Raw genomic sequence first — 115,343 nt, 5'->3', positions numbered from 1 at the left:
CAACGGTTTCGTTCATCAGCTGGATCAGTTTACCGCTGGTGTCTTTACGCAGCAGCTCATCCCAACGACCGCCCCACATGACTTTGATAACGTTCCAGCCAGCGCCCGCGAAGATGCCTTCCAGTTCGTTAACAATCTTGCCGTTACCGGTTACCGGGCCGTCAAGACGCTGCAGGTTACAGTTGATAACAAAGACCAGGTTGTCCAGTTTTTCACGGGTCGCGATGGTGATCGCACCTTTTGATTCTGGCTCATCCATCTCGCCGTCGCCCAGGAAGGCGTAAACGGTTTGTTTAGAGGTATCTTTCAGACCACGGTGTTCCAGATATTTCAGGAATTTAGCCTGGTAGATAGCACCGATTGAGCCCAGACCCATAGATACGGTCGGGAACTGCCAGAATTCAGGCATCAGTTTCGGGTGCGGGTAGGAAGAGAGGCCTTTGCCATGTACTTCCTGACGGAAGTTGTTCATCTGCTCTTCAGTCAGACGACCTTCCAGGAATGCGCGTGCGTAGATGCCCGGAGAGATGTGGCCCTGGAAGTACACCAGATCGCCGCCATCTTGCTCGTTGCGTGCACGGAAGAAGTGGTTGAAGCAAACATCATATACCGTTGCGGAGGACTGGAAGGATGCCATGTGGCCACCCAGCTCGAGGTCCTTTTTAGACGCGCGCAGTACGGTCATGATGGCGTTCCAACGGATAACAGAACGAATACGACGTTCCAGCTCCAGATTGCCCGGGTATTCCGGTTCATCTTCAACGGCAATAGTGTTTACATAATTGCTGGCCCCTGCACCTGCCGCTACTTTCACGCCGCCTTTGCGGGCTTCTGAAAGCAGTTGGTCGATCAGATACTGAGCACGCTCAACACCTTCTTCACGGATGACCGATTCGATCGCCTGTAGCCAGTCGCGAGTTTCGATCGGATCCACGTCATTTGGGAAACGTTCTGACATGGGGGTATTCCTTATCTATCTAAATACGTTGAGTTATCTGGAACCTGTCCCATTGCGTTCTTTGTTCTTCATACTTCAGGTTGTCTCTTTGTTGGCTGCGCTTCCTCGCACCAGTCACATAGTTCACTATGCTCCTGGCGACTCGCGCGCTTGCCGCCGCGATACAACCCGAATTATTTTGAACAACCAAAAGCGCAATAAGACAGGTTCTGCGTTTATTGCCTGACCCATCAGGCGTAATTGTTGCAGCCAGTTTGGGCACGGACAGCGCGGAACAACCGGAGCGTACACGTAGTACGTGAGGATTGTGAGCACTGCCCAGGGCCAAAATGGCAAATAAAATAGCCTTATGGGCCTGGCATTTAGTTGCCGCGCACTTTAATTCGCGCTTGATTTACAACATCTTCTGGTTAACGTTCTGCCAGAAAAATCACTAATTCTTTCGTTGCTCCAGACGGCGTAAGGCGCGTTCACGACGGCTTTCCTCACGGCTTCTGTCCAGCAGGATCTCTTCGATAAAGGCCAGGTGACGGTGCGACGCTTCACGCGCCTCCTCCGGCTTCCCGGCGATAATTGCTTCAAAGATACGGGTACGGTGACTGCTTACCAGCGGCAGCATCTCGCGACGCGCATACAGCAATTCGAAGTTTTGCCGAACGTTCTGAGCCAGCATCGGCTCCATACACCTTAGCAAATGGAGCAGCACCACATTATGTGCCGCTTCGGTGACAGCAATTTGATACTGCAGTACCGCATCAGATTCACCGTCAAGATCGCCGGACTGTTGCGCAAGCTCGATCGCATGGTGGAGTTCACGGATACGCGTTTTGTCTTCATCCGTGCTGCGCAGTGCAGCGTAATAGGCTGCAATACCTTCCAGCGCATGGCGCGTCTCAAGCAGGTCAAACTGGGATTCAGGATGGTCGGAGAGCAGCTCTACCAGTGGGTCGCTAAAGCTCTGCCACAGGCTGCTCTGAACAAAAGTGCCACCGCCCTGACGACGAAGCAGTAACCCCTTCGCTTCAAGGCGTTGGATCGCCTCGCGTAAGGAGGGGCGGGAGACGTCGAACTGTTTTGCCAGCTCGCGTTCCGGTGGGAGTTTTTCTCCGGGGCGAAGTGTCCCCTCAAGAATTAAAAACTCCAGCTGCTGCTCAATCACATCGGAGAGTTTTGGTTGGCGGATTTTGCTGTAGGCCATGATTTCCTGTCTTAAGCCATTTGCCCGGAGTCAATTGGTCTTACCAATTTCATGTTCTTGACGCTAAAGTAACAAAGTATTCACCTTCTGTCCATACAGGTTTTGATTGAAATCAGTAAAGGAGGCATATTTTAACAACATTACAGAAATAACGTTTCAAACATGTAACTATGCACAAATGTTAAATTTACCCATCCCGAGGTAGTTTTAACCGAATTGAAACGAAAAAATATATTATCTGAACCGATTCACCTGCTTATTTATCGATTTATCAATCACTATTTTCGAATAAAAATTCAAATTGGAAATTTTGTGGTAGATAAACTCGCGCTTACAAATGGTTTCTTTTTATTCAACTCGTCTCTCACGCCGCATAAAGCAGGTGCATTCGCGCTCGCATAACATTATTCTGATCAAGACAAAAGTCTTTAGGCAACATTTCATAATTCATTGCTGTAAATAAATTAATACAACAAACGGAATTGCAAACTTACACACGCGTCACTGCGTGGTTCAAAATATAAGTACTCGAAAGATGAAGAGTAAAACCACACACGAGGTTTCATGATGGAAAGTCAACAGCATGGCGATCAGCTAAAGCGCGGCCTTAAAAACCGCCATATACAGCTTATCGCGCTGGGTGGCGCGATTGGTACCGGGTTATTCCTCGGGAGCGCATCCGTTATTCAGTCTGCAGGGCCGGGTATTATTCTGGGTTACGCTATCGCCGGATTTATCGCCTTTTTAATTATGCGTCAGCTAGGTGAAATGGTGGTTGAAGAGCCGGTAGCAGGCTCCTTTAGCCACTTTGCTTATAAATACTGGGGCAGTTTCGCAGGTTTCGCCTCTGGCTGGAACTACTGGGTGCTGTACGTTTTGGTTGCCATGGCTGAACTGACGGCCGTGGGTAAATACATTCAGTTCTGGTACCCGGAGATCCCAACCTGGGCCTCTGCGGCCGCCTTCTTCGTGATTATTAACGCCATTAACCTCACCAATGTGAAAGTGTTCGGTGAGATGGAGTTCTGGTTTGCCATTATTAAAGTCATTGCCGTAGTCGCGATGATCATCTTCGGCGGCTGGCTGCTATTCAGCGGCAACGGCGGGCCGCAGGCCAGCGTCAGTAACCTGTGGGACCAGGGTGGCTTCCTGCCGCACGGCTTCACTGGTTTGGTAATGATGATGGCGATTATTATGTTCTCTTTCGGTGGGCTGGAGCTGGTCGGGATCACCGCAGCAGAAGCCGATAACCCGGAGCAAAGCATTCCTAAAGCCACCAACCAGGTCATTTACCGTATCCTGATTTTCTATGTGGGTTCGCTGGCTGTACTGCTTTCCCTGATGCCATGGACGCGTGTTACGGCTGATACCAGCCCGTTTGTCCTTATTTTCCACGAACTGGGCGACACCTTTGTTGCCAATGCGCTGAACATAGTGGTGCTGACCGCTGCCCTTTCTGTCTATAACAGCTGTGTCTACTGTAACAGCCGTATGCTGTTCGGCCTGGCTCAACAGGGCAACGCGCCAAAAGCGCTGATGAACGTCGACAAACGCGGCGTACCGGTGAACACCATTCTGGTTTCCGCGCTGGTTACGGCTCTATGTGTGCTGATCAACTATCTGGCGCCAGAATCCGCCTTTGGCCTGCTGATGGCGCTGGTGGTTTCCGCCCTGGTGATCAACTGGGCAATGATCAGCCTGGCGCACATGAAGTTCCGCAAAGCAAAACAGCAGCAGGGGGTTACCACCCGCTTCCCGGCACTGCTCTATCCGCTGGGTAACTGGGTGTGCCTGATTTTCATGGCTGCAGTACTGGTGATTATGCTGATGACGCCGGGCATGGCGATCTCTGTGTACCTGATCCCGGTATGGATTGCCATTCTTGGCATTGGCTATCTGTGCAAACAGAAAACGGCCGGTGCCGTGAAAGCGCATTAATCCTTCCCCCCACCTGCACCAGGTGGGGGTTGTTACCTGCCTCACACTTTCCCACAGATGACTGTTTAGTCCATATCAGCGGCGCTATCCTGCAACGCAAAAACACCAACACCAGACAATAATTCTCTCCATATCACATTAATGGAGTGCGCTTGATGGAAACCAGAAAGCTGTCGGTGAAAGAAAAGATCGGCTATGGAATGGGCGATGCCGGATGCAACATCATATTCGGCGCTATCATGCTGTTTGTTAACTATTTTTACACAGATATTTTTGGTCTTGCGCCTGCACTTGTCGGCGTATTGCTGCTTTCTGTACGCGTTATTGATGCCGTTACTGACCCTATCATGGGTGCAATGGCCGATCGTACCCGCAGTAAATATGGTCGGTTTCGTCCATGGCTTCTGTGGATGGCTTTCCCCTACGCATTATTCAGCGTATTGATGTTTACCACTCCGGAGTGGACGTATAACAGCAAAGTTATCTATGCGTTTGTCACCTACTTCCTGCTCTCTATTACCTATACAGCAATTAACATTCCCTACTGTTCACTCGGTAGCGTCATCACCAACGATCCGAAAGAACGCGTCGCCTGCCAGTCGTATCGCTTCGTGCTGGTCGGGATTGCAACTCTGCTACTCTCACTCACGCTACTGCCAATGGCAGACTGGTTTGGCGGGGAAGATAAAGCCAAAGGCTATCAGATGGCGATGGCCGTGCTGGCTTTCATTGGTATGTGCATGTTCCTGTTTTGTTTCGCGACCGTGCGCGAACGTGTACGCCCTGCGGTACCCACGAACGACGATTTGAAAGCCGATCTGAAAGACGTGTGGAAGAACGATCAGTGGGTGAAAATCCTGCTATTAACCTTGTGCAACGTCTGTCCGGGCTTTATTCGTATGGCCGCCACCATGTACTACGTCACCTGGGTTATGCAGCAAAGCACACAGTTCGCAACGTTGTTTATCAGCCTTGGCGTTGTCGGCATGATGATCGGCAGTATGCTCGCGAAGGTATTAACCGATCGCTGGTGCAAACTGAAAGTCTTCTTCTGGACCAACATCATCCTGGCGATTTTCTCCGCCGCATTTTACTTCTTCGATCCGAAAGCCACCATGATGATTATGGTGCTCTACTTCCTGCTCAACATCCTGCATCAGATCCCATCCCCGCTGCACTGGTCGCTGATGGCGGATGTCGATGACTACGGCGAGTGGAAAACCGGTAAACGCATCACCGGGATCAGCTTCTCCGGCAACCTGTTCTTCCTGAAACTGGGGCTGGCGATTGCCGGCGCGATGGTGGGCTTCCTGCTTTCCTGGTACGGCTACGATGCAGGCGCTAAAGCGCAAAGCGACTCCGCGATTAACGGCATTATGCTGTTGTTCACTATTATTCCGGGCGTAGGCTACCTGATTACTGCAGGCGTGGTTCGCCTGCTGAAAGTTGACCGCGAGTTCATGCAGCAAATCCAGACAGATTTAGAAAAGCGCCGCGCCAATTACCGTGAACTGAATGAATACCACGAGATAAAAACAACTGAAACCGTAAGGAAAGCCTGATGAATCAGTGGCCTAACCCCTTTATTGAACAACGTGCCGACCCGTTTATTTTACGTGACGGTAGCCACTACTATTTCATTGCTTCAGTGCCCGAATACGATCGCCTGGAGATCCGCCGGGCTGACTCTCTGGGGGAATTACGCACCGCGGAACCCGTTGTTGTCTGGCACAAACCGGACAGCGGCCCTATGAGCCAACTCATCTGGGCGCCTGAAATCCATCATCTGGCAGGTAAGTGGTACATCTACTTTGCGGCCACGTACACTCAGGCGCTCGATACGTTGGGTATGTTCCAGCATCGCATGTTTGCGTTGGAGTGCGCAGATGCCGATCCGCTAAGTGGTAAGTGGGTTGAAAAGGGGCAAATTAAAACCCAGTTTGATACCTTCGCGCTTGATGCCACAACCTTTAACCATCAGGGAAAACAGTGGTATCTGTGGGCGCAGAAATCGCCCGATATCGCCGGGAACTCCAATATCTACCTCGCTGAGCTGGAAAATCCATGGACGATTAAAGGCGAGCCAGTGATGCTCAGCCATCCAGAATATGACTGGGAATGCCGGGGTTTTTGGGTCAACGAAGGTCCGGCCGTCATGGTTCACGGCGACAAGCTGTTCATCAGCTATTCCGCCAGCGCCACCGATGAGAATTACTGTATGGGATTATTGTGGATTGACCTCAACGCCGATCCACTCAACCCGCAGAACTGGCACAAATCACCGCGCCCGGTCTTTACCACCAGCTACGAAAACCGCCAGTTCGGCCCAGGACACAACAGCTTTACGCAAACGCCGGAAGGTGAAGATGTGCTGGTGTACCACGCGAGAAATTACACCGAAATCGAAGGCGATCCGCTGTACGACCCAAACCGCCACACTCGTCTGAAACTCGTGCGTTGGGGCGAAAACGGCATGCCAGATTTTGGCGTGCCGCCTGCTGATACGAACTAAGCCGTTGCACTGCCCGGTAGCGCTAACGCTTACCGGGCCTACACGTTTTTTCATTGTAGGTCGGATAAGCGTTAGCGCCATCCGGCACAACGCTATACTAATGCCCCATAAATGGTCAGCAGCGCAATGACCACCACCACCACAAACGAAGTTTTCTTCGCCATCGAAACGGCAGCTTTTGGCGTTTCGACTTTATCGGTATGGGGTTCGCGCGCCAGCGAGAACTGCGCCAGGCGCGTCAACACCTGATACTGCGAAGTATGCATATCCGCAAGCGAGGCAAACCAGGCCGGAAGCGCTTTCTCGCCGTGTCCTAACAGCGCATAGACCACGCCCGCCAGGCGCACCGGGATCCAGTCCAGCACATGCAGAATTGCATCGATACCCGATTGCAGACGCTGATGCGGCGTCTGATAGCGCGCCAGCCAGGACTGCCAGGCACGTAAAAAAGCATAACCCACCAGCGTCACCGGTCCCCACGAACCACCGACGATCAGCCAGAATAACGGCGCCAGATAAAAGCGAAAGTTGTTCCATAACAGCGCGTTCTGCAGTTCACGCAAAAACTCACGCTCATCGCAGTCCGGCGGCACGCCATGAATCAGCGTCAATTCTCTGGCCATCGCCTCACGGGCGTGAGCGTCATCGCGAGCCGCCGCGTTCAGATAGGCATGATAATGAAGACGTGTCTTGCCAGCGCCGATGCACAGCAGGCCAATTAAGATCCACGCCACCAGCAAGGGCACGTTAAACAGCAGCCCATGGAGTGCGCGCAGCAGCAGGAACGTTACCCCCATCGCAATCAGGGCCATGCCTACCGTACGCATCATCGAGAAATGCTTAACCCGACGGAAAAGAGCTTCAACCCGGTGATCAAGCTGCCAGTGCTCACCCAGCTTAAACAGGCGTTCAACAATCAACACCAGTAATGTTGTAAACAGCGTCATGTCATCTCCTTGTGTGACGAGGGGGTGACCAGGGCGCGAAACCTTGCCCAGTCAAATGAGGGGCCGGGATCGGTCTTACGCTCGGGCGCAATATTGCAATGCCCAGTCATGTTACTGGCAATCGCCGGATAACGCTGAATCAGCGTCTGCGTCACGGCAGCCAGTTGCTGGTACTGCGCATCGGTATAAGCCAGCGTATCCGTCCCTTCCAGCTCAATACCAATTGAGAAATCATTACAGCGTTCGCGGCCCTGATAGCTCGAGACGCCGGCATGCCAGGCGCGTTTATCAAAGGGGACATACTGCACGATCTCACCATCACGGCGGATCAGACAATGGGCAGAAACGCGCAAATGGGCGATTCCGGCAAAATAAGGATGGGCATTGGGATCAATCGTGCCCGTAAACAGCGCGTCGATCCATGGGCCGCCAAATTCACCGGATGGCAGGCTGATATTATGCACCACCAGCAAAGAAGGGGTTTCGTCATCCGGGCGGCAATCGTAATGCGGAGAGGGAACGCGTCGCGCCTCTGCCAGCCAGCCCTCGTCTAACAACATGCAGAATCTCCTTATTGGTGGTGCTCATATCAGGTTCAGGGTAGCATGTTTCCACCTTATGATTCGTTAGCAATTTGGAGTTTTATCATGCCGCCTCGCCGCTATAACCCTGACTACCGACGTGACGCGCTGTTGGAACGCATAAATCTGGATATCCCTGCCGCTGTCGCTCAGGCGCTGCGTGAAGATTTAGGCGGAGAAGTTGATGCCAATAACGATATCACCGCACAGCTTTTACCCGAAGATATGCGCTCCCACGCTACCGTAATTACCCGTGAAGATGGCGTTTTTTGTGGGAAGCGTTGGGTGGAAGAGGTCTTTATTCAACTGGCTGGCGATGATGTCAGCGTCACCTGGCATGTCGAAGATGGCGACAGCATTAAGGCTAATCAGCCGCTGTTTGAACTGGACGGCCCTTCCCGCGTACTGCTGACCGGTGAACGTACCGCACTCAACTTTGTGCAAACGCTGTCTGGCGTAGCGAGTGAAGTCCGTAAATACGTCGACCTGCTGGCGGGGACAAAAACCCAGCTGCTGGATACGCGTAAAACCCTGCCTGGGCTGCGTACGGCGCTGAAATACGCGGTATTGTGCGGCGGCGGCGCAAATCATCGTCTGGGGCTTTCTGACGCTTTCCTGATCAAGGAAAACCACATTATTGCGTCTGGTTCGGTGAAACAGGCCGTGGAAAAAGCCTTCTGGCTGCACCCGGACGTGCCGGTTGAGGTAGAAGTGGAAAGCCTGGATGAACTGGACGACGCGCTGAAAGCCGGGGCGGACATCATCATGCTCGACAATTTCGAAACCGACCAAATGCGCGAAGCGGTCAAACGTACCAACGGCCAGGCGCGTCTGGAAGTATCTGGTAACGTCACCTATGAAACGCTACGCGAATTCGCGGAAACCGGCGTGGATTTCATCTCTGTGGGCGCGCTGACCAAACATGTCCGCGCACTCGACCTCTCGATGCGTTTTCGCTAATCACTGACTGTTCTGCCCGATGGCGATTCGCGTATCGGGCCTACAGCCCCGCCGCCGATCGGCAGTTTATTCGAGCATCTTCGCAAATACGTTGTCTGATTCTGTAATTTCGTAACATTCATCTGAACCGGCCTTCTCGTTCTATTTTTTGCCTCTCGCCTAAAATCCCTTCGATTTGCCAAAGTAGCGCCAGCTAACTCAAGGAGCAAATCAACAATGGACAAACAACGAGGCTTCACGCTTATCGAACTGATGGTGGTCATTGGCATCATTGCCATCCTCAGCGCTATCGGTATCCCCGCTTATCAAAACTATCTGCGCAAAGCCGCGTTGACAGACATGCTGCAAACCTTTGTCCCCTACCGTACTGCCGTCGAACTCTGCGCGCTGGAGCACGGCGGAACAGAAACCTGTGATGCCGGGACAAATGGCATCCCCTCTGTGACCACCACCCGCTATGTCTCAGGTATGAGCGTGGAAAAAGGCGTGGTCAGCCTCAGCGGGCAGGAAAGCCTGAACGGGCTAAGCATCACCATGACGCCGGGTTGGGACAACGCCAACGGCATAACGGGCTGGAATCGCAACTGCTCTATCCAGAATGACAGCGCGCTGCAACAGGCTTGCGAAGACGTTTTTCGTTTTGATGCCAACTAAGGAAAAGAGATGAATACCACCCAACTAACGGCGCTGTGCCAGCGCTATCAGGCCATATTACTGGATGCAGACAATGACGCGGTGCATATCGCTGTTGTGGATGCCCCTTCCCACGAACTGCTGGATGCACTGCATTTTGCCACGACCCGACGCATCGATATTGTGTGCTGGACGCGTCAGCAAATGGAGGGCCACACACACGCGCCGCGTAAAATGCTCCCGGCCATCATCACAGAAAGCAGCGCAACTGCCGCAGGGTTGCTGAACCATGCTTTTCAATCCGCGTTGGCACAACGGGCTTCTGATATTCATATTGAACCTGCGGAGAATCACTACCGGATCAGGATACGTGTGGATGGCGTACTACACACATTACCGGAAGTCACAACCGAGATGGGCATTGCTCTCACTGCAAGATTAAAGGTATTAGGCAGTCTGGATATTGCCGAGCACCGACTCCCGCAAGATGGACAATTTACCGTGGAGATTTCAGGTGACCCCATTTCGTTTCGCATCGCCACGCTGCCTTGCCGATGGGGTGAAAAAGTAGTGCTACGCCTGCTTCATCAGGTTAATCAAACGCTGGAGGTCAACGCACTGGGCATGCATGAGGCACAGTTGGCTGCGTTTTCACAAGCATTACAGCAACCACAGGGTTTGATTCTGGTCACCGGGCCGACCGGGAGCGGCAAAACGGTTACCCTGTACAGTGCGCTACAAACCCGAAACACCCCCGATGTGAATCTCTGTAGTGTAGAAGATCCGGTCGAGATCCCCATTGAAGGACTCAATCAGACACAAATCCATCCTCGCGCCGGACTTAATTTTCAGGGTGTATTACGTGCACTACTGCGCCAGGATCCCGACATTATTATGGTAGGCGAAATCCGCGACGGCGAAACAGCTGAGATTGCCCTGAAAGCCGCACAAACCGGTCATTTGGTTCTTTCGACACTGCATACCAATTCCACCAGTGAAACACTGATACGCCTGCAGCAAATGGGGGTGGCACGCTGGATGATTGCCTCCGCGCTGACATTAATAGTTGCGCAGCGATTAGTCAGAAAATTATGCCCACATTGTCGGCGACGACTTGATACTCCCATAACACTCCCGGCAACACTTTGGCCCACGCCACTACCGCGTTGGCAGGCACCCGGTTGCCAACACTGCTATCACGGGTTTTATGGTCGAACCGCTCTGTTTGAAGTACTGCCCATTACGCCTGCGTTGCGGCAACGTATTGCCGATGGCTCATCCGCAGACGTTGTGGAATCGGATGCTCAGAGTACTCTTTTCGAGGATGGCTGTCAGGCGGTGGAACAAGGGTTAACGACATTTGAAGAACTGATCCGCGTACTGGGCACGCCCCATGCCAACTAAACACCTCTGGCGCTGGCAAGGAATAACCCACGAAGGTCAACCTGTAGCAGGGATGCTATGGGCTGATACCCGACCATCGCTCCTGTTTGTGCTCGAACAGCAGCAGATTACGCCAATTCACATTAACCGGATGCGCGTTAAAACCTCGCACTGGAGCAGAGCAAACAGTGCCGAAGCCATACGCCAGTTGGCAACACTGCTTAAAGCGGGATTGACGCTTTCCGCTGGGTTAACTCTGCTCGCTGAACAGCATCCCAGCAACCAGTGGCAGGCATTACTGCGCACGCTGGCTTACGATATGGAACAAGGCATTGCGCTGTCAGCCTCGCTTTCGCGGTGGCAACACGTATTTCCCCCGCTGTACCAGGCAATGATCCGCACCGGAGAACTAACGGGCAAACTGGACGACTGCTGCTTTGAACTTGCCCGTCAGCAAAAAAACCAACAGCAACTCGCTGATAAAGTCAAAAAAGCACTACGCTACCCCATTATCATTCTTGCCATGGCGATAATGGTCGTGCTGGCGATGCTGCAGTTTGTACTCCCTGAGTTTGCCGCCATCTATCGTACGTTCAACACCCCGCTACCGACGCTCACTCAGTGGATTATGGCCGCGGCACACTACAGCAGTCGATGGGGATGGCTGGCAGGGTTGCTATGCCTGGTGCTGGGAACAACATACGGATTGATAAAGCAGAAACCCTACTGGCTTATTCTGCGTCAGAAAACACTGCTGCACTTCCCCATCATCGGGTCGATGGTCAGGGGGCAAAAACTTACACAGATCTTCACCGTACTGGCATTAACACAAAACGCGGGCATTCCCTTTCTGCAAGGTCTGGAGAGTGTCACTGAAACCCTTAACTGCCCTTATTGGTCCCAACGTTTGGCACAGGTGCATCACGATATCAGTGCCGGGAAGCCGGTATGGCTGGCGCTTAAAAATAGCGGTGAATTTAGTCCGCTTTGCTTGCAACTGGTGAGAACCGGTGAAGCTTCCGGCTCTCTGGATGCGATGTTGCAAAACCTCGCCCGACATCACAGCGAGTACACGCTATCTCAGGCCGAAAATTTGGCGTCATTACTTGAGCCAGCCTTGCTTGTCATTACGGGGTTGATTATCGGTACGCTGGTTGTGGCAATGTATCTACCGATTTTTCATCTGGGAGATGCAATGAGTGGTGTGGGATAAATTTAAATGTCGGATAACGGCATAAACGCCTTATCAGGCCTACACAGAGCATGAGCGTAGGCCTGATAAGCTGTGCGCCATCAGGCGTTTAACCGTACGACCTGTTCTTACAGGCTATTGAAAACGCGGTTTTCTTGTTCCTGTACACGAATAAACGTTGTACGTTTGGTCAGCTCTTTCAGACGGGATGCACCGACATAAGTACAAGCAGAACGCAGTCCGCCAAGGATATCGCGAGCGGTATTATCAACCGGGCCGCGCAGAGGCAGCTTAACGGTTTTACCTTCAGCGGCACGATACTGAGCAACACCACCAACATGGCGCGTCATAGCAGACTCAGAGCTCATACCGTAGAACAGCATGAATTTCTCACCGTTCTCTTCAACGATTTTACCGCCGCTTTCTTCATGGCCGGCCAGCATGCCGCCGAGCATCACGAAGTCTGCGCCGCCGCCAAACGCTTTTGCCACATCACCCGGCATTGTGCAGCCACCGTCGCTGACAATCATGCCACCCAGGCCGTGCGCTGCATCAGCACATTCAATGACGGCAGAAAGCTGCGGATAGCCAACGCCGGTTTTTACGCGGGTGGTACATACAGAACCTGGGCCAATGCCCACTTTGACGATATCAGCACCGGAAAGCACCAGTTCTTCACACATCTCGCCGGTGACCACGTTGCCAGCACAGATCGTTTTTGTCGGCCAGGCCGCACGTGCTTTCGACACAAACTGAACAAAATGCTCTGAATAGCCATTTGCCACATCAATGCAGATAAAGTTCAGCGCTGGATTCAATGCCAGAATCTGTTTGGTTTTTTCGAAATCAGTGTCCGACGTCCCGGTTGAAACCATCACGTGTTTCAGTACATCGGCTGAGGAATCTGCAATGAAAGCGGCCCAGTCTTCAACAGAATAGTGTTTGTGCACAGCGGTCAGGATGTCGAAGGAGGCAAGCGCCGTTGCCATGGCAAACGTCCCAACGGTGTCCATGTTCGCGGCGATAATCGGCACGCCGGACCAGGTCTGACCTGAATGTTTAAAGGTGAATTGACGTTCCAGTTCAACATCGGAACGACTTTTGAGAGTAGAACGCTTAGGGCGGATAAGAACGTCTTTGAAACCTAACTTCAGATCTTCTTCGATACGCATGTGCGGATTCCTGGGGTTAATGGCGAAAAATCGAAACTCACAACTCCAGTGACGCTATCATACGCACTAATCAATGCCGCGCAAGACTGCGAAATTCTCTTTTTTTACGCTACAATCCCATAAATTTACCTGGCGAATAGTAGGTTAATCCTGCAGCAGCCTCGCCTTCGCACGCTTAACTTTTAACTGTTTGATAATCAAACTTAAACTCCAGGATCTGCATCTATGAGGTATACGGTAGCCTTAACCGGCGGCATTGGCAGTGGTAAAAGTACCGTTGCAAATGCGTTCGCTGACCTCGGAATAAACATCATTGATGCAGATATTATTGCGCGCCAGGTGGTTGAACCCGGCACACCCGCCCTTAAGGCGATCGAAGAACATTTTGGTTCCGAGGTTATCGCCGCAGACGGATCGTTGCAGCGGCGCATTTTACGCGAACGCATTTTTTCCGATCCTGATGAGAAAAAATGGTTGAATGCCCTGCTCCATCCGCTTATCCAGCAGGAAACACAGCGTCAGTTTCAGCAAGCGACCTCTCCTTATCTGTTATGGGTCGTCCCCTTGTTGGTAGAAAACGCGCTGTATAAAAAAGCCGATCGCGTACTCGTCGTTGATGTCACCCCTGAGACTCAACTCAGGCGAACCATGCAGCGCGATGACGTCACACGTGAGCATGTTGAACAAATTCTTGCTGCCCAGGCAACGCGTGAAGCGCGGCTGGCCGTGGCAGACGATGTTATTGATAATAATGGCGCACCGGAAGCCATCGCCTCGGATGTCGCCCGCCTGCACGCGCTCTATTTGCAATGCGCGTCGCAGTTTGTCTCACAGGAAAAACCGTAATGCACACCCAGGTCCTTTTTGAACACCCTCTCAATGAGAAGATGCGTACATGGCTGCGCATTGAGTTTTTAATCCAACAGCTCTCCGTTAATTTGCCCATTGCTGACCATGCCGGCGCTCTGCATTTTTTCCGCAATATCGGAGATTTACTGGATGTATTTGAACGCGGCGAAGTCCGTACCGAACTCCTCAAAGAACTGGAGCGACAGCAGCGAAAACTCCAGGCCTGGGTCGAAGTTCCCGGCGTCGATCAAAGCAGAATCGACTCGTTGCGCCAGCAGTTAAAAAGTGCAGGCAGTATTCTGATTTCTGCCCCGCGCATCGGACAAACCCTGCGTGAAGACCGTCTGATTGGCCTTGTTCGTCAGCGTTTAAGTATTCCCGGCGGATGCTGCAGTTTTGATTTGCCGACTTTACATATCTGGCTGCATCTGTCACAGACTCAGCGTGACATACAGGTTGAGACCTGGCTTGCCAGCCTGAACCCGCTCAACCAGGCATTGTCTCTGGTCCTGGATTTAATCCGCAACTCAGCACCGTTTCGTAAGCAAACCAGCCTGAATGGTTTTTACCAGGACAACGGCGATGATGCAGACCTACTGCGTTTACAGTTGCCGCTCGCTTCGCAGCTTTATCCGCAAATATCGGGTCATAAGAGCCGCTTTGCCATTCGCTTTATGCCACTGGATAGCGAGAATGGTCAGGTGCCTGAGCGCCTCGATTTCGATCTGGCGTGCTGTTAAGGAGTTAAGATGTCTGAACAAACTATCGTAAACTGCCCAACCTGCGGTAAAGCAGTCGTGTGGGCAGAAGTCAGTCCGTTTCGTCCATTCTGCAGCAAACGTTGTCAGTTAATCGACCTGGGTGAATGGGCCGCGGAAGAGAAGCGTATCCCAAGCTCCGGCGATCTGTCAGAAAGCGATGACTGGAGCGAAGAGCAGAAGTAATTCAGCGACAACGGCAGGCCGGATAAGCGTTGCGTCCCCGCAATAATTTGCCGGATGCGGCGTTGCCTTATCCGGCCTACAACACCATTAGCCAGCAATCAACTTTTCAATGACCGGCGCATTCGCAGGCGGGAAATCTTCCGCATTCAGAGCATGTTGCGCAATCCACTGCGCCGGTTGCCCCTCTTTTCCCCATGGCTCACCTTCCCAGCTTTCAACCAGCCAGAACCACAGCGTGATATGTCTGTCCGGAAACTGATACTCCAGCTTTTCGAACAATGAGCTTTGAGTCGGCGTAATCCCGACTTCTTCCTGTAGTTCGCGAACCAGTGCCTGCTCCGGCGTTTCGCCCGCTTCTATTTTTCCGCCGGGAAACTCCAGCTTATTTGCCATGTGGGCATCAGCTGCACGCTGAGTGATAAAAATCTCGTTGTGCTTATTACGAATAATTCCAACAGCGATTTGCAGTACTTTCATATTTATCGTCCATAAAAAAGGCGCAGAATTCTGCGCCTTTTCAGTGAGTTATTTTCTTAGCTCAGACGGCCATGGCACTGTTTGTATTTTTTACCGGAACCGCAAGGACACGGATCGTTACGACCCACTTTACGATCGCCAGTTTGTGCCGCCAGCTCTTCTGCCGCAGCAGAATCATCACCTTTATGGCTCAGTTGCTGCATCTGCGCTAAACGCTCAGCATCTTCGCGACGCTGCTGCTCCATTGCTTCGACTTCTTCAGGCATACGCACCTGAACTTTGCTCAGGGTGCTGATCACTTCGTACTTCAGTGATTCCAGCATTGATGCAAACATAGAGAAGGATTCGCGTTTATATTCCTGCTTCGGATCTTTTTGCGCATAACCACGCAGGTGGATACCCTGACGCAGATAGTCCATCGCCGCAAGGTGCTCTTTCCACAAGGAGTCGAGAGTTTGCAGCATCACGCCTTTTTCGAAGTGACGCATCATCTCTGCGCCCACAACGTCTTCTTTACGCTGATAAACTTCTACGGCGTTTGCCAGAATACGTTCGCGCAGCGTTTCTTCGTGCAGCTCAGGCTCTTTATCCAGCCACTCTGAAATCGGCATTTCCAGATCGAAGTCGTTTTTCAGACGTTCCTGCAGACCCGGGATATCCCACATTTCTTCCAGAGACTGCGGCGGAATATAGGCATCAATCGTTGCTTTGAAGACATCTTCACGGATGCTGTTGATGGTCTCGCTAACGTCAGATACGTCCAGCAGTTCGTTACGCTGGGTGTAGATTGCGCGACGCTGGTCGTTGGCGACATCATCATATTCCAGCAATTGCTTACGAATGTCGAAGTTGCGGCTTTCTACTTTACGCTGCGCGTTAGCAATCGCTTTGGTTACCCATGGATGTTCAATCGCTTCACCTGGCTTCATACCCAATTTACGCATCATGCCAGACACGCGGTCGGAGGCAAAAATACGCATCAGCGCATCTTCCATCGACAGGTAGAAACGAGAAGAACCCGCATCCCCCTGACGACCGGAACGGCCACGCAGCTGGTTATCGATACGGCGAGATTCATGACGTTCGGTACCAATGATGTGCAAACCACCGGAGGCCAACACCGCGTCGTGACGCACCTGCCAGTCAGCTTTAATCTGTGCGATTTGTTCTTCTGTCGGATTTTCCAGCTCGGCGACTTCTGCCTGCCAGCTACCGCCCAGCACGATATCCGTACCACGACCCGCCATGTTAGTGGCAATGGTCACGGCTGAAGGATAGCCCGCCTGTGCGACGATTGCTGCTTCGTTAGCGTGGAACTTGGCGTTCAGCACGTTATGCTTGATACCTGCTTTGGTCAGTTCGTTAGAGACCACTTCAGATTTCTCAATGGAGATAGTCCCCACCAGCACCGGCTGACCATTCGCGGTACGCTCTTTAATATCTTCGATAATGGCCTGAATTTTTTCCGCTTCGGTCATGTACACCAGATCCGGCAAATCCTTACGGATCATCGGACGGTTGGTCGGCACCACTACGGTATCCAGTTTGTAGATAGAGCTGAATTCGAACGCTTCGGTATCTGCTGTACCGGTCATACCGGCCAGTTTTTCGTACAAGCGGAAGTAGTTCTGGAAGGTGATAGAAGCCAGCGTCTGGTTTTCGTTCTGGATTTCTACGCCTTCTTTGGCTTCAACAGCCTGGTGCAGGCCGTCGGACCAGCGACGCCCCTGCATGGTACGTCCGGTGTGTTCGTCGACGATGATAACTTCGCCGTCTTTCACAATGTAGTCTACATCACGGGTGAACAGCACATGTGCACGCAGTGCAGCAGTCACGTGATGCATCAGCATAATGTTGCCCGGAGAGTACAACGACTCGCCTTCATCCATAATGCCTTCTTTCACCAGCAGTTCTTCAATCAGAACCAGACCACGTTCGGTAAGGTTAACCTGGCGCGATTTCTCATCGACAGAGAAATGGCCTTCGCCCTGGAATGTGTCAGAATCTTCCTTCTCCTGACGGATCAGGTTTGGAATGATTTTGTTCACTTTCTTGTACATTTCCGAGCTATCTTCAGCCGGGCCGGAAATGATCAGCGGAGTACGTGCTTCATCGATCAGGATGGAGTCGACTTCATCGACCAGCGCATAATGCAGTTTACGCTGAACGCGCTCTTCCGGGCTAAACGCCATGTTGTCGCGCAGGTAGTCAAAGCCGTATTCGTTGTTGGTACCGTAAGTGATGTCAGCATTGTAAGCTTCACGCTTGGCCGGAGCCGGCAGACCTGACATGTTGATACCTACGGTCATACCGAGGAACTCAAACAGTGGGCGGTTATTTTCGGCGTCACGCTGAGCCAGATAGTCGTTCACGGTAACGACGTGTACACCTTTCCCGCTTAATGCGTTCAGGTAGGCTGGCAACGTTGCGGTCAGTGTTTTACCTTCACCGGTACGCATTTCTGCGATACAGCGATCGTTGAGGACCATACCACCCAGCAGCTGAACGTCGAAGTGACGCATACCGAACACACGCTTACTCGCTTCACGGACTACCGCAAATGCTTCCGGGATCAGGCTTTCCACGCTGGCACCTTTTTCCAGACGGGCGCGGAATTCAGCGGTCTTCGCTTTCAGCTCATAATCGGAGAGTTTTTCCATCTCCGGTTCCATCGCGTTGATGACGTTGACCACTTTGCGCATACGACGCAGCGTACGTTCGTTACGGCTACCGAATACTTTCGTTAATAATTTGATTAGCATAATAAAATCTCAAACGCCCCGCGGTGCGGAGTCAAAAATTATAAGTTGGAAGGTTCTTTTTTAGCTGAGGCGTTGAGGACCAGCGCGGATACCCTGCTGCTGGCTTATCCAGACAGGAATACTAAACGCGGCCTGAGAAGTGAAATGGGCATATGTCACGCGACTTACTGTCGCCGGCGGTCTGCCTTCCTGCGTCAGCATCGCGCTAAGCGTATTCAGTAACGCAAGATGGTGCGCCTGGATTGGCAACGGCTCTTCGGCAACGGGCAGCGCCTGAGGGGCCATAGCAAAAGAAAGATGGCGTATAACCGTACGAATGGCATGTTGATGCCAATAATCAACAGTAAAATTCGGGCGACGGTTAGTGGCTTCCAGCAAAGCAAGCTGGTTAAAGTTAACTTTAGCGCCTTGATCGTGATTGCTGGCGGTCGCCTTCGCGGGGGTATTAGGTTCAGCAGCATTACCGATCGCGGGCAGGCCAAAACTTGCCGCGACCATCCCTAATAAGAGATGCGGCCAGAAGTACCGTCTGCCTAACTGTCGCCAGCGCGTCAGTATTCCACTCACGTTATTGCCACCTGATCTACCCTGCGTTTGGGGTTATAAATGCAAAACCATTTTTTGCGCACAAATATTACCATTAATGCGTTCGCACCACAGCAGTAATGACGCAAGTCGCGGGTAAATATGCTTAAGAAAGCAGCGATCGCTCAGTATTTTAATCTGACAGCGGGAAAAAAGCCGCATCGAAAAAGACGGTGAGCTATTGGAGGATAAAAAAAACGACTGGCTCACCTGGCCGGAGAGAGTGCCAGATTGACCAGTCGAATTTATACGACAGATATACACTTCATCCTTCAAGCTGCCTCTTTGTTGGCTGCCTTCTCTCACCCCAGTCACGTACTGGTCGTACGTTCCTGAGGATTCGCTCAGTTGCCGCCTTGATGCAACTTGAATGATTTTGTGTATAGTTATTATGCCAGTACAGTCGAAGGCGCTTTGAACGCCAGCGGCAGTTCTGCGTCGTCCTGGAAGGTCACATATTCCCAGGCTTCCTGTTTTGCCAGGACCGCCTGCAACAGTTTGTTATTCAATGCATGACCGGATTTATACGCGGTAAATGCACCAATAATGTTGTGACCACACATGAACAAGTCACCGATCGCGTCGAGCATTTTGTGACGAACGAATTCATCTTCAAAACGCAGGCCGTCTTCGTTCAGTACGCGATAATCGTCAACAACGATGGCACAATCGAAGCTGCCGCCCAGGCACAGGCCGCGGGACTGCAGATATTCGATATCACGCATGAAGCCGAAAGTACGCGCACGGCTGATCTGACGCATGAACGCATCAGCAGAGAAGTTCATCGCATAGCGCTGGGTGCTGGAGTCGATCGCCGGATGGTTAAAGTCGATGGTGAAATCCAACGTAAAACCATTATACGGCTTAAACTCAGCCCACTTGTCGCCATCTTCGACGCGAACGGTCTCTTTGATGCGGACAAATTTCTTCGCACTGTTCAGTTCTTCAATACCTGCATCAAGCAGCAAGTAAACGAACGGAGCAGCACTACCATCCATGATCGGGATTTCCGGGGCATTAACCTCAATAACGATGTTATCGATACCTAAGCCCGCCAGAGCAGCATTAAGATGCTCAACGGTTGAAATCCGCACATCATGCTCGTTGACCAGACACGTACAGAGCATGGTATCACGCACAGATTTGGCATCGGCCGGGAAATCTACCGGAGGATTCAAGTCGGTGCGACGATAGATGACCCCGGTGTTGGCCGGCGCAGGGCGTAATGTCAGGGTGACTTTTTTGCCGGTATGTAAACCGACGCCAGTCGCCTGAACGATACGTTTAAGAGTCCTTTGTTTGATCATCGTATAATCTCGCCAAATTACCTATCCAACCGAAGTGTACTATACATTCGGTGGGCCAGTTTAGCACAAAGAGCCACAATCCCCAAATTCCAGCTAATTCTTAATCAGCTTGCTTACGCAGGAATGCAGGGATATCCAGATAATCCGGCTCTTTAGTGGTCTGCGGCGTATTGTCGTTAACCACCTTCGCTACCGGTTTTTGCTCTTGCGTCAACGGCGCCATACCGTGCTGCTGGTAACGATCCATTACCGGCTGCTGAACCTGCTTGTTGGTCACCAGAGTGATTTCAGGACGCTTGTCCATACCAATTCCAGTGGCAACAACGGTAACGCGCAGTTCGTCGTTCATATCCGGGTCCAGAGAAGTACCGATAACCACAGTCGCGTTATCCGATGCAAATGCACGAATCGTGTTACCTACGGTTTCGAACTCATCCAGACGCAGGTCGAAGCCCGCAGTAATGTTGACCAGCACGCCACGCGCGCCGGACAGATCGATATCTTCCAGCAGAGGTGAAGAGATAGCCATTTCAGCCGCTTCTTCAGCGCGATCTTCACCGCTCGCCACGCCAGAACCCATCATCGCATAGCCCATTTCGGACATCACGGTGCGCACGTCGGCAAAGTCGACGTTCATCAGGCCCGGACGGGTAATCAGTTCAGCGATACCCTGGACTGCGCCTTTCAGCACATCATTCGCTGCGCCAAACGCATCCAGCAGGGAGATACCGCGACCCAGCACTTTCAGCAGTTTGTCGTTCGGAATAGTAATTAGAGAGTCCACATGTTTGGACAGCTCGGTGATACCCTGCTCCGCGAATGCCATACGCTTCTTGCCTTCAAAGTTGAAAGGCTTAGTCACGACAGCAACGGTCAGAATACCTAAATCTTTTGCTACTTCAGCAACCACTGGCGCTGCACCGGTCCCGGTCCCGCCGCCCATGCCTGCTGCGATGAACACCATGTCTGCGCCGTCAAGCGCTGCACGCAGAGCTTCACGGTCTTCGTCTGCCGCATTGCGACCGACTTCCGGGTTTGCACCCGCGCCCAGACCCTTGGTGATGCCGCTACCAATCTGAATGGTCTGTCCAACCGCCGTTTTACGCAACGCCTGAGCGTCGGTATTCACCGCGAAGAATTCAACACCTTCGATGCGCTCGCGCACCATGTGTTCAACGGCATTACCGCCGCCGCCGCCGACGCCGATGACTTTAATCACCGCGTCATTGGTCAGTTCCATAGGTTCAAACATAGTTTCTCTCTCCGTTTTACACTTTATCCTTCAAGCCGCCTCTTTGTTGGCTGCCTTCACTCACTCCCGTCACATAGTAAACTATGTTCCAGGAGATTCGCTCGGTTGCCGTCGCGATGCAACTTGAATGACGTTGTGTATGTGCCTGTCGCCTGAGGCCGTAATTATTGCCGGCCTCATAAAAATTAAAACTCTTTTCGCAGCCAACTATTGAGTCGTTTAATCCACGAGCCAACTGATGCCGTTACACGTTTTTCAACTTCAGCTTCACCACTTAAATGGGATTCTTTCCCGTAATGAAGCAACCCCACTGCCGTTGAATAATACGGCTCCTGGGCATAATCTGTCAGACCGGTAATATTGAGCGGCGCACCAATACGCACCTGCGTATGAAACACGCGCTGAGCGCAAGCCGCAAGACCTTCAATTTGCGCAGCACCACCGGTTAACACAATCCCCGCCGCCAGATGATGTTTCACACCCTGCTGGCGAAGTTGTTCCTGTAATTGCAAAATTTCTTCGTTGACCAGGTTAAGCAGCTCGGTATAACGCGGCTCAATGACCTCAGCCAGAGTCTGACGTTGCAGACTGCGTGGCGGACGACCACCGACGCTTGGCACTTCAACGCTCTCATCTTTACCAACGATAGAACCCAGCGCACAACCATGACGCACTTTGATGGCTTCAGCATCGCTCGGCGGCGTACCAAAGGCATACGCGATATCGCTGGTGACCACATTCCCTGCATAAGGGATTACTTTGGTATGGCGCAACGCCCCGCCAGTATAAACGGCGATGTCCATTGTACCACCACCAATATCGACCACGCAGACACCCAGCTCACGTTCGTCTTCCGTTAACACGGAATAACTGGCTGCCAACCCGGCAAATATCAGTTGGTCAACTTTCAGGCCACAGCGTTCAACGGCTTTGACGATGTTCTTCGCCATGTCGTTGTGGCAGGTAATCAGATGTACTTTTGCCTGCATACGCACGCCGGAAAGACCGACCGGATTTTTAATGCCTTCCTGGTAGTCAATGGCGTATTCCTGTGGAATAACGTGCAGTACACGATGTTCATCGCGCACACGTACGGATTTTGCCGTATGCACAACATTTTCCACATCTTCCTGGGTCACTTCCTCTTCGGAAATGGGCACCATACCAATTTCATTCTGACAGCTAATATGTTTACCTGAAAGCGCCAGATACACTGAGGAAATCTGGCAATCTGCCATCAGTTCAGCCTGGTCAATGGCGCGCTGTACGCATTTCACCACTGACTCAAGGTCATTCACCCCACCTTTATCCATACCTCGCGATGGGCAACTGCCCACGCCAATGATATTGACCATACCGTCGGGCAGAACTTCCCCTACTAAAGCGGCTACCTTCGCGGTGCCAATCTCCAGTCCAACTACCAGTTTTCTGTCCGTCGCCTTGATCATTGTTGTTCTGCCTGTGCCTGATTCTGTTGCTGATTAGATTCCTCAGGAGGCAAGGGAACCCAGCCTACTGCCGCTCCTGAGTCATAACGCAAATCAACGTAGCTAATCCGTTTGCCATCGGTTTGCGCCTGCTGCTGTAAAACCGGGTAGAGTTCCACAAAGCGAGCCAAACGTTTTATCGTATCGCCCCTGCCCAGATTGAGCTTAATATCGTTATTAAGCGTTAACTGCCAGGAACGACGAGCGGTCATCGCCGCTTCCTTCAGGGTGAATCTATCCTTAGCCAGCACCTGCCCCATATCGCGGAACCCTTGCAACACTTCACTCGCGCTGCCTTCCGGGCCATACAACATGGGTAATACCTGCTTATTGGCCCGACCGGTTGGGACGCTGAACGTATTGCCATCGGCATCCACCATATGTTGGTCATTCCAACGCGCTATTGGCACATATTCAACCAGATGAATCTTCAATTCATCAGGCCACTGCTTTCTGACGCTCGCCTGCTTAATCCAGGGAAGGCGTTCAATCTGACTCTGAATGATGTTTACATCCTGAGTCATAAAGGTACCCGGAGCGCCCAGCGCCAGAATGGACTGACGAATATCGTCATTGCGCGTGTAATGTCGCTCACCGGTCAATACCAGCTTCGACAATGGCAAACGCTGCGCATCTTCCATCCATCCCAACACGACCCAGCCGCTGACAAACACGGTGCACAGCACTGTCAGCAGAAACAGAATTCCTGCAAGACGCGTTCCATTATTGCGGCGTGAGGAGGCTACCTCTTCTTCATCACCGTTTCGCGTGTTCAGCGCAGCCTGCGACATATCAGTCCGCCAACGCCAGAATTCGAACCACCAACTGCGAGAAGCTCAGGCCCGCCTGACGCGCCGCCATCGGCACCAGGCTGTGGCTGGTCATACCCGGAGAGGTATTCGCTTCCAGCAGATAAAACTGGCCATCGCTGTCCAGCATGACGTCAATACGGCCCCAGCCTTTACAGCCCAATGCGTTCCACGCATTCAGGACTAACGCCTGTAATTCGGCCTCCTGGCCAACTTCCAGACCTGCAGGGCAGAAATATTGTGTCTCATCAGACAGATACTTCGCCTCATAATCATAGAAGGTTCCCGCGGGTTGGATACGTATTGACGGTAAAATTTCTTCGCCGAGTATCGCAACTGTGAATTCTGGCCCACTGAGCCATTTTTCAATCAGTACTTCTTCATCATGCTGAAAAGCCAATGCTAATGCAGTTTGCAAAGCATTTTCTTCTTCAACTTTTGACATCCCGACGCTGGAACCTTCACGGCTTGGCTTCACAATCAACGGCAAGCCTAACGCAGAAACTCTCGTAACCACTTCATCGCTAAGTCCTTTTTCAAACTCAGCACGGGTCAATGCCACCCATGGCGCAACGGGCAATCCAGCCCCCTGCCACAGCAGCTTGCTGCGCAGCTTGTCCATTGAGATAGCCGATGCAATAACGCCGCTACCGGTATACGGCAGGCCGATCTGCTCCAGCATGCCCTGCAACGTACCATCTTCACCGCCGCGACCGTGCAGAGCAATAAACACCTTCTGAAAACCCATTGATTTCAGAAGAGTGACATCAACCTCTTTCGGGTCAACCGGATGGGCATCTACACCACCTTCACGCAACCCGGCGAGTACAGCCGCGCCAGAATTCAGCGACACTTCTCGTTCTGCGGAGGTGCCCCCTAACAGGACCGCGATTTTATCAGCCATGTTGTTCCTCCTCCGGGTTTTGCGGCTTCAGTTTGATTTCAGCTAAGGAACGTGCGATTTTGCCGATATTTCCAGCACCTTGCACCAAAATCAGATCGTTGCCGGTTAATACCGGTGCCAGCATTTCCGCTACCTGGGCCGGATCGGACACCAGAATAGGATCGATCTTACCGCGACCACGAATGGTACGGCACAGCGAGCGGCTATCTGCACCCGGAATCGCGGCTTCGCCCGCGGCATACACGTCCAGCATCAGCAGCGCATCAACCTGTGTCAGCACATTGGCAAAGTCGTCGTACAAATCGCGCGTACGCGTGAAGCGGTGCGGCTGGAACAGCATCACCAAATTTTTGTCCGGCCAACCTGCGCGTGCGGCTTTGATCGTGGCGTCCACTTCCGTTGGGTGATGGCCATAGTCATCGACCAGCATCGCAGTTCCGGCTTTCCCGTTCACCGGCTCAAGCGGGAACTCGCCGAGGAAGTCAAAACGACGCCCGGTCCCCTGGAAACTTTCCAGCGCGCGTAAAATAGCCTCGTCTTCAATGCCTTCTTCTGTTGCAACTGCCACCGCCGCCGCCGCGTTCAGCGCATTGTGGCGGCCCGGCGCGTTTAACGTAACGCGTAAATCAGCCATCCCCTGGCGCAGCAGCGTAAAGTGCCCTTGTGGGCCGATCTGTTGATAATCTTCCACGCGAACGTCAGCATCATCGCTGAAACCATAGGTCGTGGTCTGACGGCCAACTCGCGGTAACAGCTCGCGAATAACCGGATCGTCAACGCACATCACCGCACGACCATAAAACGGCAAGTTATGCAGGAAATTAATAAACGTCTGCTTTAAATTTTCGAAGTCGCCATGGTAGGTATCCATATGGTCAGCTTCGATATTGGTGACAATCGCCACCATCGGCTGCAAATGCAGGAACGACGCGTCGCTCTCATCCGCTTCGGCAATCAAATAACGGCTATGACCCAGACGCGCATGGACGCCTGCTGCTTTCACCAAACCGCCGTTGACGAAAGTCGGATCCAGACCCGCTTCCGCATAGATGCTGGAGACCATCGCCGTGGTCGTGGTTTTACCGTGGGTCCCGGCAATGGCGATACCGTGACGAAAACGCATCAACTCTGCCAGCATCTCCGCACGGCGGATCACCGGGATACGCGCTTCATGGGCCGCAACAATTTCCGGGTTATCCGCAGAAATAGCGCTGGACACCACCACCACGCTCGCATCACGCACGTTTTCCGGGCGATGATTAAAGAAAATCGTGGCGCCCAGATTCGTCAACTGCTGCGTCACCGGATTCGGCGCTAAGTCAGAACCGCTGATCTGATAACCTTCATTGGCCAAAACTTCGGCAATACCGCCCATACCGGCACCACCGATGCCGACAAAGTGGATGTGCCGAACGCGACGCATTTCGGGCACGATGGAACGCAGTTTTGCCAGTTGTTGTGTATTCATTCTTTAGCCATTAACTTCTCAGTTCATGCGATGCAAAAGGCATCACAACAATTACACCCGGGCAGCCCGGCTCACTTCAGTTGCAACACGCTCTGTGGCATCCGGTATGGATGCGGCGCGCGCACGTTCTGCCATGGTTAATAAGGTTTCTCGCGACCACCCGGCAAGGGTGCTGGCGACGGCATCCACAGTAAACTGCGGCTGCTCAAGAATTTTGGCAGCGCCCGCTTTCTCCAGCGGCAGCGCATTCCAGTACTGCTGTCTGTCTTTGTGCTGGAACGGCACAAACAACGCCGGCAAACCTGCGGCAGCAATTTCGCTTACCGTCAGCGCGCCTGAGCGACAAACTACGACATCCGCCCACGCGTAGGCGGCTGCCATATCATCAATAAACTCAGTGACCTTGTGCTGCGGTTGTCCCGCATCGGCATAAGCCTGCTCAACGGTTTGCTGCGCGCCTTTACCGCTCTGATGCCAGATAGTCACTGCGTCGCCAAGTTTTGCGGCGACCTGCGGCATCGTCTGGTTCAGCACGCGCGCGCCCTGCGAACCTCCGACAACAAGCACGCGCACCGGACCTTCACGCCCAGCCAAACGTTCTTCGGGTAACGGCAGTGCAAGGACATCAGTACGCACTGGATTCCCCACCACGTCCGCATTCGGGAAAGCACCAGGGAAGGCCTGCATCACCTTCGTCGCGATCTTCGCCAACCATTTGTTGGTTAATCCCGCAATACCGTTCTGCTCATGCAGAACTACCGGAATGCCTAATGACCAGGCCGCCAGACCGCCAGGGCCGGACACGTAGCCGCCCATACCCAGCACCACATCAGGCTTAAACTGCTTCATGATGGCGCGCGCCTGACGCCAGGCATTAAAAATACGCACGGGGGCGGCAAGCAGCGCGTTAACACCTTTGCCACGCAAACCGGAGATGCGAATAAAGTCAATTTCAATGCCATGCTTCGGCACTAAGTCCGCTTCCATACGATCGGCGGTGCCCAGCCAACGAACCTGCCAGCCCTGGGCCATTAAATAGTGCGCAACCGCCAGCCCCGGGAACACATGTCCACCGGTACCGCCCGCCATCACCATTAACCGCTTCGGTTGACCACTCATCGTGCACCTCGTGTAAACGCCTGGGCTTTTTCCAGACGCGTTTCATAATCAATACGTAACAAAAACATGATGGCTGTCGACATGATCAACAAACTTGAACCACCATAACTGATCAACGGCAACGTCAGACCTTTCGTTGGCAGCATACCCGCCGCCGCGCCGACGTTTACCAGCGCCTGGAAGCTAAACCAAATCCCGATGGAGCAGGCTAAGAAACCTGAAAAACGGTGGTCAATTTCCAGCGCCTTACGACCAATCGACATCGCGCGAAAAGCGACGAAGAATACCATTAAAAGAGCGAGTACCACACCGATATAACCCAGCTCCTCCCCAATAATGGCGAAGATAAAGTCGGTGTGCGCTTCCGGCAAATACTCCAGTTTTTGGACTGAATTACCCAATCCCTGGCCCCACACTTCACCGCGACCAAAAGCCATCAGAGACTGTGTCAGCTGATAGCCGCTGCCAAACGGATCTTCCCACGGGTTCCAGAAGGAAGTTACGCGGCGAATACGATACGGCTCGGCAAGGATCAGCAGTACGACCGCCGAAATCCCCATGCCGATGATGGCGATGAATTGCCACAATTTGGCGCCAGCCAAAAATAGCATCGCCAACGTGGTAACAAACAGCACCACCACCGTACCGAGGTCAGGCTGCGCCAGCAGTAAAATAGCCAGCACCAGGATCACGCCCATCGGTTTTAAGAAGCCGCGCAGGTTGTTACGCACCTCATCCACTTTACGCACCAGATAATTGGCGAGATAACAGAACAGCGACAGCTTGGTAAATTCCGCAGGCTGAATACGCAGCGGGCCCAACGCAATCCAGCGCGACGCCCCGTTAACGGAACTCCCCACCACCAGAACGATCAGCAGCATGATGATTGAGGCTATCAGCATCGTCGTACTGTACTTTTGCCAGAACTCCATCGGCAGACGCAGCGTCACCATCGCCAGACAAAACGCGAGAAAGATGTACAACGCGTCACGCTTAGCAAACAGGAAAGGATCGCCCGCCAGGCGTTGCCCTACAGGCATCGATGCTGATGTCACCATCACAAAACCAATCGCTGCCAGACCAAAGGTCAGCCACAGCAGCATGCGGTCATACATGATCAGGCTGTCGGCGTCTTTATCACGCGAAGCCATCACCCAGCCTTTAAGTGCCGCGAAGATCCACGCCAGGACACCCAGTCCCGGTACGCGCGGCATTTTCAGACGAGGGAGAGATAAGCGCATCAACCCAACTCCTTCGCCAAACGGGTGAAGACGTCACCACGTTGCTCAAAGTTCTTGAACTGGTCAAGGCTGGCGCAGGCTGGCGACAGCAGCACCATATCGCCCGGCTTCACGCGCGGCGCAAGCAGACGCATCGCCTGTTCCATGGTTTCAGTTTGTTCCGCAATCTCAGGTCGCAGAGCGGCGAGTTGCGCGCCATCGCGACCAAAGCAGTACAGACGAATATTGTTGCCGCTCAGGTAACGTTGCAGCGGCATAAAATCAGCGGATTTTCCGTCGCCGCCCAGCAGCAGGTGCAGCGTGCCGTCAACGTGCAGGCCATTCAGCGCGGCTTCGGTACTGCCCACGTTGGTGGCTTTCGAATCGTTAATCCAGCGTACGCCGTTATGGTTCAGCACCAACTGAAAACGGTGCGCCAGACCGGTAAAGGTAGTCAGCGCTTTCAGGCTGGACGCCCGCGGCAGACCCGCAGCATCCGCCAGCGCCAGCGCCGCCAGGGCGTTGGTATAGTTATGCTGGCCGGTAAGCGTCATCTCTTTCACGTTCAGGACTTTTTCACCCTTCACCCGCAGCCAGGTTTCACCTTGCTGACGATTGAGATGATAGTCACCCATGTTGATGCCAAAGCTCACGCAGCGCTCATCCGCCCCGCGAATCGGCATGGTCAGCGCATCATCAGCATTAACCACACACACTTTCGCATTCTCATAGACACGCAGTTTGGCCGCACGGTACTGCTGCAAGCCAAACGGATATCTGTCCATATGATCTTCGGTGACGTTCAAAATGGTGGCGGCTACGGCCTGTAAGCTGGAGGTTGTCTCAAGCTGGAAGCTCGACAGCTCCAGTACATACAATTCACGTTCCGCATCAAGCAGCATCAGCGCAGGCAGGCCAATATTACCGCCAACGCCGACGTTTACTCCGGCCGCTTTCGCCATTTCGCCAACCAGCGTCGTGACGGTGCTTTTACCGTTGGACCCGGTGATCGCGACGATCGGCGCCTGTGCTTCGCGACAAAACAGCTCAATGTCGCCAACAATTTCAATCCCTGCATCAGCAGCGGCGCTCAACGAAGGATGCGCCAGGGCAATACCAGGGCTGGCGACGATGAGATCGGCAGCCAGCAGCCAGTCATCATTCAGGCTGCCGACATGACGCTCAACCGCTTCCGGTAATTTATCCAGGCCAGGCGGCGTCGCACGGGTATCCATCACGCGCGGCGTCACGCCACGCGCCAGAAAGAAATCCACGCAGGACAGCCCGGTCAATCCCAGACCGATAATGACGACATTTTTACCCTGGTAATCAGCCATGATTAACGTACCTTCAGCGTTGCCAGGCCAATCAGCACCAGCATCAGCGAAATAATCCAGAAGCGCACAATAACGCGAGGTTCCGGCCAGCCCTTCAGTTCATAGTGATGGTGAATCGGCGCCATACGGAAGATGCGCTGTCCGCGCAGCTTAAAGGAGCCCACCTGCAGAATGACCGACAGCGTTTCTACAACAAATACGCCGCCCATGATCACTAACAGGAACTCCTGACGCAGCAGTACGGCAATAATGCCCAGCGCGCCACCCAGTGCCAGTGAACCGACGTCGCCCATAAAGACCTGCGCCGGATAGGTGTTAAACCACAGGAAGCCTAAACCTGCGCCGACAATCGCCGTACAGACAATCACCAATTCGCCAGCGTGGCGTAAATAAGGAATGTGCAGATAGTTAGCAAAGTTCATGTTACCGGTCGCCCATGCCACCAGCGCAAAACCGGCGGCCACAAACACGGTCGGCATAATCGCCAGTCCATCCAGGCCGTCGGTAAGGTTTACCGCATTCCCGGTACCGACAATCACGAAGTACGCCAGCAGCACGTAGAACAGCCCCAGTTGCGGCATCACGTCTTTAAAGAACGGCACCACCAGCTCGGTCGCCGGAGTGTCTTTACCGGCCAGATACAGCGCAAACGCGACCCCTAATGCAATGACCGACATCCAGAAGTACTTCCAGCGGGCAATCAGGCCCTTGGTATCTTTGCGCACCACTTTGCGGTAGTCATCGACAAAACCGATAATGCCGTAGCCAATCAATACCACCAGCACGCACCATACGTACGGGTTCGACGGATATGCCCACAGCAGTACGGAGATAACTATCGCGGTGAGGATCATGATCCCACCCATGGTTGGCGTACCGCGTTTACTGAAGTGCGATTCCGGACCGTCGTTACGTACGACCTGTCCAAAGGACATTTTTTGTAAGCGGGCGATCATGCGCGGGCCCATCCACAAAGAGATGAACAGCGCGGTCAGCAGGCTGACGATGGCGCGAAACGTCGGATAGGAAAAGACGTTAAAGCCGGAATAATATTTGACCAAATGTTCGGCCAGCCAAACTAACATGTCCCATTCTCCTGTAATGCGCGTACTACCTCTTCCATGGCGGCACTACGTGAACCCTTCACTAAAATCGTCATGATCTGATGTTCTGCAATCAGCGCTTTAAGATGCGCGGTCAGCGCGGTTTTATCCGCAAAATGTTCGCCAACGCCACTGGCGTCGCTAATTGCCTGACTCAGTTTTCCTGTACTCAGTACACGGTCGATGCCTGCGGCTTTCGCAGCAACACCCACCTGTACATGGCATGCTTCGCTTTCTGCGCCAAGCTCTGCCATATCGCCAACGACCAGTACGCGATAGCCCGGCATTTCAGACAGCACCTGCACCGCAGCGGTCATCGAACCGACGTTCGCGTTATAGGAGTCGTCCAGCAGCAGCTGATTTTCCGCGAGTTGAATCGGGAACAGACGCCCCGGTACCGCTTGCAGATCCTTCAAACCCGCTTTGATCGCCTCGTGCGTCGCGCCTACCGCCATAGAAAGCGCCGCCGCCGCAAGGGCGTTAGCGATATTATGGCGACCCGGTAACGGCAGCAGAACATCAATGCTTCCGGTTGGGGTTTGCAGCGTAAACTCCGTGCCGTGTGAGGTCACATGTACGTTGGCCGCCGAAAAGTCGCTGTTAGCCGCATTCGGCGAAAAACGCCAGACTTTGCGATCGCCAATAATGCTCTGCCAGTTCAGCCAGTCGTTGTTGTCGGCATTCATAATGGCGATACCGTTCGCTGACAGGCCGGTAAAAATCTCACCTTTTGCCTTCGCCACGCCCGCCAGAGAGCCGAAGCCTTCCAGGTGCGCGGCGGCCAGGTTGTTCACCAGCGCCGCTTCCGGACGCGTCAGGCCGACGGTCCAGGCGATTTCGCCCTGATGGTTGGCACCGAGCTCAATCACGGCATAGTCGTAATCGTTGTTTAAGCGCAGCAGCGTCATCGGTACACCGATGTCGTTATTCAGGTTGCCCGCGGTATATAGAGTGTTACCACACTGGCTCAGAATGGCAGCCGTCATCTCTTTAACGGACGTTTTACCGGATGAGCCGGTCAGCGCGACAACGCGCGCCGGAACCTGGGCGCGAACCCACGCAGCCAGTTCACCAAACGCCAGACGCGTATCTTTCACAATCAGCTGCGGCAGGTTGGTGTCCAACGGGCGGCTGACCAACAGCGCACCGGCCCCGCTCTCTTGCGCTTTGTCTGCAAAATCATGGGCATCAAAGCGTTCGCCTTTCAGTGCCACAAACAGGCAGCCCGGCGTCACTTTACGCGTATCGGTTGTCACCGCATCAAGGGCCAGATCGGCCCCTTTCAGTTCGCCACGGAGGATCTCCGCCAGTTGGCTGAGCGTTACGCTAATCATGCGATAACCCCCAGCAGACGTGCTGCCGTCACGCGATCGGAGTAGTCGAGACGGTGTGCACCAACAATCTGGTAATCTTCATGGCCTTTGCCAGCGACCAGCACCACGTCATTTTCTTTTGCCTGCATGATGGCGCTAGTGACCGCTTCAGCACGGCCTTCCATTACTTTGGCCTGCCCGGCATCCAGCATCCCCGCCAGAATGTCATTGATAATGGCGCGAGGCTCTTCGGTGCGCGGGTTGTCATCCGTAACCACAACGACATCGGCAAACTGCTCGGCAATGGCGCCCATCAACGGACGTTTACCTTTGTCGCGATCGCCGCCGCAGCCAAAGACGCACCACAGCTTGCCGGTGCAATGCAGACGGGCCGCCTGCAGCGCTTTTTCCAGTGCATCCGGCGTATGGGCGTAATCAACTACCACGGTGGTTTTGCCCGGCGCGCTGAACACTTCCATGCGCCCGCAAACCGGCTGCAGTCGTGCCGCCGTTTTCAGTAAATCAGCTAACGGATACCCCAACGCCAACAGTGTGGCCAGCGCCAGCAGCAAATTGCTGACGTTAAACGCCCCCATCAGGCGGCTTTCAATTTCGCCGTCGCCCCATGAGGAAGCAAATCGAATCGTCGCGCCGCTATCGTGATAATCCACGTCAATCGCTTTTAACCAACGACCGTGACAGTTCGGGTTAATGTGGTCTTCCATTGATACGGCAACCGCATCGGGAAGTTTAGCCAGCCAGCGGCGACCGACTTCATCATCCGCATTAACAATGGCCTGCCCGCAATGGTGCGTGGAATACAGCAGCCATTTCGCGGCTTCGTAGTGCTCCATATCGCCGTGATAATCGAGATGGTCACGGCTTAAGTTGGTAAATACTGAGGCCGCAAATTTCAGCGCCGCCACGCGGTGCTGAACCAGACCATGCGATGAAACTTCCATCGCGCCAAAGGTCGCGCCCTGTTCAACCAGACCCGCCAGCACATGCTGAACGTCAACGGCTGAACCAGTGGTATTTTCCGTCGGGATCACTTTACCCAGCAGGCCATTACCTACCGTTCCCATTACCGCACTGGTTTCACCAAGCAGTTGGCTCCACTGTGCCAGCAGTTGGGTGGTGGTGGTTTTACCGTTCGTTCCGGTCACACCGACCAGACGCATTTTTTCAGAAGGCTCATGGTAAAAACGGCCCGCCAGTGCAGATAAGCGTTCGTTAAGCTGGCTCAGATAGATAACCGGTACACCGTGCATTTCGCGGATTTCACCGTCAGCAGCTTCATCTTTTGCTTCTGCAATAATGGCAGCCACACCTTGCGCTATCGCCTGCGGGATATATCGACGCCCGTCCGCCTGATGACCCAATACTGCGACAAAGAGATCGCCCGATGCAGCCACACGGCTGTCGAGTGTCATCTCTCGCAGTGCTCGCTCCGGTGCACCCGGCACCCATGGAGCAAGAAGGTCGCGCAAATTACGATCTGCCACCTGTTGCCTCGCCTTGATTATTCACAAATTCATTTTTATCGCCCGTTGTCAGCGCATCCGGCTCGATGTTCATGGTGCGCAAAACGCCGCCCATGATGGCACCAAAGACCGGCGCGGAAACGGCGCCACCGTAATATTTACCCGCCTGCGGATCGTTGATAACAACAACCAGCGCGAAGCGCGGCTGACTCGCAGGCGCAACACCTGCGGTATAAGCAATGTATTTATTGATGTAGCGGCCATCTGGCCCGACTTTTTTCGCCGTACCGGTTTTAATGGCGATGCGATAGCCTTTAATCGCCGCCTTCACGCCGCCGCCACCAGGCAGCGCCACGCTTTCCATCATGTGCACCACGGTGCGTACGGTGGCTTCCGGGAAGATACGCTCGCCCGGAACAGGAGGGTCAACTTTGGTAATCGACAGCGGGCGATAAACGCCATAGCTGCCGATCGTTGCGTAGACTCGCGCTAACTGTAACGGCGTTACCATTAGCCCATAGCCGAAAGAGAAGGTGGCCCTCTCTATGTCAGACCACCGTTGTTTTTGAGGATATAAGCCACTGCGTTCTCCGACCAACCCCAAATTGGTCGCTTTTCCCAGCCCAAAACGTGAGTAAGTATCTACTAACGCTGAGGACGGCATCGCTAACGCCAGCTTGGAAACACCGACGTTACTCGACTTCTGCAAAACCCCGGTAAGGGTCAATTCGCTATAACGCGCCACGTCTTTAATTTCGTGGCCATTAATTCGGTAAGGAATGGTGTTAAGTACGGTATTTTCACGTACCACGCCACGCTGCAGCGCGGTCATCACCACCATCGGTTTAACGGTAGAACCCGGCTCAAACACGTCGGTAATGGTACGGTTACGCATCGCGTCTTTCGGCGTACCGGTGAGATTGTTCGGGTTGTAAGACGGACTGTTGGCCATTGCCAGCACTTCACCGGTGTTCACATCCACCAGCACCGCACTGCCTGACTCAGCCTTGTTAAACGCCACGGCGTTATTCAGTTCACGGTAGACCAGCGCCTGTAAACGCTCATCGATACTCAGCGCCAGGTTGTGCGCCGCCTGGCTGTCGGTAGAGGAGATATCTTCAATGACGCGGCCATAGCGGTCTTTACGTACAATACGTTCACCCGGTTGTCCGGTGAGCCATTTATCGAAGCTCTTCTCAACGCCTTCAATCCCCTGGCTGTCGACGTTGGTAAAACCGATGAGGTGAGCGGTCACTTCTCCGGAAGGATAGTAACGGCGGGACTCTTCACGCAGGTGAATCCCTGGCAGCTTCAGTTTTTTGATGTAGTCAGCCATGTCAGGGTTTACCTGACGCGCCAGATAGATAAAGCGCCCTTTCGGGTTGGCGTTAATGCGGGAAGCCAGTTGATCGAGCGGGAGGTTCAGCGCCGTCGACAGCGCTCTCCAGCGCTCGCCAACGCTCACGCCGCCTGCGTCATGCACCTCTTTCGGGTCGGCCCAAATCGCCTTCACCGGAACGCTCACCGCCAGTGGACGACCAGAGCGGTCGGTAATCATCCCGCGCGAGGTGGACACTTCCTGGACGCGCAGAGAGCGCATGTCGCCCTGACGTACCAGCATGTCCGGCGCGATGATTTGCAGCCAGGCAACGCGCCCCAGCAGAAAACCCAGTGCCAGCAAAATACAGCCGCACAGTAACGCAAAACGCCAACTGATAAAGTTGGCTTGTTCTTCCTGGCGTTTTGGTTTGTGCGTTTTTGCCGCTGCTTTCATGCGTCGCGTTTATCCTTATTTTTGTACTACGATGTTTTCTTGTGAGGGATCAACATGCTGCATTTGCAGCTTTTCCGTTGCGATCCGTTCAACACGGCTATGGTCGCCGAGCGCGTTCTCCTCAAGGATCAGGTTGCGCCATTCGATATCCAGCGCATCTCGCTCCAGAACCAGCTGCTCACGCTGCGCGGTCAGTAACCGCGTATGGTGTGCTGTTGTCACGACGGTAACCGCCGTCAAAATAATGCAAATGAACAGGCAGAGTGGCAGCTTCCCAAACCGCAAAAGATCGTCACCGATCACACCAGGCAAGGCATGGCGCTCGTTGCTTCCTATCGATCCCTTAACTTTGCTGAGGGCTTCTGTCACTCTGCTGATCATGCGTTCGTCCTCTCTGCAATACGCAGAACTGAACTACGGGCACGAGGATTTTCAGCTACCTCTTCTTCGCCCGGCATCATCTTGCCTAGTGCTCTTAACTCACGGCCGCCCAGCTTTTTGATCTGCGCTTCGGTCATCGGTATTCCAGCCGGAACCTGAGGACCACGGCTTTGTTCGCGCATAAAGCGTTTCACAATGCGATCTTCAAGCGAATGGAAACTGATTATCGAAAGGCGACCACCTGGTGCCAGCACGCTGAGCGAGCTTTTTAGCGCCTGCTCTATCTCCTCCAGTTCACTGTTCACCCAAATGCGCACCGCCTGGAAGGTACGGGTCGCGGGATGTTTGAATTTGTCTTTCACCGGCATTGCCGCCGCAATCACTTCCGCCAGCTCTTTGGTGCGGGTCATCGGTTCGATGCGATTGCGCTCGACAATGGCGCGAGCAATGCGTTTGCCGAAGCGTTCTTCGCCAAAGGTTTTAATCACCCAGGCAATGTCTGCTTCATCGGCGGTTTGCAGCCATTCAGCCGCTGACTGACCGCGTGTTGGGTCCATACGCATATCTAACGGACCGTCACGCATAAACGAAAAACCGCGCTCCGCGTCATCAAGCTGCGGAGATGAAACCCCAAGATCGAGAAGAATCCCGTCGATCTTACCGGTCAGTCCGCGTTCGGCGACATAGTCAGCCAACGCAGAAAAAGGTCCATGTACGATGGAAAAACGGGGATCGGTAATCGTCTTTGCAACGGCAATAGCCTGCGGATCGCGATCGATTGCCAGTAAACGTCCCTCTTCACCAAGCTGTGAGAGGATCAGACGTGAATGACCACCGCGACCAAATGTCCCATCAATGTAGATGCCGTCTGGACGAATATTCAGGCCGTTTACGGCTTCATCCAGCAACACCGTGGTGTGTTTATAATTTTCCAGCATCTTATAGAGACAAGTCCTGCAATCGTTCCGACAGCGCGCCGGTCACAGACTGCTCAGCGTCGATATCTTCCTTGACCTGTTGATACCAGGTCGTTTCATCCCACAGCTCAAACTTATTGAACTGCCCAACCAGCATCACTTCTTTCGTTAGCCCTGCGTGTTGTCGCAGAATGGGCGCGATCAATAAGCGACCGGCGTTATCCATCTGACATTCGCTGGCATGACCCAGCAATAAGCGCTGTACGCGACGCTCAACTGGATTCATGCTCGACAGACGCGATAACTTCTGCTCGATAATTTCCCATTCAGGCAGGGGGTACAGCAGCAGGCACGGGTGATGGATGTCAATGGTACAAACCATTTGACCGGTAGCGCTCTCGAGCAGTTGATCCCGATAACGGGTAGGCACCGATAAGCGCCCTTTACTGTCGAGATTAACTAACGTTGCTCCCCGGAACATGCCAGTCTCACCCCCGATTACCACTTTATCCCACAAATTCCCACTTAAAGGAGTTTACGGAGCGGAGGAAAACCTTGTCAAGCAAGTCACGGCGCTTAGCGGAGCAAAAAACCCATTGTTTACGGCTAATATCTGCGTTGAACAAATTCCGTACAGCAAACGAAGCAAATTAACGTCATGAATATTTGTAAGAAAAAAATCCAACAACTCATCATTGTTTAAAACAACTCAATATCAACCGAGGAAAATATAAAGTGTCAGTTTGCGACGCGAGCGGCATTTTAGGACAATATGCAGCGAGATAACAGTACCAGTTCATCGGTCTGTACGGCCCGTACGGCCAAGGAAGGTGAGAGATTGCCGCAATTCGGCGGCAAAGTGTTTGTTAATTCGGCAAATCCACACAAGCATGTAACAAAATAATACAAACGTAACGCGCCGTTACGTATCAATAACCCAAAAAAGGATAGTTGCATTTTTAAATTAGGATAATTAAAGAATAAATTTCAGATAATTCTAAAGAATATTCTTAAATAGAATAAGGTTATTTCTGAGAATAAAATATTTGATGGCATCGAAGCATTCTCTCCAATGCCATCAATAGCAACCACTTAGTTACGGCTAAGGATGCCGCGGCGGTACAGATTACGCCGAATGCGCGTTAATCCTGGTTTTGGTTTACGCGGTTCATCAAGGCTTGCAAGGACGATCTCCAGCACACGTTCAGCCACATCTCGGTGGCGCTGTGCCACTGCCAGCACCGGACATTGCAGGAAGTCGAGCAGTTCGTGATCGCCAAACGTGGCAATGGCTAAATCGGATGGCAGTTGCCCATCGCGACGCAATGTCACATCCATCACCCCCTGCAATAGCGCGAATGAGGTGGTGAACAGTGCCTGAGGCATCGGATGTGTTTCCAGCCATTTATCAAACAACTGCGCTGCTGCCTCCCGCTCATAGCTATTGGCATACAGGAAGTGCACGTCACGCGGATCGTCTTTCCACGCGGTACGGAAACCCTGTTCGCGCAGGAAACTGACCGATAATTCAGGGAGCGCCCCCAGATAGAGCACGGTTTCAGCAGGGAATTTACGCAATTCCTCCGCCAGCATTTCCGCATCATCCTGGTCTGCGCCGACAACACTGGTGAAGTGTTCACGATCCAGCGCACGATCCAGCGCCACAATCGGGAATGAACTGTTCGCCCAGCGCTGATAGAACGGATGTTCCGGCGGTAATGAGGTAGACACAATAATGGCGTCAACCTGACGCTGCAAAAGGTGCTCAATACAGCGCATTTCGTTATCCGGCTGATCTTCAGAGCAGGCAATCAGCAGTTGATACCCACGCTGACGCGCCTGACGTTCCAGGTAGTTTGCAATGCGGGTATAACTCGTATTCTCCAGGTCCGGGATCACCAACCCGATAGAACGTGTGCGTCCAGCACGGAGCCCGGCTGCCACAGCATTAGGGTGGTAATTATGTTCGCGCACCACCGCCATGACTTTTTCGACCGTTTTGTCGCTTACGCGGTATTGCTTTGCTTTGCCATTAATAACGTAGCTTGCAGTCGTTCGCGAAACGCCGGCCAACCGAGCGATTTCATCCAGTTTCACAATTGCCCCTTGCGTAAAATGTACAAACCATAACCTTTAAGATGGCATGGGTTAAATTTATTAACATCTAAGCGCAGAATAATGACTGCGGCAACCGCTTTTGTCTCTGGTTACTGCTGATTTCGCAAAAAAAAGCGCAACAGGTAGCATCAGCGAAAACGGGTACGTTACCTGTAGGCCGGATAAGGCATTTACGCCGCCATCCGGCATGACCTCCACGATGATGCCTGATGGCACTGTGCTTATCAGGACTACAGTCGGCTATTAACGCATGATTTTATCGCCTCGGGAGAGTCCCACCACGCCGGAACGGGCAACTTCCACAATTTTAGCGACTTCACGCAGCGTTGCCAGAAACGCATCCAGCTTATCGCTGGTGCCCGCCAGTTGTACGGTGTAGATCGACGGCGTAACGTCGATAATTTGCCCACGAAAAATCTCCGTGTTGCGTTTCACCTCTTCCCGGCCATACCCGCTGGCCTGAATTTTCACCAGCATAATTTCTCGTTCAACATGGGCGCCCTGCCCCAGTTCGCTGACGCGCAGAACGTCCACCAGCTTGTGCAGTTGCTTTTCAATTTGCTCGAGGACCTTTTCATCGCCCACGGTCTGGATCGTCATCCGTGATAAGGTCGGATCGTCAGTCGGCGCGACGGTCAGGCTTTCAATGTTGTAACCACGCTGAGCGAAGAGGCCTATTACGCGCGATAATGCCCCAGACTCGTTTTCCAGTAATACTGATAATATCCGGCGCATAATCAGGTCCTCTCCGTTTTGCTTAACCACATCTCATCCATACCGCCCCCTCGAATTTGCATCGGGTAGACATGCTCACTGCCATCGACGGTGACATCAACAAACACCAGCCGGTGGTTGCGCACATGTTCCAGTGCTTCCCCCAGTTTGCTTTCCAGCTCATCCGGATGATTTATCTGGATACCAATATGCCCATATGCTTCAGCAAGACGAACAAAATCAGGTAGCGACTGCATATAAGACTGCGAATGACGCCCGGAATAGATCATGTCCTGCCACTGTTTCACCATGCCGAGATAGCGGTTGTTAAGGTTGAGTACCAGCACCGGCAGCTCATATTGCAGCGCCGTCGACAGCTCCTGGATATTCATCTGAATACTGCCATCACCGGTAACGCAGACTACCGTTTCATTCGGCAGTGCCATCTTCACCCCTAACGCTGCGGGTAAACCGAATCCCATGGTGCCAAGACCGCCTGAGTTGATCCAGCGGCGCGGTTTATCAAACGGATAGTACAGCGCAGCAAACATCTGATGCTGACCAACGTCAGAGGTCACATACGCATCCCCTTTCGTCAGGCGCCAGATGGTTTCGATCACCGCCTGCGGTTTAATACTTTCGCTTTGAGTGTCGTATTTCAGGCACTGACGGGCGCGCCAGTGCTCAATCTGTTGCCACCAGTCACGGTTATCGTCCAGCGGCTGCTGCGATTTCTCCTGCTCCAGCAGCTCAAGCATCTGATCCAGCACCAGGAGAGCATCGCCCACGATTGGAATATCCGCCGTGACGGTTTTTGAAATAGAGGTGGGGTCGATATCGATATGTAACACGGTCGCATTCGGGCAATATTTTGCCAAATTATTGGTTGTACGATCGTCAAAGCGCACGCCGACCGCAAATATCACATCCGAATGATGCATAGTCATATTCGCTTCATAGGTACCATGCATACCCAACATGCCCAGCGCCTGACGATGCGTTGCCGGAAACGCACCTAAGCCCATCAGTGAGGAGACAACCGGCAGATTTAGTGCTTCAGCAATCTGCCTCAGCTGTTCGTGGCAGGCAGCATTCACCGCCCCGCCCCCCACGTACACAACCGGTTTTTTCGCGGCTACCAGCGTCTGCAGAGCACGTTTTATCTGTCCTTTGTGCCCGGTCGTCGTCGGATTATACGAACGCATGCTCACCGACTCCGGCCAGCTGTAAGGCAGTTTCTTCGCCGGATTCAGAATATCTTTCGGCAAATCCACTACCACCGGTCCCGGACGACCGCTTGCCGCCAGCCAGAAGGCTTTTTTCAGCACCTGCGGGATGTCTTCCGTTTGTTTAACCAGAAAGCTGTGTTTTACCACCGGGCGAGAAATCCCCACCATGTCGCACTCCTGGAAGGCATCGTAGCCAATCAGAGAGGTAGCCACTTGTCCGGAGAGGATCACCAGCGGAATGGAGTCCATGTACGCCGTTGCGATACCGGTGATCGCATTGGTTGCTCCCGGCCCTGAGGTGACCAACACAACGCCCACTTCCCCCGTCGCACGTGCCAGACCATCGGCCATATGGACCGCTGCCTGCTCATGGCGGACCAGCACATGATCAATACCACCGACCGTATGCAAAGCATCATAAATATCGAGGACTGCGCCCCCGGGATACCCGAATACCTGCTTCACACCCTGATCGATGAGCGATCGGACGACCATCTCGGCTCCAGACAACATCTCCATGGCTTGCCTCCACTCTTATAATGAATAACGGTTTAACAACACATTAACCGCTGACGATAAGGCATGGCAATTGACACTGAAGTGGTGGCGTAACGGCGGATAAGAATAAAACGGAGGAAAGAATCGAATAAACGGAGAATTAAACCAGTATAAGCAAATGAAATGACAAATAATCGCTTAAAAATGAGCACTTACAGCGATTACTCTATTTTTTCGCCCTCCCGGGCAAAAAACAAAAGCAGATTTCAGCATAAAATTTCAAATAAAAATAAAAAAGCAGAATAAACCAGATGCATCATCGGATTTACTCTGCCATAGGTCACTGCTTACAGATGGAGACTAACAGCTCTTCCATCCATTGATGTCCTTTATCCCGACCAGCGGCTTCATGCCAGGAAAGATAACAAGTCCGGCTATTCAGTTTTAACGGTAGCGGTAATATTTGCAGTTCTAAAGCCTCAGAGAACTCTTCAGCTAACCAGCGTGGCGCAATAGAAACCAAATGAGTTTGGGATACAATATTCAGTACGCTGATTAATGCCATTCCCTGATAAGCTACGCAGGCTTGTTTATCCTGAGTGTCATACCAGGGTTGACTGAATGACGCAAAGCGTTCGAGAGAAACTACCGCATGCTGTTCATTATAAACATCACTCTCCAGTAATGGACCGCTAATGCGTGGGTGTTTTTTACTTGCGACTAACACCATTTCATCATTGAATAACGGGATGCTGGTGAACTCAGGACGGCGGAATTCTTCATAACTAATAACAAATTCTGTTTCCTGATACCGTAATTGATGTTCTGTATTTTGGTTGAGCGAGGATTTAAATACAACATGAATATTAGGCGCAACTTGCTCAACGCGATTGTAAATCAAGGACGTGAGGATATTATCCAATGGGCTACAGACGCAAAGATTAAATACACGTGAGCTGCTGGTGGGTTCAAAACCGGACCCTGGCAGTTCATTCTGCACCAATTGCAGCGCCTGACGAATAGAGCCAAATAGCTGAAAAGCCCGTGCAGTTGGCTGGATGCCTCGGCCATAGCGCACAAAGAGCTCATCATTAAACATAACCTTCAGACGCGCGACTGCGTTGCTGACTGCAGGCTGAGACATACCCAGAGAATGCGCTGCGCGAGTAATATTCTGTTCTTGCATCACCGCATCAAAAACGGTTAATAAATTAAGGTCAACCATGCGCAGCTGCGGTTTCCCCATCTCTAAAAGATTAGGTTTATCTATTATTTTTACTTCTGGCATATTTAACTCCACTGTCACTCAAAACTCCCTTTTCCCAGACGGAGCTCAGAAATAACCTCCGCTAATATGATTTACCATGCATATAAAATAAGAAAAAGGGAAAGCATTAAAATTAGGAAAACATAAAGACCCTGGCCTGAATGAACAAAAACCAATGCGAGCGCAGTGGGGCAGAGGTCGCTGCACGATGATTCATACGTTTAAATGTCGAAAACAATATAAACATAACCATGACAAATACACAATCATGCACGAAGTGAATGTATATTTAAGATTTAATTAAATGTTTATATCATTAACACCGCGATGCTTAACATTTATTTATCAATCATTTTTCCCACGGCACCTCAAATCTATTCAGAATTAGTATAAAAACCAATAAATCATAAAGATAGAAAATCCATCCACAAGTTATCTCTTCAATATGCCGTTACAATAGCTGAAAACAAATATGCTCAAATATGTCAAATCGTGAAAAGTATGTAATCCACACGCTGATTTATTTTATACAACCATAAAAATTCAGCACAATTCGCTCAAAGTTCAGGAGATTTTTTCCGCCGAGTGGGGGCATTTGTGGGGGATGGGGTTGACATCAATCTTCATATCCAGTACCACTAAAAGCATATCGCATTCGCCTGGAGCTTGATTGATGACTTACATTGCTCGTTTTAACGGTCTACTACTACTAAACGCATTCTCATTGCGCGGTAGACTGGTGGACGACATTCAGCATTAAGTCAGCTCCAGTTAAGACAAAAACCCGCGCCATTGCGCGGGTTTTTTTATGCTCGAAGCAAGGCGCCCTAAACACCAAGGACTTAAACCATGAGCCAGCAAGTCATTATTTTCGATACCACCTTACGCGATGGTGAACAGGCGTTACAGGCAAGCCTGAGTGTGAAAGAAAAACTGCAGATAGCTCTGGCCCTCGAGCGTATGGGCGTTGACGTGATGGAAGTGGGTTTCCCGGTCTCTTCTCCAGGTGACTTTGAGTCCGTACAAACCATCGCTCGTCAGGTTAAGAACAGCCGCGTGTGTGCCTTAGCCCGCTGCGTAGAAAAAGATATCGACGTTGCCGCGGAATCGCTGAAGGTCGCTGAGGCTTTCCGCATTCATACCTTTATCGCCACCTCGCCGATGCATATCGCGACGAAATTACGCAGCACGCTGGATGAAGTGATCGAACGAGCAATCTATATGGTTAAGCGTGCGCGTAATTATACAGATGACGTGGAGTTCTCATGTGAAGATGCGGGACGTACTCCTATCGCCGATCTGGCCCGCGTGGTCGAAGCCGCCATTAACGCCGGTGCCAAAACCATCAATATCCCTGATACCGTCGGTTACACCATGCCATTTGAGTTTGGTGGAATCATTTCTGGCCTGTATGAACGCGTACCGAATATCGATAAAGCCATCATCTCCGTGCACACCCATGATGATTTAGGTCTGGGCGTTGGCAACGCGCTGGCGGCCGTTCACGCCGGTGCTCGCCAGGTGGAAGGCGCAATGAACGGTATCGGCGAACGCGCCGGTAACTGCTCACTGGAAGAAGTGATCATGGCGATCAAAGTACGCAAAGATATTCTGAACGTACAGACCCGCATTAATCACCAGGAAATTTGGCGTACCAGTCAGTTAGTCAGCCAAATCTGCAACATGCCTATCCCGGCCAACAAAGCGATTGTCGGTAGCGGCGCGTTTGCCCACTCTTCCGGTATCCATCAGGACGGTGTGCTGAAAAATCGTGAAAACTACGAAATCATGACGCCTGAATCCATCGGCCTGAACCAGGTACAGTTAAACCTGACCTCCCGTTCCGGACGCGCTGCGGTAAAACACCGTATGGACGAGATGGGATATAAAGAAAATGAATACAACCTGGACAACCTGTACGACGCCTTCCTGAAACTGGCGGATAAAAAAGGCCAGGTATTTGATTACGACCTGGAAGCACTGGCCTTTATTAACAAACAGCAAGAAGAGCCAGAGCATTTCCGTCTGGATTACTTCAGCGTGCAGTCCGGCTCAAACGACATCGCCACCGCCTCCGTCAAGCTGGCCTGCGGTGAAGAAGTGAAAGCCGAAGCGGCGAACGGTAACGGTCCGGTCGATGCCATTTATCAGGCAATCAACCGTGTAACTGAGTACAACGTCGAACTGGTGAAATACAGCCTGACCGCCAAAGGGCACGGTAAAGATGCGCTGGGTCAGGTGGATATCGTTGCCAACTATAACGGTCGTCGTTTCCACGGCGTCGGTCTGGCAACGGATATCGTCGAATCTTCCGCGAAAGCGATGGTCAATGTGCTGAACAACATCTGGCGCGCTGAAGAAGTCGAAAAAGAATTGCAACGCAAAGCTCAGAACAACGAGAACAACAAGGAAACCGTGTGATGTCGAAGAATTATCATATTGCTGTTTTGCCGGGTGACGGTATTGGCCCAGAAGTGATGGCACAAGCCTTGAAGGTACTGGACGCAATCCGCAACCGTTTTAACATGCGCATTACCATCAGCCACTACGATGTGGGTGGTGCGGCCATTGATAACCACGGCCAGCCGCTGCCGCCTGCGACGGTTGAAGGCTGTGAGCAAGCTGATGCCATTTTGTTTGGCTCCGTTGGCGGCCCGAAATGGGAACATCTGCCGCCTAACCAGCAACCCGAGCGTGGTGCACTGCTGCCGTTGCGTAAGCACTTCAAATTATTCAGTAACCTGCGTCCGGCGAAGTTGTACCAGGGGCTGGAAGCCTTTTGCCCGCTGCGCGCCGACATTGCAGCTAACGGTTTCGACATCCTGTGCGTACGTGAACTGACCGGCGGGATCTACTTCGGTCAGCCAAAAGGCCGCGAAGGCAGCGGACAACATGAAAAAGCTTTTGATACCGAGGTTTATCACCGTTTCGAGATCGAACGCATTGCGCGTATCGCGTTTGAATCCGCTCGCCAGCGTCGCCGTAAAGTCACATCGATTGATAAAGCGAACGTACTGCAAACATCGATTCTGTGGCGCGAAATCGTCAATGAAATTGCGAATGAATATCCGGACGTTGAACTGGCGCATATGTACATCGACAATGCGACGATGCAGTTGATCAAAGATCCCTCCCAGTTCGACGTGCTGCTGTGTTCCAACCTGTTTGGCGACATTCTGTCTGACGAATGCGCCATGATCACGGGCTCAATGGGGATGTTGCCGTCTGCCAGCCTGAATGAGCAGGGTTTTGGCCTGTACGAGCCCGCTGGCGGTTCTGCACCCGATATCGCAGGGAAGAATATTGCCAATCCTATCGCCCAAATTCTGTCACTGGCGCTGCTGTTGCGTTACAGCCTGGATGCCAATGATGCGGCAACCGCCATTGAGAGCGCCATCAACCGCGCATTAGAAGAAGGCATTCGCACCGGTGACTTAGCCCGTGGCGCTGCCGCAGTCGGTACCGATGAAATGGGTGACATTATTGCCCGTTATGTCGCAGAAGGGGTGTAATCATGGCCAAAACGTTATACGAAAAATTGTTTGATGCGCACGTCGTCTTTGAGGCGCAAAACGAAACCCCGCTGTTGTATATCGACAGACATCTGGTGCATGAAGTGACCTCTCCGCAGGCGTTTGATGGGCTGCGCGCGCATGGACGTCAAGTGCGCCAGCCAGGCAAAACCTTTGCCACCATGGACCACAACGTCTCCACGCAGACCAAAGACATTAACGCCTCCGGCGAGATGGCGCGTATTCAGATGCAGGAATTGATCAAAAACTGTAATGAATTTGGCGTCGAACTGTACGACCTGAATCATCCGTATCAGGGGATCGTCCACGTAATGGGGCCTGAACAAGGCGTGACGTTGCCGGGTATGACCATCGTCTGCGGCGACTCCCACACCGCCACCCACGGCGCGTTCGGCGCGTTGGCCTTTGGTATTGGCACCTCTGAAGTTGAACACGTGCTGGCGACGCAGACCCTGAAACAAGGGCGCGCCAAAACCATGAAGATTGAAGTCAACGGCAAAGCAGCCCCTGGCATTACCGCCAAAGATATCGTGCTGGCGATTATCGGTAAAACCGGTAGCGCGGGCGGCACCGGGCACGTGGTTGAGTTTTGCGGCGAAGCCATTCGCGAACTGAGCATGGAAGGCCGTATGACCCTGTGCAACATGGCCATTGAAATGGGTGCCAAAGCGGGTCTGGTCGCACCGGATGAAACCACTTTTAACTATGTGCAAGGGCGTTTACACGCACCGAAAGGCGAAGATTTTACCCACGCGGTTGAGTACTGGAAAACGCTGAAAACCGACGATGGAGCCACCTTTGATACCGTCGTCACCCTGCAGGCAGAAGAGATCGCGCCGCAGGTCACCTGGGGAACGAACCCGGGTCAGGTCATCTCGGTAAACGAAAATATTCCCGACCCGGCATCATTTACCGATCCGGTGGAACGCGCATCGGCTGAGAAAGCGTTGGCTTACATGGGATTAAAACCGGGCATTCCGTTAACAGAAGTTGCTATCGATAAAGTGTTCATCGGTTCCTGCACCAACTCGCGTATTGAAGATTTACGCGCCGCAGCGGAAATCGCCAAAGGCTGTAAAGTCGCACCGGGCGTACAGGCGCTGGTGGTGCCGGGTTCTGGTCCGGTGAAAGCGCAAGCGGAAGCAGAAGGTCTGGATAAGATTTTTATCGAAGCTGGGTTCGAATGGCGTTTACCGGGCTGTTCGATGTGTCTGGCGATGAACAATGACCGCCTGAATCCGGGTGAGCGCTGTGCCTCCACCAGCAATCGTAACTTTGAAGGCCGTCAGGGCCGCGGTGGTCGCACGCATTTAGTCAGCCCGGCCATGGCCGCCGCTGCCGCCGTTACCGGTCATTTTGCCGACATTCGCAGCATCAAATAAGGAAACTACCATGGCAGAGAAATTTACCCAGCATACCGGCCTGGTTGTCCCACTGGATGCGGCCAACGTTGATACCGACGCCATTATTCCCAAACAGTTTTTGCAGAAGGTGACGCGTACCGGTTTTGGCGCTCATCTGTTCAACGACTGGCGTTTTCTGGACGAAAAAGGTCAACAGCCTAATCCTGAGTTCGTGCTTAACTTCCCGGAATATAAAGGTGCGTCCATTCTGCTCGCGCGGGAAAACTTTGGCTGTGGCTCTTCTCGCGAACATGCGCCGTGGGCACTGACCGATTACGGCTTTAAAGTGGTGATCGCCCCAAGCTTCGCCGACATCTTCTACGGTAACAGCTTCAATAACCAACTGCTGCCGGTCACCCTGAGTGATGCGCAGGTGGATGAACTGTTTGCGCAGGTGTTAGCCAATCCAGGCATTAAATTTGAAGTGGATCTGGAAGCGCAGGTGGTGAAAGCGGGCGATAAATCTTACAGCTTTAAAATCGACGACTTCCGCCGTCACTGCATGCTGAATGGTCTCGACAGCATCGGGCTGACGCTGCAGCATGAAGCGGCCATCACCGAGTACGAAAACGAGCAGCCAGTGTTTATGCGCTAGTCCTTGTTATGCCGGATGCGCTGCGCTTATCCGGCCTACATATGCGCTCCAATTGTAGGCCGGATAAGGCGTTTACGCCGCCATCCGGCACTTTATAAATCAAACATCCTTCACCCGCCCGGTCATCACCAACGTAACCACTGAAATCGCCGCGATTACCCAGTAAACGGCAAAATGTCCGTAACTTTGCGCAGTAGCACCCTGAATCACCCCCGCCAGAATGACGCCGGTCGAAATACTGTTGGTAAATAATGTGGTCGCTGAACCCGCGCGTCCGGGCATCAGATCCTGAAACCACAGCATGCCTATCCCAGCGACAATACCGATGAATACGGCGTTAAACAGTTGCAATATAAGCAGAGCCGTATGGCTATGAAAGAAGATCAGCCCCAGATAAAACAGCACGCCGGCCGCCACGGCGACGATCATCATTCGCCGTTTACCAAAGTGTTTCACGTAGTAGCCCGCCAGAATCATCGCCGGAATTTCCAGCCCGGCAGCCGTCCCCATTAAAATACCCGCCAGCTTATCGGGCAGCCCTAAATCCTGGCTAATCCACAGTGGCATATCAATGATGTACATGGTATTGCAGGTCCACATCAGCGTGGAGGCAATAAACAGCATACGCACATTTTTGTCCTGCCAACCGCCGGTTTGTTCCAGCGGCACGTCAACGGACTGCTCCACCCGAGCGACAGACGGCAGTATCAGCGCAATCAGCACCAGGCTAATGGCAAAAATCCCTGCGGCAATGGAAAACATCGCCGTAAAGCCGTAATTCAGCGCCAGCATGAAGGCCAGCGGCGGTCCGATCACCCAGGCCAGCGAAAGCTGCGCACGCATCACCGAACTAAACATCACCACTTCACGCGCGGAGTTATCCGCATATTCCCGCGCCAGCGCAAACAGCTGCGGCATGGCGGTATTCGCCAGCGAGGCCAGCAGCACACCGCAGGTGATCAACGTGAGATAATGGCGATTAAACGCAAACAGCAGCGCGTTGCCAATCGCCATCAGGCAGCAAAACATGATCAGCTTGCGCCGATCGCCCTGGCTGTCGGATCGTTTTGCAAGCCCGAGGCTAACCACGATCCCGGCAATCGCATTGACGGTGTAAAACAGCCCGACCCAAAATGGTTGCGCCCCGACTTCGCGGCTCAGGAACAGGCTCAGCGTGGGGGCCTGCAACGCCCCTGCCACGCCCATCATAAAAGCGACCAGCATAAATGCCGCGTAAACGCCGTTGAGGCGCCGTCCCATGGTCATAATCCAGAGCATTGTTATCCCTATTGGCTGGGCTGATACGAAAAAAGCCAGCAGAAAAAATCTGCTGGCGGGTGAACGAGGCTGTATCCTGCCATTATATCTGGCATCGACGCTGGGTAAAAAACGCATAATCCAGGCGGAGGGCGCTGGGTATAGAAATCTATTCCCAAGCCTGACAACGCAGAGTATGCGTTTTTTACACGCGTCCCGGAGGGCTGGGGCCATTTTTTCACATAGCTGTGTTGCTCACACCTTATTTGGTTCACCAAATTTCACTGTTCGCGCCTTGCCATGTGAAAAAATAGCCACCAGCGATGCTCAGATATAATGGCAGGATACAGCCTGCACCAATACTCAGTCACACATGATGTCTGCAATGCGTAATTCAGAGATCAGGCTGTCACCTCCCACTGCATCAGTTCTTCGAGCATCTTTAAGCGCTGCGGTGCGCTCAGGCAAGCCAACCAGGACGTTTTTTCCGTCGCGGTAAAGTACTTCATATAGAACTGACGCATAGATGACCCCTTCGTTGTCTCATCGCTTCATCGGAATCTATTATTGGCTTAATATAGGGATAATAAAATTGCTGAGTTTTTCGCAGGAGTTCCCCTTTTATGTCTTCTGGTCGTTTGCAACAACAGTTCATCCGTCTGTGGCAATGCTGTGACGGCAAAACGCAAGACACCACGCTAAACGAGCTGGCAGAACTGCTTAGCTGCTCGCGCCGCCATATGCGTACCCTGCTTAATACCATGCAGGAGCGCGGCTGGTTAACGTGGGAAGCCGAGGTTGGACGCGGTAAACGCTCACGCCTGACATTCCTCTACACCGGGCTGGCGCTCCAGCAGCAACGCGCAGAAGACCTGCTGGAACAGGATCGCATCGATCAACTGGTGCAACTGGTCGGTGACAAAACGGCCGTACGGCAAATGCTGGTTTCCCACCTCGGCCGCAGCTTTCGTCAGGGTCGGCATATCATGCGCGTTCTCTATTATCGTCCCATGCGCAACCTGCTACCTGGTACGGCGCTACGCCGCTCCGAAACCCATATCGCCCGACAAATCTTCAGCGCCTTACTTCGCGTAAATGAGGAAAATGGGGAACTGGAAGCGGACATTGCCCATCACTGGCAGCAGATTTCACCTTTACACTGGCGATTCTTCCTGCGCCCGGGGATCCATTTTCATCACGGTCGTGAGCTGGAGATGGACGATGTGATCACCTCATTGACCCGCATTAACACGTTGCCTCTGTACTCGCACATTACACAAATCGTCTCTCCCACGGCCTGGACGCTGGATATCCATCTGTCCCAGCCCGACCGTTGGCTTCCCTGGTTATTGGGGCAAGTCCCCGCCATGATCCTGCCGCGAGAATGGGAAACGCTGAATAACTTCTCCAGCCACCCGATTGGTACTGGCCCATATGCGGTGATGAGAAACACCAATAACCAGCTGAAAATTCACGCATTTGATGATTACTTTGGTTACCGGGCGCTGATCGACGAAGTGAACGTTTGGGTGTTACCTGACATCGGCGAAGAGCCAGGCGGCGGTTTGACGCTAAAAGGTCCCACAGAGGATGAAAAGGCGATTGAAAGTCGCCTCGAAGAAGGTTGCTACTACCTGCTGTTTGATGCACGATCCCACCGCGGCGCAAATCAGGAGGTCCGCGAGTGGGCTAGCCGCGTACTCTCGCCAACCCATTTAATTTGCCACGCCGACGAACAGTATCAGCGACTGTGGTTCCCCGCCTACGGCTTACTGCCTCGCTGGCATCACGCCAGACCCGGCCATGGTGAAAAACCAGCCGGGCTGGAAACGCTGACGCTCACTTACTATCGCGATCACATCGAACACCGGATTATCGCGCAGATCATGAAAACGCTGCTGGCTGCGCATCAGGTGCAGTTGACTATTCAGGAGATCGACTACGATCAATGGCATGCGGGAGAAATCGTCAGCGATATCTGGCTAAACAGCGCCAACTTTACCCTACCGCTGGACTTCTCGCTGTTCGCCCATTTGTGCGAAGTCCCGCTGCTGCAAAACTGTATCTCACGGGACTGGGAAAACGATGCGGCTCGCTGGCGAACGGGCGAAATGAGCCTGGCAGCATGGTGCCAACAGCTGCTCGCCACCAAGGCCATTGTGCCATTAATCCACCACTGGCTGATCATTCAGGGACAGCGCAGTATGCGCGGGTTACGCATGAATACCCTCGGCTGGTTTGATTTTAAATCGGCGTGGTTTGCTCCGCCGGATCCTTAATTGCTGCTAAGCAACAAAATCATTACACTAACGCCGTTCTCAACGGGGTGCTAAATAAAAACATACACAGAATCATTCGATCTGCGTATGGGCTGAGAGATACCCGTCGAACCTGATCCGGATAATGCCGGCGAAGGGATTTGAGGCTTATCTCAAGTCCTTTGCCACCCAACTCTTGAGGTGCAAAGTGTTTAAAAAATATCTTCCGCTTTTACTGCTGTGCGCAGCGCCTGTCTTCGCCAAACCTGTACTGACCGTCTATACCTACGACTCGTTCGCGGCTGACTGGGGCCCGGGCCCAACAATCAAAAAAGCTTTTGAAGCTGACTGCAATTGCGAGCTGAAACTGGTCGCGCTGGAAGATGGCGTCTCGCTGCTAAACCGCCTGCGCATGGAAGGAAAAAACAGCAAAGCCGACGTTGTACTCGGTCTGGATAACAACCTTCTGGAAGCCGCCACACAAACCAAACTGTTTGCCAAAAGTGGTGTAGCAAACGACACCGTTAACGTACCCGGCGGCTGGAAAAACGATACCTTCGTTCCGTTTGACTACGGCTATTTCGCCTTCGTTTATGATAAGAACAAGCTGAAGAATCCGCCCAAAAGCCTGAAGGAACTGGTTGAAAGCGACCAAAAATGGCGCGTCATTTATCAGGATCCGCGCACCAGCACGCCGGGTCTGGGTCTGCTGCTATGGATGCAGAAAGTCTATGGCGATAAAGCGCCAGAGGCGTGGCAGAAACTGGCAGCCAAAACCGTCACCGTCACCAAGGGCTGGAGCGAAGCCTACGGCCTGTTCCTGAAAGGTGAAAGCGATCTGGTGCTCAGCTACACCACCTCTCCGGCCTATCACATCATCGCCGAGAAAAAAGACAACTACGCCGCCGCTAATTTTAGCGAAGGCCACTATTTGCAGGTGGAAGTCGCCGCGCGTACCGCGGCCAGCAAGCAGCCGGAACTGGCCGAGAAGTTCCTGAAGTTTATGGTGTCTCCGGCATTCCAGAATGCGATTCCGACCGGCAACTGGATGTATCCGGTGACGCAAGTCGCCCTGCCGTCAGGATTCGAGCAACTGACTAAGCCAGCCACCGCGCTGGAATTTACGCCGCAGCAGGTTGCAGCTCAACGCCAGGCATGGATTAGCGAATGGCAACGCGCCGTCAGCCGTTAATCCCCGGCTGGCTGGTTCCAGGGCTTTCAGCTGCCACATTGATGGTGGCTGTCGCGTTGGCCGCGTTTCTGGCGCTGTGGTTTAACGCCCCGCAGGGAGAGTGGCTCTCGCTGTGGCAAGATGACTACCTGTGGCACGTGGTGCGCTTTTCTTTCTGGCAGGCTTTTCTATCCGCTGTGCTGTCGGTTGTCCCGGCGATTTTCCTTGCCAGAGCGCTCTATCGTCGCCGTTTTCCAGGACGTCTGGCGCTGCTGCGTCTGTGCGCAATGACGTTAATCCTGCCGGTGCTGGTCGCGGTATTCGGCATTCTTAGCGTCTACGGTCGCCAGGGTTGGCTGGCCTCGCTCTGGCATACATTCGGGCTAGAGTGGACGTTTTCGCCATACGGCTTGCAGGGCATTCTGCTGGCGCATGTCTTTTTCAATCTGCCGATGGCCAGCCGCCTGCTGTTACAGTCGCTGGAGAATATTCCCGGCGAACAGCGGCAGTTAGCCGCTCAGTTAGGTATGCGTGGCTGGCATTTCTTCCGTTTTGTTGAATGGCCGTGGCTGCGTCGTCAGATCCTGCCCGTCGCAGCACTCATCTTTATGCTGTGCTTCGCCAGCTTCGCCAGCTTCGCCACCGTTTTATCGCTGGGCGGTGGGCCGCAGGCCACCACCATCGAGCTGGCTATCTATCAGGCGCTGAATTTTGATTACGATCCCGCCCGCGCCGCCATGCTGGCGCTGATCCAGATGATTTGTTGTCTGGCACTGGTGCTGCTCAGCCAACGTTTGAGCCGCGCCATCGCCCCCGGCACCACGCTGGTTCAGGGCTGGCGGGATCCCGACGATCGTCTGCACAGCCGTCTGGCTGACTTAATTCTGATTGTTCTCGCTCTGTTGCTGTTGCTTCCGCCGTTGCTGGCGGTGATTGTCGATGGCTTAAACCGCCATGTACTGGATGTTCTTAGACAACCCGTACTGTGGCAGGCGCTGGGAACCTCGCTGCGCATTGCGCTGGCGGCAGGTGCGTTGTGCGTCATACTCACCATGATGCTGTTATGGAGCAGTCGTGAACTTCGTGCCCGACAGCAGGTGCTGGCATGTCAGATGCTGGAGTTGAGCGGCATGATGATCCTCGCCATGCCGGGTATCGTGCTGGCAACCGGCTTCTTTCTGCTGCTCAATAACACTATTGGGCTTCCCGAATCTGCCGACGGCATTGTCATTTTTACCAATGCGCTGATGGCGATCCCTTATGCATTGAAGGTGCTGGAAAACCCAATGCGTGACGTCACTGCGCGCTATAGTATGTTGTGCCAGTCGTTGGGCATTGAGGGATGGTCGCGCCTGAAAGTGGTTGAACTGCGCGCCCTGAAGCGCCCGCTGGCACAGGCGATGGCGTTTGCCTGCGTGCTGTCGATTGGCGATTTTGGCGTAGTGGCGTTATTTGGTAATGAGGATTTCCGCACCCTGCCGTTTTATTTATATCAGCAGATTGGCTCTTATCGCAGTCAGGATGGCGCGGTTACGGCGTTATTACTGCTGATCCTGTGCTTTACGCTGTTTACCGTTATTGAGAAATTGCCGGGTCGAAATGTTAAAACTGATTGATATCACATGGCTTTATCACCATTTGCCCATGCGCTTTACGTTGTCGGTCGCGCGCGGTGAGCAGGTAGCGATACTCGGGCCAAGCGGCGCCGGGAAAAGTACGCTTCTGAATCTGATTGCCGGCTTTCTGACACCTGCCAGCGGCACGATGATGATTGCAGGTGAAGATCACACCACCACACCGCCCTCTCGTCGCCCGGTTTCGATGCTGTTTCAGGAAAACAACCTGTTCAGTCATCTGAACGTGCAGCAAAATATCGGCCTGGGCCTGAATCCAGGATTGAAGCTGAACGCATCGCAGCGGGAGAAAATGCTCCATATCGCCCGGCAAATGGGTCTTGATAACCTGCTGGACAGGCTTCCGGGCGAGCTTTCCGGCGGGCAGCGACAACGTGTGGCGCTGGCGCGTTGCCTGGTGCGCGAACAACCTATTTTGCTACTTGATGAACCGTTCTCTGCGCTTGACCCTGCGCTGCGCCAGGAGATGTTAACGCTGGTGGCTGAGGTCTGTCGCGATAAGCAACTTACGTTGCTGATGGTTTCGCACAGCGTAGAAGATGCGGCGCGCATTGCGACGCGTTCGATTGTGGTCGCCGACGGACGCATCGCCTGGCAGGGCGATACGGACGATCTGTTAAGCGGCAACGCCAGCGCCTCGGCGCTATTGGGCATTAAAGCATAATACGTTGCCGGATAAGGCGAAGCCGCCATCCGGCAAAAGATTCGTCAGTAACCCACGACTTTACGCAGAATATCGATATAAACCGGCATCAGCGGATGGCGCAGTAACGCCACCAGCGCGACCACGCCGATCCCGAGCGTCAACGGCGCCAGATACAGCAAACGGCTGCGGGGGAAATACGCCGTTAAGCGATCGACAGCCGCTTTGCCACTGCGCCATAGCCGCCAGCAAAACCATCCGCCCACCCATAGCAACACCGCCGTCGCCAGCAGCAACCATTTGAAATCCCCGCTCTGCATATCAGAAGGAATATCAATTGCCGCTCCCGCCAGGATCCCCGGCAGGAAGTAGAACGGTGGCCACAGCACGCAGCCGATAATATTCGGGACGATAAATTTAGCGACAGGCAGATCCAGCATGCCTGCTACCATCGGCACCAGCGGACGCGTCGGTCCGACAAAACGCCCCACCAGAATTGTAAACATGCTGTGCTGATGCAGCGCGTGCTCGGTTTTATCCAGCAATGCCTTGTTCTTTTTCATGAACGACCAACGGTGCAGCGGCTTTTTAAAGCGCCAGCCCAGCCAGAAGGAGATCCAGTCTCCCAATAAGCAACCAATGATGCCCGCAAGCCAGGCATGCCAGAAGTTCAGTTCGCCACTGCCAATCAGCGCCCCCAGCCCGGCCATCATCACGGTACCGGGCAGGATCAGGCCAACCAGCGCCAGCGACTCCAGAAAGGCCACCAAAAGTACGGCGATCAGAGAGTACAGGGCGGACTGGAGAATAAAGTGTTCCAGCAATGCTTGCATAATGTGTCCGTCAGATTTACGAAGCAGGGATTCTGCTAACCCTTCTCAACTTCGTCAAGCCATCAATTGTCTGAATAGATTGCGAGTTATGACAACTTTCAGGACACATCATTCACTTTTTATTCACATCCGGCGCGAAACTCGCTCGGACTGGCACCGGTACATTTTTTGAAAACGCGCGAGAAATAGAGCTGGTCGTCGAAGCCAACATTGCGACCCACCGTAGCAATAGGCATACGGGTGGTACTTAGCAATAGCTTGGCCTGGCTGATACGCTGATCCTCGCGCCAGCTTAATACGCTGATGCCCAACTGTTGGCGGAACAGATGCGACAACCGGGACGGTGACAGGCAGACATGCTGCGCAACGCTGGCAATATCAAAATTACTGTCCGCCAGATGATCGCTGATGTACTGGCAGGCATCGCGCACGCGATTGTCCATGGGTGGGTGCAGCGATTCATTAATGGCGTCCATACGTCTGAGCAATAATTGCTCCAGCAGGTTTATCGCCAACAGTTCGGAATAGCGCCCTTCCCCCTGTCCGGCATGAATGATCTGTCCAAACAGTTCGTTAAAATGCGGCTGGTGCGCTTCATCCGGGCGGAAAAAACCGGTCTGGGCAAAGATTGCCGGCCAGGCCAGCCACTCCTGCCAGTAGGCGCGCGGGCGAAAATAAACCCACTGGTGATACCACTCGCTGGCGTCAGGGTGGCGTCCGTAGTGGTGAATTTCTCCGGGTGGAAACAACAGAATATCGCCAGGCCGGCAGACAAACTGTTTGCCCTGATTATTGATAACCCCTTCGCCACGGATGGTGAGATTGAGGATATAACCCTTCATACCCAGCGGTCTGTCGATAAAAAAATCCAGGTATCCGTTCGCCTCAATGGGGGTTAATCCGGCCACCAAATGCGCGTTAAACGAATAACCTGGCAACAGGGGATCGTTTTGCGTTTCAGCCATAAATTCAATACTCCCTATGTCCTGCCAAGAAACAATTTGTCCATATCACGCCAGACATTATCGCTGTCGCCCCTGCGGGCCGCTGTGTTTGCGGTAATGGACCATCAACCCCGCTTGTGAAAAGCACTTTGTAAAAAACATGTCCCAAGCCAACGTCAAAATCGGCTAACAAAAGTGTCTATAACTACGGCAGAAATGTCCACATTGATTATTTGCACGGCGTCACACTTTGTGATGCCACAGCATTTTAATCCATAAGATTAGCGAATCCTGCCTGACGGTTTTTATCCCTGGTCACTACTGTTTATCCATACCCGTATTTTTGGATGGAGTAAAACGATGGCGATTACAATTGGCCTCGATTTTGGTAGTGATTCAGTACGCGCGTTGGCAGTGGAATGCGCCACCGGTGAAGAAATCGCCACCAGCGTAGAGTGGTATCCACGTTGGCAGGAAGGGCAATATTGTGATGGCCCGAACAACCAGTTTCGCCATCATCCGCGCGACTATATTGAATCGATGGAAGCGGCGCTGAAAACCGTGCTGGCCGAACTGAGCGCTGAACAGCGTGCGGAAGTGGTCGGGATCGGCGTTGACAGTACCGGCTCAACCCCGGCGCCCATCGATGCAGACGGTAACGTACTGGCACTGCGTCCGGAGTTCGCGGAAAACCCGAATGCAATGTTTGTCCTGTGGAAAGATCACACCTCAGTAGAAGAAGCCGAAGAAATCACCCGCCTGTGCCACACACCGGGCAAGATCGATTACTCCCGCTATATCGGCGGCATTTATTCCAGCGAATGGTTCTGGGCCAAAATCCTGCATGTAACTCGTCAGGACCATGCGGTAGCCGAAGCTGCGGTCTCGTGGATTGAGCTATGCGATTGGGTTCCGGCCCTGCTCTCCAACACCGTACGCCCGCAGGATATTCGCCGCGGACGCTGCAGCGCCGGACACAAATCCCTGTGGCATGAAAGCTGGGGCGGTCTGCCGCCAGCCAGTTTCTTTGATGAGCTCGACCCCATCCTTAACCGCCATCTGCCATACCCAATGTTTACCGATACCGTCACGGCCGACCTGCCGGTTGGCACCCTGTGCGCCGAGTGGGCGCAGCGTCTGGGGCTACCGGAAAGCGTGGTGATTGCAGGCGGCGCTTTTGACTGCCATATGGGCGCAGTCGGCGCGGGCGCACAGCCCAATACGCTGGTAAAAGTCATCGGCACCTCAACCTGCGACATTCTGATTGCCGACAAACACAGCGTCGGCGAACGCGCGGTGAAAGGCATATGCGGCCAGGTTGATGGCAGCGTAGTGCCTGATTTTATTGGCCTTGAGGCGGGACAGTCCGCTTTCGGCGATATCTATGCCTGGTTTAGCCGCGTACTGAGCTGGCCGCTGGAGCAGCTTGCCGCGCAGCATCCGGAGCTGAAGACCCAGATTAAAGCCAGCCAAAAACAACTGTTGCCAGCGCTCACCGAAGCCTGGGCGAAAAATCCGTCGCTGGATCACCTACCGGTGGTGCTCGACTGGTTCAACGGTCGCCGTACGCCCAATGCCAACCAGCGTTTGAAAGGGGTAATTACCGATCTGAACCTGGCAACTGACGCACCAGCGCTGTTCGGTGGGCTGATTGCCGCCACGGCCTTTGGCGCGCGCGCAATTCAGGAATGCTTCACCGAACAGGGCATTGCGGTTAATAACGTGATGGCGTTAGGTGGCATCGCCCGCAAAAACCCGGTCATCATGCAGACCTGCTGTGACGTGCTGAACCGTCCGCTACAAATCGTTGCTTCCGACCAGTGCTGCGCACTCGGTGCGGCTATCTTCGCCGCCGTAGCCGCTAAGGTCCACGCGGACATTCCCGCCGCCCAACAAAAAATGGCGAGCGCCGTAGAAAAGACGATGCAACCTCGCCCAGAACAGGCTCAACGTTTTGAACAGCTTTACCGCCGCTACCAGCAATGGGCAGTAAGCGCTGAACAACAATACCTTCCGACTGCCATGCCGGCGCAAAAAACACCGGTAAACCAGGCAACCCTGACACATTAAGGACACGACAATGACGATTTTTGATAACTATGAAGTGTGGTTTGTGATTGGTAGCCAGCATCTGTATGGCCCTGAAACCCTGCGTCAGGTAACCCAACATGCCGAGCACGTCGTTAACGCACTGAATACTGAAGCTAAACTGCCCTGCAAACTGGTCTTAAAACCGCTGGGTACCTCGCCTGACGAAATCACCGCTATTTGTCGTGACGCCAACTATGACGATCGCTGCGCAGGGATGGTGGTCTGGCTGCATACCTTCTCGCCGGCGAAAATGTGGATCAACGGCCTGGCGATCCTCAACAAACCACTGATGCAGTTCCACACCCAGTTTAACGCCGCCCTGCCGTGGGACAGCATTGATATGGACTTTATGAACCTGAACCAAACCGCGCACGGCGGTCGTGAGTTCGGCTTCATCGGCGCACGTATGCGTCAGCAGCACGCCGTGGTCACCGGTCACTGGCAGGACAAACAGGCACACGAACGCATCGGCTCCTGGATGCGACAGGCCGTGTCCAAACAGGACACTCGCCATCTGAAAGTCTGCCGTTTTGGCGACAACATGCGCGAAGTTGCGGTCACCGATGGCGATAAAGTTGCCGCGCAGATCAAATTCGGCTTCTCGGTAAACACCTGGGCCGTGGGCGATCTGGTGCAGGTCGTGAACGCAATTAGCGACGGCGAAATCAACGCACTAATCGATGAGTATGAAAGCTCTTACACCATGACGGCGGCAACGCAAGTCCACGGTGAAAAACGTCAGAACGTCCTGGAAGCCGCCCGTATTGAACTGGGGATGAAGCGCTTCCTGGAACAGGGCGGATTCCACGCCTTCACCACCACATTTGAAGATTTACACGGCCTGAAACAGCTCCCGGGTCTGGCCGTACAGCGTCTGATGCAGCAAGGCTACGGCTTTGCCGGCGAAGGCGACTGGAAAACCGCCGCTCTGCTTCGCATCATGAAGGTGATGTCAACCGGTCTGCAGGGCGGCACCTCATTTATGGAGGATTACACCTACCACTTCGAGAAAGGCAACGATCTGGTACTTGGTTCGCACATGCTGGAAGTGTGCCCGTCCATCGCGGTGGAAGAGAAACCGATCCTCGACGTACAACACCTCGGCATTGGTGGTAAAGACGATCCCGCCCGTCTGATCTTCAACACCAAAACCGGCCCGGCCGTGGTTGCCAGCCTGATCGATCTCGGCGATCGCTATCGTCTGCTGGTTAACTGCATCGACACCGTACCAACCCCACATGAGCTGCCGAAACTGCCGGTGGCAAACGCACTGTGGAAAGCCCAGCCGGATCTGCCAACCGCATCTGAAGCCTGGATCCTGGCCGGTGGCGCGCACCACACTGTCTTCAGCCACGCGCTGGATCTGAACGATATGCGCCAGTTCGCTGAAATGCACGATATCGAGATCGCCGTGATCGACAACGATACCCGTCTGCCAGCCTTTAAAGACGCGCTGCGCTGGAACGACGTGTATTACGGTTTTAAACGCTAAGATACGGATTGCCCGGTGGCACTGCGTTTACCGGGCCTACGATCCTGTAGGCCGGATAAGCGAAGCGCCATCCGGCAGGGAGACAATAATGTTAGAAGATCTTAAACGTCAGGTGCTGGAAGCTAATCTGGCGTTGCCGAAACATAACCTCGTGACCCTGACCTGGGGGAACGTCAGCGCCGTTGATCGCGACAAAGGCGTATTTGTGATTAAACCCTCCGGCGTGGATTACGCGGTGATGACGGCGGACGATATGGTGGTGGTGAGCCTTGCAACCGGTGAAGTGGTGGAAGGCAATAAAAAACCCTCCTCCGATACCCCAACGCACCGTCTGCTGTATCAGGCATTCCCGACCATTGGCGGCATTGTTCACACCCATTCCCGTCATGCAACCATCTGGGCGCAGGCGGGGCAGTCTATTCCCGCCACGGGAACCACTCATGCGGACTATTTCTACGGCACGATTCCCTGCACACGGAAAATGACCGAGGAAGAAATCAACGGCGAATATGAATGGGAAACCGGCAATGTGATCGTTGAAACCTTTGAGAAACAAGGTATTGACGCCGCACAGATGCCTGGCGTGCTGGTGCACTCTCACGGTCCGTTTGCCTGGGGAAAAGATGCCGAAGATGCTGTACACAACGCTATCGTGCTGGAAGAAGTGGCCTATATGGGGATCTTCTGCCGCCAGCTCGCACCGCAATTGCCGGATATGCAACAAACCCTGTTAGATAAACACTACCTCCGCAAACACGGTGCAAAAGCCTACTACGGACAGTAACCTTGATATAAGCGCGTTTTAGTCGTCACGCGCTTTATTTCTACTCGGCTATATATTCAGCAAAAGCACTTTGATAAACACAGTTATTAGAACAAACATACTCAATCACATTATCATAATTCCCATGAATTTCCTCTCCTTCCAGAGAATGGAAGAAAATATAATCTGTTATCGTTGACTGCCATTTCTGCCCACGCAACAAATAATTAATTACCGTATCACGATGACCATTTCTTCTGTCATGCCCCTGCCAGTGAAAAAAAGCGTTTCCACTTTCAATTATTTCAGCCCGCCAAATTTGTCCGGTCCATGTTTTGTACTCAATATATTTGCTCACAGTTTTGATTGATGGGTTTTAAAGTTGAGTGTTAACAAATAGATAATACTGGTATCCAGGCAAAATCGCCTGAGTATAGACATTCATAAAAACTCCATTTCATCATTTTCCCGGATATGTATTAAGAAGCACCCGAACAGCAAGCTGAGAATAAAATCATATCCCGAGATAAAAACCAAATTATACAGAGAGACTCCCGACGAATTCGAACTGAAAATCCGTTTCTATTCGGCAATAAACACGATTAAATATATATTATATTTCAAACTCATATCCGGATGATTCGAATAAAATCTTTACATCAACCATTAATAAACACAAATGAAAAAAGTAACTTTTCCTGAATCCGAGAAAGATGTAGCAAAAATAAATAAGCACAAATCTGAAAAATAGCAAACATCCGATAATGGACTTAATAATACTAATCAATAACCCAGATGGACAGTTTCCATTTAAAACAACAGCCACACAAATAAAATAGTTTACTGCAACGCGTCTTAGGCACGACATTCATATATTAAATGCGAAGATAACCCAGGCTGACACAACACATTTTTTACTCAGAGACGCTTTTTACTCCAGCGGATACCGCGTCTTACGCCTCATACCTGTACAAAATAACAGTACAATCATGTAAACCAGGCTATAATAATGTCTGGTTTTTTGATGGATACGCAGCGTGGCGCAGGCAGGATTTATTTTAACCCGGCACTGGAGGGATACCCCGCAGGGGACAGAGGTTTCATTCTGGCTGGCAACAGACGATGGCCCGCTGCAGGTCACGCTCGCGCCTCAGGAGTCAGTCGCGTTTATTCCCACCAGTCAGGTCCCTCGCGTCACGTCATTATTACGCACTGAAAACGGCTATCGCCTGACGCCGCTTCAGTTGCAAGACTTCCACCGCCAGCCCGTTTCCGGCCTGTATTGCCGCTCACATCGCCAGCTCATGCGGCTGGAAAAACTGCTGCGCGAAAACGCAGTCACCGTCTACGAAGCTGACGTACGGCCGCCGGAGCGGTATCTGATGGAGCGCTTTATCACCTCCCCTGTTTGGGTCGAAGGCGACAGACATGACGACATGCTGGTTAATGCCCGCCTGAAGCCGAACCCTGACTATCGGCCACCGCTAAAATGGGTATCGCTGGATATCGAAACCACGCGCCACGGCGAACTCTACTGCATCGGTCTTGAGGGCTGTGGGCAGCGTATTGTCTATATGCTCGGCCCGGCAAACGGGGATGCCTCCCGGCTGGATTTTGAACTTGAGTACGTCGCAAGCCGTCCGCTGTTGCTGGAAAAACTCAACGACTGGATTGCCCGTCACGATCCTGATGTGATAATCGGCTGGAACGTCGTGCAATTCGATTTACGCGTCCTGCAAAAGCACGCCGAACGTTACCGCATTCCCCTGCGTTTTGGTCGTGACAATAGCGAGCTGGAGTGGCGCGAGCATGGCTTCAAAAACGGCGTGTTCTTCGCGCAGGCTAAAGGTCGCCTGATTATCGACGGCATTGAGGCGCTCAAATCCGCATTCTGGAATTTCTCATCGTTCTCGCTGGAAACGGTGTCGCAGGAGCTACTGGGCGAAGGGAAGTCAATTGATAATCCCTGGGACAGGATGGACGAAATCGATCGCCGGTTTGCCCAGGATAAGCCCGCGCTCGCTACCTACAATCTCAAAGACTGTGAACTGGTCACGCGTATTTTTCATAAAACCGAGATCATGCCATTTCTGCTGGAACGATCGACGGTCAACGGTCTGCCGGTCGACCGGCACGGTGGTTCAGTTGCCGCCTTCGGACACCTCTACCTGCCGCGCATGCACCGGACGGGTTATGTGGCACCGAACCTGGGTGAAGTCCCCGCGCACGCCAGCCCCGGCGGCTACGTGATGGACTCACGTCCGGGTCTGTATGACTCCGTGCTGGTGTTGGATTACAAAAGCCTGTACCCGTCAATTATTCGTACCTTCTTGATCGATCCGGTGGGGCTTATCGAAGGGATGGCGCATCCGGATCAGGAGCACAGTACCGAAGGGTTCCTTGACGCCTGGTTCTCACGTGAAAAGCACTGCCTACCGGAAATCGTGACCCGGATCTGGCACGGGCGCGATGAAGCAAAACGCCACGGGAATAAACCGCTCTCGCAGGCGCTGAAAATCATCATGAACGCGTTTTACGGCGTGCTGGGAACCACCGCCTGCCGCTTTTTCGACCCGAGGCTGGCTTCGTCGATCACCATGCGTGGCCACGCGATCATGCGTCAGACCAAAGCACTGATTGAAGCTCAGGGTTACGACGTTATCTATGGCGATACCGACTCGACCTTTGTCTGGCTGAAAAAGGCGCACTCAGAAGATGATGCCGCCCGGATTGGCCGTGAGCTGGTGAGCTATGTCAACGACTGGTGGGCGCAGTCCCTGAAGCAACAAAACCTGACCAGCGCGCTGGAGCTGGAATTTGAAACCCACTTTTGTCGATTTCTGATGCCGACCATTCGCGGTGCAGATACCGGCAGTAAAAAGCGCTACGCCGGGATGATTCAGGAAGGTACAGAGCAACGCATGGTGTTTAAGGGCCTGGAAACGGTAAGAACCGACTGGACGCCACTGGCCCAACAGTTTCAGCAGGAGCTATACCTGCGAATTTTTCGTAACGAACCTTATCAGGAGTTTGTTCGCGAGACTATCGACCGTCTGATGGCGGGTGAACTGGACGATCAACTGGTGTATCGCAAACGCCTGCGTCGCCCGTTAAGCGAATACCAGCGCAATGTGCCACCACACGTGCGCGCCGCGCGCCTCGCCGATGAGCAAAATGTAAAGCTGGGACGTCCGCCGCAGTATCAGAATCGCGGCACCATTAAATATGTCTGGACGATAAATGGTCCAGAACCCGTGGATTATCAGCTTTCAGCCCTTGACTACGAGCACTATTTGACCCGGCAGATCCAGCCCGTAGCCGAGGGAATACTTCCCTTTATCGATGATAACTTTGCTACACTACTCACAGGGCAACTGGGGTTATTTTGACGCGTGACGAAACCGTCGCCATCCAGTACCATAGCGCCCTTTCCATTCCTGGACCCCAATACACTTGCTGCCACTTTACTCTGGCAGAGGGTGAGTATTGCCTGCAACTAAAGATATAGAGCCGAACATATATGCCTTTTACACTTGGTCAACGCTGGATCAGCGATACAGAAAGCGAATTGGGACTTGGTACCGTTGTCGCCATGGATGCGCGAACCGTCACTTTACTTTTCTCTTCGACGGGTGAAAGCCGTCTGTATGCGCGCAGTGATTCCCCCGTGACCCGCGTGATGTTCAATCCTGGTGATACGATAACGAGCCATGAAGGCTGGCAACTGCATGTCGATGAAGTAAAAGAAGAAAACGGCCTGCTTGCCTATATCGGAACCCGCCTTGATACCGAAGAAACCGGTGTAACGCTGCGTGAAGTGCTGCTCGACAGCAAGCTGGTATTCAGCAAACCACAAGATCGCCTGTTTGCCGGCCAGATTGACCGTATGGATCGCTTTGCGCTGCGCTATCGCGCACGTAAATTTCAGAGCGAGCAGTACCGTATGCCGTGGAGTGGTTTGCGTGGTCAACGTACCAGCCTGATCCCCCACCAGCTCAACATTGCCCATGACGTCGGCCGTCGTCATGCCCCTCGCGTATTGCTGGCAGACGAAGTGGGTTTAGGTAAAACCATTGAAGCCGGGATGATCCTGCATCAACAGCTGCTGTCAGGCGCCGCAGAGCGCGTACTGATCATCGTCCCGGAGACGTTACAGCACCAGTGGCTGGTCGAAATGCTGCGTCGCTTCAACCTGCGTTTTGCGCTGTTTGATGATGAGCGTTATGCAGAAGCGCAGCACGATGCCTACAACCCGTTTGAAACCGAACAACTGGTTATCTGTTCGCTGGACTTTGCCCGTCGCAGTAAACAGCGCCTGGAGCATCTGTGTGACGCCGAATGGGATCTGCTGATTGTCGATGAAGCGCATCACCTGGTGTGGAGCGAAGACGCGCCCAGCCGTGAATATATGGCCGTTGAACAACTGGCAGAACGCGTACCGGGCATCCTGCTGCTAACCGCTACACCGGAACAGCTGGGTCTGGAAAGCCACTTTGCGCGCCTGCGCCTGCTGGACCCCAGCCGCTTCCACGATTTCGCCCAGTTTGTTGAAGAACAGAAAAATTACCGTCCGGTCGCCGATGCCGTCGCCATGCTGCTGGCTGGCAACAAACTGAGCAACAATGAGCTGAACATGTTAGGTGACATGATTGGCGAACAGGACATTGAACCGTTATTGCAGGCGGCAAACAGCGACAGCGAAGATGCCCAGAGCGCGCGTCAGGAGCTGGTTTCAATGCTGATGGACAGACACGGCACCAGCCGCGTGCTGTTTCGCAACACCCGTAACGGCGTGAAAGGCTTCCCGAAACGCGAACTGCATACCATCAAGCTACCGCTGCCAACCCAATACCAGACGGCGATTAAAGTTTCCGGCATTATGGGCGCGCGTAAGAGTGCGGAAGACCGGGCGCGCGACATGCTCTACCCGGAACAGATTTATCAGGAATTCGAAGGCGATACCGGTACCTGGTGGAACTTTGACCCGCGCGTGGAATGGCTGATGGGCTATCTGACCAGCCACCGCTCGCAAAAAGTACTGGTTATCTGTGCAAAAGCCACCACCGCGCTTCAACTGGAGCAGGTTCTGCGCGAGCGCGAAGGTATCCGCGCTGCCGTGTTCCATGAAGGGATGTCGATCATTGAGCGTGACCGCGCCGCAGCCTGGTTTAGCGAAGAAGATAGCGGCGCTCAGGTAATGCTATGTTCTGAAATCGGCTCCGAAGGGCGCAACTTCCAGTTCGCCAGCAATCTGGTGATGTTTGACCTGCCGTTCAACCCGGACCTGCTGGAACAGCGTATTGGTCGTCTGGACCGTATTGGTCAGGCGCATGATATTCAGATTCATGTCCCGTACCTGGAAAAAACCGCGCAATCCGTGCTGGTGCGCTGGTACCACGAAGGTCTGGATGCGTTCGAACACACCTGCCCAACCGGCCGTACCATCTATGACACGGTATATAACAATCTGATCGGCTACCTGGCTGAACCAGAAAATACCGATGGCTTTGACGATCTGATCAAAACCTGCCGCGAACAGCATGACGCGCTGAAAGCACAGCTGGAGCAAGGTCGCGATCGTCTGCTGGAGATCCACTCTAACGGCGGTGAAAAAGCGCTGGCACTGGCTGAGAGCATTGAAGAGCAGGACGACGATACCAGCCTGATCGCCTTCGCCATGAACCTGTTTGATATCGTTGGTATTAATCAGGATGACCGTGGCGACAATCTGATCGTGCTGACCCCGTCCGATCATATGCTGGTGCCTGATTTCCCTGGGCTGCCGGAAGATGGCTGCACCATTACGTTTGAACGTGATGTCGCCTTGTCGCGTGAAGATGCGCAGTTTATTACCTGGGAGCATCCGTTAATCCGTAATGGTCTGGATCTTATCCTCTCCGGCGACACCGGTAGCAGCACCATTTCGTTGTTGAAAAACAAAGCATTACCGGTCGGCACTCTGCTGGTTGAGCTGGTGTATGTGGTTGAAGCGCAAGCGCCGAAACAGCTGCAGTTGAACCGCTTCCTGCCGCCAACGCCGGTACGTATGCTGCTGGATAAAAACGGCAATAACCTTGCCGCACAGGTTGAATTCGAAACCTTTAACCGCCAGCTCAGCGCTGTTAACCGCCACACCGGCAGTAAACTGGTCAACGCCGTGCAGCAGGACGTTCATGCCATTCTGCAACTGGGTGAAGCGCAGGTGGAAAAATCGGCTCGCGCGCTGATCGACGCGGCGCGTAAAGAAGCGGACGAAAAACTGACTGCGGAACTGTCCCGTCTGGAAGCGCTACGTGCCGTTAACCCGAACATCCGTGATGACGAACTCAGCGCAATTGAAAGCAACCGCCAGCAGGTGATGGAAAGCTTGGATCAGGCGGGATGGCGTCTTGATGCCCTGCGCCTGATCGTCGTGACGCATCAGTAACGGAGCCATACATGGGGATGGAAAACTACAATCCGCCGCAGGAACCCTGGCTGGTTATCCTGTATCAGGATGAGCATATTATGGTGGTCAACAAGCCGAGCGGCTTGTTGTCCGTGCCGGGTCGTCTGGATGAACACAAAGACAGCGTGATGACGCGTATTCAGCGCGACTATCCGCAGGCTGAATCCGTACATCGTCTGGATATGGCCACCAGCGGCGTGATTGTAGTCGCGCTAACCAAAGCGGCAGAGCGTGAGCTAAAACGCCAGTTTCGCGAACGCGAGCCGAAGAAACAGTACGTGGCACGGGTGTGGGGACATCCCGCACCTGCCGAGGGACTGGTTGATTTGCCGCTGATTTGCGACTGGCCGAATCGGCCAAAGCAAAAAGTGTGTTATGAGACCGGGAAATCAGCGCAAACTGAGTATGAGGTGGTGGAGTTCGCGGCGGATAACACCGCCCGGGTGGTGCTCAAACCCATTACCGGACGCTCCCACCAGTTGCGTGTACATATGCTGGCTTTAGGGCATCCAATCCTGGGCGACCGCTTCTATGCGCCGCCGGAAGCGCTGGCGTTGGCGCCGCGCCTGTTGCTGCATGCAGAGATGTTAACCATCACCCATCCCGAATACGGCAACAGTATGACGTTTAAAGTCCCGGCGGATTTTTAAAACGTTGCTGTGACACATTTCATTTTTACTTTGTGTCTCGGGTTATAGACACAAATCATTCGAGATGCATCGTGGCGGCAAACGAAGAAATCCCCAGGAGCATAGATAACTATGTGACTGGGGTTTCACAGTGCAGCCAACAAAGAGGCAGCCTGAAGGATGCCGTGTATATTTACTTGAAGCCTTTCTGTTCTTTAATTAACTCGTAAGCCTTTTGAATTTCCTGCGCTTTTTGCTTAGCCATTTCCATCATTTCTGGCGGCAGGCCTTTCGCAACCAGCTTGTCGGGGTGGTGCTCGCTCATCAGCTTACGGTAGGCGCGCTTAATGGTGGTCGCATCATCGGTCGCTTTCACACCCAGCACATTGCAGGCGTCTTCCAGCGTCGGGCCGCGTTGCGCCTGCTGCCAGCCACCGCCGCCGGACTGCTGCTGATATCCGCCGCCAAACTGCGCGCCGCCCTGCATCATACGCAGGAACTGATCAAATTGGGTCCGTGAGATCCCCAACTCTTCAGCAATCACATACAGCACTTCACGCTCGTTAGGGTGCAATGACCCATCGGCAAATGCCGCCTGAATCTGAATCTCCAGGAACATGCGGATCAGATCGAATCGACCAAAACAGACGCTGCGAAACTGACGCATTTTTTCACGTAATGGGTAATTGTCTGATTTTCCCACCCGGAAAGCATGCTGCGCGGCCGTACGCGAATCACCGTGCAAATTCATGCGGTCCATCAATTGGCTGGCGATATGAATATCGGCTTCCGTGACGCGGCCTTTGGATTTGGTCAGATGCCCCATTACCTCAAAAGTGGTCGCAAAAAACAGCGCCTGGCGTTCACGTTGGTTGGCAAACCACGCCATTTTGCGCATACGGGCTTTGTCGAACATGTGCCCCACTAACAGGCCCAGAACCACACCCCAGAAGCCGCCGCCCATCATTAAAGCCACGGCTACGCCAATTATCTTTCCCCAATACTGCATAGACTCCCCAAATCTTTCTGCTCTCAGCCAGGCTATGTCCCACAATATAAGGTGCTTTTACCGATTTACGGCAGCGGTCAATTGTGGGACATCGCCTATAATTTGCATTATCATACCTGTCATTCAATGCCGTGCCTAACACCACGGAGCCTTAATCGGCAGGATTAACACTAGCGCAGTGAAGATGAGATAAGTTAGGCTGTGACCGTTTGTCACGCGCGACGCTACTGATGATGGAACAATAAATACAACGTATGAAAAAACGTATTCCCACTCTTCTGACCACCATGATTGCCAGCGCCCTTTATAGCCAACAGGGTCTGGCAGCCGATCTCGCCTCACAGTGCATGTTGGGCGTGCCAAGCTACAACCGTCCTCTGGTGCAGGGCGATACCAATGAGTTACCTGTCACCATCAATGCCGATCACGCGAAAGGGAACTACCCTGATGACGCCGTGTTTACCGGCAACGTGGATATTGCGCAGGGTAACAGCCGCCTACAAGCCGATGAAGTGCAGCTTCATCAAAAGCAGGCCGAAGGTCAACCCGCTACCGTTCGTACCGTCGATGCGTTGGGCAACGTCCATTATGATGACAACCAGGTCATTCTGAAGGGACCAAAGGGTTGGGCAAACCTGAATACGAAAGACACCAACGTCTGGGAAGGTGACTACCAGATGGTGGGACGCCAGGGGCGCGGGAAAGCGGACCTGATGAAACAGCGCGGTGAGAATCGCTATACCATTCTGGAAAACGGCAGTTTTACCTCCTGTCTTCCGGGTTCCAATACCTGGAGCGTCGTCGGTAGCGAAGTGATCCATGACCGTGAAGAACAGGTCGCTGAAATCTGGAACGCCCGTTTTAAGCTGGGCCCGGTTCCTGTGTTTTACAGCCCCTATTTACAACTCCCAGTCGGCGATAAACGCCGTTCCGGTTTCTTGATCCCGAACGCAAAATACTCCACCAAGAACTATTTTGAGTTCTACCTGCCGTATTACTGGAATATCGCGCCCAACATGGACGCCACCATTACGCCGCATTATATGCATCGCCGTGGCGGCATTATGTGGGAAAACGAATTCCGTTACCTGACCCAAGCGGGCGCAGGTCTGATGGAACTCGATTATCTGAATTCCGACCGGGTCTACGACGACGAACATCCGAATGATGATAATTCACGCCGCTGGCTGTTTTACTGGCAACACGCCGGTGTGATGGACCAGGTGTGGCGTTTCAACGTCGACTACACCAAAGTCAGCGACTCCAGCTACTTTAATGATTTTGACAATAAGTACGGTTCCAGCACCGACGGTTATGCGACACAGAAATTCAGTGTCGGCTATGCGGTGCAAAACTTTGATGCGACGGTCTCAACTAAACAGTTCCAGGTCTTTGACGATCAGAACAACAGCAGTTATTCCGCTCAGCCACAGTTAGACGTCAACTTCTATCAGAATGACGTCGGTCCATTTGATACCCGTATTTATGGACAGGCGGTGCATTTCGTCAATACCAATGACGACATGCCGGAAGCGACGCGTGTTCACCTTGAGCCGACCATCAATCTGCCGCTATCCAATCAGTGGGGAAGTATCAACACTGAAGCGAAGCTGATGGCGACGCACTACCAGCAGACCAATCTGGACTGGTACAACAACAATCAGGGTAACGTAAATAAGCTCGACGACTCCGCTAACCGCGTCATGCCGCAGTTCAAAGTCGACGGTAAGTTGGTATTCGAACGTGACATGGAAATGCTGGCGCCGGGCTATACCCAGACGCTGGAGCCGCGTGCGCAGTATTTGTATGTGCCTTATCGCAACCAAAGTCATATCTATAACTATGACTCTTCCCTGCTGCAAGCTGACTACAGTGGCCTGTTCCGTGACCGTACCTATGGCGGTCTGGACCGTATTGCCTCCGCTAACCAGGTAACGACTGGCGTCACATCTCGCGTTTATGATGACGCGGCCGTTGAACGTTTTAATATTTCTGTGGGTCAAATCTACTATTTCACCGAGTCTCGCACTGGCGATGACAACATAAAATGGGAGAATGACGACAAAACCGGTTCATTGGTATGGGCAGGTGATACTTACTGGCGCATCTCCGATCGTTGGGGTTTACGCGGTGGGATCCAGTACGACACGCGTCTGGACAGTGTCGCCACCAGCAGCAGCAGCATCGAGTACCGTCGCGACGAAAACCGCATGCTGCAGTTGAACTACCGCTATGCCAGCCCGGAATATATCCAGGCAACACTGCCGTCGTATTACTCTACGGCAGATCAGTATAAAAACGGGATTTCTCAGGTGGGTGCAGTGGCGAGCGTGCCGATCGCTGAGCGTTGGTCAATCGTCGGAGCTTACTACTTCGATACCAATGTGAACAAAGTGGCGGATTCCATGCTGGGCTTACAGTACAACTCCTGCTGTTATGCCATTCGCGTCGGCTATGAACGTAAGCTGAATGGTTGGGATGACACCCAGAAACACGCGGTATATGACAACTCGATCGGCTTTAATATCGAACTGCGCGGCCTGAGCTCTAACTATGGTCTTGGCACCAACCAGATGCTGCGTTCGAACATTTTGCCGTATCAAAGCTCTTTATGATCTGATTGATTTACAACGTAATCCGCATTGCGGTTAATTGATAATGGAAAAAGTATGAAGAACTGGAAAACGCTGCTTCTCGGTATCGCCATGGTCGCGAATACCAGTTTCGCTGCCCCACAGGTAGTCGATAAAGTCGCAGCCGTCGTCAATAACGGCGTCGTTCTGGAAAGCGACGTCGATGGCTTAATGCAGTCAGTAAAACTGAATGCGGGTCAGGCAGGTCAGCAATTACCGGACGATGCCACGCTGCGTCATCAGATCCTGGAGCGTTTGATCATGGATCAAATCGTTCTGCAGATGGGTCAGAAGATGGGCGTAAAAATCTCTGATGAACAGTTAGATCAGGCCATCGCCAATATTGCCAAGCAGAACAATATGACGCTGGATCAAATGCGCAGCCGTCTGGCTCAGGATGGTCTGAGTTATTCGACCTATCGCAACCAGATCCGTAAAGAGATGACCATCTCTGAAGTGCGTAATAATGAAGTTCGCCGTCGCGTCACGATCCTGCCACAGGAAGTTGATGCCCTGGCGCAGCAAGTCGGCAACCAAAATGATGCCAGCACTGAGCTGAACCTGAGCCACATTCTGATCCCACTGCCGGAAAACCCAACTTCCGATCAGGTAAACGAAGCGGAAAGTCAGGCGCGTTCAGTGGTTGATGAAGCACGTAATGGTAGCGATTTCGGTAAACTGGCCATCACTTATTCTGCCGATCAGCAGGCGCTGAAAGGCGGCCAGATGGGTTGGGGACGCATTCAGGAACTGCCGGGCATCTTCGCCCAGGCGTTAAGCACCGCGAAAAAAGGCGATATCATTGGCCCAATTCGCTCTGGTGTCGGCTTCCATATCCTGAAAGTCAACGACATGCGTGGTCAAAGCCAGAGCATCTCCGTGACTGAAGTTCATGCCCGCCATATTCTGCTGAAACCGTCGCCGATCATGACCGATCAACAGGCGCGTCTGAAACTGGAACAAATCGCAGCTGATATTAAGAGCGGTAAAACCACCTTTGCGGCAGCGGCTAAAGAGTTTTCTCAGGATCCGGGGTCTGCCAACCAGGGCGGTGACCTGGGTTGGGCTGCAGCCGATATTTTCGATCCGGCTTTCCGCGATGCGCTGACTAAACTTCATAAAGGCCAGATGAGCACCCCGGTGCACTCCTCATTCGGCTGGCATCTTATCGAGCTGCTGGATACGCGTAATGTTGATAAAACTGACGCGGCACAGAAAGACAGAGCTTATCGCATGCTGATGAATCGTAAATTCTCGGAAGAAGCAGCGACCTGGATGCAGGAACAGCGCGCCAGTGCGTACGTTAAAATTCTGAGCAACTAATGACTCAAATTCAACGTGTTGTGATCACTCCCGGCGAACCTGCCGGGATTGGTCCGGACCTTGTGATCCAGCTTGCACAGCGCGAGTGGCCGGTAGAACTCGTTGTTTGTGCTGATGCCACGCTACTCCGTGACCGGGCAGCCATGCTCGGTTTACCGCTCTCGCTCCTTCCCTACTCTCCAGATATCCCAGCCCAACCACAATCAGCGGGTACGCTGACGCTATTGCCGGTTGCGTTGCGCGCGCCTGTCGTCGCGGGCCAACTGGCGGTAGAGAATGGGCAATATGTAGTCGACACGCTGGCTCGCGCCTGCGATGGTTGTCTGCAAGGTGAGTTTGCGGCGCTGATTACCGGTCCGGTTCACAAGGGCGTCATCAACGACGCTGGCGTCCCGTTTACCGGGCATACCGAGTTTTTTGAAGAGCGTTCACAGGCGAAGAAGGTTGTCATGATGCTGGCAACCGAAGAGCTGCGTGTTGCCCTGGCGACCACACATCTGCCGCTTAAAGCCGTTGCTGAAGCCATTACCCCGGCATTATTGCGAGAAGTGATCGGTATTCTGCATCATGATCTACGCACTAAGTTTGGCCTGAACGATCCGCGTATTCTGGTGTGCGGCCTTAACCCGCATGCCGGTGAAGGCGGTCATATGGGAACGGAAGAGATAGACACCATCATCCCGGTACTGGATGAACTGCGTGCGCAGGGGATGAAATTAAACGGTCCACTGCCCGCAGATACGCTGTTTCAGCCTAAATATCTCGACCACGCGGATGCCGTGCTGGCAATGTACCACGATCAGGGCCTCCCCGTGCTAAAATACCAGGGATTTGGTCGCGGTGTGAATATCACGCTGGGCCTGCCCTTTATTCGCACATCCGTCGATCACGGTACCGCGCTTGAACTTGCGGGACGTGGACAAGCAGATGTCGGCAGTTTTATTACGGCGCTTAATCTCGCCATCAAAATGATTGTTAATACCAATGAATAATCGAGTCCATCAGGGCCATTTAGCCCGTAAACGTTTCGGGCAAAACTTCCTCAACGATCAGTTTGTGATCGAAAGTATTGTCTCTGCTATCAACCCGCAGAAAGGTCAGGCCATGGTCGAAATCGGCCCGGGCCTGGCTGCATTGACCGAACCTGTAGGCGAACGTCTGGACAAGCTCACGGTCATTGAGCTGGACCGCGATCTCGCCGCACGCCTGCAAACGCACCCGTTTTTAGGGCCGAAGCTGACGATTTATCAGCAAGATGCCATGACCATGAACTTCGGTGAGCTTTCACAAACGATGGGTCAGCCGCTGCGCGTATTTGGCAACCTGCCGTACAACATCTCCACGCCGCTGATGTTCCATCTTTTTACCTATACTGATGCCATTGCCGACATGCATTTCATGTTGCAAAAAGAGGTGGTCAATCGTCTGGTTGCAGGGCCAAACAGTAAAGCGTATGGTCGATTAAGTGTCATGGCGCAATATTACTGCAATGTGATCCCGGTGCTCGAAGTTCCACCGTCGGCTTTCACACCAGCACCGAAAGTAGATTCCGCCGTTGTACGCCTGGTCCCTCACGCGACGATGCCGTACCCGGTTAAAGATGTTCGCGTCCTGAGCCGCATTACCACCGAAGCGTTTAATCAGCGCCGTAAAACGGTACGTAACAGCCTCGGTAATCTGTTCAGCGTTGAAGTGCTGACAGAGTTGGGCATTGACCCGGCAATGCGAGCGGAAAATATCTCTGTCGCGCAATACTGCCGGATGGCTAACTATCTGTCAGAAAACGCGCCTTCGAAGGAGAGTTAAGCATGATCAATTCGCCCCGAGTGTGTATTCAGGTACAAAGCGTCTACATTGAGGCGCAATCCTCACCTGATGATGAACGTTACGTTTTTGCTTATACCGTGACTATCCGCAATTTGGGGCGAGCGCCAGTGCAGCTGTTGGGGCGTTATTGGTTGATAACCAATGGTCATGGGCGCGAAACCGAAGTTCAGGGTGAAGGTGTGGTTGGCGTTCAGCCCCATATCGAACCTGGCGAAGAGTACCAGTACACCAGCGGCGCCGTTATTGAAACGCCACTGGGCACCATGCAGGGTCATTACGAAATGATCGATGAGCAGGGCATCGCCTTTACCATCGACATTCCCGTATTCCGACTTGCCGTTCCAACACTCATTCATTAAAACAATTTCTATGGCGACATACCTTATTGGCGACGTTCACGGTTGTTACGATGAACTGGTAGCCTTGCTGCATCAGGTAGACTTTACCCCTGGAAAAGACACCCTATGGCTCACCGGCGATTTGGTCGCGCGTGGGCCGGGTTCGCTGGACGTTTTGCGCTACGTGAAATCACTGGGCGACAGCGTGCGGTTAGTATTGGGTAATCACGATTTACACCTGCTGGCCGTGTTTGCCGGCATCAGTCGTAATAAACCTAAAGACAGGGTCACATCGCTGCTCGAAGCACCTGATGCCGACGAATTACTCAACTGGCTCCGCCGTCAACCGCTGCTGCAGGTAGACGAAGAGAAAAAACTGGTCATGGCGCACGCTGGCATTACCCCTCAATGGGATTTGCAGACCGCGAAAGACTGCGCACGGGACGTAGAAGCCGTGCTGTCGAGCGACTCGTATCCGTTTTTTCTTGATGCGATGTATGGCGACATGCCGAACAACTGGACCCCGGAGCTGACGGGGCTGGCGCGCCTGCGTTTTATTACCAACGCGTTTACCCGCATGCGTTACTGCTTCCCCAATGGTCAGTTGGATATGTACAGCAAAGAGTCACCAGAAGACGCACCTGCCCCGCTGAAGCCGTGGTTTGCCATTCCTGGACCTGTCAGTGAAGCGTACAGCATTGCATTCGGGCACTGGGCATCGCTGGAAGGCAAAGGCACACCAGAAGGTATTTACGCGCTGGATACGGGGTGTTGCTGGGGAGGCGATCTCACCTGTCTGCGCTGGGAAGACAAACAGTACTTTGTGCAGCCATCAAATCGCCATCTGAATCTGGATCCCGGCGAGGCGGTCAACGCCTGATAGTCGTCTGCTGAGAGGTTTATGCCTGAGGGTGCTACGCTTATCAGGCCTACACTTGGCACAAGAGTAGGCCTGATAAGGCGTTTCGCAGCCATCCGGCACTTACAGGATTAACGACGCTCCAGAATCTCGAAGCAGTAGCTGTGAGAGTTTTGCGCGTCGGCATCATGGAACTCACTGAAAACAGACTCCCAGTCATCCGGTTCGTAGTCCGGGAAATGCGTATCCCCTTCGACTTCCGCATCAATGTGCGTCAGATACAGCTTCTGCGCTTTCGGCAGGAACTGCTCATACACACGCCCACCGCCAATCACCATAATTTCTGGCTCATCGCCGCAGGCCGCAATGGCTTCATCAACAGATTTCACCCACTGCACGCGATCGTCGGTGCCGGGTTTGCTGCTGATGACGATATTTTTACGCCCCGGCAGCGGTCGCCCGATGGATTCCCAGGTGTGGCGTCCCATGACAACCGGCTTGTTTAAGGTATTACGTTTAAACCAGGCGAGATCGGCAGGGAGGTTCCACGGCATGGCGTTCTCCATACCGATGACGCGATCTACCGCTAACGCCGCAATCAGACTGATCATTGAATATTTCCCGGATACAAAAAAATTGTCGCCACTATACGGAAAGCGCAATCTTTCGTCGACTGGCGGAAAGAGGATGAACAGGAAAATTTTCCGTTCTGCTGGCGAACCGACCTATTTAAGGTGGTACGCCAGCATTACAGTAGTTCAAAAACAGCCAATTAGCAGTAAAGTTTGCAGAACATCACATTTTTTACCCTATGCTGACGGTTTCACTTCCGGCTCATCGGCGACGTCGCCCGTATGTTTACCTTCATCCGTGCCTTGCCAGCCATGGCGTTGAATCAACGATAAATGTTGACGATCTTCGGCAATAATTTCACTCAGCATTGCGCTGGTGCGCTTATAAACAGCCGCACGCGAAATCGCGTCATCTTCACCTTTCACCATCTCCTCAACCATCAATATATTGAAGCGCCGGAAGACATCGGCCCGCTCACGCGCTTCATAGCGCCCAAGCCCGAGCCCCTCCAACGCCAGACGTCCGGTCTTCAGTGCACCTTCAAAGGTTTCGCGTTCCGGCATATCCACGCCTGCCTGGCGTAGACGGATGTAATGATCCACGTCGCGCGCACGGGCAATAATTTGTAAATGCGGGAAATGTTCTTTCACCATTTCGGTCAGTTGCAGGCTGGTTTGCGGATCGTCAATGGCATTAATGATCACTTCCGCTTTGGCTGCTCCGGCTGACTCCAGCAGATCCATCCGGGTCGCATCGCCATAGAAAACCTTCATGCCGAATTTACGCAGCGTTTCGATATGGTCCGGGTCATGATCAAGAACCACCATTTTGACCCCGCTCGACAACAACAGACGACCGGTTATCTGGCCAAATCGCCCAAATCCAGCGATGATCACCCGCGGTTGCTCCTCATCGATTTCATCCGCTTCCCGCGCTTCACCGGTCGCCGATTTTTCCAGACGCGTAAGAATCACCAGTAAAATCGGCGTCGCCGCCATCGACAGCGCGACCGCCAGCGTCAGCGATTTCGCCCAGTCAGGGTCAAGCACGTTCGCCATTTGCGCCGCGCCAAACACCACGAAGGCAAACTCACTGCCCTGCCCAAGTAATACGGCAAACCAGCGACGCTGCTTGTTCGGCACCTGTAAGGGTTTCGCTATCAGCCACAGCATGACGGTTTTAATCACCAGGAAACCAACCAGCAGAATGATAATACGCAAAGGATTATCAATCAGCGTACCGAAGTCGATAGACATCCCCACACCGATGAAGAACAGCCCCAGCAGCAGCCCCTTAAACGGCTCAATATCACTTTCCAGCGCGTGGCGATACTCAGAGCTCGCCAGCAGCACGCCAGCCAGAAACGCCCCCATAGCCATCGACAGGCCAACCTCTTCCAACAGCAGACCAAAACCGAAAACGAGGAACAGCGCGACGGCGCTGAACACTTCCCGCAGGCCCGAGCGCGCAACAAAACGTAAGGCAGGACGGGTGACATAACGCCCCAACACCACCACCAATACCAGTGCGCCCGCTACCTTCAGGGCAGACAATGCAAATGCCCCAAGCGTAGTCGATGCACCGCTCGCCGCCAGCAATGGGATCATCGCCACCAATGGAATAGCGGCGATATCCTGGAACAGCAGCACGGCAAATGCGCTACGCCCCAGTTGCGACACCATCAGGTTGCGTTCATTCATCGCCTGCATCGCGATGGCCGTCGAGGAAAGCGCCAGCGTCATGCCGATCAGCTCCGCCACCTGCCAGCGCAGGCCGAGGAACATACAGAACAGGCCAATCAAACCGCCGCAAACCACCATCTGCAATGCACCGCCGCCGAACACCGAGGCCCGCAATTTCCACAAACGTTGCGGATCCAGCTCCAGACCAATGACAAACAGCATCAGCACCACACCGATTTCCGCAAAATGCAGGATAGATTCGGCGTCCGTCACCAGCCTCAGACCCCAGGGTCCGATAATGCATCCGGCGATGAGATAGCCCAGCACCGACCCTAACCCCAGCCGCACGGCAATGGGGACTATCAGCGCCGCCGATCCGAGATAAATCAGCGCCTGTATCAGCGTATGGCTATCCATGGTGTGCCTCCTGCCATTCCATCAGACGCTGTTTGTAGTGACGCGCCTGCGCCTGCAGCGTTTCGTCATCACAGATAAACGTACAGTGCATCGCAAACGGCGGTAGCCATTTGAGGCCGCAATAGAGCGCTGTTGCCTGTAAAGGCTGGGAAAGCACGTCAAACCCGGGGTGGGAACCGATATCAAAGTGGTTTTCACCGCCACCGGTGGTTACTGCCCACATCAGGTGTTTGCCATGCAGCGCGGTACCGCCGTGACCATACGCCCAGCCGTGGGAGAGGACCTTATCCATCCACAATTTGAGTAACGGAGGAGTGCTGTACCATTGCATGGGATGTTGCCAGATAATCAGGCTCGCACGTGACAGCGCGTCCTGTTCTGCGGCGATATCGATATTGAAATCGGGATAGAGTTCATAGAGCGAACGAACCTCCACCCCTTCCAGTGTCCTTACCTGCTCAAGCATCCGCTTATTCGCATGCGAATGCTGCGGATAGGGATGCGCATAAATGATGAGAATCATGATTAGCCTGTGTCACTGCATTATTGTAATAACAGTGAGTTTAGTCACTTAATCCACAGGCTAACAGTCAATATTATTGAGTGGCTGAATGGAGAAAACTGAACTAGTTGTCCAGTTCGCTCATATCCTTAACCTGATCGCGGTTAATTTGTTCCGTCTTACCCGTTTGCGCATTTTTGTACGAGACCAGGCCCGTATCTTCATCCACTTGCGGTTTGCCATCGGTGACGATGGTTTTGCCGTCGGTCGTTTTAACCGCCTGATTAGAAGAGCAACCGGCAACGGTAAACAGCGCTGCGGCGGTAAAAATGGAGGTGATCAGAATATGTTTTTGCATGGTGTTCTCCCTGCTTTTCAGTCATTTTCAGTGATATGCCCGTTAACTGTAGGCTAACTGACTGAGTTGCAGGGAAAATACAGAACACTCTTAACCGCTCGCTCTGGACATCGGTTTTCTGCGAATCGTCATTTGGCTGGTTTGCGCCAGCGTCAGACCTCGCGTTTCCGGGGCGAAGGCAATAGAAACCAACAGACCAATCAATGAAATCCCTGCCCCCATTAACATCACGGAATTAATCCCATATTTCGTGATGAAGATCGGCAGTGCCCAGGTTGAAACAATAGTGCCAATACGGCTTAAGGACATAATCACGCCGACGGCAGAGGCACGAATATCGGTGGGGAACAGTTCGTTAGGGTATAGCCACTGCAGGTTCCCGGGTCCCCCTGAGAAAAACGCGTATACGGCAAACGCCAGCACCACCAGCCATGCGCCCATATCAGGGATTAGCCCCAGCACGGCCAACGCCAGCGTCATCATAATAAAGCTGCCAATCAACAGCGGTCGACGGCCCGCGCTATTGAGCCAGAACATCGGTGGAATACAGCCCAGCATGAAGCACAGGCTGATCACCACGTTACCCAACGCGGCGCTTTTTCCAACACCAAGGCCCAGCAAGCCGACAATCTGCGGGCCGAAAGTATAAATAGCAAACATCGGGATCACCTGACAGGTCCAGATGGCGGCAACAAACAGGACAAATGGAAAGTGACGACGATTAAACAACTGAAGGAAACGCGTCTCCTGCGGCGCCTCTTCGTCGAACACCACCGGTTCGCCGAAGAGTTTGATCATCATCGCTTCACACTCTTTCACCCGACCTTTACGCAGCAGCCAGCGCGGCGATTCAGGAAGATCGAAGCGCCCAATCAGGATCAAAATGCAGGGGATCACCGCGCTGCCCAACATCCAGCGCCATCCGCCCTCAACATCATACAAACAGTAACCGACCAGATCGGCACAGGTGGCGCCGACATACCACATCGCGGCGATAAAACCGATGGAGAAAGCGCGCTGGCGGGTATTGGAGAACTCGGTAATCATCGAGGTAGCAATCGGATAATCGGCACCAATCACAATGCCGATCAGCACGCGCATCACTAACAATTCAACGGGCGAGGAAACAAACATGGTTGCTGCCGATATCACGCCAATGGCGATAATATCGATGATGAACATTTTGCGCCGCCCGACCTTATCGGAAATGTAGCCAAACAGCGACGTCCCCACAAACAGACCGGCGAGCGTGCCGGCGCCCAGCAGACCAATCCACTGTGCGTCCAGTTTCAATGCTGGCGTGAGCTGTTCCAGCGCCACGCCAATCATCACCAGCACATAACCATCCAGAAACGGCCCACCGCTTCCCCACAGCATTATCCGGCGGTGAATAGAGGTAAATTTGATGTCATCAAAGTTCCTGGGCTGCTGCATAGCGACTTCCTGTTTCAACACGGGCAAAGCGTCATCTGTAGGCCGGATAAGGCATTTACGCCGCCATCCGGCATTGGCGCCACATGATTGCCGGATGGCGACGCTACCGCATCTTATCCGGCCTACGGGTGCACAACCTCGTACTTATTAACCGTAGCGAAACTCCACGCCAAATGTCCCACGCGGGTATTCCCACTTTTCCAGCGCTGTATCGAGCCCGAGAATGCGGCACGTTCCGCACTCCAGGCACCCGGCGTAATCAAACCGTACGCTGCCGTCGTCCTGTTTTTTATACAGCCCTGCTGGACAGGCCTTAATCAGCACTTCCAGCGCCTGTTTATCAGGATCGGTTTTGAGAATGATATGCGGGCTGTCTTCATCGACATTGAACTTATTGACGCCCAGTTTGACGTCCACATTGACGGGAGATGTCATAATACGGTCACTCCTTTCAGGCCATCTTTCATCAGGTTGATGAAGCCCACTTTCTTCGCATGGCGCAGGATTTTTTTACGCATTGGCACTGGGGCGGAACCATCCACGGTGAACAGGTCGCGTGCGATACTGACCGCCATTTCGGGATAGGCGGTAAACATGCGCGGGTTATCAAGAAAAGCAGGAAGCTTCTGGTACATACGCATATCGCGCATCGGGCCATCGTCCAGATGCTGACGGTATTCACCCAGCGACTGCTTGCTAAAGTCGTCACGCTTCATCGCTGAAAGCACCGTTTTCGCCGCCGCTTCGCCTGCGGAAATGGCGAGATCCATACCGCGAATGGTAAAGCCGAGGTTCATACACATTCCGGCAGCGTCACCGGCAATCAGCACACCGTCCCCCACCAGTTCAGGCTGCATATTCATACCGGCTTCAGGTACGACGTGCGCGGCATATTCCACCAGCTTGCCACCGGCGATCAGCGGGGCAACCGCCGGATGCTGTTTGAAATCTTCCAGCATTTGCGGGACCGATTTTTTAGCGTCTTTCAGATGATGAAGACCGCAGACCAGTCCCAGAGAAAGGGTTGTTTCATTCGTATAGAGAAAACCACCGCCCATCAATCCATCGGTTGGCGATCCGGCAAACAAACAGGCTGCGCCTTCGTTCCCCTGTAACTGGAAACGATCTTCAATCACCGATTTTGGCAATTCGATCAGCTCTTTTACGCCGACGGCAACATGCGATGCCTCGACGCGCTTTGCCATGCCCAGTTTTTCTGCCAACAAAGAATTCACCCCGTCGGCGAGGATCACCACTTTGGCTTCCAGAATATCGCCGTCGGCTTCCACGCCCACGACTTTACCCTCGCGCTGCACAACGTTATCCACGCGAATACCGGTGATGAGCTGAGCGCCCGCCTCTTCGGCCTGCTCCATCAGCCAGGCGTCAAATTTGCTACGTAAGACGGAATAAGAAACCTGCGACGATGCGGCCTCTTCACCATTGCAATAGTCGATGGTCATCGCCCCTTTGTCGGTCATAAAGGCGAGCTTTTCGTGGGTGATTATGCGTTCAATGGGAGCCTGCTCAGCAAAACCGGGAATAATGCGCTCCAGGCTATGCGCATACATGCGCCCACCGGTGACATTCTTCGCGCCAGCAGAATTGCCGCGCTCGATAACCAGCACCTGTGCACCTTCCCGAGCCAGCACCAGCGCTGCAACCGAACCAGCCAGACCTGCACCCACGATGATGGCATCAAAGATATCTTCGGACATACGTACTCCTGTCAGCGGCAGGATACCTTCGCATCCTGCCCGAATGGTTTAACGCGCTAAGGCAGCCGTCAGCGCAGGCAGGATCTTCAGCGCATCGCCAACAATCCCATAATCTGCATATTGGAAAATCGGCGCATTTTTGTCTTTGTTGATGGCGAAAATCGTCTGTGCGCCGTTGGCGCCGACCATATGTTGGATCTGCCCTGAGATCCCCACGGCCAGATACAGTTCAGGCTTAAGCATCAGGTTGGAGATGCCGACGTAGCGTTCATGCTCCATCCACTTCTCGTTTTCCGCCACCGGACGGGAACAGGCCAACTCAGCGCCAATCGTCTGGCACAGCGCTTCGGCAAGCGAGATATTTTCTTTGCTACCAATACCGCGTCCCACGCTGACCACCAGACGGGCTTTGTCGAGATCGACGCTGTTGCTCTGACGCTCCTGAGTTGCCGTACGGGTCACGACAAAGGCCGGAGCCTGCCACTGGATGGTGTGCACCTCGCCGCTGCGAGCGGTATCCGGTTGCTGCGCGTCAAACGTTCCGCTACTGAGAGTGATCACGGCAAACGGTGAAGCGATTGTTTCTGCTCCCATCGCCAGACCGCCGTAAACCATATGTTTGACCGCCGCTTTTCCATCCTGCACCGCGACTGCGCTGGCGTCATTTGAGACTGCAGCCGACAAGCGAAAGCCCAGCTTTGCCGCTAACAGCTTGCCCCGACGTGTATTCGGCAGCAGCACCGCGCCGCCCTCGCTGTGCTGACGAATGATTTCGGCCATCGCATCGGCGTAGTCTTCAACCATACGGTCTTCTGGTTTGCCGCTGAGCAGCCAGACATGATCCGCGCCTAAATGACATGCCGTTGCGCTGTCCGCATCGCTGAGCACAAACGTGTTAACTTTTTCGCCTAAAGCCTGCGCACCTTTCATCAGTTCCGGCAGACGAGAAGGGGTATCACTGAATACCCAGATACTGGAAAATTTGTTCATAACATCCCCTGATAATTAAATGATTTTGCGAAGATTCTCGACAAACGCGGCAATCTGTTCTTCACCGTCACCTTCAATTACAACGCGCTGACGCTCGCGCTGTTTCGGTGCAGCAACATGCTGTGCGGAATACGCCTGCACGCTGTTCAGCCCAATGTCTGTAGTCGACCAAACCTGAACCGGTTTTTTCGCCGCGCCAAGAATGGCTTTCATGGAAGGGATTTGAGGGGTGTTGATGTCAGTAGAGACCGCGACAACCGCCGGAAGCGGGATACTCAGGGTTTCAACTTCATCTTCCAGTTCACGCTCTACCGTCAGAGTGCTGTCGGTAAGAGAGAGGATTTTGCTCACGCCGTTTATCGCCGGCACGTCCAGCATTTCGCCCACCAGCAGACCAACCTGCTGAGCATAAAGATCGGAAGAACCGTCGCCGCAAATAAGCAGATCAAAACCGGATTTTTGCACGGCGGCAGCCAGCGCAGTGGCAGTTTGTTGCGGCAGCGCCTGTTCAAATTGATCGTCAATGACAACAATCAGTTCATCAGGGCCACGGGAAAGCACATCTTTGCGCCCTTTTGCATTGGTCAGCGCTTTGCCTCCGACGCTCATGGCCACAACCTGAGCCTCTCCCACCTGCTGTTTTAACTGGCAAGCTGCCTCGATCGCATTCAGATCATATTGGCTGATTTTGCCATCTGCTTTGCTGAAATCGAGTGTTCCATCAGCATTATTAATCGCAATATCCTGCTCATCAGGTACGCATTTGTAGCAAGTAATTATCTTCATTGCATCTCCAGAAATCATGAAGGAAACGTATTTATATCGGCGGTGTTAAATACAGATATCACGCTCTTTAATTCGGAAATAAAACCTTAATCACCAATATTGAAAATGTCACACATTGAAATTCGTAACTTTCAATAGTGTTACATGCCTCACCAATATTGAAAGAATCACGTCAAATATGAAAATTTTCAATATTGTCTGCTGGTTCAACAATATTGAACGCCAGTCACTTAAAAAAGTTAAAAAACCAATGTCAATATCATGATTAATAAAGAAATTATCTAGATTTCCAGACAAAATAACCAGCATAAAAAAGTGTGACACAGATAACAGAACAGCCGGAAATGAATACCCATTATGAGTTACTCACTGAGGCGCCCCAGAGGTTAAAAAGTCATCAACAAATCATTAATAATAAATAAACAAACGATCACATACGGGCACGCTAAATAAATTTCGTTTTCACACTGGAATTCACTTATGAAAAATGAAAAGAGAAAATCGGGAATTGAACCGAAGGTTTTTTTTCCGCCATTAATAATTGTTGGGATACTTTGTTGGCTAACAGTAAGAGATCTTGATGCCGCTAACGTCGTTATTAATGCGGTATTCAGTTATGTCACCAACGTCTGGGGTTGGGCATTCGAATGGTATATGGTCGTCATGCTCTTCGGATGGTTCTGGTTAGTCTTTGGCCCGTATGCCAAAAAGAAATTAGGCGACGAAAAACCCGAGTTTAGTACCGCCAGCTGGATTTTTATGATGTTCGCCTCCTGTACATCCGCCGCGGTGCTGTTCTGGGGTTCCATCGAGATCTACTACTATATCTCTACCCCGCCGTTCGCTTTGGAGCCCAATTCCACGGGTGCGAAAGAGATCGGTCTGGCGTACAGCCTGTTCCACTGGGGACCGTTGCCGTGGGCAACCTACAGCTTCCTTTCCGTGGCCTTCGCCTACTTCTTCTTTGTGCGCAAGATGGACGTCATCCGTCCCAGCTCCACGCTGGTACCGTTAGTAGGCGAAAAGCATGCGAAAGGGCTGTTCGGCACCATCGTGGATAACTTCTACCTGGTGGCGCTGATTTTTGCGATGGGTACCAGCCTCGGTCTGGCGACGCCGCTGGTAACCGAGTGTATGCAATGGCTGTTCGGTATTCCGCATACGCTGCAATTAGATGCCATCATCATTACCTGCTGGATCATTCTGAACGCCATTTGCGTGGCCTGCGGCCTGCAAAAAGGGGTCAGGATCGCCAGCGACGTGCGTAGCTACCTGAGCTTCCTGATGCTGGGCTGGGTGTTTATCGTCAGCGGCGCCAGCTTCATCATGAACTACTTCACCGACTCCGTCGGCATGCTGCTGATGTATCTGCCGCGCATGCTGTTCTATACCGATGCCATCGGCAAAGGCGGCTTCCCGCAGGGCTGGACCGTCTTCTACTGGGCGTGGTGGGTCATTTACGCCATCCAGATGAGCATCTTCCTGGCGCGTATTTCTCGTGGTCGTACCGTACGTGAACTGTGCTTCGGGATGGTGCTGGGCCTGACCGCTTCCACCTGGATCCTGTGGACCGTCCTTGGCAGCAATACCCTGCTGCTGATGGATAAAAACATTCTCAACATCCCGCAACTGATTGAACAGCACGGCGTGGCGCGCGCCATTATCGAAACCTGGGCCGCCTTGCCATTCAGCACCGCCACCATGTGGGGCTTCTTCATCCTTTGCTTTATTGCCACCGTCACGCTGATTAACGCCTGCTCTTACACCCTGGCGATGTCCACCTGTCGCGAAGTTCGCGATGGTGAAGAACCGCCGCTGTTAGTGCGTATTGGCTGGTCCGTGCTGGTCGGCATCATCGGTATCGTTCTGCTGGCGCTGGGCGGGCTGAAGCCGATACAGACCGCGATTATCGCCGGAGGATGCCCGTTGTTCTTCGTCAACATCATGGTGACGCTGTCCTTTATTAAAGACGCCAAAGTGCACTGGAAAGACAAGTAATTCTTATTAACCCAATTGATCAAGAGGCTGAAAGATGGATTTCAACTTAAATGACGAGCAGGAACTGTTTGTCGCCGGTATTCGTGAACTGATGGCCAGTGAGAACTGGGAAGCTTATTTTGCCGAGTGCGATCGCGACAGCGTCTACCCTGAGCGTTTTGTAAAAGCACTGGCGGATATGGGCATCGATAGCCTGTTGATCCCGGAAGAACACGGTGGACTGGAAGCGGGTTTTGTCACCGTGGCCGCCGTCTGGATGGAACTCGGCCGCCTGGGCGCGCCAACCTATGTGCTGTACCAGTTACCGGGTGGTTTTAATACCTTCCTGCGTGAAGGGACTCAGGAACAAATCGATAAAATCATGGCGTTCCAGGGAACCGGTAAGCAGATGTGGAACTCTGCGATCACCGAACCGGGAGCGGGATCGGATGTTGGTAGCCTGAAAACCACTTATACACGTAAAAATGGTAAGGTTTATCTTAATGGCAGTAAGTGCTTTATCACCAGTAGCGCCTATACCCCGTACATCGTGGTGATGGCGAGAGATGGCGCATCGCCGGATAAACCTGTTTATACCGAGTGGTTCGTTGACATGAGCAAAGCGGGTATCAAGGTCAACAAACTGGAGAAACTCGGTCTGCGTATGGATAGCTGCTGTGAAATCACCTTTGACGACGTTGAGCTGGACGAGAAAGACATGTTCGGTCGGGAAGGTAACGGTTTCAATCGCGTGAAAGAAGAGTTTGACCATGAACGCTTCCTCGTCGCGCTGACCAACTACGGTACGGCAATGTGCGCGTTTGAAGACGCCGCGCGCTACGCCAATCAGCGCGTACAGTTTGGCGAAACGATCGGCCGTTTCCAGCTGATTCAGGAGAAGTTCGCGCACATGGCGATCAAACTGAACTCCATGAAAAACATGCTGCTGGAAGCCGCATGGAAAGCGGATAACGGCACTATTACCTCGGGTGACGCGGCAATGTGCAAATACTTCTGCGCCAACGCGGCATTTGAAGTGGTAGACACCGCCATGCAGGTGCTGGGTGGCGTGGGTATCGCGGGTAACCATCGCATCACGCGCTTCTGGCGTGACCTGCGCGTTGACCGTGTTTCTGGTGGTTCTGACGAAATGCAGATCCTGACGTTGGGTCGTGCGGTACTCAAGCAATACCGTTAATCGACCCCTTGTAGGCCTGATAAGACGCTCGCGTCGCCATCAGGCAATTATGCCGGATGGCGCTGTGCTTATCCGGCCTACATACCGCAAAAAAATGCCAGGAGCAAAATTATGGATCACTTACCAATGCCAACCTTTGGCCCACTTGCCGGGGTACGAGTTGTCTTTTCAGGGATCGAAATTGCCGGTCCGTTCGCCGGACAGATGTTCGCCGAATGGGGGGCTGAGGTTATCTGGATTGAAAACGTTGCGTGGGCCGATACCATCCGCGTACAGCCTAACTATCCGCAGCTCTCACGTCGTAACCTGCACGCCCTGTCGCTCAATATTTTCAAAGATGAAGGTCGGGAAGCGTTTCTGAAGCTGATGGAAACCACCGATATCTTCATTGAAGCCAGTAAAGGCCCGGCCTTTGCCCGTCGCGGCATTACCGATGAAGTGCTGTGGGAACACAACCCGAAACTGGTTATCGCCCACCTTTCCGGCTTCGGCCAGTTTGGTACCGAGGAGTACACCAATCTTCCGGCTTACAACACCATCGCGCAGGCGTTCAGCGGCTATCTGATTCAAAACGGTGATGTTGATCAGCCGATGCCAGCCTTCCCGTACACCGCCGATTACTTCTCAGGGATGACCGCAACGACAGCGGCGCTGGCTGCCCTGCACAAAGTACGCGAAACGGGCAAAGGTGAAAGCATTGATATCGCCATGTACGAGGTGATGTTGCGCATGGGCCAGTATTTCATGATGGATTACTTTAACGGCGGCGAAATTTGCCCACGCATGACCAAAGGCAAAGACCCGTATTACGCTGGCTGCGGCCTGTATAAATGCGCCGATGGTTACATCGTCATGGAGCTGGTCGGCATCACGCAAATCAACGAGTGCTTCAAAGATATTGGCCTCGCCCACATTCTTGGCACACCGGAAGTCCCGGAAGGTACCCAGCTTATCCATCGCGTGGAATGCCCTTACGGCCCGCTCGTGGAAGAGAAACTGGACGCGTGGCTGGCAACACACACCATCGCCGAAGTCCAGGCGCGCTTTGCTGAGCTGAATATCGCCTGCGCGAAGGTGCTGACCATTCCGGAACTGGAAGACAACCCGCAGTACGTTGCCCGTGAATCCATTACTCAGTGGCAAACAATGGATGGCCGCACCTGCAAAGGGCCAAACATCATGCCGAAATTTAAAAACAACCCAGGGAAAATCTGGCGTGGCATGCCGTCACACGGCATGGATACCGCCGCCATTCTGAAAAATATTGGATATAGCGAAGCAGACATAAATGAGCTGGTCGGCAAAGGCCTGGCCAGAGTTGAGGAATAAACGCGACGCGCTGACCCGCGAGTGGGTTAGCGCTCACGCCTGATTTCAGTGGATAAAGCAATATGGATATCGTTGGCGGACAAAACTTACGTCAGATGTGGGACGACCTGGCCGGGGTGTACGGAGATAAAACGGCGTTAATTTTCGAATCCTGCGAAGGAGTCGTTCGGCAGTTTAGCTATGCCTCGCTCAATGAAGAGATTAACCGCACGGCAAACCTTTTCCATTCCTTAGGGATCCGCAAGGGCGATAAGGTCGCATTGCATCTGGATAACTGTCCGGAATTCATTTTTTGCTGGTTTGGGCTGGCAAAAATTGGCGCCATTATGGTACCGATTAATGCCCGCTTACTGGGCGAAGAAAGTGCCTGGATCCTGCAAAACAGCCAGGTAAGCCTGCTGGTCACCAGCGCCCAGTTTTATCCTATGTACCGCCAGATACGGCTGGAAAATACCACACCGCTTAATCATATCTGTCTGATTGGCGAACAGCTTCCGGTTGACGACGGCGTGAGCCACTTTACCCAACTGCAATCCCGCCAGTCGACTACGCTGTGTTATACGCCCGCGTTATCCACTGACGATACGGCGGAAATTCTGTTTACCTCAGGCACCACTTCACGACCTAAAGGGGTGGTGATTACCCACTACAACCTGCGTTTTGCAGGCTACTACACTTCCTGGCAAATCGCTCTGCGTAATGATGACGTCTACATGACGGTGATGCCCGCTTTTCATATCGACTGTCAGTGTACCGCCGCAATGCCCGCATTCTCCGCTGGCAGCACCTTTGTGCTGCTAGAGAAGTACAGTGCCAGGACGTTCTGGAATCAGGTGCATAGATATAAGGCGACGGTTACCGAATGCATTCCGATGATGATCAGAACGCTGATGGTACAACCTGCCGCGCCAACCGACAGACAGCATCACCTGCGCGAAGTAATGTTCTATCTCAATTTATCCGCACAGGAAAAAGACGCCTTTACCGAACGTTTTGGCGTCAGGCTGCTGACCTCCTACGGTATGACTGAAACCATCGTCGGTATTATCGGCGACCGTCCCGGTGACAAACGACGCTGGCCCTCAATTGGCCGCGTAGGGTTTAGCTATGAAGCCGAAATCCGTGACGATCACAACCGTCCCCTGCCCGCCGGAGAAATTGGCGAAATCTGTATTAAAGGCGTGCCGGGCAAAACAATCTTCAAAGAGTACTATGCCCAGCCGGAGGCTACCGCCAAAGCGCTGGAAGCTGAGGGTTGGTTACATACCGGAGATTCGGGTTACCAGGATGCGGACGGTTTTTTTTATTTCGTCGACAGACGCTGCAACATGATTAAACGCGGCGGAGAAAATGTCTCCTGCGTCGAGCTGGAAAATATTATTTCTGCGCATCCGAAAATTCAGGACATTGTGGTTGTCGGTATTAAAGATTCAATCCGTGATGAAGCCATTAAAGCGTTTATCGTCCTTAATGAAGGTGAAACATTAAGCGAAGCCGAGTTCTTCAGCTTCTGCGAAAACAATATGGCGAAATTCAAGGTTCCCTCTTTTATGGAGATAAGAACCGACCTGCCGCGCAATTGTTCAGGAAAAATAATCAAAAAAAATCTGAAATAACCCTCCCGGTAGGAATTCCTCCTGCCGGGAAATCTATTTATCTGGAGATGAACTATGAGTGAATCATTACATCTGACCCGTAACGGCCCGATTCTGGAAATTACCCTCGACCGGCCTAAAGCCAATGCCATTGATGCCAAAACCAGCTTTGCCATGGGCGAAGCGTTTCTTAATTTTCGTGATGACCCGGAATTACGCGTAGCGATAATCACCGGCGGTGGTGAGAAATTCTTTTCTGCGGGCTGGGACTTAAAAGCGGCAGCTGAAGGTGAAGCGCCGGATGCCGATTTTGGCCCAGGCGGCTTTGCCGGTTTAACCGAAATTTTCGACCTCGATAAACCGGTCATCGCTGCGGTAAATGGCTATGCGTTTGGCGGTGGTTTTGAGCTGGCGCTGGCGGCGGATTTCATCGTCTGCGCGGAAAATGCCAGCTTCGCGCTACCGGAAGCCAAGCTCGGGATCGTGCCTGACAGCGGCGGCGTTCTGCGTCTGCCGAAGCTACTGCCACCGGCTATCGTCAACGAAATGGTGATGACAGGCAGACGAATGAGCGCCGAAGAAGCGCTACGTTGGGGTATCGTCAACCGCGTTGTCAGCCAGAGCGAACTGATGGATAGCGCGCGCGAACTGGCGCAGCAGCTGGTGAATAGCGCCCCGCTGGCTATCGCCGCGCTGAAAGAGATTTATCGTGCGACCAGCGAAATGCCGGTAGAAGAAGGCTACCGTTACATCCGCAGTGGTGTGCTGAAGCACTATCCGTCGGTGCTGCACTCGGAAGATGCGCTGGAAGGACCACTGGCATTTGCGGAAAAACGCGATCCGGTGTGGAAAGGACGCTGATAACCGATGAGCTATTACGCCTTTGAAGGCCTGATTCCGGTAGTACATCCAGAGGCGTATGTTCATCCCAGCGCCGTGTTGATTGGTGATGTGATCGTGGGGGCTGGCGTCTACGTCGGCCCACATGCCTCACTGCGCGGTGACTATGGTCGCCTGATTCTGGAGGCAGGTTCTAACTTGCAGGATGGCTGCATCATGCACGGTTATTGCGACACTGACACCATCGTGCATGAGAATGGGCATATCGGCCATGGCGCAATCCTGCACGGTTGCGTGGTGGGCAGAGATGCGCTGATCGGCATGAACAGCGTCATTATGGACGGCGCAGTGATTGGTGAAGAGAGCATTGTCGCCGCCATGAGCTTTGTCAAAGCCGGCTTTCAGGGGGAGGCCAGGCAGATGCTGGTGGGCTCACCCGCTCGCGTATTGCGTGAAGTCACGGTTCAGGAACTGCACTGGAAACGGTTAAACACCAAAGAGTATCAGGACCTTGCAACCCGCTGCCAAACAAGCCTACACGAGACGCAGCCATTAACGCGGGTCGAAAAACACCGGCCGCGCCTGAAAGGCACGACGGACGTAAAACCCAAATCAGCACAGTAATTGATGCCGGATGCGCTCACGCTTATCCGGCCTACGCGTCAACCACCGTTTATAACGCCATCAGGCAAACTGACAATTAGCGACGCATACTCTTGGAGAGCATCATCTGCCATTTCTGCTCACGGTTGAGCTCTGTTGGGGGAACGGCAGACAGCCGCGGCGTTTTCGCCACACTCACCTTTTTTTCCTGCAAATTGTGGCTCAATCGGTTGTAGAGATGAGAATCAATACTGATGACTTTTACCAGACGCTGGCACTGGCAGCCCCGGCCTGCAATCTGATTAGGGATCATCTTAACTTCACAAACAATTTCTCCCACTTCCGACAGAATATAAGAGAGAGTATTAATTGCTTTGCAGTGCTCAATATCAAAATGGCGGGAAATTTCCTTTGCGGTGATCCAACGATCCTCAGCCATCATCCAGTCAGCAATTAACAAATAAAGCGGTCTTTCAACATATTTTTCACACATAAGCACACCATTTCACAAATTAAAAATCTGGCTACGGCCTGTCCAAATTAATAAAAACTAAGCCATATTAAAATTGTGGATATAAAGGATAGTATGCGACTTGAATGTTGATTAGTGTGAGCTATATCGTGCTTATTACATTGAAAATGTGGTTATGAAAGTGCATTTGGCCAGGAATGACCTTACGCGAATTTAAAAAAGGGTTTCTTTACAGAAACCCTTTCAAGATTATATTGCAGGTCAGGTTAACACAATTATCACCGAACCTATTTTTTATGACTTTTTGATCTGTGCGTGCATTTCCTGCACAGAGGTCACCTTCTCAGTGGCATCGGCATTCAGCGCCATCGCCGTCGCGAAACCGCCGTTCAGGGTAGTGTCATAATGCACTTTGTACTGCAGTGCGCTGCGGCGAATCAGCTTGGAGTCTTCAATCGCCTGACGCCCTTCGGTGGTGTTGATGATGTAAGTGTACTCGCCATTCTTGATACGGTCCTGAATGTGCGGACGCCCTTCATGCACCTTGTTCACCAGACGTGGATTGATACCCGCTTCGCCCAGCACAATCGCCGTGCCGTGCGTCGCATCCAGCTCAAAACCAAACTTCAGCAGCTTCGCCGCCAGGTCAACCACGCGCTCTTTATCGCCTTCGCGAACGGAGAGCAGCGCACGACCCTGTTTTTTCATGGTGGAGCTGCTGCCCAACTGTGCCTTAGCGAACGCTTCTGCGAAGGTACGCCCCACGCCCATCACTTCCCCGGTAGAGCGCATTTCCGGCCCTAACAGCGGGTCAACGCCCGGGAACTTGTTGAACGGCAGCACCACTTCTTTTACCGAGTAGTACGGCGGGATAACTTCCTTGGTGACGCCCTGCTGTGCCAGCGTTTTTCCGACCATTACGCGTGCCGCGACTTTTGCAAGCGCAACACCCGTTGCTTTGGAGACGAATGGAACGGTACGCGCCGCACGCGGGTTCACTTCAATCAGGTAAACTTCGTTATTCTTCACCGCAAACTGGACGTTCATCAGACCGCGAACCTGCAGTTCGAAGGCCAGTTTCTGCACCTGCTGGCGCATTACATCCTGAATTTCCTGGCTCAGCGTGTACGCAGGCAGAGAACATGCGGAGTCACCGGAGTGTACACCCGCCTGTTCGATGTGCTCCATAATGCCGCCAATCAGCACCATTTCGCCGTCGCAGATAGCGTCCACGTCCACTTCAACCGCATCATCAAGGAAACGGTCCAGCAGTACCGGCGCATCGTTAGAAACGCTGACCGCAGTCTGGAAGTAGCGACGCAGGTCGGCTTCGTCATAGACGATTTCCATCGCGCGACCGCCGAGAACGTAGGACGGACGTACCACAAGCGGGTAACCAATCTCTTTTGCCTTCTCAACAGCCTGTTCAATGGCCGTTACGGTGGCGTTCGCCGGTTGTTTCAGCTTCAGACGGTCAACCGCGTGCTGGAAGCGCTCACGGTCTTCCGCACGGTCGATGGCATCCGGGCTGGTACCGATTACCGGTACGCCTGCGGCTTCCAGCGCGCGCGCCAGCTTCAGCGGAGTCTGACCGCCGTACTGCACGATAACGCCTTTCGGCTTCTCGATGCGCACGATTTCCAGCACGTCTTCCAGCGTTACCGGCTCAAAGTACAGACGGTCGGAGGTGTCGTAGTCGGTAGAGACGGTTTCCGGGTTACAGTTGACCATGATGGTTTCATAACCATCTTCGCGCAGCGCCAGCGAGGCGTGTACGCAGCAGTAGTCAAATTCGATACCCTGACCGATACGGTTTGGACCGCCGCCCAACACCATGATTTTATCACGGTCGACGGACGGATTTGCTTCACACTCATCTTCATAAGTGGAGTACATGTAAGCAGTGTCGGTGGCAAATTCTGCCGCGCAGGTATCCACGCGCTTATAGACCGGGTGCAGGTTGTACTGGTCGCGCAGCTTGCGGATTTCCGCTTCGCGAACGCCGGCCAGTTTCGCCAGACGCGCATCAGCGAAACCTTTACGCTTCAGTACGCGCAGGAAGTCAGCGTCGAGGCCGTTGATGCCAAGGTCGGCTACTTTTTCTTCCAGGCGCACCAGCTCTTCAATTTGTACCAGGAACCAGCGGTCGATGTTGGTCAGGTTGAACACGCCGTCGACGGACAGGCCCGCGCGGAAGGCATCGGCGATATACCAGATACGCTCAGCGCCAGCGTCTTTCAGTTCACGACGGATTTTGGTCAGCGCTTCAGGGTCGTCCAGGCTTACTTTCGGGTCAAAGCCGGTCGCGCCGACTTCCAGACCGCGCAGCGCTTTCTGCAGCGATTCCTGCTGGGTGCGGCCAATCGCCATCACTTCGCCGACAGATTTCATCTGCGTGGTCAGACGGTCGTTAGCACCGGCGAATTTCTCGAAGTTGAAGCGTGGAATCTTGGTCACAACGTAGTCGATGGACGGCTCAAACGAAGCCGGAGTACGGCCGCCAGTGATGTCGTTCATCAGTTCGTCGAGGGTATATCCAACAGCAAGTTTGGCGGCAACTTTCGCAATCGGGAAACCGGTGGCTTTAGAGGCCAGCGCCGAGGAGCGGGATACGCGCGGGTTCATCTCGATGACAATCAGGCGACCGTTTTTCGGGTTTACCGCAAACTGGACGTTAGAACCGCCGGTTTCCACGCCGATTTCACGCAGTACCGCCATCGAGGCGTTACGCATGATTTGATATTCTTTGTCAGTCAGCGTCTGGGCAGGTGCTACGGTGATGGAGTCACCGGTATGGATGCCCATCGCATCGAAGTTTTCGATGGAGCAGACGATGATGCAGTTGTCGTTTTTATCACGCACCACTTCCATCTCGTACTCTTTCCAGCCAATCAGCGATTCATCAATCAGCAGCTCGTTGGTTGGGGAAAGGTCCAGACCGCGTTCGCAGATTTCTTCGAACTCTTCGCGGTTGTAGGCGATACCGCCACCGGTGCCGCCCATGGTGAAGCTAGGACGGATAATGCACGGGAAGCCAACGTCAGCTGCAACCGCCAGCGCTTCTTCCATGGTGTGAGCGATGCCTGAACGCGCGGTGTCGAGACCAATCTTCTTCATCGCGATGTCGAAGCGACGACGGTCTTCCGCTTTATCAATAGCATCCGCCGTCGCGCCAATCATGGTCACGCCGAACTCAGCCAGTACGCCCTGGCGTTCCAGTTCCAGTGCGCAGTTCAGCGCTGTCTGACCGCCCATGGTTGGTAGCACCGCATCCGGGCGCTCTTTCTCAATGATTTTGCGTACCACTTCCCAGTGAATTGGCTCGATGTAGGTGGCATCGGCCATTTCCGGGTCGGTCATGATGGTCGCCGGGTTGGAGTTCACCAGAATGACGCGGTAACCCTCTTCACGCAGCGCTTTACACGCCTGCGCGCCGGAATAGTCAAACTCACACGCCTGACCGATAACAATCGGACCCGCGCCCAGAATCAGGATACTTTTTATGTCTGTACGTTTTGGCATGGCTCTTTTACTCCTGATTATTTCGCGGACTGACGGTATTGCTCAATTAACTCGATAAAGTGGTCGAACAGCGGTGCGGCATCGTGCGGACCGGGGCTCGCTTCCGGGTGCCCCTGGAAGCTAAAGGCTGGCTTATCAGTACGATGAATGCCTTGCAGCGTGTGGTCGAACAGGGATTTATGCGTCACGCGCAGGTTCGCCGGAAGCGTCGCTTCATCGACCGCAAAACCGTGGTTCTGCGCGGTGATCATCACGGTGTTGTTATCAATATCTTTTACCGGATGGTTGCCGCCGTGGTGGCCGAACTTCATCTTAATGGTCTTCGCACCGCTCGCCAGCGCCAGCAGTTGATGGCCGAGGCAGATACCAAATACCGGAATATCGGTTTCGAGGAATTTCTGAATCGCGGTAATCGCGTAGTCGCACGGCGCCGGGTCGCCAGGGCCGTTGGACAGGAAGATACCGTCCGGATTCATCTTCAGAACGTCTTCTGCTGAGGTTTTCGCCGGTACAACCGTCAGGCGGCAGCCGCGGTCCGCTAACATACGCAGAATGTTACGTTTAGCGCCGAAATCGTACGCCACAACGTGGAACGGCAGTTCATCGGTAGATTTGGCTTCCGGCAGGTCACCGGCCAGCGTCCAGCTACCTTGCGTCCAGCTATACGGCTCCGCAGTGGTGACTTCTTTCGCCAGATCCATACCGTTGAGGCCAGGGAACGCTTTCGCTTTTTCCAGCGCCAGCGCGGCATCCGGATTATCGCCCGCGATGATGCAGCCGTTTTGTGCGCCCTTTTCACGCAGCAAACGCGTCAGCTTACGGGTATCAATATCGGCAATCGCCACAATGTTATGGCGCTTCAGATAAGAAGAGAGGTCTTCGGTATCGCGGAAGTTGCTGGCAATCAGCGGCAGGTCACGGATGACCAGACCTTGCGCATGTACCTGAGAAGATTCAGCATCGGCTTCATTGGTGCCGACATTACCGATATGAGGATAAGTAAGAGTGACGATTTGGCGGGAATAGGAAGGATCAGTGAGGATTTCTTGATAACCGGTCATTGAAGTATTGAAAACGACTTCCCCAACCGCCGAACCTGTTGCCCCTATGGCCCGACCGTGAAACTGGGTTCCGTCTTCCAGAACCAATAGCGCTGACTTAATCAAAACACCCTCCAGAGAATATTCACTCACTTTATTTGCATATTAATTCATTAACACATCATGAATCAATGCAAATTTGCTTACCTATGGATTTCTGGCAAACGGCGGCATTCTAGAGATAGCCCACGTAAAAGTCTACCCAAAAGGACATTTTTTATTATTATTTTGCGCCATTGACGAATTAACCCGCCTCCAGGCATCAAAAAGATCAACTAACTTAGAGTGGAAAACGCTTGCGGGGCAGGAAGAGTATTAAATCTCAGAAACAAGATACAAAAAGTAGACCAAATGGTCAAAATTTACATTTAACCAACACAAAAAGACAATAAAACTTATAAAAATAAGACATTCAATTCAAAATAAACTTGAAATAGATAAAATAAAGGGCAATAAAATATTGCCCCATGTAATCAAATAATTATGACTACAATAACCACATCATGAAGGGTAAAAAACCTTACAAATTGCGTAAATCAAGCACATCTCGCATATCAAAAAGACCATTTGATTTAGATTTCAGCCAAACCGCCGATCTTACGGCACCGTTGGCGAATGTCATGCGGCTGGACGCTTTATGCGTGATCTCAATACGCTCGCCAATATCGGCGAACATCGCGGTATGTTCCCCGACGATATCCCCCGCTCGCACCGTGGCAAAACCAATCGTGCCCGGTACGCGCTCGCCGGTGTAACCCTCACGGGAATAGACTGCGCAGTCTTTCAGATCTTTATCCAGCGCCCCGGCAATCGCCTCGCCCATCGCCAGCGCAGTGCCTGACGGCGCATCCACTTTGTGGCGGTGATGCGCTTCAATAATCTCTATATCGGTGTAATCACCCATCACTTTCGCCGCTTTCTCCAGCAGCTTCAGCATGACGTTGACGCCAACGCTAAAGTTAGCGGCGAAGACGATGCCAATATCCTGCGCGGCATCGCGAATAGCCTGTTTTCCCGCCTCATCAAAGCCGGTGGTGCCAATTACCATCCCTTTCCCATGCTGGCGGCAAAACGCCAGATGCGCCAGCGTGCCTTCCGGGCGGGTAAAATCGATGAAAACATCGAAATCATCTTTCACCGCTTCAAGGCTACTTTGTACCGTAACGCCCGTTTTCCCGGCTCCGGCTAACTCTCCGGCATCGCTTCCCAGTAAGGAAGAGCCTTCGCGCTCCAGCGCCGCGCCAAGCTGTACGCCATCCATGCCAAGAGTGGCCTGAATCAACTGACGCCCCATGCGTCCACCGGCTCCCGCGATGGCAACGCGGATTTGTGCATCATGCATAGCTATTCTCTTTTGTTAATTTTACGTAAATCGTTTTCAGATTAACCAGCGTATCGCTGCGCCGCCAGCCGAAAACGTCGATAATTAGAATTTAATGATAAACAGGGAAAGATATCAGTAAAAGGCATGACGCCACGGAATAAGCAGCGTCATATCGTTATATAACGCGGAAATCAGGGGGCCAGTGCCAGAACGTGCGCCACCCACTGCTGGAACCCCTCGACATTCAGCCCCAGTGCCACCTGGGCATTAGCGGGTTGCCCCAGCCGCCCTTCGATATCTACTACCGTTGTGCCAGAGGTATATTCCCCCTGCGTTTCAACGGCGACAAAACAGGGCTTGAGCGTAAAGAGATCCGGGCGCACCAGCCAGGCAATCGCACAGAGATCGTGCATTCGCAGCCCCGTATTCATGCTACCGCTACGGTAGTGACTGAACAGCGCATGCAGCATTTTTCCCGTCTGGTTAAGCTGAGGTAACGTCGCCAGATACTCCGGCGCAAGCATCGCCTGGTTGGTCACGTCCAGCCCGCACATTACAATCTCCAGCCCGCTCTGGAAGACTTTCGCGGCAGCCTCGGGATCGATAGCAATATTAAACTCGGCGTTGGGTGTGAAGTTCCCGCGCCCGGCAGAGCCCCCCATAATCACCAGGCGCTTAATGTTAAATACGCATTCAGGATAATGGGTCAGCAGCAGCGCAATGTTGGTCAGCGGGCCAATTGCCACCAGCGTCACGGGCTGTGAGGCATGCATCAGCGCATCGCGAATCGCCTGGAAGGCGGGTTTTGCCATCGCCTGTCGGTCGTGTTCGACAAATTCATACCCTTCCATACCGGACTCACCATGCACGGAAGCGGCATCACGCAGCGGTCGCACCAGCGGCATCGATGCTCCCTGCGCCAGTGGAACATCCGCATTCCAGAAGTGCAGCAGTTGCAACGCATTACGGGTGGTTTTTTCCACCGACACATTGCCTGCTACCGTGGTCATCAGTTGCAGATCCAGCTCAGGGGCAAACAGCGCGGCGGCAATGGCGGCGGCATCATCAATGCCGGGATCGGTATCAAGAATGATCGGTAAGCGCATGGTTTCTCCATAAAAAAATGCCAGACGTTAAGTCTGGCATCTTCTCATAATCGTAACCGGAAAGACTTACTCTACTTCACGAACATCCACACGCAGCTCTTTCGGCACTTCGAAAACGATGTTCTCTTCGCGGCCTTCCAGCGGAATAGCTTCCCCACCGCCAAGCTCCTGCAGGCGAGCAATCACGTTTTGCACCAGGATATCCGGCGCCGAGGCTCCGGCCGTCACGCCTACGCACTTCGCCTCTTTCACCCACGCTTCCTGGATGTCGGTCGCATCGTCAATCAAATACGCCGCTTTCCCCATTCGCTGTGCCAGTTCAGCCAGACGGTTGGAGTTAGAGGAGTTCTTCGAGCCGACCACCAGCACAACATCAGCCTGTTCCGCCAGCGCGCGAACCGCTTCCTGACGGTTGGTGGTGGCATAACAGATATCGTCTTTGCGCGGTCCGACAATTTTCGGGAAGCGTTGACGCAAAGCATCAATAACGTCAGAAGTATCGTCAACGGAGAGCGTGGTCTGCGTCATGAAAGATAATTTTCCTTCATTTTTCACATTCAGTTTCAGCACATCATTTGGTGATTCAACCAGATACATTCCGCCTTGCGGGTTGCTGTACTGGCCCATCGTGCCTTCAACTTCCGGGTGTCCAGCGTGACCAATCAAAATGGATTCTTCGCCACGACGGCTGGCGCGGGCAACTTCCATATGTACTTTGGTCACCAGCGGGCAGGTTGCATCAAAAACCGTGAGGTCGCGGCCTTTGGCTTCGTTACGCACCGCCTGAGACACGCCGTGGGCAGAGAAGATCAGGATCGCACCGTCCGGCACTTCACTGATTTGCTCGATAAAAATAGCCCCGCGCTCACGCAGGCTATCCACCACATAACGGTTATGTACCACTTCATGACGGACATAAATCGGCGCGCCGTAAATAGCCAGCGCGTTTTCGACAATGCTGATAGCGCGGTCTACGCCAGCGCAAAAACCGCGCGGGTTGGCCAACAGGATCTGCATTTTACGCCTCCAGTGCCGGTTCGACTTCCAGCACTTCAATATCAAAATGAACGGTATGCCCGGCCAGCGGATGGTTGAAATCAACCGTGATCGAGTCACCGTTGATTTCGCGGATAACACCTGGCATCTCACTGCCGTCCATTGCGGTAAAGAGCATGATAGCGCCAATTTCTGGCTCGCCCGCGTCCATAAATTCCCGACGCGAGAAATACTGAATTAAGTCCGGACTTGATACGCCAAAGGCGGCATCCGGCTCCAGAGCAAAGGTGGTTTTATCGCCTTCTTTTAGCCCCAGCAGGTGTTGCTCCAGTCCTTCAGACAGAGAACCGTCGCCCAGGCGAAACAGCGCAGGCTTGCCGTTATTGCGGGTTGACTCTGCGGTGGAGCCATCGTCGAGCTTAAGGGTGAAGTGCACCAGCACCGCACTGTTACTCTGTACTGATTTAGACATGCAGGTTGCTCTTTAAAATTGCTGCCGCCTGTCTGCCCGGTGGCGCTACGCTTACCGGGCCTACAAGGATCGCAGTAAATTGTAGGCCGGATTAGCATAGCGCCATCCGGCATTTTTTTATGCGGCTTTTTTCTCTTTCGACGGCAGGAAGCCTTCGAGAACAATCAATGCCGCCCCGATACAGATAGCTGTATCGGCCAGATTGAAGGTCGCGAAATGCCAGTCGCCGACGTAAAAGTCAATCATATCAACTACGAAGCCGTGCCACAGGCGATCGAACAGGTTGCCCAGCGCGCCGCCAATGATTAACGCATACGCGATGTTATTCAGCTTCTGCGTCGCCTTCGAGCGATACATCATCACCATCAGGATGACGCAAATACCGATGGCGATACCGGCAAAGAACCAACGTTGCCAGCCGCCGCTGTCGGCTAAGAAGCTAAACGCCGCACCATAGTTACGCGCGTAGTGCAGATTAAGCGACGGAAACAGCGACACCGTATCCCCCAGAGCAAAGTTCTGGAGGATCAGGTATTTGCTGCCTAAATCGATAATCAGCACGACTACCACCAGCCACAGCCAGCGTAGTCCTGTTGAACAAAGAGGCTTACTCATCAGGCAAACTTACGTTGTTCGCCATCACCGGCGATGTTGCTGACACAGCGTCCGCAGATATCTGCATGTTCCGCCACCTGGCCGACGTCGGTAGTGTAATGCCAGCAGCGCGGACATTTATCACCTTCGGCTTTGCTCAGTACAATTTTCAGACCTTTGAGCAGTTCGCTCTGCTGAGCATCAGCTGGAGCCGCTGCAAAATCTGCAACCGTCGCGCCGGAGGTCAGCAGAACAAAGCGCAACTCTTCGCCCAGCGCGGTCAGTTTCGCCGCCAGCTCAGGTTCAGCGTACAGGGTCACTGCCGCTTCCAGAGAACCGCCGACTTTCTTATCCGCACGCGCCTGCTCGATAACCTTGTTCACTTCGCCGCGCACTTTCAGCAGCTCGTCCCAGTAGGCATCGTTCATCGCTTCGGTTTCGCCTAAGCCAAACAGACCTTCGTACCATTCACCGGTAAAGACGTACTTCTCACGATCGCCTGGCAGGTAGCCCCAGATTTCATCTGCGGTGAAGGACATGATCGGCGCCATCCAACGAACCAGCGCTTCTGCAATATGGAACAGAGCAGTCTGGCAGCTACGACGCGCCACGCTGTCCGCTTTCGCGGTGTACTGACGGTCTTTGATGATGTCGAGGTAGAACGAACCCATTTCTACGGAGCAGAAGCGCATCAGGCGCTGTACCACTTCGTGGAAGTCATAAGCTTCATAGGCTTTCAGGATTTCGTCCTGCGCCGCTTGCGCACAACCTACCGCCCACCTGTCCAGCACCACCATATCTTCCGGTTTCACCATGTCTTTAACCGGATCGAACCCGTTCAGGTTCGCCAGCAGGAAGCGCGCGGTGTTACGGATACGACGATAGCTGTCGGCAGCACGTTTCAGGATTTCGTCAGAAACAGCCATTTCGCCAGTATAGTCGGTAGAAGCAACCCACAGACGCAGAATATCCGCGCCCAGTTTGTTCATCACGTCCTGCGGAGAAACGGTGTTACCGATAGATTTGGACATCTTACGGCCCTGACCATCAACGGTGAAACCGTGGGTCAGTACCTGGCGATAAGGTGCTTTGCCTTTCATGGCGGTGGAGATCATCAAGGAGGACATGAACCAGCCACGGTGCTGGTCAGAACCTTCCAGATACATATCTGCCGCATGGCCCGCAAACTCAGGACGCACATCCACGACGGATGAGTGGGTTGAACCGGAGTCGAACCACACGTCCAGCGTATCCGGGACTTTGACATACTGGTCAGCTTCGTCGCCGAGGATATCTTTCGGATCGAGATCCCACCACGCCTGGATGCCGTCAACTTCAACGCGTTTAGCCACTTCTTCCATCAGTTCGATAGCGCGCGGATGCAGCTCTTCGGTGTCTTTGTGAACAAACAGAGACATCGGCACACCCCACGTACGCTGACGGGAGATACACCAGTCAGGACGGTTGGCAACCATCGATTCAATACGCGCCTGGCCCCAGTCCGGGATCCACTGTACGCCTTTGATCTCTTTCAGCGACTGCGCGCGCAGGCCTTTCTGATCCATGCTGACGAACCACTGCGGGGTCGCACGGAAGATGATCGGTGACTTGTGACGCCAGCAGCATGGGTAGCTATGCTGCATCTTCTCAACGTGCAGCAGCGCGCCTTTTTCGCTCAGCAGCGCAACGATTTTGTCGTTGGCTTTAAAGACGTTCACACCATCCAGATCCGGATAGGTACCCGCCAGGTATGCGCCGTCCGGGCCAACCGGGTTAGCGATTTCCAGACCGTATTTCTGGCTGATGACGTAGTCGTCAGGACCGTGACCGCCAGCGGTATGGACCGCACCGGTACCCGCGTCCAGCGTCACGTGATCGCCAAGGATAGCCGGCACGTCAAAGCCCATAAACGGATGGGTAAAGCGCAGCAGCTCCAGCTCAGCGCCTTTCACGGTGCCGAGAATGGTGTATTCAGCCGCGCCAATACGCTGCATGACGCTTTCAACCAGATCTTTAGCCAGAATCACAGCCTGGCCGTCAATCTGCACCAGCGCATAGTCAAAATCAGGTGCCAGAGAGATTGCGCGGTTCGCCGGTAACGTCCACGGGGTAGTGGTCCAGATAACCAGAGAGATCGGGCCGTTGACGTCAGAAACGCCAAATTTCGCTTTCACCGCATCCTGATCGGCAGCGTGGAACGCCACGTCGATGGACGGGGAGGTTTTGTCATAATACTCAACTTCCGCTTCCGCCAGCGCGGAACGGCAGTCAACGCACCAGTGCACCGGCTTCGCACCTTTGTGCAGGTGACCGTTGCCGATGATTTTACCCAGCGCACGAATGATGTTGGCTTCAGTTTTGAAGTCCATGGTCAGGTACGGATGCGACCAGTCGCCCAGTACGCCAAGACGGATAAAGTCTTTACGCTGACCATCAACCTGGGTCGCTGCGTATTCACGGCACTTGGCGCGGAACTCAGCAGCGGTGAACTTCTCGCCCGGCTTGCCGTATTCCTGCTCTACTTTCAGCTCGATTGGCAGACCGTGGCAGTCCCAGCCCGGAACGTACGGCGAGTCATAGCCCGTGAGTCCTTTGGACTTCACGATAATGTCTTTCAGAATCTTGTTAACCGAGTGACCAATATGAATGCTGCCATTCGCATAAGGAGGGCCATCATGCAGAATGAAGGTTTTTTTGCCTTTTTTGGCCGCACGAATGATGCCGTACAGGTCATCATCAGTCCAACGCGCCAGCATTCCCGGTTCGCGCTTGGCGAGATCGCCGCGCATCGGGAACCCTGTTTCCGGCAAATTCAGGGTTGATTTATAGTCACTCATCAGATTCTCGGTTCCGTATTTAAAACTCGTATAGGCATTAAGCCGGTTTTGTTAGCCCAAAAAATTCACGGGCAGTCAACTCATCACGCGCAATCTGCGCTTTTAGTTCATCCAGCGAGGCAAATCGCTGTTCGCTGCGTATTTTTTTACGCAGTACTACATCTATATGGCGACCATACAGGTCCATTACAACGTCCAGTAGATGCACTTCCAACTGCTGGCGTACGCCTGCTACCGTCGGACGGGTGCCAATGTTGGCAACGCCGGGGAAAGGTTTATCACCCAGTCCCATCACTTCAACCGCATAAACACCTTTCACCGGAGAAACCTGACGACGAAGCGGTAAGTTTGCCGTCGGAAAACCGATGGTGCGCCCTAACTCATCACCGTGAACGACGCGTCCTGAGATAGTAAAAGGATGCCCAAGCAGGCTTTCGGCCAGTTGCAGGTTATCTTCGGCCAGCGCCTGACGTACTGCGGTGCTGCTGATACGCACACCGCCTTCACAGAAGGTTTGGGTACTGGTGATATCAAAACCATACTCAGCGCCCGCTTCCTGTAATAACAAGAAATCACCCGCACGGCTAGCGCCAAAGCGGAAATCATCGCCAACGGCAAGAAATTGTACACCAAGGCGCTTAACCAGCAGATCGCTGATAAAAGTCTGCGCCGTTAATGCGGCAAAACGTCGGTCAAAACGCACGCACAGTACGTAGTCCACACCGCATTCGGCCAGATAACGCAGTTTTTCCCGCAGGCGGGTAAGGCGCGCAGGTGACTTGTCCGTCGCAAACAGTTCCAGCGGCTGCGGCTCAAAAATCATCACCATTACTGGTAAATTGCGTTTGCGCCCTTCTTCCCGTAAGCCCTGCAGCAACGCACGGTGACCACGGTGCACGCCGTCGAAATTACCAATAGTCAGCACACACCCATGCGGGGCCTGACTGAGATTATGTATGCCTCGTATCAGCTTCATGTCTGGCTCAAAACAGTGAAAATCGTGAAAGTATACCCTGTACCGCGGTCAACGTTAACCGGCGATTGTTTCTACGAAACAGAAAGAGGATGGTTTTCATTGTTATGAAACAAATTGACGCCCTTCACCGGCACGCCAATGCAATTTTTCTCGTCGAAAAGCTGTATTCACGCCACGCAAGCTGGTAGAATCCTGCGCCATCACTACGCAACGAGTGCTGGAATTTAAACGGCGCTTATTTGCACAAATCCATTGACAAAAGAAGGCTAAAAGGGCATATTCCTCGGCCTTTGAATTGTCCATATAGAACACATTTGGGAGTTGGACCTTGGCTAATATCAAATCAGCTAAGAAGCGCGCCGTTCAGTCTGAAAAGGCCCGCAAGCACAACGCTAGCCGTCGCTCTATGATGCGTACTTTCATCAAGAAAGTATACGCAGCTATCGAAGCTGGCGACAAAGCTACTGCACTGAAAGCATTTAACGAAATGCAACCAATCGTGGACCGTCAGGCTGCTAAGGGTCTGATCCACAAAAACAAAGCTGCGCGTCATAAAGCAAACCTGACTGCACAGATCAACAAACTGGCTTAATCGCCTGTCTGTTGTCGCTTTGTGAAAAAACCCGCGCAAGCGGGTTTTTTTATGCCTGTCGTTTGTACAACCAGCTTCGAAGGCAACCGTCATCCACTGACCTTGTTCGTACTCCTCTGGGCCGCTTCTCTTTTCAGCCAGCCGCCTTACCGGGCACATGAAAGTCATTTTCTTTCACTGTTTAATTTTTTTAATTTCATTGCTAATCAAATTGTGACCGTCATAGCAAATGACATAATTACTCCCCCAAAAACGAATAAACGCAATCCTGATGTAAGATTTGATAATTGATCACAATGCCCGTGTTAACTATTTTTCACCAAACCAATTAACCACTATTTCTCTCCAAAGGTTTAATTTTTTAGATAAAAAATAACAACTACCCTACTGCTTAGAAAGTAAAAGCTGTTTTTCTGGGCGTATCGCACCAATATCGGAGTTATTATTATGAGTTCTGTTATTGAGGATACCCAGTCTTGCGGGTCAGCATCATTATCTTTACTACAGCGTATTAGCTACGGCTCTTTGGATGTGGCAGGTAATCTGCTGTACTGTTTCGGTTCAACCTACATCTTATATTTCTACACTGACGTTGCGGGTATAAGTCTCGCCGTAGCAGGTGTCATCCTGCTACTGGCGCGTATCGTAGATGGTATAGATGCCCCAATCTGGGGGATCATTATCGATAAAACACGTTCACGTTACGGTAAATGTCGTCCCTGGTTTTTATGGCTGCCGCTGCCTTTTGGTGTATTCAGCGCGCTGTCATTTTGGTCTCCAGATATCAGCATGACAGGAAAAGCCATATATGCAGCAATATCCTATATGATTGCCAGCATTTTATTTACCGGACTTAATACACCGCTCAGTGCAATATTACCTCTGATGACCCTGTCCCCTAAGGAACGGCTGGTATTAAATTCCTGGAGAATGACCGGAGGACAAATCGGGGTTTTATTAATGAATGCCACAGCATTACCCCTGGTTGCATTTTTAGGTAACGGAAATGATCATGCCGGATTTATTTATACGGCGATTCTGTTTGCTGCGATATCCTGTTCGCTAACGCTTTTCGCCTTTAAAAATATCCGCGAAATGGATGCGGATAAAATACAGCAAGAACCCAAACTGCCGATGAAAAAAAGTTTCACGGCGATGAAAGGTAACTGGCCATGGATCCTGATGGTGCTGGCCAATCTGATCTTCTGGATTGCCCTGCAACAGCGGTCCACCACCATTGTTTATTATCTGACCTACAACCTCGTTCGCAAAGATCTGGTTCCGCTGATTAACAGTCTGGCGACGATTCAGATCCTGTTTATCATCGCCATCCCTTTCTTTAGCAAATACCTGGCTAAAACCTGGATATGGGTAGGCGGCTTGCTGGTCGCCACGTTTGGCGGCGTCTTGATGTGGCTGGCGGCGGACAACATGCCTTTCCTCATCGCGGCCTGGGTGCTCGGCAATATCGGTAGCGGAATCGCCTGCTCAATGCCGTTTGCCATGTTGGGCTTTGCCGTCGACTTCGGTGCCTGGAAAACGGGCATCAAGGCCACCGGCATTCTTATCGCCTTCGGCAGTACTTTCTGCATCAAGATGGGCAGCGGTCTGGGTACCGCTTTCGCCGCCTGGATCATGAACAGTTTTGGCTATGTCCCGAACCATGCCCAAAGCGCTGCGGGTCTGGAAGGCATTACCTGGGCCTTTATCTGGGCGCCCGCCCTGCTCTTCGCACTCGCGGCGATCCCGCTACTTTTCTTCCGTAAGTACGAAGCAATGGAAGAGACGATTCGCCACGATCTGGAAACCATCACCCAATAACTTTCTTAATCTTTACCCTCAAAATATGGGAGGCACCACCATGCCATTTGTGCAACGTGACCCGCGTCGTCTGGTCTGGCAGCAAAACGATCGCTATTTGTGGATTGAACCCTGGGGCGAGAACAGCCTGCGCGTACGCAGTGGCCGTCATCTTCCGGTTATGCGAAATGAGGACTGGGCGCTCACGGAGCCAGTCACAGAAAGCGCCTGCCACATCGTTTATGAGCACCACCAGGCGACGCTGACCAACGGCAAAATTATCGCTACCGTCAATCAAAAAGGACAAGTTACCTTTTACCGCCATCCACACAAACCCCTGTTGCAGGAGTTCTGGCGTCTGCGGGGCGAAATCGGCGAGGACGAATCTTCCCACGGCCAGTATGTCAGTGCCCTAAACCTTGAAGGGCGCGAGTTCCGCCCTATTCAGGGAGGAAAATATTCGATTAAAGCCCGCTTCGAAGCTGCCGAAGGGGAAAAAATTTACGGCATGGGCCAATATCAGCAGGCCAATCTGGATCTCAAAGGATGCGTGCTCGAACTGGCCCAGCGTAACTCTCAGGCCTCGGTGCCCTTTATGCTCTCAAGCCTGGGCTACGGATTTTTATGGAACAACCCGGCGGTCGGCCGCGTGACGTTCGCCCATAACGTGACCGAGTGGGAAGCTCAGGTCAGCGAACAGTTGGACTACTGGATCACCGCTGGCGATACCCCGGCAGAAATTAGCCAGGCGTATGCGCTCGCCACGGGCACGCCGCCGATGATGCCGGATTACGCCATGGGCTTCTGGCAGTGCAAGTTACGCTATCGCACCCAGGAGGAGTTGCTCGCCGTCGCCCGCGAGTACAAACGGCGCAATCTCCCCATCTCGGTAATCGTTATCGATTTCTTCCACTGGCCAAATCAGGGGGACTGGATGTTCGACTCGCGCGACTGGCCCGATCCCGATGCCATGATCGCCGAGTTAAAATCGCTGGGTATTGAGCTGATGGTCTCCGTCTGGCCGACGGTGGACAATCGCACCGAGAGCTATCGGGAGATGCGCGAAAACGGCTGGCTGGTACAAACGGAGCGCGGATTGCCAATTAATATGGATTTTCTCGGCAATACCACTTTCTTTGATGCCACCCATCCCGGCGCTCGCGACTACGTCTGGAGTAAAGCAAAACGCAACTATTACGATAAAGGCGTGAAGCTCTTCTGGCTAGATGAAGCCGAGCCGGAGTTCAGCGTTTACGACTACGATAACTATCGCTACCACGCCGGACCGGTGCTGGAAGTGGGCAATATCTACCCGCGAATGTACGCCAAAACCTTTTTTGACGGCATGAAAGCCAATGGCGAAGACCAGGTTATCAACCTGCTGCGCTGCGCCTGGGCTGGAAGTCAGAAATACGGCGCGCTGGTGTGGTCAGGTGATATCCACTCATCGTTTCGATCGCTACGCAATCAGTTTGCCGCCGGGATGAATATGGGGATTGCAGGTATCCCATGGTGGACAACAGATATTGGCGGCTTTCATGGCGGCAATATTCGCGACCCACGCTTTCATGAGCTACTGATTCGCTGGTTCCAGTGGGGCGTGTTTAGCCCGGTGATGCGCCTGCACGGCAACCGCGATCCGCAGATTTTACCGCAGCAGCCTTATCGGGACGGGATTGCCCAGTGCCCTACCGGCGCGCCCAACGAGATCTGGAGCTACGGTGAGGATGTGTGTGATGTGCTAACGGGTTGCCTGACACTGCGTGAGAAGCTCAAGCCCTACATCAAAGCGTTAATGGCAGAAACGCATAACTACAATACACCGGTGATGCGTACCCTATTTTTTGAGTTCCCCGATCAGCTAAAAAGCTGGGAAATCACCGACCAGTACTGTTTCGGCCCCGATCTGTTGGTTGCGCCCGTTATGCATGAAGGTATGCGCGAACGCGACGTTTGGTTGCCAGAAGGGGAAACATGGACGGATTTTGCGACCGGCGAGAGCTATCAGGGAGGACAAACGCTGCGCTATGACGCTCCCCTGAACAGAATTCCGGTATTTATCCGCGAAGGCGGGCAGTATCGTAATATGTTGAAACTGTAGTCATAGTCCGGCTGCGGTTAGTACACCGCAGCCGGCAACATAAAGGCGTTTAGACCTGTGGCGGCTTGAACAGTGCTGAGTAGTTGGCATTGCAAATACGCTGCACCGCCGGATGCTGGATCATCCTCTCCGCAAATATGGCGTGATACTCCTCCATCACATTCTCAACGCGTCCAATTTCAACAATAGAATCATCAGCATAGAAATTGTGTGAATACAGCGTAGGGGCAACGAATATCGCGTTATGCGTTGCGCCAAACGCTTTCATCAGCGCGGCGTCATCAAACTCGCCAAGGATTTCAACGTTCAGTCCTTGTGAGTTAATCCAGTTCAACAGCTTACGTCCAAGCATCGAACGACGACCAGGGATCAGCAATCGACGCTCTTCCAGACAGGCCGGAAACGGTTTCTCAGGCAGCGGCCTGGTGCACCAAAAGCTCACGCTGCATTCGCCAATCCGCACCGAGAACAGCCCTTCCTGCTGCGTTGAGTCGATCGGGCAATCGGAGATAATCATATCCAGCTTATGCTGGCTGAGCTGCTCCAGCAGCATCTCGTGTGTTGATTCAAAACAACGCAGATGGATTTGCTCGTTCTCAACCACAGCAGCATCCAGCACGCTGCTAACCAGTTGCTTCGATAATGCATCCGCCACGCCGACATCAAACAGCAAATTCGACTCTTTGCGATAGTTCACGATATCCAGCATTTCCTGGCTTAAGGTGAACATTTTATCCGCATAACGGAAAACTAATTCGCCTAACTCGCTGGGTTCCAGCCCTCGCCCCTTACGCTTAAACAACTTCCCTTGTAAGCGTTCCTCAAGCGCTTTGATCTGCCCGGTAATAGTTTGCGGTGTCAGATAAAGCGCTTCTGCGGCACCCACCACCGATCCTTCTTTATACACATGCCAGAAGTAATACAGGTGGTTGTAATTTATATGAGACATACTCTCTCCCTGAAATTGTCACCAAAGAGTTATCTGCTCAGGCTGACGTATTCAACCGGGTACGCAGCCAGCTATAACCGATAACTGCCGACAACAGTGAACCAATCAGGATCCCCAGTTTTGCCCAGTTAATCAGCTCCGGATCAACGTTACCAAACGCCAGACTGGCGATGAAAATCGACATTGTAAAGCCGATGCCACACAGAATACCGACCGCCATAATTTGCTGGAAACTCGTGCCTTCAGGCAGTTGCGCCACCTTGAGACGCAATGCCAACCAGCAGAACAGGCTGATCCCCAGCGGCTTACCGATAAGCAGGCCGGCGATAATTCCCAGCGGCAGGATAGAGGTCAATCCATCCAGCGTCACGCCCTGCAGCGAAACACCTGCGTTAGCGAAGGCAAACAGCGGCAGGATCAGATAAGCCACCCACGGATGCAGGACATGCTCCAGACGCTTTGCCGGTGAGCGCCCATGTTTTTCCTTTAACGGAATGAAGAAACCAACGATCACGCCTGCCAGAGTGGCATGCACGCCGGACTTCAGCACTGCCGTCCATAGCACGACGCCAACCAGAATATAAATACCGGTGCGTCTCACACCACACAGATTCAATGCCGCCAGGACGAGAATTGCGCACGCGGCGACGCCCAGAGACAACAACGAGAGATCGCTGGTGTAGAACAACGCGATGATCACAATCGCGCCGAGGTCATCGATAATCGCCAGCGCCATCAGGAAGATTTTCAGTGCCAGCGGAACGCGACTGCCCAATAGCGCCAACACGCCTAATGCAAAAGCGATATCCGTTGCGGCCGGAATTGCCCATCCTTCACGAGTGATAGGGTCGGCATAGTTGAATGCCAGATACAGCAACGCCGGGACAATCATGCCGCCAATCGCGGCAATAATTGGAAACGCCGCCTGACGCAGGCTGGCAAGCGACCCCTGCATTAACTCACGCTTCACTTCCAGACCAATCAACAGGAAGAATACCGCCATCAACGCGTCGTTGATCCACAGCAGCATATTTTTGTTGATTTCAAGCGCGCCAACCCGCAGTTGGACAGGTGTTTCCAGAAAGGCGTGGTACCATCCACTGGTAACCCCGATATTTGCCATCAGCATAGCGACTGCGGCTGCGATGATCAGGATGATGCCTCCCGAGGCGTCGCTACTAAAAAAACGATGCAGATGTTTCACTTTTATTCTCTCTATTGGGTGAATACTTCGTAATTACTATCTTACACCCGCAAAAAACTCGTTAAAATTAGATTATTCATGATGAATAAATCGGCTTTTCCGAGCATTATCTAATGAGAAAATACAGGATTAGTTAGTCTGCATCTGAGTGATGCCTCGCATTAAACGCGTATCTGAGATGGTCCAGCGTTGCCGTCACATTTGCCGGAGACATACGGTTGAGGTGTGCCAGAAATGGATGTGTATCGATAAAATGGATAAAACGGGTCGCACTCACAAGCGTGGCGCTGCGTTGCATACTCGTTTTTCGGTTCTCTGTTAAGTTGCATACTGCCAGCGCGTAGTCACGCGTGGTGAATGTTCGCCAAACGTTATTACGGATGCCGCCCCCCATAAACAACCTTGGCGGAATATCTTTTTGCGGCGCTGATTCTCCACGTTCTCTCACAAAAGCAATGTGGCAACGCCCTTGCTGAACATGCTGTATATTCGCCATCATACATCCTCCCAGGATAAAGCATTCCTGATCGAGGTAATGCTGAATATTGAGAGAACGTTCATCCGTGAGCATTTTAACCAACTCGAAATGGCGATAAGCTGGCAAAACGGGTTTAACTAACATCCCCGGATCATTTTTGTGCAATATTGCAGGACCGTAATCCACATCAAAAAGCGTCTCCCGCCGCATCGTTATCACTTCTTTACGTTGCACAATATGCGCCAACGTACCGGGAGGCAGGCGTTCTTCATAGTCAGAATGATACTGATACTCAGCCTCTACGGGATGAGCTGAGTAATTTGTCGTAACGGCAACAATTCGACCGGTATTCTCTTCTGCAGTGACCAACACATACAGAAAACTATCACTACCGTTAAATTTGATCCGAAAAGCGCGCGTGCTCATGGCGATATCAAACGTAGGAAAAGTAAATTCGCGTTCCGCCAGATTTGCATTGCGAGAGAGTTTCTGTAACTCCCGATTCAACCCGGTGCTATCCAGCACGAGTGCGGTGCGAATATCCGCCAGTGTCGCACCTTCCTGAATCAGCGCGGCGAGATAATCCTGACGCGCATCTGTTTTTTGCCTGACAGGAGAAATAAATGTTTTATGACAACGCTGACAGTAAATACGCGGTTCTCCTTGCGCAGAAAAACCGTACTTTTTGAGTGAAATTCCCCCGCAGTGGGGGCAGGATTTTATCAGTCCTTTCCATGCCTGATTAACCGACTGACGAAAGCGGTTGAGTGATCGTTCCGAAATAATGGGGAAAAGAAAACCGCAGGCCCGGCATAGTATATTTTTCCCTTGGTTTTGGTAATCCGGGCTGTTCAACATACCCATATTTTTGCAGCCGGGCGTTTTACAACTATCGACATTAATCCAGGAAAACATATTCACTCCCTGCGAATACGATACGTTCAAGCAAATACTGATTTTATCTCTACAGGTGAAAAACCATTTTCGTAGAGTGTTTTCATGGCACTCATCGTCATTGCGGTATGAGAGAAAAACGACTTATATCCCGCGCACAAATAGTTGTGATTTCTTTTACCTGATATTGACGGCAAAAAACGATGCTTAGGACAACCGCCATAACAGGCGAACTGCCATGAGCAGGAGTCACATTCTTGTGCCATTGTGCGTCGCTTATCCTCGCCAAACTGCCGGTTTTTTTCGCTATTGTTCATCGCGCGCAGCGTCGAATCCTGAATATTCCCCAACTTGTACTGCGGATACACAAAATGATCGCAGTTATACACATCGCCGTTCATTTCCATGGCGAATGCGCTACCGCAGGTTGGTGCAAACACGCATACCTGCGGTGGTAACCCGCACCACGCCGCGAGCGTCTGCTCAAACATCTGTATGCCGATATCACCAATATCGTTACGGACCCAGACATCAAAAATAGCGTTGAGAAAATGGCCAAATTGCAGTGAATCAACCGACCACGGCATCATTCTTGTTTGTCCGCCTTCAGGATGTGCCAGACCAATACCGCCCTCTTCAGCGCTTCTTTCGATGAGCGGAATAAACTGCATATAGCGACTGCCAATGCTTTTCAGATAGTTATAGACTCGCACCGGGTGATGCATATTCGTGCGATTCACCACCGTCAGCGTATTAAATACTACACCGTGGCGTACCAGACATTTAACGGCCTGTTCAACTTTCCCATGCGTCGGTTTACCCGAACGAGTAACCCGCCATTCATCATGTAACGCGGCATCACCATCAATAGAAACGCCCACCAGGAAGGCGTGTTGCTTAAAAAAAATAGCCCATTCGTCGTCAATCAATATACCGTTAGTCTGGAAGGTATTTATAATCGTTTTACCGCCAGAATAACGCTGCTGCAATGCCAGCGCTCGCCGATAAAATGCCAACCCCATCAGCGTAGGTTCTCCCCCCTGCCACGCAAAAATCACGTCATTCACATCCTGCGCGGCAATATGCTGTTTGATGAATAACTCGAGCATGTCATCTGACATTCTGTAATTCGCTTTTCTATCCGGATAAAGCATCTCCTTTTCCAGATAAAAACAGTATTTACAGTCCAGATTACATACCGAGCCTGTCGGTTTAATCATGACCTGACAACTTTTTTGTCTGCATTGTGATAGCTCCATAAATAAAAGAACCTGGCTCAGCACAAAAGCGTTGAACCAGGCGGGCATAGCCCTAAGTGGCATACCTTATGTTTCTTATAATTATTCTGTTAGCCCCAGGTGACTGGCGTTGGCTTGTCACCGCGAGCTTTCATCAGCGAATCGTTGTCAATGTCCTGTTTGTATTTCAGGAACTTGCCATACAGTTGTT

Annotated in this window: 97 protein-coding genes, 2 pseudogenes and 1 riboswitch (1 of these 100 running past the window's edge); of the genes and pseudogenes, 40 read left to right on the top strand and 59 right to left on the bottom strand. The window is 52.8% G+C overall.

The genetic code is table 11. From position 1 onward, the window contains the following. Nucleotides 1-958, bottom strand: partial view of a pyruvate dehydrogenase (acetyl-transferring), homodimeric type gene (gene aceE / locus EHN13_RS18220; protein ID WP_124021862.1) — the beginning only. Its footprint begins 1,706 nt before the window's first position; the window shows 958 of its 2,664 coding nt (coding positions 1-958); it begins with the start codon at nucleotides 956-958; the stop codon falls past the left edge of the window. 433 nt (nucleotides 959-1,391) lie between these two features. Continuing rightward, entirely contained in the window at nucleotides 1,392-2,156 is a 765-nt protein-coding gene (pdhR, locus tag EHN13_RS18215; RefSeq protein WP_003018699.1) for a pyruvate dehydrogenase complex transcriptional repressor PdhR, read from the bottom strand. 564 nt (nucleotides 2,157-2,720) lie between these two features. On the opposite strand from pdhR, the gene aroP reads away from it, so the two are divergent. The 3 genes from aroP (at nucleotide 2,721) to EHN13_RS18200 (ending at nucleotide 6,606) form a co-directional block, all read left to right on the top strand. Next, nucleotides 2,721-4,094, top strand: a complete 1,374-nt coding sequence (aroP, locus tag EHN13_RS18210; protein WP_086523581.1) for an aromatic amino acid transporter AroP — start codon at nucleotides 2,721-2,723, stop codon at nucleotides 4,092-4,094. Between the two features lie 155 nt (nucleotides 4,095-4,249). Further along, nucleotides 4,250-5,656: a glycoside-pentoside-hexuronide (GPH):cation symporter gene (locus tag EHN13_RS18205; RefSeq protein ID WP_048212679.1), complete on the top strand. Its 1,407-nt coding sequence runs from the start codon at nucleotides 4,250-4,252 to the stop codon at nucleotides 5,654-5,656. Next, nucleotides 5,656-6,606 carry a glycoside hydrolase family 43 protein gene (locus EHN13_RS18200; RefSeq protein ID WP_124021861.1) on the top strand — a complete coding sequence of 317 codons (951 nt, stop codon included), beginning with the start codon at nucleotides 5,656-5,658 and terminating at the stop codon, nucleotides 6,604-6,606. The genes EHN13_RS18205 and EHN13_RS18200 overlap by 1 nt, the downstream gene beginning before the upstream one ends. Nucleotides 6,607-6,698: 92 nt before the next feature. Here the strand turns inward: EHN13_RS18200 and ampE are convergent, their stop codons facing one another. Both ampE and ampD read right to left on the bottom strand, forming a co-directional pair. Continuing rightward, nucleotides 6,699-7,553 carry a beta-lactamase regulator AmpE gene (ampE, locus tag EHN13_RS18195; protein ID WP_124021860.1) on the bottom strand — a complete coding sequence of 285 codons (855 nt, stop codon included), beginning with the start codon at nucleotides 7,551-7,553 and terminating at the stop codon, nucleotides 6,699-6,701. Then, a complete protein-coding gene (ampD, locus tag EHN13_RS18190) occupies nucleotides 7,550-8,113 on the bottom strand; it encodes a 1,6-anhydro-N-acetylmuramyl-L-alanine amidase AmpD (protein ID WP_124021859.1) in 564 nt (187 codons plus the stop codon). The genes ampE and ampD overlap by 4 nt, the downstream gene beginning before the upstream one ends. An 87-nt stretch (nucleotides 8,114-8,200) precedes the next feature. On the opposite strand from ampD, the gene nadC reads away from it, so the two are divergent. From nadC to hofC, 4 genes are all read left to right on the top strand, one after another. Beyond that, nucleotides 8,201-9,094: a carboxylating nicotinate-nucleotide diphosphorylase gene (gene nadC / locus EHN13_RS18185; RefSeq protein WP_048213473.1), complete on the top strand. Its 894-nt coding sequence runs from the start codon at nucleotides 8,201-8,203 to the stop codon at nucleotides 9,092-9,094. Between the two features lie 216 nt (nucleotides 9,095-9,310). Next, entirely contained in the window at nucleotides 9,311-9,748 is a 438-nt protein-coding gene (ppdD, locus tag EHN13_RS18180) for a prepilin peptidase-dependent pilin (protein WP_116360678.1), read from the top strand. Between the two features lie 9 nt (nucleotides 9,749-9,757). Further along, on the top strand, nucleotides 9,758-11,131 hold the full coding sequence (gene gspE / locus EHN13_RS18175) for a type II secretion system protein GspE (protein WP_124021858.1): 1,374 nt from the start codon (nucleotides 9,758-9,760) through the stop codon (nucleotides 11,129-11,131). After that, nucleotides 11,121-12,323, top strand: coding sequence for a protein transport protein HofC (hofC, locus tag EHN13_RS18170; protein ID WP_124021857.1), 1,203 nt, complete (start codon nucleotides 11,121-11,123; stop codon nucleotides 12,321-12,323). Before gspE ends, hofC begins: the two co-directional genes overlap by 11 nt. A 107-nt stretch (nucleotides 12,324-12,430) precedes the next feature. Here the strand turns inward: hofC and EHN13_RS18165 are convergent, their stop codons facing one another. After that, nucleotides 12,431-13,474, bottom strand: coding sequence for a GMP reductase (locus EHN13_RS18165; RefSeq protein WP_040229985.1), 1,044 nt, complete (start codon nucleotides 13,472-13,474; stop codon nucleotides 12,431-12,433). 225 nt (nucleotides 13,475-13,699) lie between these two features. Between EHN13_RS18165 and coaE the strand changes: the two genes are divergently transcribed. Genes coaE through yacG form a run of 3 tightly spaced genes read left to right on the top strand, consistent with a single transcriptional unit; the run spans nucleotide 13,700 to nucleotide 15,267 of the window. Further along, complete coding sequence (gene coaE, locus EHN13_RS18160; protein ID WP_124021856.1) at nucleotides 13,700-14,320, top strand: dephospho-CoA kinase; 621 nt, start codon at nucleotides 13,700-13,702, stop codon at nucleotides 14,318-14,320. Beyond that, nucleotides 14,320-15,063, top strand: coding sequence for a cell division protein ZapD (gene zapD / locus EHN13_RS18155; RefSeq protein ID WP_124021855.1), 744 nt, complete (start codon nucleotides 14,320-14,322; stop codon nucleotides 15,061-15,063). The genes coaE and zapD overlap by 1 nt, the downstream gene beginning before the upstream one ends. A 9-nt stretch (nucleotides 15,064-15,072) precedes the next feature. Continuing rightward, a complete protein-coding gene (gene yacG, locus EHN13_RS18150) occupies nucleotides 15,073-15,267 on the top strand; it encodes a DNA gyrase inhibitor YacG (RefSeq protein ID WP_005124648.1) in 195 nt (64 codons plus the stop codon). Between the two features lie 87 nt (nucleotides 15,268-15,354). On the opposite strand, the gene mutT is transcribed toward yacG, so the two are convergent. The 23 genes from mutT to leuO all read right to left on the bottom strand — a co-directional run bounded on the left by mutT (nucleotide 15,355) and on the right by leuO (nucleotide 42,813). Further along, nucleotides 15,355-15,744, bottom strand: coding sequence for an 8-oxo-dGTP diphosphatase MutT (gene mutT, locus EHN13_RS18145; protein WP_124021854.1), 390 nt, complete (start codon nucleotides 15,742-15,744; stop codon nucleotides 15,355-15,357). A gap of 56 nt (nucleotides 15,745-15,800) precedes the next feature. After that, entirely contained in the window at nucleotides 15,801-18,506 is a 2,706-nt protein-coding gene (secA, locus tag EHN13_RS18140) for a preprotein translocase subunit SecA (protein WP_124021853.1), read from the bottom strand. A 60-nt stretch (nucleotides 18,507-18,566) separates the two neighbouring features. Continuing rightward, nucleotides 18,567-19,073, bottom strand: coding sequence for a secA translation cis-regulator SecM (gene secM, locus EHN13_RS18135; RefSeq protein ID WP_116360675.1), 507 nt, complete (start codon nucleotides 19,071-19,073; stop codon nucleotides 18,567-18,569). 407 nt (nucleotides 19,074-19,480) lie between these two features. Continuing rightward, nucleotides 19,481-20,398: a UDP-3-O-acyl-N-acetylglucosamine deacetylase gene (gene lpxC, locus EHN13_RS18130; RefSeq protein WP_048212691.1), complete on the bottom strand. Its 918-nt coding sequence runs from the start codon at nucleotides 20,396-20,398 to the stop codon at nucleotides 19,481-19,483. Between the two features lie 100 nt (nucleotides 20,399-20,498). Further along, the gene (gene ftsZ, locus EHN13_RS18125; RefSeq protein WP_003018753.1) at nucleotides 20,499-21,650 is read right to left on the bottom strand and encodes a cell division protein FtsZ; all 1,152 of its coding nucleotides are present in this window, start codon (nucleotides 21,648-21,650) and stop codon (nucleotides 20,499-20,501) included. 185 nt (nucleotides 21,651-21,835) lie between these two features. Beyond that, entirely contained in the window at nucleotides 21,836-23,098 is a 1,263-nt protein-coding gene (ftsA, locus tag EHN13_RS18120; RefSeq protein ID WP_003018755.1) for a cell division protein FtsA, read from the bottom strand. Then, nucleotides 23,095-23,928 (bottom strand): cell division protein FtsQ, encoded by an 834-nt coding sequence (ftsQ, locus tag EHN13_RS18115; protein WP_101741386.1) that lies wholly within the window; start codon nucleotides 23,926-23,928, stop codon nucleotides 23,095-23,097. The genes ftsA and ftsQ overlap by 4 nt, the downstream gene beginning before the upstream one ends. A gap of 1 nt (nucleotide 23,929) precedes the next feature. Continuing rightward, nucleotides 23,930-24,850 carry a D-alanine--D-alanine ligase gene (locus EHN13_RS18110; protein WP_124021852.1) on the bottom strand — a complete coding sequence of 307 codons (921 nt, stop codon included), beginning with the start codon at nucleotides 24,848-24,850 and terminating at the stop codon, nucleotides 23,930-23,932. After that, nucleotides 24,843-26,318 (bottom strand): UDP-N-acetylmuramate--L-alanine ligase, encoded by a 1,476-nt coding sequence (gene murC, locus EHN13_RS18105; protein WP_061067244.1) that lies wholly within the window; start codon nucleotides 26,316-26,318, stop codon nucleotides 24,843-24,845. The genes EHN13_RS18110 and murC overlap by 8 nt, the downstream gene beginning before the upstream one ends. 51 nt (nucleotides 26,319-26,369) lie before the next feature. After that, nucleotides 26,370-27,437 (bottom strand): undecaprenyldiphospho-muramoylpentapeptide beta-N-acetylglucosaminyltransferase, encoded by a 1,068-nt coding sequence (gene murG / locus EHN13_RS18100; protein ID WP_124021851.1) that lies wholly within the window; start codon nucleotides 27,435-27,437, stop codon nucleotides 26,370-26,372. Continuing rightward, nucleotides 27,434-28,678, bottom strand: a complete 1,245-nt coding sequence (gene ftsW / locus EHN13_RS18095; protein ID WP_115600969.1) for a cell division protein FtsW — start codon at nucleotides 28,676-28,678, stop codon at nucleotides 27,434-27,436. Before ftsW ends, murG begins: the two co-directional genes overlap by 4 nt. Then, nucleotides 28,678-29,994 carry a UDP-N-acetylmuramoyl-L-alanine--D-glutamate ligase gene (gene murD / locus EHN13_RS18090; protein WP_124021850.1) on the bottom strand — a complete coding sequence of 439 codons (1,317 nt, stop codon included), beginning with the start codon at nucleotides 29,992-29,994 and terminating at the stop codon, nucleotides 28,678-28,680. Before murD ends, ftsW begins: the two co-directional genes overlap by 1 nt. Before the next feature lie 2 nt (nucleotides 29,995-29,996). Next, entirely contained in the window at nucleotides 29,997-31,079 is a 1,083-nt protein-coding gene (gene mraY / locus EHN13_RS18085; RefSeq protein WP_124021849.1) for a phospho-N-acetylmuramoyl-pentapeptide-transferase, read from the bottom strand. After that, on the bottom strand, nucleotides 31,073-32,431 hold the full coding sequence (gene murF, locus EHN13_RS18080) for a UDP-N-acetylmuramoyl-tripeptide--D-alanyl-D-alanine ligase (RefSeq protein ID WP_124021848.1): 1,359 nt from the start codon (nucleotides 32,429-32,431) through the stop codon (nucleotides 31,073-31,075). The genes mraY and murF overlap by 7 nt, the downstream gene beginning before the upstream one ends. Further along, nucleotides 32,428-33,915, bottom strand: a complete 1,488-nt coding sequence (gene murE, locus EHN13_RS18075) for a UDP-N-acetylmuramoyl-L-alanyl-D-glutamate--2,6-diaminopimelate ligase (protein ID WP_048212698.1) — start codon at nucleotides 33,913-33,915, stop codon at nucleotides 32,428-32,430. Before murE ends, murF begins: the two co-directional genes overlap by 4 nt. Further along, nucleotides 33,902-35,668, bottom strand: a complete 1,767-nt coding sequence (ftsI, locus tag EHN13_RS18070; RefSeq protein WP_003018783.1) for a peptidoglycan glycosyltransferase FtsI — start codon at nucleotides 35,666-35,668, stop codon at nucleotides 33,902-33,904. Before ftsI ends, murE begins: the two co-directional genes overlap by 14 nt. Before the next feature lie 15 nt (nucleotides 35,669-35,683). After that, the gene (gene ftsL, locus EHN13_RS18065) at nucleotides 35,684-36,049 is read right to left on the bottom strand and encodes a cell division protein FtsL (RefSeq protein ID WP_000625651.1); all 366 of its coding nucleotides are present in this window, start codon (nucleotides 36,047-36,049) and stop codon (nucleotides 35,684-35,686) included. Then, nucleotides 36,046-36,987, bottom strand: coding sequence for a 16S rRNA (cytosine(1402)-N(4))-methyltransferase RsmH (rsmH, locus tag EHN13_RS18060; RefSeq protein ID WP_124021847.1), 942 nt, complete (start codon nucleotides 36,985-36,987; stop codon nucleotides 36,046-36,048). Before rsmH ends, ftsL begins: the two co-directional genes overlap by 4 nt. A 1-nt stretch (nucleotide 36,988) precedes the next feature. After that, nucleotides 36,989-37,447, bottom strand: coding sequence for a division/cell wall cluster transcriptional repressor MraZ (mraZ, locus tag EHN13_RS18055; protein WP_003018792.1), 459 nt, complete (start codon nucleotides 37,445-37,447; stop codon nucleotides 36,989-36,991). A 611-nt stretch (nucleotides 37,448-38,058) separates the two neighbouring features. Then, entirely contained in the window at nucleotides 38,059-39,063 is a 1,005-nt protein-coding gene (gene cra, locus EHN13_RS18050) for a catabolite repressor/activator (RefSeq protein ID WP_005124558.1), read from the bottom strand. 264 nt (nucleotides 39,064-39,327) lie between these two features. Then, on the bottom strand, nucleotides 39,328-39,819 hold the full coding sequence (gene ilvN / locus EHN13_RS18045; RefSeq protein WP_003829566.1) for an acetolactate synthase small subunit: 492 nt from the start codon (nucleotides 39,817-39,819) through the stop codon (nucleotides 39,328-39,330). 2 nt (nucleotides 39,820-39,821) lie between these two features. Further along, nucleotides 39,822-41,546, bottom strand: a complete 1,725-nt coding sequence (ilvI, locus tag EHN13_RS18040; RefSeq protein ID WP_071887318.1) for an acetolactate synthase 3 large subunit — start codon at nucleotides 41,544-41,546, stop codon at nucleotides 39,822-39,824. Between the two features lie 319 nt (nucleotides 41,547-41,865). After that, entirely contained in the window at nucleotides 41,866-42,813 is a 948-nt protein-coding gene (gene leuO / locus EHN13_RS18035) for a transcriptional regulator LeuO (protein WP_101741376.1), read from the bottom strand. 652 nt (nucleotides 42,814-43,465) lie between these two features. On the opposite strand from leuO, the gene leuL reads away from it, so the two are divergent. The 5 genes from leuL to leuD all read left to right on the top strand — a co-directional run bounded on the left by leuL (nucleotide 43,466) and on the right by leuD (nucleotide 48,323). Further along, nucleotides 43,466-43,552 (top strand): leu operon leader peptide, encoded by an 87-nt coding sequence (gene leuL, locus EHN13_RS24590; RefSeq protein ID WP_075551415.1) that lies wholly within the window; start codon nucleotides 43,466-43,468, stop codon nucleotides 43,550-43,552. An 89-nt stretch (nucleotides 43,553-43,641) separates the two neighbouring features. After that, nucleotides 43,642-45,213 (top strand): 2-isopropylmalate synthase, encoded by a 1,572-nt coding sequence (leuA, locus tag EHN13_RS18025; protein WP_124021846.1) that lies wholly within the window; start codon nucleotides 43,642-43,644, stop codon nucleotides 45,211-45,213. Beyond that, nucleotides 45,213-46,304: a 3-isopropylmalate dehydrogenase gene (gene leuB / locus EHN13_RS18020; protein WP_124021845.1), complete on the top strand. Its 1,092-nt coding sequence runs from the start codon at nucleotides 45,213-45,215 to the stop codon at nucleotides 46,302-46,304. Before leuA ends, leuB begins: the two co-directional genes overlap by 1 nt. 2 nt (nucleotides 46,305-46,306) lie before the next feature. Beyond that, nucleotides 46,307-47,707, top strand: a complete 1,401-nt coding sequence (leuC, locus tag EHN13_RS18015) for a 3-isopropylmalate dehydratase large subunit (protein WP_124021844.1) — start codon at nucleotides 46,307-46,309, stop codon at nucleotides 47,705-47,707. A gap of 10 nt (nucleotides 47,708-47,717) precedes the next feature. Beyond that, nucleotides 47,718-48,323 carry a 3-isopropylmalate dehydratase small subunit gene (leuD, locus tag EHN13_RS18010; RefSeq protein ID WP_124021843.1) on the top strand — a complete coding sequence of 202 codons (606 nt, stop codon included), beginning with the start codon at nucleotides 47,718-47,720 and terminating at the stop codon, nucleotides 48,321-48,323. 99 nt (nucleotides 48,324-48,422) lie between these two features. Here the strand turns inward: leuD and EHN13_RS18005 are convergent, their stop codons facing one another. Next, the gene (locus EHN13_RS18005) at nucleotides 48,423-49,601 is read right to left on the bottom strand and encodes a sugar efflux transporter (RefSeq protein WP_124021842.1); all 1,179 of its coding nucleotides are present in this window, start codon (nucleotides 49,599-49,601) and stop codon (nucleotides 48,423-48,425) included. A 380-nt stretch (nucleotides 49,602-49,981) separates the two neighbouring features. Next, nucleotides 49,982-50,104: a glucose uptake inhibitor SgrT gene (gene sgrT / locus EHN13_RS18000; protein WP_061067234.1), complete on the bottom strand. Its 123-nt coding sequence runs from the start codon at nucleotides 50,102-50,104 to the stop codon at nucleotides 49,982-49,984. Between the two features lie 99 nt (nucleotides 50,105-50,203). On the opposite strand from sgrT, the gene sgrR reads away from it, so the two are divergent. The 4 genes from sgrR (at nucleotide 50,204) to thiQ (ending at nucleotide 55,307) form a co-directional block, all read left to right on the top strand. After that, nucleotides 50,204-51,859, top strand: coding sequence for an HTH-type transcriptional regulator SgrR (sgrR, locus tag EHN13_RS17995; protein WP_086523579.1), 1,656 nt, complete (start codon nucleotides 50,204-50,206; stop codon nucleotides 51,857-51,859). A gap of 33 nt (nucleotides 51,860-51,892) precedes the next feature. Beyond that, a riboswitch (TPP riboswitch) is annotated at nucleotides 51,893-52,016 on the top strand. Nucleotides 52,017-52,046: 30 nt separating this feature from the next. Then, the gene (gene thiB / locus EHN13_RS17990; RefSeq protein WP_124021841.1) at nucleotides 52,047-53,030 is read left to right on the top strand and encodes a thiamine ABC transporter substrate binding subunit; all 984 of its coding nucleotides are present in this window, start codon (nucleotides 52,047-52,049) and stop codon (nucleotides 53,028-53,030) included. Continuing rightward, nucleotides 53,006-54,625, top strand: a complete 1,620-nt coding sequence (gene thiP, locus EHN13_RS17985) for a thiamine/thiamine pyrophosphate ABC transporter permease ThiP (protein WP_124021840.1) — start codon at nucleotides 53,006-53,008, stop codon at nucleotides 54,623-54,625. The genes thiB and thiP overlap by 25 nt, the downstream gene beginning before the upstream one ends. Further along, complete coding sequence (thiQ, locus tag EHN13_RS17980; protein ID WP_101741373.1) at nucleotides 54,609-55,307, top strand: thiamine ABC transporter ATP-binding protein ThiQ; 699 nt, start codon at nucleotides 54,609-54,611, stop codon at nucleotides 55,305-55,307. Before thiP ends, thiQ begins: the two co-directional genes overlap by 17 nt. Before the next feature lie 44 nt (nucleotides 55,308-55,351). On the opposite strand, the gene EHN13_RS17975 is transcribed toward thiQ, so the two are convergent. Together EHN13_RS17975 and araC are read right to left on the bottom strand one after the other, a co-directional pair. After that, nucleotides 55,352-56,119 carry a DedA family protein gene (locus tag EHN13_RS17975; RefSeq protein WP_003837398.1) on the bottom strand — a complete coding sequence of 256 codons (768 nt, stop codon included), beginning with the start codon at nucleotides 56,117-56,119 and terminating at the stop codon, nucleotides 55,352-55,354. Nucleotides 56,120-56,238: 119 nt separating this feature from the next. Then, nucleotides 56,239-57,084, bottom strand: a complete 846-nt coding sequence (gene araC, locus EHN13_RS17970; RefSeq protein WP_005124526.1) for an arabinose operon transcriptional regulator AraC — start codon at nucleotides 57,082-57,084, stop codon at nucleotides 56,239-56,241. A 339-nt stretch (nucleotides 57,085-57,423) separates the two neighbouring features. Between araC and araB the strand changes: the two genes are divergently transcribed. The 3 genes from araB to araD all read left to right on the top strand — a co-directional run bounded on the left by araB (nucleotide 57,424) and on the right by araD (nucleotide 61,430). Continuing rightward, nucleotides 57,424-59,133 carry a ribulokinase gene (araB, locus tag EHN13_RS17965; RefSeq protein WP_124021839.1) on the top strand — a complete coding sequence of 570 codons (1,710 nt, stop codon included), beginning with the start codon at nucleotides 57,424-57,426 and terminating at the stop codon, nucleotides 59,131-59,133. 10 nt (nucleotides 59,134-59,143) lie between these two features. Continuing rightward, nucleotides 59,144-60,646 carry an L-arabinose isomerase gene (gene araA, locus EHN13_RS17960; RefSeq protein ID WP_124021838.1) on the top strand — a complete coding sequence of 501 codons (1,503 nt, stop codon included), beginning with the start codon at nucleotides 59,144-59,146 and terminating at the stop codon, nucleotides 60,644-60,646. Between the two features lie 88 nt (nucleotides 60,647-60,734). Then, nucleotides 60,735-61,430 carry an L-ribulose-5-phosphate 4-epimerase gene (araD, locus tag EHN13_RS17955; protein WP_124021837.1) on the top strand — a complete coding sequence of 232 codons (696 nt, stop codon included), beginning with the start codon at nucleotides 60,735-60,737 and terminating at the stop codon, nucleotides 61,428-61,430. Between the two features lie 40 nt (nucleotides 61,431-61,470). Here araD and EHN13_RS17950 read toward each other — a convergent pair. Continuing rightward, nucleotides 61,471-61,854, bottom strand: a pseudogene (locus tag EHN13_RS17950) (DUF4751 family protein). A gap of 592 nt (nucleotides 61,855-62,446) precedes the next feature. Here EHN13_RS17950 and polB point away from each other — a divergent pair. The 3 genes from polB (at nucleotide 62,447) to rluA (ending at nucleotide 68,507) form a co-directional block, all read left to right on the top strand. Beyond that, on the top strand, nucleotides 62,447-64,798 hold the full coding sequence (gene polB / locus EHN13_RS17945; protein WP_101741369.1) for a DNA polymerase II: 2,352 nt from the start codon (nucleotides 62,447-62,449) through the stop codon (nucleotides 64,796-64,798). Nucleotides 64,799-64,929: 131 nt separating this feature from the next. Beyond that, nucleotides 64,930-67,836, top strand: coding sequence for an RNA polymerase-associated protein RapA (gene rapA / locus EHN13_RS17940; protein WP_124021836.1), 2,907 nt, complete (start codon nucleotides 64,930-64,932; stop codon nucleotides 67,834-67,836). Between the two features lie 11 nt (nucleotides 67,837-67,847). Further along, nucleotides 67,848-68,507 carry a bifunctional tRNA pseudouridine(32) synthase/23S rRNA pseudouridine(746) synthase RluA gene (gene rluA, locus EHN13_RS17935; RefSeq protein WP_003018849.1) on the top strand — a complete coding sequence of 220 codons (660 nt, stop codon included), beginning with the start codon at nucleotides 67,848-67,850 and terminating at the stop codon, nucleotides 68,505-68,507. A 172-nt stretch (nucleotides 68,508-68,679) separates the two neighbouring features. Here rluA and djlA read toward each other — a convergent pair whose 3' ends face one another. Beyond that, on the bottom strand, nucleotides 68,680-69,495 hold the full coding sequence (gene djlA, locus EHN13_RS17930; RefSeq protein WP_005124510.1) for a co-chaperone DjlA: 816 nt from the start codon (nucleotides 69,493-69,495) through the stop codon (nucleotides 68,680-68,682). A gap of 254 nt (nucleotides 69,496-69,749) precedes the next feature. On the opposite strand from djlA, the gene lptD reads away from it, so the two are divergent. From lptD to apaH, 6 genes are read left to right on the top strand one after another with little or no spacing between them, the layout of a single operon-like run. Beyond that, a complete protein-coding gene (lptD, locus tag EHN13_RS17925; RefSeq protein ID WP_124021835.1) occupies nucleotides 69,750-72,110 on the top strand; it encodes an LPS assembly protein LptD in 2,361 nt (786 codons plus the stop codon). 54 nt (nucleotides 72,111-72,164) lie between these two features. Beyond that, entirely contained in the window at nucleotides 72,165-73,451 is a 1,287-nt protein-coding gene (surA, locus tag EHN13_RS17920) for a peptidylprolyl isomerase SurA (protein WP_048212721.1), read from the top strand. Then, a complete protein-coding gene (gene pdxA / locus EHN13_RS17915) occupies nucleotides 73,451-74,443 on the top strand; it encodes a 4-hydroxythreonine-4-phosphate dehydrogenase PdxA (RefSeq protein WP_121584186.1) in 993 nt (330 codons plus the stop codon). The genes surA and pdxA overlap by 1 nt, the downstream gene beginning before the upstream one ends. Continuing rightward, nucleotides 74,436-75,257 (top strand): 16S rRNA (adenine(1518)-N(6)/adenine(1519)-N(6))-dimethyltransferase RsmA, encoded by an 822-nt coding sequence (rsmA, locus tag EHN13_RS17910; RefSeq protein ID WP_048212723.1) that lies wholly within the window; start codon nucleotides 74,436-74,438, stop codon nucleotides 75,255-75,257. Before pdxA ends, rsmA begins: the two co-directional genes overlap by 8 nt. A gap of 2 nt (nucleotides 75,258-75,259) precedes the next feature. Beyond that, nucleotides 75,260-75,637, top strand: a complete 378-nt coding sequence (apaG, locus tag EHN13_RS17905; RefSeq protein WP_003018867.1) for a Co2+/Mg2+ efflux protein ApaG — start codon at nucleotides 75,260-75,262, stop codon at nucleotides 75,635-75,637. Nucleotides 75,638-75,647: 10 nt separating this feature from the next. Then, complete coding sequence (gene apaH, locus EHN13_RS17900) at nucleotides 75,648-76,496, top strand: bis(5'-nucleosyl)-tetraphosphatase (symmetrical) ApaH (protein ID WP_048212724.1); 849 nt, start codon at nucleotides 75,648-75,650, stop codon at nucleotides 76,494-76,496. A gap of 110 nt (nucleotides 76,497-76,606) precedes the next feature. Here apaH and folA read toward each other — a convergent pair whose 3' ends face one another. The 9 genes from folA to EHN13_RS17855 form a co-directional block, all read right to left on the bottom strand. Then, complete coding sequence (gene folA, locus EHN13_RS17895; protein ID WP_003018873.1) at nucleotides 76,607-77,086, bottom strand: type 3 dihydrofolate reductase; 480 nt, start codon at nucleotides 77,084-77,086, stop codon at nucleotides 76,607-76,609. Between the two features lie 198 nt (nucleotides 77,087-77,284). After that, nucleotides 77,285-79,147: a glutathione-regulated potassium-efflux system protein KefC gene (gene kefC, locus EHN13_RS17890; RefSeq protein ID WP_124021834.1), complete on the bottom strand. Its 1,863-nt coding sequence runs from the start codon at nucleotides 79,145-79,147 to the stop codon at nucleotides 77,285-77,287. Then, nucleotides 79,140-79,670 carry a glutathione-regulated potassium-efflux system oxidoreductase KefF gene (gene kefF / locus EHN13_RS17885; RefSeq protein WP_124021833.1) on the bottom strand — a complete coding sequence of 177 codons (531 nt, stop codon included), beginning with the start codon at nucleotides 79,668-79,670 and terminating at the stop codon, nucleotides 79,140-79,142. Before kefF ends, kefC begins: the two co-directional genes overlap by 8 nt. A 103-nt stretch (nucleotides 79,671-79,773) precedes the next feature. Beyond that, a complete protein-coding gene (locus EHN13_RS17880; protein WP_040230165.1) occupies nucleotides 79,774-80,007 on the bottom strand; it encodes a YgdI/YgdR family lipoprotein in 234 nt (77 codons plus the stop codon). Nucleotides 80,008-80,097: 90 nt separating this feature from the next. Beyond that, nucleotides 80,098-81,441, bottom strand: a complete 1,344-nt coding sequence (locus EHN13_RS17875) for an MFS transporter (RefSeq protein ID WP_061067218.1) — start codon at nucleotides 81,439-81,441, stop codon at nucleotides 80,098-80,100. 147 nt (nucleotides 81,442-81,588) lie between these two features. Further along, complete coding sequence (gene fixX, locus EHN13_RS17870) at nucleotides 81,589-81,876, bottom strand: ferredoxin-like protein FixX (RefSeq protein ID WP_000203736.1); 288 nt, start codon at nucleotides 81,874-81,876, stop codon at nucleotides 81,589-81,591. After that, entirely contained in the window at nucleotides 81,873-83,159 is a 1,287-nt protein-coding gene (locus tag EHN13_RS17865) for an FAD-dependent oxidoreductase (RefSeq protein WP_003018887.1), read from the bottom strand. The genes fixX and EHN13_RS17865 overlap by 4 nt, the downstream gene beginning before the upstream one ends. A 48-nt stretch (nucleotides 83,160-83,207) precedes the next feature. Next, entirely contained in the window at nucleotides 83,208-84,149 is a 942-nt protein-coding gene (locus EHN13_RS17860; RefSeq protein WP_124021832.1) for an electron transfer flavoprotein subunit alpha/FixB family protein, read from the bottom strand. Nucleotides 84,150-84,164: 15 nt separating this feature from the next. Beyond that, a complete protein-coding gene (locus EHN13_RS17855) occupies nucleotides 84,165-84,935 on the bottom strand; it encodes an electron transfer flavoprotein FixA (RefSeq protein ID WP_124021831.1) in 771 nt (256 codons plus the stop codon). Between the two features lie 480 nt (nucleotides 84,936-85,415). On the opposite strand from EHN13_RS17855, the gene caiT reads away from it, so the two are divergent. From caiT to caiE, 6 genes are all read left to right on the top strand, one after another. Continuing rightward, the gene (gene caiT / locus EHN13_RS17845; RefSeq protein ID WP_124021830.1) at nucleotides 85,416-86,933 is read left to right on the top strand and encodes an L-carnitine/gamma-butyrobetaine antiporter; all 1,518 of its coding nucleotides are present in this window, start codon (nucleotides 85,416-85,418) and stop codon (nucleotides 86,931-86,933) included. 34 nt (nucleotides 86,934-86,967) lie between these two features. Next, entirely contained in the window at nucleotides 86,968-88,110 is a 1,143-nt protein-coding gene (caiA, locus tag EHN13_RS17840; RefSeq protein WP_003018898.1) for a crotonobetainyl-CoA dehydrogenase, read from the top strand. A 111-nt stretch (nucleotides 88,111-88,221) separates the two neighbouring features. Continuing rightward, the gene (gene caiB / locus EHN13_RS17835; protein WP_124021829.1) at nucleotides 88,222-89,439 is read left to right on the top strand and encodes an L-carnitine CoA-transferase; all 1,218 of its coding nucleotides are present in this window, start codon (nucleotides 88,222-88,224) and stop codon (nucleotides 89,437-89,439) included. A 62-nt stretch (nucleotides 89,440-89,501) separates the two neighbouring features. Continuing rightward, entirely contained in the window at nucleotides 89,502-91,055 is a 1,554-nt protein-coding gene (gene caiC, locus EHN13_RS17830) for a crotonobetaine/carnitine-CoA ligase (RefSeq protein ID WP_124021828.1), read from the top strand. A 54-nt stretch (nucleotides 91,056-91,109) separates the two neighbouring features. Beyond that, nucleotides 91,110-91,895, top strand: coding sequence for a crotonobetainyl-CoA hydratase (caiD, locus tag EHN13_RS17825; protein WP_042312416.1), 786 nt, complete (start codon nucleotides 91,110-91,112; stop codon nucleotides 91,893-91,895). Nucleotides 91,896-91,901: 6 nt separating this feature from the next. Continuing rightward, nucleotides 91,902-92,498: a carnitine operon protein CaiE gene (caiE, locus tag EHN13_RS17820; RefSeq protein ID WP_124021827.1), complete on the top strand. Its 597-nt coding sequence runs from the start codon at nucleotides 91,902-91,904 to the stop codon at nucleotides 92,496-92,498. A 76-nt stretch (nucleotides 92,499-92,574) separates the two neighbouring features. Here caiE and caiF read toward each other — a convergent pair whose 3' ends face one another. The 11 genes and pseudogenes from caiF to EHN13_RS24375 all read right to left on the bottom strand — a co-directional run bounded on the left by caiF (nucleotide 92,575) and on the right by EHN13_RS24375 (nucleotide 106,087). Then, on the bottom strand, nucleotides 92,575-92,970 hold the full coding sequence (gene caiF, locus EHN13_RS17815; protein WP_003018912.1) for a carnitine metabolism transcriptional regulator CaiF: 396 nt from the start codon (nucleotides 92,968-92,970) through the stop codon (nucleotides 92,575-92,577). 273 nt (nucleotides 92,971-93,243) lie between these two features. Further along, nucleotides 93,244-96,471: a carbamoyl-phosphate synthase large subunit gene (carB, locus tag EHN13_RS17810; protein WP_048212736.1), complete on the bottom strand. Its 3,228-nt coding sequence runs from the start codon at nucleotides 96,469-96,471 to the stop codon at nucleotides 93,244-93,246. A gap of 17 nt (nucleotides 96,472-96,488) precedes the next feature. After that, entirely contained in the window at nucleotides 96,489-97,637 is a 1,149-nt protein-coding gene (gene carA / locus EHN13_RS17805; RefSeq protein ID WP_115643905.1) for a glutamine-hydrolyzing carbamoyl-phosphate synthase small subunit, read from the bottom strand. A gap of 454 nt (nucleotides 97,638-98,091) precedes the next feature. Continuing rightward, a complete protein-coding gene (dapB, locus tag EHN13_RS17800) occupies nucleotides 98,092-98,913 on the bottom strand; it encodes a 4-hydroxy-tetrahydrodipicolinate reductase (RefSeq protein ID WP_048212738.1) in 822 nt (273 codons plus the stop codon). Nucleotides 98,914-99,086: 173 nt separating this feature from the next. After that, complete coding sequence (gene rihC / locus EHN13_RS17795) at nucleotides 99,087-100,001, bottom strand: ribonucleoside hydrolase RihC (RefSeq protein ID WP_115643907.1); 915 nt, start codon at nucleotides 99,999-100,001, stop codon at nucleotides 99,087-99,089. Nucleotides 100,002-100,067: 66 nt separating this feature from the next. Further along, a complete protein-coding gene (ispH, locus tag EHN13_RS17790) occupies nucleotides 100,068-101,018 on the bottom strand; it encodes a 4-hydroxy-3-methylbut-2-enyl diphosphate reductase (protein ID WP_124021826.1) in 951 nt (316 codons plus the stop codon). Between the two features lies 1 nt (nucleotide 101,019). Beyond that, a complete protein-coding gene (gene fkpB / locus EHN13_RS17785) occupies nucleotides 101,020-101,469 on the bottom strand; it encodes an FKBP-type peptidyl-prolyl cis-trans isomerase (RefSeq protein ID WP_003018929.1) in 450 nt (149 codons plus the stop codon). 117 nt (nucleotides 101,470-101,586) lie between these two features. After that, complete coding sequence (lspA, locus tag EHN13_RS17780; RefSeq protein ID WP_003018932.1) at nucleotides 101,587-102,084, bottom strand: signal peptidase II; 498 nt, start codon at nucleotides 102,082-102,084, stop codon at nucleotides 101,587-101,589. Further along, nucleotides 102,084-104,900, bottom strand: a complete 2,817-nt coding sequence (gene ileS, locus EHN13_RS17775) for an isoleucine--tRNA ligase (RefSeq protein WP_060855454.1) — start codon at nucleotides 104,898-104,900, stop codon at nucleotides 102,084-102,086. Before ileS ends, lspA begins: the two co-directional genes overlap by 1 nt. Nucleotides 104,901-104,937: 37 nt before the next feature. Continuing rightward, nucleotides 104,938-105,876 carry a bifunctional riboflavin kinase/FAD synthetase gene (gene ribF / locus EHN13_RS17770; RefSeq protein WP_016155656.1) on the bottom strand — a complete coding sequence of 313 codons (939 nt, stop codon included), beginning with the start codon at nucleotides 105,874-105,876 and terminating at the stop codon, nucleotides 104,938-104,940. Between the two features lie 7 nt (nucleotides 105,877-105,883). After that, nucleotides 105,884-106,087: pseudogene (locus tag EHN13_RS24375) on the bottom strand (DUF2575 domain-containing protein). A gap of 117 nt (nucleotides 106,088-106,204) precedes the next feature. On the opposite strand from EHN13_RS24375, the gene rpsT reads away from it, so the two are divergent. From rpsT to EHN13_RS17750, 3 genes are all read left to right on the top strand, one after another. Then, entirely contained in the window at nucleotides 106,205-106,468 is a 264-nt protein-coding gene (rpsT, locus tag EHN13_RS17760; RefSeq protein ID WP_003018940.1) for a 30S ribosomal protein S20, read from the top strand. 447 nt (nucleotides 106,469-106,915) lie between these two features. Continuing rightward, the gene (locus EHN13_RS17755) at nucleotides 106,916-108,289 is read left to right on the top strand and encodes an MFS transporter (RefSeq protein ID WP_124021825.1); all 1,374 of its coding nucleotides are present in this window, start codon (nucleotides 106,916-106,918) and stop codon (nucleotides 108,287-108,289) included. A 40-nt stretch (nucleotides 108,290-108,329) separates the two neighbouring features. After that, complete coding sequence (locus tag EHN13_RS17750) at nucleotides 108,330-110,369, top strand: glycoside hydrolase family 31 protein (RefSeq protein WP_124021824.1); 2,040 nt, start codon at nucleotides 108,330-108,332, stop codon at nucleotides 110,367-110,369. A gap of 49 nt (nucleotides 110,370-110,418) precedes the next feature. Here EHN13_RS17750 and nhaR read toward each other — a convergent pair whose 3' ends face one another. From nhaR to EHN13_RS24370, 5 genes are all read right to left on the bottom strand, one after another. Continuing rightward, nucleotides 110,419-111,318 (bottom strand): transcriptional activator NhaR, encoded by a 900-nt coding sequence (gene nhaR, locus EHN13_RS17745; RefSeq protein WP_048212744.1) that lies wholly within the window; start codon nucleotides 111,316-111,318, stop codon nucleotides 110,419-110,421. Nucleotides 111,319-111,355: 37 nt separating this feature from the next. Then, nucleotides 111,356-112,522, bottom strand: coding sequence for a Na+/H+ antiporter NhaA (gene nhaA, locus EHN13_RS17740; RefSeq protein ID WP_048212745.1), 1,167 nt, complete (start codon nucleotides 112,520-112,522; stop codon nucleotides 111,356-111,358). Between the two features lie 133 nt (nucleotides 112,523-112,655). Further along, entirely contained in the window at nucleotides 112,656-113,915 is a 1,260-nt protein-coding gene (locus EHN13_RS17735; RefSeq protein ID WP_124021823.1) for an IS1/IS1595 family N-terminal zinc-binding domain-containing protein, read from the bottom strand. A 26-nt stretch (nucleotides 113,916-113,941) separates the two neighbouring features. Beyond that, nucleotides 113,942-115,153, bottom strand: coding sequence for an anaerobic sulfatase maturase (locus EHN13_RS17730; protein ID WP_124021867.1), 1,212 nt, complete (start codon nucleotides 115,151-115,153; stop codon nucleotides 113,942-113,944). A gap of 89 nt (nucleotides 115,154-115,242) precedes the next feature. Next, a partial coding sequence (locus EHN13_RS24370; protein ID WP_249039300.1) for a hypothetical protein occupies nucleotides 115,243-115,343 on the bottom strand: 101 nt, incomplete at its 5' end.

It is taken from the genome of Citrobacter youngae (assembly GCF_003818115.1).
Lineage (GTDB): Bacteria > Pseudomonadota > Gammaproteobacteria > Enterobacterales > Enterobacteriaceae > Citrobacter > Citrobacter youngae.
Note: the sequence above shows the minus strand (reverse complement) of the source record. Positions and strands in the feature narration are given on the sequence as shown.

Coding starts and splice junctions, on each gene's coding strand:
- pdhR (WP_003018699.1), bottom strand. CDS start 2,156: ATGGCCTACAGCAAAATCCGCCAACCAAAACTCTCCGATGTGATTGAG.
- aroP (WP_086523581.1), top strand. CDS start 2,721: ATGATGGAAAGTCAACAGCATGGCGATCAGCTAAAGCGCGGCCTTAAA.
- EHN13_RS18205 (WP_048212679.1), top strand. CDS start 4,250: ATGGAAACCAGAAAGCTGTCGGTGAAAGAAAAGATCGGCTATGGAATG.
- EHN13_RS18200 (WP_124021861.1), top strand. CDS start 5,656: ATGAATCAGTGGCCTAACCCCTTTATTGAACAACGTGCCGACCCGTTT.
- ampE (WP_124021860.1), bottom strand. CDS start 7,553: ATGACGCTGTTTACAACATTACTGGTGTTGATTGTTGAACGCCTGTTT.
- ampD (WP_124021859.1), bottom strand. CDS start 8,113: ATGTTGTTAGACGAGGGCTGGCTGGCAGAGGCGCGACGCGTTCCCTCT.
- nadC (WP_048213473.1), top strand. CDS start 8,201: ATGCCGCCTCGCCGCTATAACCCTGACTACCGACGTGACGCGCTGTTG.
- ppdD (WP_116360678.1), top strand. CDS start 9,311: ATGGACAAACAACGAGGCTTCACGCTTATCGAACTGATGGTGGTCATT.
- gspE (WP_124021858.1), top strand. CDS start 9,758: ATGAATACCACCCAACTAACGGCGCTGTGCCAGCGCTATCAGGCCATA.
- hofC (WP_124021857.1), top strand. CDS start 11,121: ATGCCAACTAAACACCTCTGGCGCTGGCAAGGAATAACCCACGAAGGT.
- EHN13_RS18165 (WP_040229985.1), bottom strand. CDS start 13,474: ATGCGTATCGAAGAAGATCTGAAGTTAGGTTTCAAAGACGTTCTTATC.
- coaE (WP_124021856.1), top strand. CDS start 13,700: ATGAGGTATACGGTAGCCTTAACCGGCGGCATTGGCAGTGGTAAAAGT.
- zapD (WP_124021855.1), top strand. CDS start 14,320: ATGCACACCCAGGTCCTTTTTGAACACCCTCTCAATGAGAAGATGCGT.
- yacG (WP_005124648.1), top strand. CDS start 15,073: ATGTCTGAACAAACTATCGTAAACTGCCCAACCTGCGGTAAAGCAGTC.
- mutT (WP_124021854.1), bottom strand. CDS start 15,744: ATGAAAGTACTGCAAATCGCTGTTGGAATTATTCGTAATAAGCACAAC.
- secA (WP_124021853.1), bottom strand. CDS start 18,506: ATGCTAATCAAATTATTAACGAAAGTATTCGGTAGCCGTAACGAACGT.
- lpxC (WP_048212691.1), bottom strand. CDS start 20,398: ATGATCAAACAAAGGACTCTTAAACGTATCGTTCAGGCGACTGGCGTC.
- ftsZ (WP_003018753.1), bottom strand. CDS start 21,650: ATGTTTGAACCTATGGAACTGACCAATGACGCGGTGATTAAAGTCATC.
- ftsA (WP_003018755.1), bottom strand. CDS start 23,098: ATGATCAAGGCGACGGACAGAAAACTGGTAGTTGGACTGGAGATTGGC.
- ftsQ (WP_101741386.1), bottom strand. CDS start 23,928: ATGTCGCAGGCTGCGCTGAACACGCGAAACGGTGATGAAGAAGAGGTA.
- EHN13_RS18110 (WP_124021852.1), bottom strand. CDS start 24,850: ATGGCTGATAAAATCGCGGTCCTGTTAGGGGGCACCTCCGCAGAACGA.
- murC (WP_061067244.1), bottom strand. CDS start 26,318: ATGAATACACAACAACTGGCAAAACTGCGTTCCATCGTGCCCGAAATG.
- murG (WP_124021851.1), bottom strand. CDS start 27,437: ATGAGTGGTCAACCGAAGCGGTTAATGGTGATGGCGGGCGGTACCGGT.
- ftsW (WP_115600969.1), bottom strand. CDS start 28,678: ATGCGCTTATCTCTCCCTCGTCTGAAAATGCCGCGCGTACCGGGACTG.
- murD (WP_124021850.1), bottom strand. CDS start 29,994: ATGGCTGATTACCAGGGTAAAAATGTCGTCATTATCGGTCTGGGATTG.
- mraY (WP_124021849.1), bottom strand. CDS start 31,079: ATGTTAGTTTGGCTGGCCGAACATTTGGTCAAATATTATTCCGGCTTT.
- murF (WP_124021848.1), bottom strand. CDS start 32,431: ATGATTAGCGTAACGCTCAGCCAACTGGCGGAGATCCTCCGTGGCGAA.
- ftsI (WP_003018783.1), bottom strand. CDS start 35,668: ATGAAAGCAGCGGCAAAAACGCACAAACCAAAACGCCAGGAAGAACAA.
- ftsL (WP_000625651.1), bottom strand. CDS start 36,049: ATGATCAGCAGAGTGACAGAAGCCCTCAGCAAAGTTAAGGGATCGATA.
- rsmH (WP_124021847.1), bottom strand. CDS start 36,987: ATGCTGGAAAATTATAAACACACCACGGTGTTGCTGGATGAAGCCGTA.
- mraZ (WP_003018792.1), bottom strand. CDS start 37,447: ATGTTCCGGGGAGCAACGTTAGTTAATCTCGACAGTAAAGGGCGCTTA.
- ilvN (WP_003829566.1), bottom strand. CDS start 39,819: ATGCGCCGGATATTATCAGTATTACTGGAAAACGAGTCTGGGGCATTA.
- ilvI (WP_071887318.1), bottom strand. CDS start 41,546: ATGGAGATGTTGTCTGGAGCCGAGATGGTCGTCCGATCGCTCATCGAT.
- leuO (WP_101741376.1), bottom strand. CDS start 42,813: ATGCCAGAAGTAAAAATAATAGATAAACCTAATCTTTTAGAGATGGGG.
- leuL (WP_075551415.1), top strand. CDS start 43,466: ATGACTTACATTGCTCGTTTTAACGGTCTACTACTACTAAACGCATTC.
- leuA (WP_124021846.1), top strand. CDS start 43,642: ATGAGCCAGCAAGTCATTATTTTCGATACCACCTTACGCGATGGTGAA.
- leuB (WP_124021845.1), top strand. CDS start 45,213: ATGTCGAAGAATTATCATATTGCTGTTTTGCCGGGTGACGGTATTGGC.
- leuC (WP_124021844.1), top strand. CDS start 46,307: ATGGCCAAAACGTTATACGAAAAATTGTTTGATGCGCACGTCGTCTTT.
- leuD (WP_124021843.1), top strand. CDS start 47,718: ATGGCAGAGAAATTTACCCAGCATACCGGCCTGGTTGTCCCACTGGAT.
- EHN13_RS18005 (WP_124021842.1), bottom strand. CDS start 49,601: ATGCTCTGGATTATGACCATGGGACGGCGCCTCAACGGCGTTTACGCG.
- sgrT (WP_061067234.1), bottom strand. CDS start 50,104: ATGCGTCAGTTCTATATGAAGTACTTTACCGCGACGGAAAAAACGTCC.
- sgrR (WP_086523579.1), top strand. CDS start 50,204: ATGTCTTCTGGTCGTTTGCAACAACAGTTCATCCGTCTGTGGCAATGC.
- thiP (WP_124021840.1), top strand. CDS start 53,006: ATGGCAACGCGCCGTCAGCCGTTAATCCCCGGCTGGCTGGTTCCAGGG.
- thiQ (WP_101741373.1), top strand. CDS start 54,609: ATGTTAAAACTGATTGATATCACATGGCTTTATCACCATTTGCCCATG.
- EHN13_RS17975 (WP_003837398.1), bottom strand. CDS start 56,119: ATGCAAGCATTGCTGGAACACTTTATTCTCCAGTCCGCCCTGTACTCT.
- araC (WP_005124526.1), bottom strand. CDS start 57,084: ATGGCTGAAACGCAAAACGATCCCCTGTTGCCAGGTTATTCGTTTAAC.
- araB (WP_124021839.1), top strand. CDS start 57,424: ATGGCGATTACAATTGGCCTCGATTTTGGTAGTGATTCAGTACGCGCG.
- araA (WP_124021838.1), top strand. CDS start 59,144: ATGACGATTTTTGATAACTATGAAGTGTGGTTTGTGATTGGTAGCCAG.
- araD (WP_124021837.1), top strand. CDS start 60,735: ATGTTAGAAGATCTTAAACGTCAGGTGCTGGAAGCTAATCTGGCGTTG.
- rapA (WP_124021836.1), top strand. CDS start 64,930: ATGCCTTTTACACTTGGTCAACGCTGGATCAGCGATACAGAAAGCGAA.
- rluA (WP_003018849.1), top strand. CDS start 67,848: ATGGGGATGGAAAACTACAATCCGCCGCAGGAACCCTGGCTGGTTATC.
- djlA (WP_005124510.1), bottom strand. CDS start 69,495: ATGCAGTATTGGGGAAAGATAATTGGCGTAGCCGTGGCTTTAATGATG.
- lptD (WP_124021835.1), top strand. CDS start 69,750: ATGAAAAAACGTATTCCCACTCTTCTGACCACCATGATTGCCAGCGCC.
- surA (WP_048212721.1), top strand. CDS start 72,165: ATGAAGAACTGGAAAACGCTGCTTCTCGGTATCGCCATGGTCGCGAAT.
- pdxA (WP_121584186.1), top strand. CDS start 73,451: ATGACTCAAATTCAACGTGTTGTGATCACTCCCGGCGAACCTGCCGGG.
- rsmA (WP_048212723.1), top strand. CDS start 74,436: ATGAATAATCGAGTCCATCAGGGCCATTTAGCCCGTAAACGTTTCGGG.
- apaG (WP_003018867.1), top strand. CDS start 75,260: ATGATCAATTCGCCCCGAGTGTGTATTCAGGTACAAAGCGTCTACATT.
- apaH (WP_048212724.1), top strand. CDS start 75,648: ATGGCGACATACCTTATTGGCGACGTTCACGGTTGTTACGATGAACTG.
- folA (WP_003018873.1), bottom strand. CDS start 77,086: ATGATCAGTCTGATTGCGGCGTTAGCGGTAGATCGCGTCATCGGTATG.
- kefC (WP_124021834.1), bottom strand. CDS start 79,147: ATGGATAGCCATACGCTGATACAGGCGCTGATTTATCTCGGATCGGCG.
- kefF (WP_124021833.1), bottom strand. CDS start 79,670: ATGATTCTCATCATTTATGCGCATCCCTATCCGCAGCATTCGCATGCG.
- EHN13_RS17880 (WP_040230165.1), bottom strand. CDS start 80,007: ATGCAAAAACATATTCTGATCACCTCCATTTTTACCGCCGCAGCGCTG.
- EHN13_RS17875 (WP_061067218.1), bottom strand. CDS start 81,441: ATGCAGCAGCCCAGGAACTTTGATGACATCAAATTTACCTCTATTCAC.
- fixX (WP_000203736.1), bottom strand. CDS start 81,876: ATGACATCTCCCGTCAATGTGGACGTCAAACTGGGCGTCAATAAGTTC.
- EHN13_RS17865 (WP_003018887.1), bottom strand. CDS start 83,159: ATGTCCGAAGATATCTTTGATGCCATCATCGTGGGTGCAGGTCTGGCT.
- EHN13_RS17860 (WP_124021832.1), bottom strand. CDS start 84,149: ATGAACAAATTTTCCAGTATCTGGGTATTCAGTGATACCCCTTCTCGT.
- EHN13_RS17855 (WP_124021831.1), bottom strand. CDS start 84,935: ATGAAGATAATTACTTGCTACAAATGCGTACCTGATGAGCAGGATATT.
- caiT (WP_124021830.1), top strand. CDS start 85,416: ATGAAAAATGAAAAGAGAAAATCGGGAATTGAACCGAAGGTTTTTTTT.
- caiA (WP_003018898.1), top strand. CDS start 86,968: ATGGATTTCAACTTAAATGACGAGCAGGAACTGTTTGTCGCCGGTATT.
- caiB (WP_124021829.1), top strand. CDS start 88,222: ATGGATCACTTACCAATGCCAACCTTTGGCCCACTTGCCGGGGTACGA.
- caiC (WP_124021828.1), top strand. CDS start 89,502: ATGGATATCGTTGGCGGACAAAACTTACGTCAGATGTGGGACGACCTG.
- caiD (WP_042312416.1), top strand. CDS start 91,110: ATGAGTGAATCATTACATCTGACCCGTAACGGCCCGATTCTGGAAATT.
- caiE (WP_124021827.1), top strand. CDS start 91,902: ATGAGCTATTACGCCTTTGAAGGCCTGATTCCGGTAGTACATCCAGAG.
- caiF (WP_003018912.1), bottom strand. CDS start 92,970: ATGTGTGAAAAATATGTTGAAAGACCGCTTTATTTGTTAATTGCTGAC.
- carB (WP_048212736.1), bottom strand. CDS start 96,471: ATGCCAAAACGTACAGACATAAAAAGTATCCTGATTCTGGGCGCGGGT.
- dapB (WP_048212738.1), bottom strand. CDS start 98,913: ATGCATGATGCACAAATCCGCGTTGCCATCGCGGGAGCCGGTGGACGC.
- rihC (WP_115643907.1), bottom strand. CDS start 100,001: ATGCGCTTACCGATCATTCTTGATACCGATCCCGGCATTGATGATGCC.
- ispH (WP_124021826.1), bottom strand. CDS start 101,018: ATGCAGATCCTGTTGGCCAACCCGCGCGGTTTTTGCGCTGGCGTAGAC.
- fkpB (WP_003018929.1), bottom strand. CDS start 101,469: ATGTCTAAATCAGTACAGAGTAACAGTGCGGTGCTGGTGCACTTCACC.
- lspA (WP_003018932.1), bottom strand. CDS start 102,084: ATGAGTAAGCCTCTTTGTTCAACAGGACTACGCTGGCTGTGGCTGGTG.
- ileS (WP_060855454.1), bottom strand. CDS start 104,900: ATGAGTGACTATAAATCAACCCTGAATTTGCCGGAAACAGGGTTCCCG.
- ribF (WP_016155656.1), bottom strand. CDS start 105,876: ATGAAGCTGATACGAGGCATACATAATCTCAGTCAGGCCCCGCATGGG.
- EHN13_RS17755 (WP_124021825.1), top strand. CDS start 106,916: ATGAGTTCTGTTATTGAGGATACCCAGTCTTGCGGGTCAGCATCATTA.
- EHN13_RS17750 (WP_124021824.1), top strand. CDS start 108,330: ATGCCATTTGTGCAACGTGACCCGCGTCGTCTGGTCTGGCAGCAAAAC.
- nhaR (WP_048212744.1), bottom strand. CDS start 111,318: ATGTCTCATATAAATTACAACCACCTGTATTACTTCTGGCATGTGTAT.
- EHN13_RS17735 (WP_124021823.1), bottom strand. CDS start 113,915: ATGTTTTCCTGGATTAATGTCGATAGTTGTAAAACGCCCGGCTGCAAA.
- EHN13_RS17730 (WP_124021867.1), bottom strand. CDS start 115,153: ATGGAGCTATCACAATGCAGACAAAAAAGTTGTCAGGTCATGATTAAA.